This window comes from Bradyrhizobium sp. RD5-C2 (genome assembly GCF_019972155.1).
Classification (GTDB): domain Bacteria; phylum Pseudomonadota; class Alphaproteobacteria; order Rhizobiales; family Xanthobacteraceae; genus Bradyrhizobium.
The window spans coordinates 270,310-358,906 of record NZ_BOVL01000008.1 but is presented as its reverse complement, the minus strand read 5'-3'; the positions used below and the strand labels follow the sequence as shown (position 1 = coordinate 358,906).

Annotated in this window: 103 protein-coding genes; 51 read left to right on the top strand and 52 right to left on the bottom strand. The window is 64.7% G+C overall.

What is annotated here, in order from left to right; genetic code table 11:
- Positions 1–400: 400 nt before the first annotated feature.
- Both BraRD5C2_RS09450 and BraRD5C2_RS09445 read left to right on the top strand, forming a co-directional pair.
- Positions 401–1,612, top strand: a complete 1,212-nt coding sequence (locus tag BraRD5C2_RS09450) for an OpgC domain-containing protein (protein WP_223968007.1) — start codon at positions 401–403, stop codon at positions 1,610–1,612.
- Entirely contained in the window at positions 1,609–2,313 is a 705-nt protein-coding gene (locus BraRD5C2_RS09445) for a hypothetical protein (protein ID WP_223968006.1), read from the top strand. The genes BraRD5C2_RS09450 and BraRD5C2_RS09445 overlap by 4 nt, the downstream gene beginning before the upstream one ends.
- Here BraRD5C2_RS09445 and BraRD5C2_RS09440 read toward each other — a convergent pair.
- The 5 genes from BraRD5C2_RS09440 to BraRD5C2_RS09420 form a co-directional block, all read right to left on the bottom strand.
- A complete protein-coding gene (locus tag BraRD5C2_RS09440; RefSeq protein WP_223968005.1) occupies positions 2,307–3,455 on the bottom strand; it encodes an acyltransferase family protein in 1,149 nt (382 codons plus the stop codon). The genes BraRD5C2_RS09445 and BraRD5C2_RS09440 overlap by 7 nt on opposite strands.
- 70 nt (positions 3,456–3,525) lie before the next feature.
- Complete coding sequence (gene chrA, locus BraRD5C2_RS09435; protein ID WP_223968004.1) at positions 3,526–4,746, bottom strand: chromate efflux transporter; 1,221 nt, start codon at positions 4,744–4,746, stop codon at positions 3,526–3,528.
- A gap of 92 nt (positions 4,747–4,838) precedes the next feature.
- Entirely contained in the window at positions 4,839–6,143 is a 1,305-nt protein-coding gene (locus BraRD5C2_RS09430; protein ID WP_223968003.1) for an SLC13 family permease, read from the bottom strand.
- 148 nt (positions 6,144–6,291) lie between these two features.
- The gene (locus BraRD5C2_RS09425) at positions 6,292–6,684 is read right to left on the bottom strand and encodes a VOC family protein (RefSeq protein WP_223968002.1); all 393 of its coding nucleotides are present in this window, start codon (positions 6,682–6,684) and stop codon (positions 6,292–6,294) included.
- Between the two features lie 349 nt (positions 6,685–7,033).
- Complete coding sequence (locus BraRD5C2_RS09420) at positions 7,034–7,933, bottom strand: LysR family transcriptional regulator (RefSeq protein WP_223968055.1); 900 nt, start codon at positions 7,931–7,933, stop codon at positions 7,034–7,036.
- A gap of 119 nt (positions 7,934–8,052) precedes the next feature.
- On the opposite strand from BraRD5C2_RS09420, the gene BraRD5C2_RS09415 reads away from it, so the two are divergent.
- Entirely contained in the window at positions 8,053–9,042 is a 990-nt protein-coding gene (locus tag BraRD5C2_RS09415; protein WP_223968001.1) for a zinc-dependent alcohol dehydrogenase family protein, read from the top strand.
- 117 nt (positions 9,043–9,159) lie between these two features.
- Here the strand turns inward: BraRD5C2_RS09415 and BraRD5C2_RS09410 are convergent, their stop codons facing one another.
- Positions 9,160–10,632 carry a protein adenylyltransferase SelO gene (locus BraRD5C2_RS09410; RefSeq protein WP_223968000.1) on the bottom strand — a complete coding sequence of 491 codons (1,473 nt, stop codon included), beginning with the start codon at positions 10,630–10,632 and terminating at the stop codon, positions 9,160–9,162.
- A 196-nt stretch (positions 10,633–10,828) separates the two neighbouring features.
- On the opposite strand from BraRD5C2_RS09410, the gene aspS reads away from it, so the two are divergent.
- Positions 10,829–12,601 (top strand): aspartate--tRNA ligase, encoded by a 1,773-nt coding sequence (gene aspS / locus BraRD5C2_RS09405; RefSeq protein WP_223967999.1) that lies wholly within the window; start codon positions 10,829–10,831, stop codon positions 12,599–12,601.
- A 165-nt stretch (positions 12,602–12,766) separates the two neighbouring features.
- On the opposite strand, the gene BraRD5C2_RS09400 is transcribed toward aspS, so the two are convergent.
- Entirely contained in the window at positions 12,767–14,764 is a 1,998-nt protein-coding gene (locus BraRD5C2_RS09400; protein ID WP_223967998.1) for a hypothetical protein, read from the bottom strand.
- A gap of 222 nt (positions 14,765–14,986) precedes the next feature.
- Between BraRD5C2_RS09400 and BraRD5C2_RS09395 the strand changes: the two genes are divergently transcribed.
- Together BraRD5C2_RS09395 and BraRD5C2_RS09390 are read left to right on the top strand one after the other, a co-directional pair.
- Positions 14,987–17,296 (top strand): NADP-dependent malic enzyme, encoded by a 2,310-nt coding sequence (locus BraRD5C2_RS09395; protein ID WP_223967997.1) that lies wholly within the window; start codon positions 14,987–14,989, stop codon positions 17,294–17,296.
- A 156-nt stretch (positions 17,297–17,452) separates the two neighbouring features.
- Entirely contained in the window at positions 17,453–17,905 is a 453-nt protein-coding gene (locus BraRD5C2_RS09390; protein ID WP_223967996.1) for a DoxX family protein, read from the top strand.
- Between the two features lie 122 nt (positions 17,906–18,027).
- Here the strand turns inward: BraRD5C2_RS09390 and BraRD5C2_RS09385 are convergent, their stop codons facing one another.
- The 4 genes from BraRD5C2_RS09385 to BraRD5C2_RS09370 all read right to left on the bottom strand — a co-directional run bounded on the left by BraRD5C2_RS09385 (position 18,028) and on the right by BraRD5C2_RS09370 (position 22,121).
- Positions 18,028–18,585 (bottom strand): dihydrofolate reductase, encoded by a 558-nt coding sequence (locus BraRD5C2_RS09385; protein WP_223967995.1) that lies wholly within the window; start codon positions 18,583–18,585, stop codon positions 18,028–18,030.
- 20 nt (positions 18,586–18,605) lie between these two features.
- Entirely contained in the window at positions 18,606–19,598 is a 993-nt protein-coding gene (locus BraRD5C2_RS09380) for a polysaccharide deacetylase family protein (RefSeq protein WP_223967994.1), read from the bottom strand.
- A gap of 163 nt (positions 19,599–19,761) precedes the next feature.
- Positions 19,762–20,331, bottom strand: a complete 570-nt coding sequence (locus BraRD5C2_RS09375) for a glutathione peroxidase (protein WP_212317670.1) — start codon at positions 20,329–20,331, stop codon at positions 19,762–19,764.
- 83 nt (positions 20,332–20,414) lie between these two features.
- Positions 20,415–22,121, bottom strand: coding sequence for a L,D-transpeptidase (locus BraRD5C2_RS09370; protein WP_223967993.1), 1,707 nt, complete (start codon positions 22,119–22,121; stop codon positions 20,415–20,417).
- Positions 22,122–22,344: 223 nt separating this feature from the next.
- Here BraRD5C2_RS09370 and BraRD5C2_RS09365 point away from each other — a divergent pair, with 223 nt between their 5' ends.
- Positions 22,345–22,905, top strand: a complete 561-nt coding sequence (locus tag BraRD5C2_RS09365) for a CreA family protein (RefSeq protein WP_223967992.1) — start codon at positions 22,345–22,347, stop codon at positions 22,903–22,905.
- A 43-nt stretch (positions 22,906–22,948) separates the two neighbouring features.
- Here BraRD5C2_RS09365 and BraRD5C2_RS09360 read toward each other — a convergent pair whose 3' ends face one another.
- Positions 22,949–23,176, bottom strand: a complete 228-nt coding sequence (locus tag BraRD5C2_RS09360) for a hypothetical protein (protein WP_223967991.1) — start codon at positions 23,174–23,176, stop codon at positions 22,949–22,951.
- A gap of 421 nt (positions 23,177–23,597) precedes the next feature.
- Here BraRD5C2_RS09360 and BraRD5C2_RS09355 point away from each other — a divergent pair, with 421 nt between their 5' ends.
- Both BraRD5C2_RS09355 and BraRD5C2_RS09350 read left to right on the top strand, forming a co-directional pair.
- Entirely contained in the window at positions 23,598–23,756 is a 159-nt protein-coding gene (locus tag BraRD5C2_RS09355) for a hypothetical protein (RefSeq protein WP_223967990.1), read from the top strand.
- A 39-nt stretch (positions 23,757–23,795) separates the two neighbouring features.
- Positions 23,796–24,191, top strand: a complete 396-nt coding sequence (locus BraRD5C2_RS09350; protein ID WP_223967989.1) for a hypothetical protein — start codon at positions 23,796–23,798, stop codon at positions 24,189–24,191.
- 52 nt (positions 24,192–24,243) lie between these two features.
- Here the strand turns inward: BraRD5C2_RS09350 and BraRD5C2_RS09345 are convergent, their stop codons facing one another.
- The 3 genes from BraRD5C2_RS09345 to pdxR are packed head-to-tail and all read right to left on the bottom strand — an operon-like array spanning position 24,244 to position 26,208.
- Positions 24,244–24,486: a DUF6719 family protein gene (locus tag BraRD5C2_RS09345; protein WP_223967988.1), complete on the bottom strand. Its 243-nt coding sequence runs from the start codon at positions 24,484–24,486 to the stop codon at positions 24,244–24,246.
- An 11-nt stretch (positions 24,487–24,497) separates the two neighbouring features.
- Positions 24,498–24,647, bottom strand: coding sequence for a hypothetical protein (locus BraRD5C2_RS09340; protein ID WP_223967987.1), 150 nt, complete (start codon positions 24,645–24,647; stop codon positions 24,498–24,500).
- A 46-nt stretch (positions 24,648–24,693) separates the two neighbouring features.
- Positions 24,694–26,208, bottom strand: a complete 1,515-nt coding sequence (gene pdxR, locus BraRD5C2_RS09335; RefSeq protein WP_223967986.1) for a MocR-like pyridoxine biosynthesis transcription factor PdxR — start codon at positions 26,206–26,208, stop codon at positions 24,694–24,696.
- Positions 26,209–26,314: 106 nt separating this feature from the next.
- On the opposite strand from pdxR, the gene BraRD5C2_RS09330 reads away from it, so the two are divergent.
- Together BraRD5C2_RS09330 and BraRD5C2_RS09325 are read left to right on the top strand one after the other, a co-directional pair.
- Positions 26,315–27,007 (top strand): pyridoxamine 5'-phosphate oxidase family protein, encoded by a 693-nt coding sequence (locus BraRD5C2_RS09330; RefSeq protein WP_374707973.1) that lies wholly within the window; start codon positions 26,315–26,317, stop codon positions 27,005–27,007.
- Positions 27,008–27,062: 55 nt separating this feature from the next.
- Positions 27,063–28,340: an ArgE/DapE family deacylase gene (locus BraRD5C2_RS09325; RefSeq protein WP_223967985.1), complete on the top strand. Its 1,278-nt coding sequence runs from the start codon at positions 27,063–27,065 to the stop codon at positions 28,338–28,340.
- A gap of 105 nt (positions 28,341–28,445) precedes the next feature.
- Here BraRD5C2_RS09325 and BraRD5C2_RS09320 read toward each other — a convergent pair whose 3' ends face one another.
- Complete coding sequence (locus BraRD5C2_RS09320) at positions 28,446–29,234, bottom strand: cobalamin-binding protein (RefSeq protein ID WP_223967984.1); 789 nt, start codon at positions 29,232–29,234, stop codon at positions 28,446–28,448.
- Between the two features lie 182 nt (positions 29,235–29,416).
- Here BraRD5C2_RS09320 and BraRD5C2_RS09315 point away from each other — a divergent pair, with 182 nt between their 5' ends.
- Positions 29,417–29,815 carry a PaaI family thioesterase gene (locus tag BraRD5C2_RS09315; protein WP_223967983.1) on the top strand — a complete coding sequence of 133 codons (399 nt, stop codon included), beginning with the start codon at positions 29,417–29,419 and terminating at the stop codon, positions 29,813–29,815.
- 140 nt (positions 29,816–29,955) lie between these two features.
- Complete coding sequence (locus tag BraRD5C2_RS09310) at positions 29,956–30,579, top strand: GNAT family N-acetyltransferase (RefSeq protein ID WP_223967982.1); 624 nt, start codon at positions 29,956–29,958, stop codon at positions 30,577–30,579.
- An 83-nt stretch (positions 30,580–30,662) separates the two neighbouring features.
- Here the strand turns inward: BraRD5C2_RS09310 and BraRD5C2_RS09305 are convergent, their stop codons facing one another.
- The 3 genes from BraRD5C2_RS09305 to BraRD5C2_RS09295 form a co-directional block, all read right to left on the bottom strand.
- Positions 30,663–30,971, bottom strand: a complete 309-nt coding sequence (locus tag BraRD5C2_RS09305) for a hypothetical protein (RefSeq protein WP_223967981.1) — start codon at positions 30,969–30,971, stop codon at positions 30,663–30,665.
- Positions 30,972–31,060: 89 nt separating this feature from the next.
- Positions 31,061–31,360: a putative quinol monooxygenase gene (locus BraRD5C2_RS09300; protein ID WP_223967980.1), complete on the bottom strand. Its 300-nt coding sequence runs from the start codon at positions 31,358–31,360 to the stop codon at positions 31,061–31,063.
- A 16-nt stretch (positions 31,361–31,376) separates the two neighbouring features.
- Positions 31,377–32,060 (bottom strand): DUF2161 domain-containing phosphodiesterase, encoded by a 684-nt coding sequence (locus tag BraRD5C2_RS09295; RefSeq protein WP_223967979.1) that lies wholly within the window; start codon positions 32,058–32,060, stop codon positions 31,377–31,379.
- 136 nt (positions 32,061–32,196) lie between these two features.
- On the opposite strand from BraRD5C2_RS09295, the gene BraRD5C2_RS09290 reads away from it, so the two are divergent.
- The gene (locus BraRD5C2_RS09290; RefSeq protein WP_223967978.1) at positions 32,197–32,541 is read left to right on the top strand and encodes a GrlR family regulatory protein; all 345 of its coding nucleotides are present in this window, start codon (positions 32,197–32,199) and stop codon (positions 32,539–32,541) included.
- On the opposite strand, the gene fabG is transcribed toward BraRD5C2_RS09290, so the two are convergent.
- Positions 32,538–33,218, bottom strand: a complete 681-nt coding sequence (gene fabG / locus BraRD5C2_RS09285) for a 3-oxoacyl-ACP reductase FabG (protein WP_223967977.1) — start codon at positions 33,216–33,218, stop codon at positions 32,538–32,540. The genes BraRD5C2_RS09290 and fabG overlap by 4 nt on opposite strands.
- A 124-nt stretch (positions 33,219–33,342) precedes the next feature.
- Between fabG and BraRD5C2_RS09280 the strand changes: the two genes are divergently transcribed.
- Positions 33,343–34,050 (top strand): SGNH/GDSL hydrolase family protein, encoded by a 708-nt coding sequence (locus BraRD5C2_RS09280; protein WP_223967976.1) that lies wholly within the window; start codon positions 33,343–33,345, stop codon positions 34,048–34,050.
- Between the two features lie 113 nt (positions 34,051–34,163).
- Positions 34,164–34,370, top strand: a complete 207-nt coding sequence (locus BraRD5C2_RS09275) for a hypothetical protein (protein ID WP_038375209.1) — start codon at positions 34,164–34,166, stop codon at positions 34,368–34,370.
- 14 nt (positions 34,371–34,384) lie between these two features.
- Here BraRD5C2_RS09275 and BraRD5C2_RS09270 read toward each other — a convergent pair whose 3' ends face one another.
- Positions 34,385–35,128 (bottom strand): tyrosine-protein phosphatase, encoded by a 744-nt coding sequence (locus BraRD5C2_RS09270; protein ID WP_223967975.1) that lies wholly within the window; start codon positions 35,126–35,128, stop codon positions 34,385–34,387.
- A 127-nt stretch (positions 35,129–35,255) separates the two neighbouring features.
- Between BraRD5C2_RS09270 and BraRD5C2_RS09265 the strand changes: the two genes are divergently transcribed.
- Positions 35,256–35,567: an MliC family protein gene (locus BraRD5C2_RS09265; protein ID WP_223967974.1), complete on the top strand. Its 312-nt coding sequence runs from the start codon at positions 35,256–35,258 to the stop codon at positions 35,565–35,567.
- 90 nt (positions 35,568–35,657) lie between these two features.
- Here BraRD5C2_RS09265 and BraRD5C2_RS09260 read toward each other — a convergent pair whose 3' ends face one another.
- Positions 35,658–35,858 (bottom strand): DUF2735 domain-containing protein, encoded by a 201-nt coding sequence (locus BraRD5C2_RS09260; protein WP_223967973.1) that lies wholly within the window; start codon positions 35,856–35,858, stop codon positions 35,658–35,660.
- Between the two features lie 541 nt (positions 35,859–36,399).
- Between BraRD5C2_RS09260 and BraRD5C2_RS09255 the strand changes: the two genes are divergently transcribed.
- The 5 genes from BraRD5C2_RS09255 (at position 36,400) to BraRD5C2_RS09235 (ending at position 40,105) form a co-directional block, all read left to right on the top strand.
- On the top strand, positions 36,400–37,434 hold the full coding sequence (locus BraRD5C2_RS09255) for a glutamine synthetase beta-grasp domain-containing protein (RefSeq protein ID WP_024581543.1): 1,035 nt from the start codon (positions 36,400–36,402) through the stop codon (positions 37,432–37,434).
- 210 nt (positions 37,435–37,644) lie between these two features.
- Positions 37,645–38,349 (top strand): hypothetical protein, encoded by a 705-nt coding sequence (locus BraRD5C2_RS09250; RefSeq protein ID WP_223967972.1) that lies wholly within the window; start codon positions 37,645–37,647, stop codon positions 38,347–38,349.
- A 5-nt stretch (positions 38,350–38,354) separates the two neighbouring features.
- Positions 38,355–39,041: a substrate-binding domain-containing protein gene (locus BraRD5C2_RS09245; RefSeq protein ID WP_223967971.1), complete on the top strand. Its 687-nt coding sequence runs from the start codon at positions 38,355–38,357 to the stop codon at positions 39,039–39,041.
- A gap of 32 nt (positions 39,042–39,073) precedes the next feature.
- Positions 39,074–39,892: a tetratricopeptide repeat protein gene (locus BraRD5C2_RS09240; RefSeq protein WP_223967970.1), complete on the top strand. Its 819-nt coding sequence runs from the start codon at positions 39,074–39,076 to the stop codon at positions 39,890–39,892.
- A gap of 63 nt (positions 39,893–39,955) precedes the next feature.
- Positions 39,956–40,105, top strand: coding sequence for a hypothetical protein (locus tag BraRD5C2_RS09235; protein ID WP_016843021.1), 150 nt, complete (start codon positions 39,956–39,958; stop codon positions 40,103–40,105).
- A gap of 9 nt (positions 40,106–40,114) precedes the next feature.
- On the opposite strand, the gene BraRD5C2_RS09230 is transcribed toward BraRD5C2_RS09235, so the two are convergent.
- From BraRD5C2_RS09230 to BraRD5C2_RS09215, 4 genes are all read right to left on the bottom strand, one after another.
- Positions 40,115–40,732: an Isoquinoline 1-oxidoreductase subunit gene (locus BraRD5C2_RS09230; RefSeq protein WP_223967969.1), complete on the bottom strand. Its 618-nt coding sequence runs from the start codon at positions 40,730–40,732 to the stop codon at positions 40,115–40,117.
- 11 nt (positions 40,733–40,743) lie between these two features.
- On the bottom strand, positions 40,744–41,268 hold the full coding sequence (locus BraRD5C2_RS09225) for a (2Fe-2S)-binding protein (RefSeq protein ID WP_223967968.1): 525 nt from the start codon (positions 41,266–41,268) through the stop codon (positions 40,744–40,746).
- Entirely contained in the window at positions 41,265–44,039 is a 2,775-nt protein-coding gene (locus BraRD5C2_RS09220) for a xanthine dehydrogenase family protein molybdopterin-binding subunit (RefSeq protein ID WP_223967967.1), read from the bottom strand. Before BraRD5C2_RS09220 ends, BraRD5C2_RS09225 begins: the two co-directional genes overlap by 4 nt.
- A gap of 142 nt (positions 44,040–44,181) precedes the next feature.
- Positions 44,182–45,273 carry a hypothetical protein gene (locus BraRD5C2_RS09215; RefSeq protein ID WP_223967966.1) on the bottom strand — a complete coding sequence of 364 codons (1,092 nt, stop codon included), beginning with the start codon at positions 45,271–45,273 and terminating at the stop codon, positions 44,182–44,184.
- 289 nt (positions 45,274–45,562) lie between these two features.
- Between BraRD5C2_RS09215 and BraRD5C2_RS09210 the strand changes: the two genes are divergently transcribed.
- Positions 45,563–46,267, top strand: a complete 705-nt coding sequence (locus BraRD5C2_RS09210; RefSeq protein WP_223967965.1) for a GrlR family regulatory protein — start codon at positions 45,563–45,565, stop codon at positions 46,265–46,267.
- An 18-nt stretch (positions 46,268–46,285) separates the two neighbouring features.
- Here the strand turns inward: BraRD5C2_RS09210 and BraRD5C2_RS09205 are convergent, their stop codons facing one another.
- Entirely contained in the window at positions 46,286–46,729 is a 444-nt protein-coding gene (locus BraRD5C2_RS09205; RefSeq protein WP_223967964.1) for a DMT family transporter, read from the bottom strand.
- 160 nt (positions 46,730–46,889) lie between these two features.
- Here BraRD5C2_RS09205 and BraRD5C2_RS09200 point away from each other — a divergent pair, with 160 nt between their 5' ends.
- Complete coding sequence (locus BraRD5C2_RS09200) at positions 46,890–48,512, top strand: ABC-F family ATP-binding cassette domain-containing protein (protein WP_223967963.1); 1,623 nt, start codon at positions 46,890–46,892, stop codon at positions 48,510–48,512.
- A 1-nt stretch (position 48,513) separates the two neighbouring features.
- Here BraRD5C2_RS09200 and BraRD5C2_RS09195 read toward each other — a convergent pair whose 3' ends face one another.
- Positions 48,514–49,146 carry a DapH/DapD/GlmU-related protein gene (locus BraRD5C2_RS09195; RefSeq protein ID WP_223967962.1) on the bottom strand — a complete coding sequence of 211 codons (633 nt, stop codon included), beginning with the start codon at positions 49,144–49,146 and terminating at the stop codon, positions 48,514–48,516.
- A gap of 75 nt (positions 49,147–49,221) precedes the next feature.
- Positions 49,222–50,196, bottom strand: a complete 975-nt coding sequence (locus tag BraRD5C2_RS09190) for a glycerophosphodiester phosphodiesterase family protein (RefSeq protein ID WP_223967961.1) — start codon at positions 50,194–50,196, stop codon at positions 49,222–49,224.
- Between the two features lie 340 nt (positions 50,197–50,536).
- Between BraRD5C2_RS09190 and BraRD5C2_RS09185 the strand changes: the two genes are divergently transcribed.
- Complete coding sequence (locus BraRD5C2_RS09185) at positions 50,537–50,833, top strand: HU family DNA-binding protein (protein ID WP_092113589.1); 297 nt, start codon at positions 50,537–50,539, stop codon at positions 50,831–50,833.
- A 126-nt stretch (positions 50,834–50,959) separates the two neighbouring features.
- A complete protein-coding gene (locus tag BraRD5C2_RS09180) occupies positions 50,960–51,835 on the top strand; it encodes an MBL fold metallo-hydrolase (RefSeq protein ID WP_223967960.1) in 876 nt (291 codons plus the stop codon).
- Positions 51,836–51,859: 24 nt separating this feature from the next.
- On the opposite strand, the gene BraRD5C2_RS09175 is transcribed toward BraRD5C2_RS09180, so the two are convergent.
- The 3 genes from BraRD5C2_RS09175 to BraRD5C2_RS09165 are packed head-to-tail and all read right to left on the bottom strand — an operon-like array spanning position 51,860 to position 53,510.
- Complete coding sequence (locus BraRD5C2_RS09175) at positions 51,860–52,045, bottom strand: hypothetical protein (protein WP_223967959.1); 186 nt, start codon at positions 52,043–52,045, stop codon at positions 51,860–51,862.
- Between the two features lie 44 nt (positions 52,046–52,089).
- A complete protein-coding gene (locus BraRD5C2_RS09170; protein ID WP_223967958.1) occupies positions 52,090–52,392 on the bottom strand; it encodes a PilZ domain-containing protein in 303 nt (100 codons plus the stop codon).
- A gap of 8 nt (positions 52,393–52,400) precedes the next feature.
- Entirely contained in the window at positions 52,401–53,510 is a 1,110-nt protein-coding gene (locus BraRD5C2_RS09165; protein WP_223967957.1) for a DUF2336 domain-containing protein, read from the bottom strand.
- Positions 53,511–53,887: 377 nt separating this feature from the next.
- Between BraRD5C2_RS09165 and BraRD5C2_RS09160 the strand changes: the two genes are divergently transcribed.
- Positions 53,888–54,793, top strand: coding sequence for an AraC family transcriptional regulator (locus BraRD5C2_RS09160; protein ID WP_374707972.1), 906 nt, complete (start codon positions 53,888–53,890; stop codon positions 54,791–54,793).
- A gap of 70 nt (positions 54,794–54,863) precedes the next feature.
- On the top strand, positions 54,864–55,109 hold the full coding sequence (locus BraRD5C2_RS09155; protein WP_223967956.1) for a PilZ domain-containing protein: 246 nt from the start codon (positions 54,864–54,866) through the stop codon (positions 55,107–55,109).
- 133 nt (positions 55,110–55,242) lie between these two features.
- Here BraRD5C2_RS09155 and BraRD5C2_RS09150 read toward each other — a convergent pair whose 3' ends face one another.
- On the bottom strand, positions 55,243–55,491 hold the full coding sequence (locus tag BraRD5C2_RS09150) for a hypothetical protein (RefSeq protein ID WP_223967955.1): 249 nt from the start codon (positions 55,489–55,491) through the stop codon (positions 55,243–55,245).
- A 151-nt stretch (positions 55,492–55,642) separates the two neighbouring features.
- Here BraRD5C2_RS09150 and BraRD5C2_RS09145 point away from each other — a divergent pair, with 151 nt between their 5' ends.
- From BraRD5C2_RS09145 to BraRD5C2_RS09135, 3 genes are all read left to right on the top strand, one after another.
- Positions 55,643–56,320 carry a nitroreductase gene (locus BraRD5C2_RS09145; RefSeq protein ID WP_223967954.1) on the top strand — a complete coding sequence of 226 codons (678 nt, stop codon included), beginning with the start codon at positions 55,643–55,645 and terminating at the stop codon, positions 56,318–56,320.
- A gap of 3 nt (positions 56,321–56,323) precedes the next feature.
- Positions 56,324–57,256 carry an alpha/beta hydrolase family protein gene (locus tag BraRD5C2_RS09140; RefSeq protein ID WP_223967953.1) on the top strand — a complete coding sequence of 311 codons (933 nt, stop codon included), beginning with the start codon at positions 56,324–56,326 and terminating at the stop codon, positions 57,254–57,256.
- Positions 57,257–57,383: 127 nt separating this feature from the next.
- Positions 57,384–58,547, top strand: a complete 1,164-nt coding sequence (locus BraRD5C2_RS09135) for an acyl-CoA dehydrogenase family protein (protein ID WP_223967952.1) — start codon at positions 57,384–57,386, stop codon at positions 58,545–58,547.
- Between the two features lie 14 nt (positions 58,548–58,561).
- On the opposite strand, the gene BraRD5C2_RS09130 is transcribed toward BraRD5C2_RS09135, so the two are convergent.
- Positions 58,562–59,413: a LysR substrate-binding domain-containing protein gene (locus BraRD5C2_RS09130; RefSeq protein WP_223967951.1), complete on the bottom strand. Its 852-nt coding sequence runs from the start codon at positions 59,411–59,413 to the stop codon at positions 58,562–58,564.
- 100 nt (positions 59,414–59,513) lie between these two features.
- Here BraRD5C2_RS09130 and BraRD5C2_RS09125 point away from each other — a divergent pair, with 100 nt between their 5' ends.
- Entirely contained in the window at positions 59,514–60,176 is a 663-nt protein-coding gene (locus BraRD5C2_RS09125; protein WP_223967950.1) for an FMN-dependent NADH-azoreductase, read from the top strand.
- Between the two features lie 87 nt (positions 60,177–60,263).
- On the opposite strand, the gene BraRD5C2_RS09120 is transcribed toward BraRD5C2_RS09125, so the two are convergent.
- Both BraRD5C2_RS09120 and BraRD5C2_RS09115 read right to left on the bottom strand, forming a co-directional pair.
- On the bottom strand, positions 60,264–62,345 hold the full coding sequence (locus BraRD5C2_RS09120) for a methyl-accepting chemotaxis protein (protein WP_223967949.1): 2,082 nt from the start codon (positions 62,343–62,345) through the stop codon (positions 60,264–60,266).
- Positions 62,346–62,513: 168 nt separating this feature from the next.
- Positions 62,514–62,768, bottom strand: a complete 255-nt coding sequence (locus BraRD5C2_RS09115) for a hypothetical protein (RefSeq protein WP_223967948.1) — start codon at positions 62,766–62,768, stop codon at positions 62,514–62,516.
- Between the two features lie 180 nt (positions 62,769–62,948).
- On the opposite strand from BraRD5C2_RS09115, the gene BraRD5C2_RS09110 reads away from it, so the two are divergent.
- Together BraRD5C2_RS09110 and BraRD5C2_RS09105 are read left to right on the top strand one after the other, a co-directional pair.
- Positions 62,949–63,539: an NADPH-dependent FMN reductase gene (locus tag BraRD5C2_RS09110; protein ID WP_223967947.1), complete on the top strand. Its 591-nt coding sequence runs from the start codon at positions 62,949–62,951 to the stop codon at positions 63,537–63,539.
- Between the two features lie 33 nt (positions 63,540–63,572).
- The gene (locus tag BraRD5C2_RS09105) at positions 63,573–64,355 is read left to right on the top strand and encodes an SDR family NAD(P)-dependent oxidoreductase (RefSeq protein WP_223967946.1); all 783 of its coding nucleotides are present in this window, start codon (positions 63,573–63,575) and stop codon (positions 64,353–64,355) included.
- A gap of 65 nt (positions 64,356–64,420) precedes the next feature.
- Here BraRD5C2_RS09105 and BraRD5C2_RS09100 read toward each other — a convergent pair whose 3' ends face one another.
- On the bottom strand, positions 64,421–64,801 hold the full coding sequence (locus BraRD5C2_RS09100; RefSeq protein WP_207839205.1) for a hypothetical protein: 381 nt from the start codon (positions 64,799–64,801) through the stop codon (positions 64,421–64,423).
- A 176-nt stretch (positions 64,802–64,977) separates the two neighbouring features.
- Here BraRD5C2_RS09100 and BraRD5C2_RS09095 point away from each other — a divergent pair, with 176 nt between their 5' ends.
- A complete protein-coding gene (locus BraRD5C2_RS09095) occupies positions 64,978–65,607 on the top strand; it encodes a L,D-transpeptidase (RefSeq protein WP_223967945.1) in 630 nt (209 codons plus the stop codon).
- A gap of 75 nt (positions 65,608–65,682) precedes the next feature.
- Here the strand turns inward: BraRD5C2_RS09095 and BraRD5C2_RS09090 are convergent, their stop codons facing one another.
- A complete protein-coding gene (locus BraRD5C2_RS09090) occupies positions 65,683–66,750 on the bottom strand; it encodes a hypothetical protein (RefSeq protein ID WP_223967944.1) in 1,068 nt (355 codons plus the stop codon).
- A 378-nt stretch (positions 66,751–67,128) separates the two neighbouring features.
- Between BraRD5C2_RS09090 and BraRD5C2_RS09085 the strand changes: the two genes are divergently transcribed.
- Together BraRD5C2_RS09085 and BraRD5C2_RS09080 are read left to right on the top strand one after the other, a co-directional pair.
- Positions 67,129–67,704 (top strand): septal ring lytic transglycosylase RlpA family protein, encoded by a 576-nt coding sequence (locus BraRD5C2_RS09085; RefSeq protein ID WP_223967943.1) that lies wholly within the window; start codon positions 67,129–67,131, stop codon positions 67,702–67,704.
- Between the two features lie 426 nt (positions 67,705–68,130).
- On the top strand, positions 68,131–68,310 hold the full coding sequence (locus BraRD5C2_RS09080; RefSeq protein WP_092113623.1) for a hypothetical protein: 180 nt from the start codon (positions 68,131–68,133) through the stop codon (positions 68,308–68,310).
- Positions 68,311–68,312: 2 nt separating this feature from the next.
- Here BraRD5C2_RS09080 and BraRD5C2_RS09075 read toward each other — a convergent pair whose 3' ends face one another.
- Positions 68,313–69,041 carry a class I SAM-dependent methyltransferase gene (locus BraRD5C2_RS09075; RefSeq protein WP_223967942.1) on the bottom strand — a complete coding sequence of 243 codons (729 nt, stop codon included), beginning with the start codon at positions 69,039–69,041 and terminating at the stop codon, positions 68,313–68,315.
- A 190-nt stretch (positions 69,042–69,231) separates the two neighbouring features.
- Here BraRD5C2_RS09075 and BraRD5C2_RS09070 point away from each other — a divergent pair, with 190 nt between their 5' ends.
- Together BraRD5C2_RS09070 and BraRD5C2_RS09065 are read left to right on the top strand one after the other, a co-directional pair.
- Complete coding sequence (locus BraRD5C2_RS09070; RefSeq protein WP_223967941.1) at positions 69,232–69,417, top strand: hypothetical protein; 186 nt, start codon at positions 69,232–69,234, stop codon at positions 69,415–69,417.
- A gap of 153 nt (positions 69,418–69,570) precedes the next feature.
- Complete coding sequence (locus BraRD5C2_RS09065; protein ID WP_223967940.1) at positions 69,571–70,092, top strand: DUF1993 domain-containing protein; 522 nt, start codon at positions 69,571–69,573, stop codon at positions 70,090–70,092.
- A 113-nt stretch (positions 70,093–70,205) separates the two neighbouring features.
- Here BraRD5C2_RS09065 and BraRD5C2_RS09060 read toward each other — a convergent pair whose 3' ends face one another.
- The 7 genes from BraRD5C2_RS09060 to BraRD5C2_RS09030 form a co-directional block, all read right to left on the bottom strand.
- On the bottom strand, positions 70,206–70,442 hold the full coding sequence (locus tag BraRD5C2_RS09060) for a hypothetical protein (protein ID WP_092113629.1): 237 nt from the start codon (positions 70,440–70,442) through the stop codon (positions 70,206–70,208).
- A gap of 425 nt (positions 70,443–70,867) precedes the next feature.
- Complete coding sequence (locus BraRD5C2_RS09055) at positions 70,868–71,041, bottom strand: hypothetical protein (protein WP_223967939.1); 174 nt, start codon at positions 71,039–71,041, stop codon at positions 70,868–70,870.
- A 9-nt stretch (positions 71,042–71,050) separates the two neighbouring features.
- Positions 71,051–71,281: a DUF6894 family protein gene (locus tag BraRD5C2_RS09050; protein ID WP_223967938.1), complete on the bottom strand. Its 231-nt coding sequence runs from the start codon at positions 71,279–71,281 to the stop codon at positions 71,051–71,053.
- 141 nt (positions 71,282–71,422) lie between these two features.
- Positions 71,423–71,767: a tRNA-binding protein gene (locus BraRD5C2_RS09045; protein WP_212317598.1), complete on the bottom strand. Its 345-nt coding sequence runs from the start codon at positions 71,765–71,767 to the stop codon at positions 71,423–71,425.
- Positions 71,767–72,393 (bottom strand): LysE family translocator, encoded by a 627-nt coding sequence (locus BraRD5C2_RS09040; protein ID WP_223967937.1) that lies wholly within the window; start codon positions 72,391–72,393, stop codon positions 71,767–71,769. Before BraRD5C2_RS09040 ends, BraRD5C2_RS09045 begins: the two co-directional genes overlap by 1 nt.
- A gap of 17 nt (positions 72,394–72,410) precedes the next feature.
- The gene (gene pdxY, locus BraRD5C2_RS09035) at positions 72,411–73,268 is read right to left on the bottom strand and encodes a pyridoxal kinase PdxY (protein WP_223967936.1); all 858 of its coding nucleotides are present in this window, start codon (positions 73,266–73,268) and stop codon (positions 72,411–72,413) included.
- Positions 73,269–73,278: 10 nt separating this feature from the next.
- Complete coding sequence (locus tag BraRD5C2_RS09030) at positions 73,279–73,452, bottom strand: hypothetical protein (protein ID WP_016840760.1); 174 nt, start codon at positions 73,450–73,452, stop codon at positions 73,279–73,281.
- A gap of 504 nt (positions 73,453–73,956) precedes the next feature.
- Between BraRD5C2_RS09030 and BraRD5C2_RS09025 the strand changes: the two genes are divergently transcribed.
- Together BraRD5C2_RS09025 and BraRD5C2_RS09020 are read left to right on the top strand one after the other, a co-directional pair.
- A complete protein-coding gene (locus BraRD5C2_RS09025) occupies positions 73,957–74,199 on the top strand; it encodes a hypothetical protein (RefSeq protein ID WP_223967935.1) in 243 nt (80 codons plus the stop codon).
- 85 nt (positions 74,200–74,284) lie between these two features.
- Complete coding sequence (locus tag BraRD5C2_RS09020; RefSeq protein WP_223967934.1) at positions 74,285–74,950, top strand: FMN-binding negative transcriptional regulator; 666 nt, start codon at positions 74,285–74,287, stop codon at positions 74,948–74,950.
- Positions 74,951–75,114: 164 nt separating this feature from the next.
- On the opposite strand, the gene BraRD5C2_RS09015 is transcribed toward BraRD5C2_RS09020, so the two are convergent.
- The gene (locus BraRD5C2_RS09015; RefSeq protein WP_223967933.1) at positions 75,115–75,915 is read right to left on the bottom strand and encodes an alpha/beta fold hydrolase; all 801 of its coding nucleotides are present in this window, start codon (positions 75,913–75,915) and stop codon (positions 75,115–75,117) included.
- A gap of 115 nt (positions 75,916–76,030) precedes the next feature.
- Between BraRD5C2_RS09015 and BraRD5C2_RS09010 the strand changes: the two genes are divergently transcribed.
- From BraRD5C2_RS09010 to BraRD5C2_RS08995, 4 genes are all read left to right on the top strand, one after another.
- Positions 76,031–76,969: a LysR family transcriptional regulator gene (locus BraRD5C2_RS09010; RefSeq protein ID WP_223967932.1), complete on the top strand. Its 939-nt coding sequence runs from the start codon at positions 76,031–76,033 to the stop codon at positions 76,967–76,969.
- A 391-nt stretch (positions 76,970–77,360) separates the two neighbouring features.
- The gene (locus tag BraRD5C2_RS09005; RefSeq protein ID WP_223967931.1) at positions 77,361–78,110 is read left to right on the top strand and encodes an ROK family protein; all 750 of its coding nucleotides are present in this window, start codon (positions 77,361–77,363) and stop codon (positions 78,108–78,110) included.
- A gap of 129 nt (positions 78,111–78,239) precedes the next feature.
- Positions 78,240–78,500 carry a PepSY domain-containing protein gene (locus BraRD5C2_RS09000; protein ID WP_223967930.1) on the top strand — a complete coding sequence of 87 codons (261 nt, stop codon included), beginning with the start codon at positions 78,240–78,242 and terminating at the stop codon, positions 78,498–78,500.
- Positions 78,501–78,746: 246 nt separating this feature from the next.
- Positions 78,747–80,030 (top strand): cystathionine gamma-synthase family protein, encoded by a 1,284-nt coding sequence (locus BraRD5C2_RS08995; RefSeq protein WP_223967929.1) that lies wholly within the window; start codon positions 78,747–78,749, stop codon positions 80,028–80,030.
- 29 nt (positions 80,031–80,059) lie between these two features.
- Here the strand turns inward: BraRD5C2_RS08995 and BraRD5C2_RS08990 are convergent, their stop codons facing one another.
- Positions 80,060–81,010, bottom strand: a complete 951-nt coding sequence (locus tag BraRD5C2_RS08990) for a LysR family transcriptional regulator (RefSeq protein ID WP_223967928.1) — start codon at positions 81,008–81,010, stop codon at positions 80,060–80,062.
- 119 nt (positions 81,011–81,129) lie between these two features.
- The gene (locus tag BraRD5C2_RS08985; RefSeq protein ID WP_223967927.1) at positions 81,130–81,270 is read right to left on the bottom strand and encodes a hypothetical protein; all 141 of its coding nucleotides are present in this window, start codon (positions 81,268–81,270) and stop codon (positions 81,130–81,132) included.
- Positions 81,271–81,552: 282 nt separating this feature from the next.
- Here BraRD5C2_RS08985 and BraRD5C2_RS08980 point away from each other — a divergent pair, with 282 nt between their 5' ends.
- Complete coding sequence (locus BraRD5C2_RS08980) at positions 81,553–81,969, top strand: DoxX family protein (RefSeq protein ID WP_223967926.1); 417 nt, start codon at positions 81,553–81,555, stop codon at positions 81,967–81,969.
- 60 nt (positions 81,970–82,029) lie between these two features.
- On the opposite strand, the gene BraRD5C2_RS08975 is transcribed toward BraRD5C2_RS08980, so the two are convergent.
- Together BraRD5C2_RS08975 and BraRD5C2_RS08970 are read right to left on the bottom strand one after the other, a co-directional pair.
- Positions 82,030–83,025: an LLM class flavin-dependent oxidoreductase gene (locus tag BraRD5C2_RS08975; protein ID WP_223967925.1), complete on the bottom strand. Its 996-nt coding sequence runs from the start codon at positions 83,023–83,025 to the stop codon at positions 82,030–82,032.
- A 276-nt stretch (positions 83,026–83,301) separates the two neighbouring features.
- Positions 83,302–84,207: a hypothetical protein gene (locus BraRD5C2_RS08970; RefSeq protein WP_223967924.1), complete on the bottom strand. Its 906-nt coding sequence runs from the start codon at positions 84,205–84,207 to the stop codon at positions 83,302–83,304.
- A 179-nt stretch (positions 84,208–84,386) separates the two neighbouring features.
- Here BraRD5C2_RS08970 and BraRD5C2_RS08965 point away from each other — a divergent pair, with 179 nt between their 5' ends.
- The 4 genes from BraRD5C2_RS08965 (at position 84,387) to BraRD5C2_RS08950 (ending at position 87,563) form a co-directional block, all read left to right on the top strand.
- Entirely contained in the window at positions 84,387–85,013 is a 627-nt protein-coding gene (locus BraRD5C2_RS08965; protein WP_223967923.1) for a hypothetical protein, read from the top strand.
- Positions 85,014–85,253: 240 nt separating this feature from the next.
- Positions 85,254–86,378, top strand: a complete 1,125-nt coding sequence (locus BraRD5C2_RS08960; protein ID WP_223968052.1) for a metallophosphoesterase — start codon at positions 85,254–85,256, stop codon at positions 86,376–86,378.
- Positions 86,379–86,620: 242 nt separating this feature from the next.
- Positions 86,621–86,890, top strand: coding sequence for a DUF2312 domain-containing protein (locus BraRD5C2_RS08955; protein ID WP_223967922.1), 270 nt, complete (start codon positions 86,621–86,623; stop codon positions 86,888–86,890).
- A 277-nt stretch (positions 86,891–87,167) separates the two neighbouring features.
- The gene (locus BraRD5C2_RS08950) at positions 87,168–87,563 is read left to right on the top strand and encodes a lysozyme inhibitor LprI family protein (RefSeq protein ID WP_223968051.1); all 396 of its coding nucleotides are present in this window, start codon (positions 87,168–87,170) and stop codon (positions 87,561–87,563) included.
- Positions 87,564–87,628: 65 nt separating this feature from the next.
- Here the strand turns inward: BraRD5C2_RS08950 and BraRD5C2_RS08945 are convergent, their stop codons facing one another.
- The gene (locus BraRD5C2_RS08945) at positions 87,629–87,814 is read right to left on the bottom strand and encodes a hypothetical protein (protein ID WP_212317584.1); all 186 of its coding nucleotides are present in this window, start codon (positions 87,812–87,814) and stop codon (positions 87,629–87,631) included.
- A gap of 385 nt (positions 87,815–88,199) precedes the next feature.
- On the opposite strand from BraRD5C2_RS08945, the gene panD reads away from it, so the two are divergent.
- Positions 88,200–88,589, top strand: a complete 390-nt coding sequence (gene panD, locus BraRD5C2_RS08940) for an aspartate 1-decarboxylase (protein ID WP_223967921.1) — start codon at positions 88,200–88,202, stop codon at positions 88,587–88,589.
- Positions 88,590–88,597 lie beyond the last annotated feature (8 nt).

The following is an 88,597-nucleotide window of genomic DNA, read 5'->3' as shown; positions in this document are numbered from 1 at the left end:
CCCGCCGGGGGGGGGGGATCCGGTATTCCAGAGACGCCTGTGCTTGAGCCGGGAAGCCGCGGCGTACTGGATCGCCCGGTCGAGCCGGGCGATGACAGTTGAGGCTGTGGACGCATCTTCGCATTCTCGCAACATGAGTCGCCCGAGTCTTGCTCTTCGTTTCGCCGCTCTAGGGCGTCAGGACCCTTCACCGTCCGCTTCGCGTGCTCTCGTCAGCACCACGAGCTGGAATGGGAGCGGCACTTGGACGGCGATGGCACGCGAGAGTATAAGGATGTCAATGATCTTCCCCTGCTGAGCCGGATTCGCTGTCGGCTAACGCATTCCGGCCCGACGCGAATTCAGGCTCCGACGGGTGCAGCTATCGCGATCTCAGAAGCAGCCGAGTGAGGGTCGTCCGATGGAGCTCCACCACGCGAACCAGATCGAGGAAACCATCGAACGCGATGTTCGGCTCGACCTGTTCAGAGGGCTCGGGTTGTGGATGATATTTCTGGATCACATCCCCAATGATGGAGCCATCGGCTGGATAACGCTGCGCAACTACGGCTTCAGTGACGCTGCGGAGTTCTTCGTTTTCATCTCGGGTTACCTTGCCGGCTTCATCTACGGCCCAATCATCGCTTCAGGATTCCTGCTGTCTGCAGCGAAGCGGCTGTGGACGCGGGCCGCGCATATCTACGCGGCGCATATCATGCTGTTCCTGATCTTCACGGCCCAGGTCGCGAGAACCTCCCGACGGCTCGACAATCCGATGTATGAGAACGAATTCAACGTTTTCAATTTTCTCCAGCATCCGGATATCCTGATCGGGCAGGCGCTCACCCTGCGATACAAGCCCGTGGATCTCGACGTGCTGCCGCTGTTCATTGTCTTGCTGCTCGCGGCCCCACTGGTCATCTGGGGCTTGGTGCGTCGCCCCAATCTCACCTTGCTGGCCTCGATTGTTCTCTACGTGCTGGCGCGATGGTTTGATTGGAACATCGCCTCCTATCCACCGGGCACAACGTGGTACTTCAATCCATTTTGCTGGCAGTTGCTCTTTGTATTCGGCCAGTGGTGTGGGATGGGCGCATTGTCTCAGATCTCCAGACTGATCCAGTCGCGGATCGTCGCAGCGGTCGCGATTGCGTGGCTGATCTTTTCGTTCCTGATCGTGATGACTTGGCATTTCCATGCGCTGGAGACGTTCATACCGGGATGGATGATGAAGTTCATCTACCCGATCGACAAAACGGACCTGGATATGTTGCGCTTGACCCACTTTCTCGCGCTCGCGGTCGTTGTCCATGGCCTGATTCCGCGGGACTGGCCGCCGCTGAAATCCCGATCATTGCGTCCACTGACCTTGTGCGGCGAGCATTCGCTTCCGATCTTTTGCCTCGGGGTCTTGCTTTCGTTCTCCGCCCATTGGGTCTTGACCCAATACAGCGGCGCGGTCATCGCACAGCTCGTGGTGAGCGCGGCCGGAATTGCGATCATGGTCGTCGCGGCATGGCTGTTGCATCGCGCCGACAACATTCCGAATTTGTTCGTCGATGTGACACATGCAGAGCTTCGACGGAAGATTGCCGACCGAACTGGATTAATAAGCAACAAGGAGCTGCCTTGATCGCGACGCCGCCTGGGGCTGTTACCAGCGAGCTGTTTCAAATCGCCTCTGATGTCCCGGAGCATCGCCGCGATGCCGTGCTCGACGACATCAGCAGCATCATCGACACGAACTGGCTGGCGGAGGAAAGATTCTGGTCGCGCCAGCACTCACCGTTCAAGGCCGACCACGGCATTGTCCTGCTCCACCACGGCGGCGCATGCGTGGCTTACATGATCGTTCAGCGCCTGGCTGTTGCCGGCACCTCGGTGATCTATCTTTCGGGCACCGCAGTCAGAGACAGCTATCGGGGCAGCGGCTTCTTCAAGCGGATGTTCGATACGGCCATGACGGCGGAGTTCGGTAGTCCGGCGGCGCCGGCAGAATTCTGCCTGTGCTGGCGGACGCGAAATCCGGTCATCTACGTCTTGGGTCGCGCGCAATGTCGAAGCGTCGTGCCGGCCATTCCGGGCGAGATACACGCGAGCGATCTCGACGAGCTTTGTCTCAGCCTGGCGGCAACCCTGTACCCTCGTCAGGCCATCGAGAAGGCGACGATGGCGATGCGGGGCGCCTATGGCCAGCTTCGCTATCGCGATGAGCCGCGGACGCAAACCTCGCCGGATGTCGACCGGTGGTTCGCGCAGACCATTCCCGGTAGCGCTGATGCCGTGTTCTGCGCCGGATGGGCGCGCAATCGCTGGTCTCGGTGCAATCAGTGATTGGCGATTTGCCCGGCCTCGACCGGGGCGGCGATGTGGCCCGGATCGATCCTTGCGTCGCGAATGCGCGACGGCCATCCGTGCCGTGACGCCAGCATCGTGAGTCTGTTCCTGACGAGATAATGCGCCGGGCCTTCGAGGAAGCGCCAGACGAACCATGCCAGCGCCACCATGCCTGCCACCACGAGCGCGGTCGAAACCGCGTCCGGCGTTGGCGTCATCAGGAGGAGGATCACGTAGCCGAGTTGCAGGTGCAGCAGATAGAGCGGATAGGTGATGCCGCCGACGGCCCTCACGACGCCGTCCGGCAGCGGCACCGACTTGATCCGGGTCGCGGCGAACACGATGCCGAGCGAGACGATGCAGATCGCGGTCACGACGCGCGGATCGAAGCTGCCATGGGTGTGGACGCCGAGCCGTTCCAGCTTATGCACGGCCTGGAACGTCGCGGTGCCCATCGCCAGCGTCAGCAGGCTGTAGAGCCTGGTGTCGCGCCGTCCGCGATAATGCTCGTAGATCAAGAGCCCGACGGCGAAGAAGCCGCTGTCGTCGGCCATGAACAGCTTCTCGAACAGCGGAACGTCCAGCGTCAGCTCGTTGACGAAGGTGATGGCGATCCACGCCAGAATGATGGTGTCGATCTTCCGCGGGAAAATGCCCCAGGCCAGGAACAGTGCGACCCAGACGTAGAACACGACCTCGATCACTAGCGACCAGTAGGCGTCGTCCATGTAGGGCTGACCGAGCATCGGCGCGGCGATGACCAGGTTTGCCAGCCATTGGCTCCACGTCACGTGGAAATACACCTGGCCCAGCAGCAGCGTCGTGAGGAAGGTCAGCGTCATGCAGATGACGAAGGTCGGATAGATCCGGCTGAAGCGGGCGATCGCAAATCCGATCGGCGTGCGGCCTTCGGCCGAGTAGGCGATGACGAAGCCGGAGATCGCGAAGAACACGGGGACGCCGAGGAAGCCGTACTGCGCGACCGGTGCGAGGTACGGCAACGCCACCTTCTGAACGCCGTGCGATGCCGTGCCCCAGAAGCCGTAATGGTACAGGATCACGGCCCCGACCGCGGCGAGCCGCAGCAGGTCGAGCACGCGAACCCGGGTCGGATCCGGTTGTTTGGGTACGCTCGGCATACGCCTTCAATGATGGCGGCCAGGCATGAAAGCGTTCTTAATTTGGCCCGCGCGGGGGCGGCGTCGCTGTTCACGATTGCAGGAGGCCGGTGGCGATGCCGGCGGCCGCGCTGAGGACGACCACCACGAGCGGCGGGGCGCGCCATGCCGTGAGCAGGACGAAGCCTGATAACGCGATGCCGAAATCGAGCGGACGCTGCACGCTGCTGATCCAGACCGGATCGTACAGCGCGGCACCGAGGATGCCGACCACGGCGGCGTTGACCCCGCGCATCATCGCCTGCGCCGCCGGCCGCTTGCGGAAGCCATCCCAGAACGGCAGCGCCGCGAGCAGGACGAGCAGTCCCGGCAGGAAGATGCCGACGAGGCCGACGAGCGCGCCCGGCACGCCGCCGATCACGGCGCCGAGATAGGCCGCGAAGGTGAACAGCGGGCCCGGCACGGCTTGTGCTGCGCCGTAGCCGGTCAGGAACGCATCGTCGCCGATCCAGCCCGGCGTCACCACGGCTTCGCGGAGCAGCGGCAGCACGACATGGCCGCCGCCGAACACCAGCGCGCCGGAGCGGTAGAAGGCTTCGAACAGGCCGAGGCCGGGCCATGCGCGGGCGAGCAGCGGCAGCCCGACCAGCAGGGCAAGGAACAGGATCATTGCGCAGAGGCCAACGCGGCGCGACACCGGCATCGAGATGTGAGTGACGCCGTCGGCCGGTTGCGCTGCCCGGCAGAACCACAGCCCGGCGACGGCACCGAGCACGATGGCGCCGATCTGCGCGATCGACGAGGAGCTCGTGAGGATGATGAGCGCCGCGACCGTCGCGATCGATGCGCGCTCGCGGTCGGGACAGAGCGAGCGCGCCATGCCCCAGACCGCCTGCGCCACGATCGCCACCGCGACCAGCTTGAGGCCATGCACCAGGCCCGCGCCGGCCGGGCCGCTCAATCCGCCGGCGCCGAAGGCAAACAGCACCAGCGCGATCGCCGAGGGTAGCGTGAAGCCGGTCCAGGCCGCGAGTGCGCCCAGATAGCCAGCGCGCATCAGGCCAAGCGAAAAGCCGACCTGGCTGCTCGCAGGCCCCGGCAGGAATTGGCAGAGCGCGACCAGATCCGCATAGGCCTGTTCGTCAAGCCAGCGCCGGCGGATGACGAACTCGTCGCGGAAATAGCCGATATGCGCGATCGGCCCGCCGAAGCAAGTCACACCGAGCTTGAGGAAAATGAGCAGCACCTCGAGAGGCGAGTGTGCTGACCTCGCGGCTGATGTGTTGGCGTGCTGGACGTCGGTATCGTTCAAGCGTCGTCAATTCCCTGGCTTGCGTTCCATGTCATCAGCGCAAGCATATCGTCAATCGATGACGCCCAAGCGCGATATTCTCGCGACGACCGTCAGCCGATCCAGCCGAGCAGCCGGAACCAGACGAGATAGAGCGGCGCCAGCACGACAAAGGAGATCAGGCCTACGACGAGGCACATCTTGACCGCCGCGCTGGTCGGCACGCGGGCCATGCCAGCGGCGACCACGATCGGTGCGGCCTGATACGGCAACAGCGGCGTCGCATAGGCGAACACCTGCGACATCAGCACGGTGGGAAGGCTGAGGCCGGTGTGCGCGGCGAGCGAGGCCGCAAGCGGCGTGAACACCGCGGGGACGCCGTTGGCGGTGACAACGAAATTCAAGAGGCTGGCAAGCCCGATCATCGAGGCGAAATCCGCCGCCGGCCGCGCCGGATCGAGCGGCAGGTGCGGAATAATGAGATCGCCGATCGCGGTGCCGAGCCCCGACCAGGCGACCACGGCAGCAAGCCCGAGAATGCCGCCGAGATAGATGCAGGTGCGGACATTGACGCCGGCAGCAAATTCCTCGCCGTTGAGGAAGCCGACGCGCGGCAGCAGGCAAAGGCATGCGGAGACCAGCCCGACCCAGGCCGGGCGGATGCCGTGCAGAGAGTCCGTCATCCAGAATGCGAGCGTCGCAAGCAGGATGATCGAGAGCCGCCATTCGGCCGCGCTCATCGGTGTCGCCTCGGCGCCGCCTTCGATCGGCTTGGGCGATGCAGGAAACAGCCACACCAGGCAGCCGATCAGCACGCCCCCCTTGAGGATGCCGATGACAGGCGCATGCAGCACGAGATACGACATGTAATCGAAGTGCACGCCATAGGCGCGCTCGGCGGCGCCGGTCATGATCAGGTTCGGCACGTTCGCCGGCAGGATCGACGCCGACAGCTGATAGGTGCCGAAGCCGACGGCGAGTGCGAGCGCGGCGCGGCCCGGCGATCCCTCCGCCAAGCCGGCGCGATCGGCCAGCGCCAGGATGATCGGCATCAACAGCGCGATGCGGCCCATGTTCGAGGGCATCACGAAGGCCAGCGCGTAAGTCAGCAGGATCACGCCGGCCACCATCCGAAACCAGGAGCCATTGAGATGGTCTGCGAGCAGCCGCGCGATCCGGTCGGCCAGCCCCACTTTGCGGATCGCGGTGCCGATGACGAAGCCGCCGAGCACCAGCCAGAACGCCTCCGACTGGAAGCCTGAGAACAGCACGTCCGGCGGCGCCGCGTGGAACACGGCGACTGCGGCGAAGAACAGCAGCGCTGTGAGGAATTCCGGCAGCAGGCTGGTGGCCCAGAGCAGGATGGCAATCGCGGCAAACCAGCCGGGATGGATCAGCGACGAGGCGGTCTCGGTCATGTCAGGGAATCAAGGGAACGAGGGCAGGACGACGCGACCATAGCACCGCGCAACCCGGCTGCGTGGCCGTGATCGGGCAAGGCTGACGTGCCGGGATGGCGGGGCGACCGGTGCGTGGCGTGAAGTCCGCGTCGCGCCCGATGCGGCGTTACGCGAAACGCCGATGGCAGACAGCTTCGATCCGGTTGCCGTCGGGGTCGCGCAGAAACGCCCCGTAGTAGTGGGGGTGATATTCGGGACGCAGACCCGGCGCGCCTTCGTCGCATCCTCCTGCCGAAAGCCCGGCACGCCAGAACGCGTCAACCTGCTCGCGGCGTTGCGCCTTGAAGCACCAATGCCGCCCGTATGCTTCATCGGGCACCGGTCCGGGGCGGATCAGCAAATAGGTCAGGTCCGGATGATCGGCGTCACAGCGCTCGCCGTAACTGATCCACGTCTCGCCACTGCTCATCTTGGTGACGGCGAGCGCTGCCATCACGGCGTCGTAGAAGGGCTCGGCGGCGCGTATATTGGATACGGTGATGGAGACGTGGTCCAACATGAACGATCTCCTGCATTGACGACGACGGCCCGGGCGGAGCGCCTCTCTATCACACACCGATCCGCGCGGCTCGTGCGCCGCGTCGGGTGCGTCACTCGTAGCGCATGTTCTTCGACGGCCGCCGCGCCGCCGGCATCGCCAGCACGACGAGACACAGCGCGATCATTGCCAGTCCCATGAATTCGAATGCAAATGCGTCCACGGGCCATTCTCCCCCATTAGAAACAGTTAGACTTGTTGGGGGAGCGTTGACGCGCTGTTAAGCCTTATGGTTACCGCCGCCAGCCTCCCGGCATGGTGGAGGGTGAGTTAACGCTCACGACGGGCATCGTGGAACAACGCGTTGGCGCTACGCCACGAGCTTCGGCAGCGCGGCTGCGAGCGCGTCGACCGCGAGCCGGACCTTCAGCGGCAGTCGCGGCGTCGGCAGCCACAGCGCATGGCAATCGTAGGGAAGCTCACCCTCGTTGCCGAGAACGCGGACCAGCGTGCCGCGCTCGAGGCGCTCGCGCACCAGCCAGGAGGGCAGCCACGCCAGTCCCATGCCGCGCGCGGCAGCGTCGGCGATGGCTTCGAGATCGTCGAGCCTGAGCCGCCCGGCAGGCCAGACCTCGCGCGGCTTCTGGCCGTCGCGCGGGAACAGCCACGGGCGCGCGCGCCCCCGGCGGCGATAGACGATCGCCCGGTGCTGGCCGAGCTCGTCGAGCGTGCGCGGCCTGCCGTTGGCCTTCAGATACGCGCGCGAGCCGCACACCACCATGCGCTGGCGCGCGATGCGCCGCGCGATCACGCCGGATTGCTCGTCGAGATCGCCGGTCCTGATCGCAAAATCGTAGCCGCCCTCCATCAGATCGGCGACCGGATCGCCGAACGAGAGATCGAGCTCCAGCGCAGGATACTTCTGCGTCAGCTTGAGCAGCAGCGGCGCGATGCAGTGCCGGCCCAACAGCGCCGGCATCGTCACCTTGAGGCGTCCGCGCGGTTCGGACAGCTGATCGGCCGCGAGCGCGTCGGCGGCATCAGCTTCGGCGAGCACCGCGCGACAGCGCTCGTAATAGGCCTGCCCGAACTCGGTCAGGCTCTGACGCCGCGTGGTGCGGTGGATCAGGCGAACGCCGAGCCGCTCCTCGAGGAAGCGGACATGCTTGCCGACCATCGGGCCGGACATCTCGAGCGCGTCGGCGGTGGCCGCGAAAGAGCCGAGATCGACCGCCCTGAGAAACACGGCCATGCTGGTCAGGCGATCCATCATTCGAAACCCTCAGTTTGGACTGTTCAGTCTGCGGGATGATTTATCCGCTGAACCGGCCTTGGCATAGCTCATTCAACTGAACTGTTTTGCAATTCAACTGCTTTGGAGTGTTGCCGATGGCTCGCGTGGTTCGTTTTCATCAACACGGTGGTCCCGAGGTGCTGCGCATCGAGGATGTGGCGATCGCGCCGCCGGCGCGCGGCGAGGTCCGGATTCGGATCAAGGCGCTCGGACTGAACCGCGCCGAGGCCCTGATGCGCACGGGGACTTACATCGAGACGCCGGCGCTGCCGTCCGGCCTCGGCCTTGAGGCAGCCGGCCTTGCCGAAGCGATCGGCGAGGGGGTCGACCGTTTCGCCCTAGGTGATGCCGTCAGCATCGTGCCGCCGATCTCGATGGCGCGGTGGCCGGCCTATGCCGAGCTCGCGACGTTCCCGGCCGAACTGGTCGTCAAGCATCCGCCAGAGCTGAGTTTTCAGGAAGCCGCCGCGGTGTGGATGCAATATCTCACGGCCTACGGCGCCTTGATTGATATTGCGAAGCTTGGGCGGAGCGAGGTCGTCGTCATCACGGCAGCATCGAGCAGCGTTGGCCTCGCCGCAATCCAGATCGCCAATCGTGTCGGTGCGATCCCGATCGCGGTGACGCGGACCTCGGCCAAGGCGCGGGCCTTGCGCGACGCCGGCGCTGCGCACGTGATCGCGTCGGCAGAGGAGGACCTGCAATCGAGGCTGGAGCAGATCGCAGGGCTGAACGGAGTTCGCGTCGTGCTCGATCCGGTCGGCGGTCCCGTCTTCATGCCGCTGACATCAGCGATGGCGCATGGCGGCATCCTGATCGAGTATGGCGGGCTCAGCCCGGAGCCGACGCCGTTTCCGCTGTTCACCGTGCTGAGCAAGAGCCTGATGCTGCGCGGCTACCGCGTGCACGAGATCGTCCAGGATCCAGCGCGGCTCGCCATGGCGAAGGCGTTCATCCTCGAGGGGCTTGCAGATGGCGCGCTGAAGCCGATCATTGCCAAGACGTTTCCGTTCGAGGAGATCGTTGCAGCGCACCGGTATCTCGAGTCGAACGTGCAGTTCGGGAAGATCGTCGTGACGGTGTGAGAGGTACTGACGATCCCCACCGTCATTGCGAGGAGCGAAGCGACGAAGCAATCCATTGTTCAGCGCATGTGGCGCGATGGATTGCTTCGCTGCGCTCGCAATGACGATGTGGAGGCCTTACGTCCCGCAGAAAGTCTGCGTCACCATCTGCTCGGGCAGCGGCGGATCGGCGTAGGCCGCGAATTGCGGCTGATCCTCGTAAGGCTTCGCCAGCACCGTCAGCAACTCCTCGAACGGGGCGTAGTCGTCGCTGTTGACGGCCGCCTGGATCACCGCCTCGATGCGGTGGTTGCGCGGGATGAAGGCCGGATTGAAGGCACCCATCGCGGCCTTGCGTTCGGCCGGCGTCTCGCTCTCCAGCGCGAGGCGGGCGCGCCAGCGGCCGGCCCATTCGTCGAACGCTGCCGGATCGGTGAACTGCGCGCGGACGTCGGCGGCGTCGCCGCTGGCTGCGTCGCCGAGATGGCGGAAGGTCAGCGTGAAGTCGGCTGCGTTCTTCGCCATCGCGTCGAGCAGGTCCTGGATCAGCGCCTCGTCACCGTCGCGTGCGGTGGACAGGCCGACCTTGGCGCGCAGCCCCGCCTGATAGGCCGCAGTGAATTTCTCCGGGAATTCGCCGAGGATCACTTGCGCCTGTTCGATGGCCTTCTCCTGCTCGCCGTCGAACAGCGGCAACAGGCACTCGGCGAGCCGGGTCAGATTCCACAGCGCGATCCGCGGCTGGTTGGCATAGGCGTAGCGGCCCATCTCGTCGATCGAGGAAAACACCTGCGCCGGATTGTAGGCGTCGAGGAACGCGCAGGGGCCGTAGTCGATGGTCTCGCCCGAGATCGAGGAGTTGTCGGTGTTCATCACGCCGTGGATGAAGCCGACCAGCAGCCAGCGCGCGACCAGCGTGGCCTGCCGCGCCACGACGCCGGCGAGCAGTGCGTGATAGGGCTGGGCGGCATCCTTCAGCTCGGGATAGTGCCTGGCGATGACATGGTCGGCCAGCGCACGCACGCCGTCGGTGTCGCCGCGAGCGGCGAAGAACTGGAAGGTGCCGACGCGGATGTGGCTCGCGGCGACGCGGGTCAGGACCGCGCCGGGCAGTGCGGTCTCGCGCATCACGGCCTCGCCGGTGACGACCGCGGCGAGCGAACGCGTGGTCGGGATGCCCAAGGCGAACATCGCCTCGCTGACGATGTATTCGCGCAGCACCGGGCCGAGCGCGGCGCGGCCATCGCCGCGGCGGGAGAACGGGGTGGGGCCCGATCCCTTGAGCTGGATGTCGCGGCGGGTGCCGTCCCTGTCGATGACCTCGCCGAGCAGGATGGCGCGGCCGTCGCCGAGCTGGGGAACAAAGTGCCCGAACTGATGGCCGGCATAGGCCATGGCGATCGGGTCGGCGCCATCAGGCAGCCGCTTGCCGGCGAGGATTTCGGCGCCCTCCGCCGTCGAGAGCAGGTCCGGATCCAGCCCGAGCTGGACCGCGAGCGGCCGGTTCAGCTTGATCAGCCGGGGGGCGGCCACCGGGGTCGGCGCGACGCGGGCGAAAAAGTTCGCCGGCAGCGCCGAATAGGTGTTCTGGAACGGGAAATGGATGGTCATATCGGGAAGATAGGCCCGCGGGCCGAATAGGCAAACGATTGGCGGCGTCGGTGCGGAAAATCTGCCGTTTGGCCCGAAAACCGGGCGTTCCCTTGGTTGCCGCACCCGGCCTCGTCGGGTAAACCCTCCGCAACTTCGGACAGGGCATTTTGGCCCTGTCGCGATTCGACCCTCCGACATCAGTTTTGGAACGAATATGCATCGCTACCGGTCACACACATGCGGCGCGCTCCGAGAGAGCGATATCGACCAGACGGCCAGGCTGTCAGGCTGGGTCCACCGTGTCCGGGACCATGGCGGCGTGCTGTTCGTCGACCTGCGCGACCATTACGGCATCACCCAGTGCGTGGCCGATCCGGACTCGCCGGCGTTCGCCGAGGTCGAGAAGTTCCGCTCGGAGTGGGTGGTGCGGATCGACGGCAAGGTGCGCCGCCGTCCCGCCGGCACCGATAATCCGGAACTGCCGACCGGCATGATCGAGGTCTACATCAAGGAGATCGAGGTGCTCGGCGCGGCGGCCGAGTTGCCGCTGCCGGTGTTCGGCGAGCAGGAATATCCTGAGGATATCAGGCTCAAGTATCGCTTCCTCGACCTGCGTCGCGAGAAGCTGCACCAGAACATCATGACCCGCGGCGCTGTGGTCGATTCCATGCGCAAGCGGATGAAGGAGCAGGGCTTCTTCGAATTCCAGACCCCGATCCTGACGGCGTCTTCGCCGGAAGGCGCGCGCGATTTCGTGGTGCCGTCGCGGATTCATCCCGGCAAGTTCTACGCGCTGCCGCAGGCGCCGCAGCAGTACAAGCAGCTCCTGATGATGTCGGGTTTCGACCGCTACTTCCAGATTGCGCCGTGCTTCCGCGACGAGGATCCGCGCGCCGACCGTCTGCCGGAGTTCTACCAGCTCGACGTCGAGATGAGCTTCGTCACCCAGGACGACGTGTTCGCGGCGATGGAGCCCGTCATCACCGGCGTGTTCGAGGATTTTGCCAACGGCAAGCCGGTGACGAAGAACTGGCCGCGGATTCCGTTCGCGGAAGCGGTGCGCAAATACGGCTCCGACAAGCCGGACCTGCGCAACAAGATCGTGATGCAGGAGGTCTCCGAGCACTTCCGCGGCTCCGGCTTCAAGGTGTTCGCGCGGATGCTGGAAGACCCGAAGAACCAGGTCTGGGCGATCCCGGGCACCGGCGGTGGCAGCCGCGCGTTCTGCGACCGCATGAACTCCTGGGCGCAGGGCGAGGGCCAGCCCGGCCTCGGCTACATCATGTGGCGCGAGGGCGGCGAGGGCGCAGGTCCGCTCGCCAACAACATCGGCCCGGAACGCACTGCCGCAATCCGCGACCAGCTCGGCCTCAACGAGGGCGATGCTGCATTCTTCGTCGCAGGCGACCCGGAGAAGTTCTGGAAGTTCGCAGGCTTGGCGCGCACCAAGCTCGGCGAGGAATTGAACCTGATCGACAAGGACCGGTTCGAGTTCGCCTGGATCGTCGACTTCCCGATGTACGAGTATGACGAGGAGAACAAGAAGGTCGACTTCTCGCACAACCCGTTCTCGATGCCGCAAGGTGGCCTGGAGGCGCTGCAGTCGCAGGACCCGCTGACCATCAAGGCGTTCCAGTACGACATCGCCTGCAACGGTTACGAGATGGCGTCAGGCGGCATCCGGAACCACAAGCCGGAAGCGATGGTGAAGGCGTTCGAGATCGCAGGCTACGGCGAGCAGGAGGTCATCGACCGTTTCGGCGGCATGTACCGCGCGTTCCAGTACGGCGCGCCGCCGCATGGCGGCATGGCGGCCGGTCTCGAGCGCATCGTGATGCTGTTGTGCGGCACCAACAATCTGCGCGAGGTCTCGCTGTTCCCGATGAATCAGCAGTACGTGGACCTTCTGATGGGCGCGCCGTCGGAAGCCACGCCGAAGCAGCTCAAGGAGCTGCACATCAAGACCAACCCGCCGGCGAAGAGCTAGCCTGTGAAGTTACCTCGCCCCGCGCTTGCGGGGAGAGGTCGGCGCGAAGCGCCGGGTGAGGGACTTCTTTCCGCGTAAACTCGTCTTCCTGAATTTGCGGAATCAGCCCCTCACCCTGACCCTCTCCCCGTAAGAACGGGGAGAGGGAAAAGAACGGCGAGCGCGTCACAGTCCGGTCGAGGCCTCGATCCGGAATTGCGCCAGCGCCGACGGCGGATCGGTCTTGAGCAGTTGCATCAGCTGAAGCGCCGGCGCTTTCGCGCGTGGCGTCAGCTTGATGACCAGCGTCTGTCCCGGCGTCTCGATGAACTGGCTGATAGCGGTGACGAGCGCCGTGACATCGGCACTGCCTCCGCTCAACGCTTGGCCCTGCGCCTTGATGCTGTTGAGGACGGCGCTGCGCGCCTCGTCGCGGCTGACATTCTGGGTGCGCGCGTACTGGGCGATGGCGAGATCGATGACGCCGAGATCGTGGACGGCAAGTTCGATCGTGCCTGCCTCGATCTGCGCGGCCGCGCCCAGGGATTCCGCGGCGCTGGTCGAGAATGCCTCGCGCGGCACGTTGGCGAGCGTGACCTTCGCCGACGCATTGAGGAGGCCCGGCATGTCGAGCTTGACCGGCTCCAGCGCGAACGAGCGTGACGCCTCGGTCCAGACCGCGCCGAGATCGGCATCGACGGCCATCCGGTCGATCCCGGCGGCGACGAGTGCCTGTTGCCGCGGATCGGCTGCATCCAGCGGCGCCGCCATCTTCGCGACCAGCCGCAGCTTGCTCGGGATCGATCCGACGAACTGGCCCCAGTCGAGGCTCAGGACGTCGATGTTGACCGGCTTGCCGGTGGATTTGTACGGCGACGTGACACCCTTGACCTCGACGCCCTCGATCAGGGGCAACAGCGTCAGCGCCTGTTCGGGCGACGGCTTCTGCGCAGCGAACCGTGCCGACAGCCGCATGAGGTTGACAACATCGAGCGACTTCAGCGCGAAACGTCCGACCTTGAAGGGGCCGTTCTCGGCATTGCCATCAAGTCCCTCGACCGCAAGCTCGCCGATCTTGCCGTGCTCGAAGTTGAACCGCATCGAGGCAAGCTTGAGCGGGCCTTTCGGCGTCTCAACCGAGAACCCGTGCATCTCGGCATTTCCGATGCCGGCACCCGCATAGAGGCCGGCGACCTTCTCCAGCAGTTCGCGCGCCTGGGCCGGAGACGGCGGTGGACTGCCCGGTGGCGGGACCATTGCCAGCAGCGCCGGCAGTTGCATCTTTGACGGGTTGATCCTGACGTCGTCGATGGTCATGCCATCGATCCGCATGTTGAGGTGAGGCGTGGTCGTGGTGGTGATCACGTAGGGGCCGGCGGAAACGCGTCCCTGAACCCGGTACTCCCGGTCATCGTTGGCTTTGGCCGGATCGAATATCGCCGCCATCGCGCCGACGTCGATATCGGTCGCGACCATATTCGCAAGATCGCCGGTCGTCTTGATCGCCTTGCCGGCCGCCTGCGAATTGATCGTGAAGGCAACCTTGTCGATCTTGTTGGTGCCGATCTTTCCGTTCTTCATGTTTTCGATGGCAAGGCCCGAATAGGCGAATTCGCCGCCGGCGCCGTCGCCGATATGTGCGGCGGCGCTGAAGGTCATCGTTCCGGTCAAGGTGGGCGCGGTCACCGACGATGCGTTGATGCTCGCGAGCTGGGTGAATGCGAACCGGTACAGTTCGAAGATCGACGACGAGGCGGGAAGCTGGGGCAGGCCGGCCGGACCGGAATAGTCCTTCACCGTGATCTGCGGCGCCTTGTAGGTCAGGACGGCGATGGTCGGCGTCGGCCCCGTCGCGCCGATCTCAACATCATTGAATGCGATATTTTCAGCAGAGATCCGGCCCGCGTCAGGTTGACCGAGGCCTGTCATGGTGAGGCTGGCAATCCTGACGTTGACCGGGGGCTGTGTCCCTGACTCGGTGGCAATGTCCGAAATCGTCAGGGTGCGGCTCTTGGTGTCGAACGCGATCTTGCCGTGGCTCGCCTTGGCGCCGGCGGCACGGACCTGCTCGAAGGCGGCCTCGACGTCGCGCGTGACCCGGCGCTGGGCATAGAAGTCGAAACCGAAGTAGCCGCCGGCCGCGAGGACTGCGACGGCGACCAGGCCGAGCAGAATTTTCTTCATTCGGTCAACTCCGGATCATCAAGGGAAAAAAATTGCCAATCGGCGGTCGGAAGGTGCAGCATCGATGACGGGCCCGCCCGGGCCTGTTGACGGGGATAGTATCCGATGTTGCATCCAGGCGGCGGGACATGCTTCACATCCGGCTCGATTTGCCGGACAACTGACTTTTGCCTGGATTAGCATAGAAACAAGAAATTTGGGCCGGAAACGCGGGGAGCACGCATGTCGTCATCGTCTGAAGAACTCCATAACGCTGCGCTCGCCTATCACCGGCTGCCGCGGCCGGGCAAGCTCGAGATCCAGGCGATCAAGCCGCTCGCCAATCAGCGCGACCTGGCGCTGGCCTATTCGCCGGGCGTCGCCGCCGCCTGCACCGAGATTGCCAATAATCCCGCCGAGGCGGCCACGCTGACCGCCCGCGCCAATCTGGTGGCCGTGGTCTCGAACGGCACCGCGGTGCTCGGGCTCGGCAATATCGGCCCGCTGGCCTCCAAGCCCGTCATGGAAGGCAAGGCGGTGCTGTTCAAGAAATTCGCGGGCATCGACGTGTTCGACATCGAGATCAATGCGAACACGATCGAGCGTGTGGTGGAGACCGTCGCGGCGCTGGAGCCGACCTTCGGCGGCATCAATCTGGAGGATATCCGCGGCCCGGAGTGCTTCGAGATCGAGACCCAGCTCAAGGAGCGCATGAAGATCCCGGTGTTCCACGACGACCAGCATGGCACTGCCATCATCGTTGCGGCCGCGATCGTCAACGGGCTGCTGCTGAACGGCAAGCAACTGTCCGATGTGAAGATCGTCTGCTCGGGCGCGGGTGCTGCCGCGATCGCGACCCTCAATCTCCTGGTCTCGATGGGCGCGCAGCGCAAGAACATCTTCGTCTGCGACATCGACGGTGTGGTCTATGACGGCCGCAACACCACGATGGACCGCTGGAAGGCGGTCTACACCCAGAAGACCGACGCGCGCGTGCTCGCCGACGTCGTTCCGGGCGCGGACATTTTCATCGGGCTGTCGGCGCCGGGCGTGCTGAAGCCTGAGATGGTCAAGCAGATGGCCGACAAGCCGTTGGTGATGGCGCTTGCCAATCCGGTGCCGGAGATCATGCCGGAAGAGGCGCGCGCGGCGCGTCCCGACGCGATGATCTGCACCGGCCGGTCGGACTATCCGAACCAGGTCAACAACGTGCTGTGCTTCCCCTTCATCTTCCGCGGTGCGCTCGACGTCGGCGCCACCGCGATCAACGAGGCGATGAAGCATGCCGCAGTCGACGCGATCGCGCAGCTCGCGCGCGATCCGCCGTCGGATGCGGTGGCCCATGGTTTCGATAGCGGCGAGACGCAGGGGTTCGGCCCGGGCTCGCTGATCCCGAGCCCGTTCGATCCGCGGCTGATCCTGCGTATCGCGCCGGCGGTCGCCAAGGCCGCGATCGAGTCCGGCGTCGCGACCCGGCCGATCACCAATTTCGACGAGTACGCCGCCAATCTCGAACGTTTCGCGTTCCGCTCCGGCCTCACCATGAAGCCGGTGTTCGCCAAGGCGAAGACCCAGCCGGTGCGCGTGATCTACGCCGAGGGCGAGGACGAGCGCGTGCTGCGCGCGACCCAGGTGGTGCTCGAGGAAAAGCTGGCGCGGCCGATCCTGGTCGGCCGTCCGTCGGTGGTCGAGACCAGGATCAAGCGCTTCGGCCTGTCGATCAAGGCTGGCCGCGATTTCGATCTGGTCAATCCCGAGGACGATCCGCGCTACCGCTCCTACGTGCAGTCCTATATCGACGTCGCCGGCCGGCGCGGTGTGACGCCGGAGGGTGCGCGGACCGTGGTCCGTACCAACAACACCGTCATCGCGGCGCTCGCGGTGTCGCGCGGCGAGGCCGACGCCATGCTGTGCGGCGTCGAGGGCCGCTACATGAGCCATCTGCGCCATGTCCGCGAGATCATCGGCTTCCTGCCGGGAGTCAGCGACTACGCCGCGCTGGCGCTGATGATCACCTCGACCGGCGCCCATTTCCTCGCCGACACCCAGGTGCGGCCGAATCCGAGTGCGGAGGAACTCGCCGAAGTGGCGTCGCTCGCGGCGATCCACGTCCAGCGCTTCGCCTTCAAGCCGAAGGTTGCCTTCGTGTCACATTCCGACTTTGGCAGCTACGATACGGACTCCTCGCGCAAGATGCGGCGGGCCACCCAGCTCCTGAAGGACAAGCATCCGGAGATCGAGGCCGACGGCGAAATGCAGGGCGACACCGCGCTGTCGGCCGTTGCCCGGCGCATGGTTCTGCCGCAGTCGCGACTGGAAGGCGAGGCCAACATCCTGATCATGCCGAACCTCGACGCCGCCAACATCGCCTATCAAATGATCAAGTCGTTGGCCAACGCGTTGCCGGTGGGGCCGATCCTGATCGGTCCGGCGCGCCCGGCGCACATCCTCACCCCCGGCGTGACGGCGCGCGGCATCCTCAACATGACGGCGGTCGCCGCCGTCGAAGCCCAGGAGCGCGCCGGCCGCGCGCAGCCGACGCTGTTCGGCTGACAGACGTCGTTTGAGCACGTTATGTTCGGAGAACCGCAGCGCAGTTTTCCGGATCGTGCTTGAGCCGAGATCGATTCGATTTGATCGAAGCAGGCGGGGCGGCCATAATCGCCCCGCCTGCTTCGTCCGATTTCTGCCATCCAGTGAGGCCGACCCATGCCAGCGTTCATCACCTTCGGACGGATTCTGTTCGCCGTGCTGTTCCTTTATTCGGGGGCGAGCAAGCTGTTCGGCATCCAGGCAACGGCGGATCTGCTCACGGCCAAGGTGACGATCCCGGCCATCGCAGCGCCCTATACGCAGCAGATCGAAACCTTCGTCGGCATGCCGTTCATGCAGCTCTTGGCGATCACGATCGGCGGCTTCGAGATCATCGCGGGGCTGATGATCGCGGTGAACGTGCTGGCAAGGTTCTTCGCGATCCTGCTGATCATCTTCGTGTGCTTCACGACTTTCTACTTCCATGATTTCTGGAATCAGCCGGCGCCCGACAACGCCAAGACCCTGATCGACGCGCTGAAGAACCTGTCGCTGATTGGCGCGCTGTTCATCATCGCCGGCTACGGTCGCGGACCGCGCCGCGACGACCCGGCGTATGGGGATGTGTAGATACGACGACTACGTCGCAGTCGTAGGGCGGATTAGCGAAGCGTAATCCGCCGATTTTCATATGGGGCAGGAGGAGCCGGCGGGTTACGCCTTCGGCTAACCCGCCCTACGAACGACGATCTTCAACCCACCCGCCGCCACGGCGTCACGCTGACATCCTGCTCCGCGTCGATCTGCTGCGGCGCGCCGGCGTGAAGGCCGTGCGCTGACAGCACCTGCTGCGGGGTGCGGGCAGGAACGCCGGGAAAGCACGGCTCGCCGTCGGGGATGCGCACTTTCGGTGCGACCGAGAGCCAGAACGTGTCGTAGCGGTCCATGAACATGCCGAACACGCCGGGGCCGCCGATGATCGCGACCATGCCCGAGCTCACGCCGGCCTCGCGGCTCGCGGTCTCGAACGGGCAGCCGGCGGGATTCCACAACAGCGCCTTCGGATTGTCCGGGTCGGGTGCGATGGCTGCGACCTTGCCGGTCAGGATCAGGCGGCGCCGCTTCGATGCGTTCGGTTGCTCTTCCTGGGAGTGGCGGCCATGCACGACGAGGTCCGCACGGTCGAGCGCCGCGGTGAAGAAGCGCTTGTCGCCCTCGATCTTAAGATCGTCGGGCATCACATTCCGCGCGTTCGCCAACCGGCCATCGGCCGAGACGATGACGAAACCCTCGATACGCAACCCAGACACCAGAATTATCGCCGGCGCGCTTACTGATCGACTGTCGTGACGACGCTGTTCACCGGCCGCGAGCTCACGGTCGGCAGCTTGACGTCCTTGGCGAGCTCCTGCTCGTACTGCGGCAGCACGGTCGCCGGGGATTTCGCGCGCATCGCGACCACCTTGTAGCCGCCGGCCTTGAGCTGCGTCAGCAGCGTCGGCAGCGCTTCCGCGGTGTGCTTCTGGAAGTCGTGCATCAGGATGATGCCCTTGCCGAGCTTGGCGAGCTTCTTCATCACGGTGTCGATCACCTGTTGCGAGTTCTTCGACTTGAAGTCGAAGGAGTCGAGGTCGCAGGAGAAGATCGCGATGTTGCGGTTGCCGAGATAGGTGACCATCTCCGGCGGATGTTGCAGCGCCGGGAAGCGGAAGAACGGCGAGGGCGACGTCTCGAGCGCCCACTTGACCGCGGCCAGACCGCGCTCGATCTCGTCCTTCTTCTGATCCTCGGTCAGCTTCTTGTTGTTCAGATTCTCATGCGACCAGGTGTGCGAGCCGACGGTGTGGCCGGCGGCATAGACCTGGCGCAGGATTTCGGGGTGATAGGTCGCGTGCTTGCCGATCGGGAAGAAGATGCCCGTGGTGCATTCATCGGCGAGCGCCTTCAGCACCGCTGGCGTGTTGCCCGGCCACGGACCGTCGTCGAAGGTCAGCACCACCTCATGGTCGCGCAGGAAGTCGAGCTGCTTGAAATGCTCGAAGCCGAAGCCGGGACCGCCTGTGGTGTCGATCTCGACGGTGCGGGCGACACCGAGCGCGTTCGGATTGTTGCAGGCGGCGCGTGCCGGCTGCGGCGCTTGCTTCGGTGGCACTTGAGCGGCCGCTGCGGCGGGCGCAGGCGCGGCTGCGGCAGGCGCGGGAGCTGCGGCCGCTGGTGCTGCCGCCGGCGCGGCGCCCTTGGCGGGCGGCGTCTGCGACCAAGCTGCGCTCGACGCGAGCAATGATACGGTCCCTGCGAAAATCAGACCTGCCGCAATGCGCATGGCGTGTTCCCTGCTGATCGCGCTCCCGGTGCCGGCACTGCCGCAACCAAGGCCGCTTCACCCCCAACTGATCGTACCCTAGTCACAGTGCCGACGCCAAGGCAATGAACGTGGCGACCTCGCGCCCAAAATCCCAGTTAATTCCGGGGATTATCGTAGCTTCTCAGGCTGCCGCCAGTGCCCGTGCGATCCCAGTCTTGATGCGGGTGTCGTCCGGCGTCACCGACTCAGGGAAGACGTCGGCGATATAGCCGTCGCGGCCGATCAGGTATTTGTGGAAATTCCAGCGCGGCACGTCCTTCGGCCGTGCCTCCGCCGCCCAACGGTAAAACGGATGCGCGTTTGCGCCCTTGACCACGGCTTTAGCCGCGATCGGGAAGGTGACGCCGTATTGATGCTGCGCGGTCTCGGCGATCTCGGTCGGTCCGCCGGGTTCCTGGCCGCCGAAATCATTGGAGGGCACGCCGATGATGACGAAGCCGCGATCGCGGAATTCGGTCCACAATTGCTGCAGGCCGGCATATTGCGGCGTGAAGCCACAGAGCGAGGCCGTGTTCACGATCATCAGGGGATGGCCGGCATAGTCGGCAAGGCGAATGTCGCCGCCGGAGAGTGCCGGAAATGAGAAGGCATAGGCGGTGATCCGGCTCATCGCCGGCTGCTCCGCATGCAGCGCACGGGATCCTGCGGCCGCGGCGAATGCCGCCACGATCAGTGTCCTGCGGTCCATCATGGTCTCGTCCCCGGAACAGATGTTCACGGCGATCATAATCCAGCGGGCAGGCGGAGGCTTTCAAGAAGGCGTTATTGATCGCCTCAGCGCAGCGGCAGGATGAAGTCGGTGCCTTCGCCGGTCTCGCCCTGGTTCACGCCCAGGTCGGAGACGATGATCGATCCGCCGGTGCCGAGCGCTTCGTTGATCCGCGCCGTCGCGTCGGCCGGGATCGAGATGCGGTCGAGCGCCTCGGCCGGGGTGTTGGTCGCCGGCTGCGGCTTCGCCTCGACCGGCGCTGCGGCCGCGACCTTGCGACGATGTGAGGCGCGCTCCTCGACGTCGATACGGGCGGCGTTGCGGGTCGGCAGCGTCACCACCGACCAGCGCAGCAGGTTCGCATCGGTCTTGTCGGCCTCCGCGGTGAACACATGCGTGCCGAGCGGCCGGTCGCTTGCCGCGATCGTCACCGGCACCTCGAACAGCGGCGCAAAGTTCTGCCGCACATAGAGCTTGGAATCCTTGCGGCTGATGAACACCGAAATCTGGCCGCCGCGCTTCGGTATCTCGATCTTGGCAACGCCGGGCAGTCGTGCGGGATCCTTGGCCGCATCCTGGTTGGCGTCGGTCGCAGTCGCTGCCTCGGCGGGCTTGACCGCATCCGCCGCCTTGGCTGCGTCCTTGCTGGCCGCGTCAGTCTTCGATGTGTCCGTCTTCGATGGTTCCGTTTTGGGCACCTCGGCAACGCCGGGCTTGGCGGCGTCTGCCTTCGGCTCATCGGCTTTGGCTTCGGCCTTCACCGGGTCGCTTGCGGAAACCTCGGACTTCGGCGTGTCGGTGCTGCCGGTGACCTCGCCGACCGTCTTGTCGTCGGCAGCGGCAGGCTCGGCCGCGCTCACCTCGGACTTGTCAGCTGCGATCTTCTCCGCAATGCCGTCGCGCGTGGTGGAGGAAGCATCGGACATCGTCGCCGACGCGCTTGCCGCCGACATCGCGCCGCTGGCATCGGCGGTGTGGGTGTTGTCGCGCAGTGACGCGGCGGCTGCATGACCGACGCTGGTGCGCAGGTCGAGACTGGATTGCTTGTCCGCGCCCTTGTCGCTCTTCACGCCGAGCGGCGCGTCCATCTTCAGAACATCGTCGGCAACCGGCTGCTGCGGCGCGACCTTCTGCGTCACCAGCAGCGGATGCGAGAAATTCTCCGGCGAGATCGTGCCCGGCGTGACGAACACGCGGGCGCCCATCCGCGTCCAGTTGTACATCTTGACCGCAAACGACATCGGCATGCGGATGCAGCCATGCGAGGCCGGATAGCCGGGCAGCACGCCGGCGTGCATCGCGATGCCCGACCAGGTGATGCGCTGCATGTACGGCATCGGTGCGCCGCTATAGATGTTGGACTGGTGGTACTTCTGCTTCTGGATGACGCTGAAGACACCCATCGGGGTCGAATGCCCCTTCATGCCGGTCGATACCGGGCTCTCGGCGTAGAGGCCGTTGGCGTCGTAGATGCTGACCCGCTGCTGGTCGATCGAGACCGAGATGATCAGGGGACCCTGCGGCTTGCGGCCGGCCTCCTTCTCGATCGCCGGATTCTTCTTGGCTGTACTGCGCTTCGGCTTCGGCCGGGCCTGCTGCGGCGGCATCGGCTCGATATCGCCGTAATAGCCGGAGTCACGATTCCAATAGAACAGGGCTGCATCGGCCTGCGAGGAGGCGGCCACGGTGCCGGCTGCCGTCAGAATTGCAAACTGCCAGACCCGCCTATTCGCAGAATCAAAAATCGAAATCTGACGTCCGCTTGCGCGCATATTCCGAATCCCAGTCCAAACTATCTGTTGGTTGTCGCAGACGCCGAACGCGTTCACCAGCGCAAGCGATCTAACCCTTCCGTGAGGGGCTATTTTTCGACGAAAGAGTAGCAAAAAAGCCTCACAGGAGGTTAAAGCGCCCGGTCTGATCACCGAACTGTCAGCGCCTTCCTGTGCGGCGTTTGCGCACTACATAGGCGGGACCCACCCGGCGGAGACCTCAATGACATCGAGAAATGTGAGCTTGTGTGACGTGCGACTGTTGTCTCGATGGGGCTGCGCGGCGCTGCTGATGTTGCTCGCTTTGGGGCAGGCGGTTCCCGCGGCCGCGGCTGACGAGCCGGACCTGATCTTTCGCCGTTCGACGGTGTTCAAATGGGTGAGCCCCAACGACAAGCTCGCGACCTATGGCGTCGACGACCCCGAGGTCGACGGCGTCGCCTGTCACTTCACGGTGCCGGAGAAGGGCGGTTTCAAGGGCTGGCTCGGCCTTGCCGAGGAAGTCTCTGATATTTCGCTGGCTTGCCGGCAGATCGGGCCGATCCGCTTCAAGAACAAGCTCAGCCAGGGTGACGACATGTTCAGCAAGCGGCGGTCGCTGTTCTTCAAGCGGATGCAGATCGTGCGCGGCTGCGACGCCAAGCGCAACGTGCTGGTCTACATGGTGTATTCCGACAAGCTGATCGAGGGCTCGCCGAAGAACTCGACGTCGTCGGTGCCGATCATGCCTTGGGGCGCGGCCGACGCCACCGCCGTGCAGAAATGCGGCGAGTTCATTCAGTAGCGGGAGCAGGGGCTTGGCCCGGGCGGCTGAAGCGGCGGACGAGCTAGCGCTTGGTTTGCCCGAACTGCTTCGCGCCGATGCTGAGGCCCGGCTTGACCTTCGGGTCGTGGCAGCCGACGAGGCGGACCAGCTTCTGCTGCGCGCACTCATTGTCGCCCATCACATAGGCGCCCTGCTGCGGCATTGCGGCCGTCATCTGTTGCTGCTGGCCGGATTTGCTGGCCGCGGATTGATTGCCAACACCCATGTTGCCATTGCCCACGACTGACATCCTTCGTTGGATCGGGAATCACCACAACGTGCCACCGCGGAGATGGTTGCACGGTGCCCAGATGAGTCGGCCGAACTGCCGGCCGGTTCACGCCGCTCTTGCTGTGCTGCTTCCTGTCTCAGCAGAGGAAAGTTAAGAAAGCGCGGTAGCCCGCTCAATTTGCACGCACAATTCGTGGGCGGTTCCCGCCGCCGGGCGGCACTCGGCGCGCGAAATGTTGAACACGCCCACGGGCGGCGTGCTCGCGCTGAAAACATTGGTGTTTTCCGGCCAATGTTTCGTGGGCTGCCGATCGACGAAACAATTCTCCGGTCGACGAAACCATTTTCAGCTAGTTCCGCAGAACTCTCGAAACGGCAGATCGTTATCAAACCGTCAACAACGGCGCGCGGCGTCGAGTCGGAATGACGGAGACTGTCAAATGCGGACCATGAGCCTGATCCTCGCCTTCGCCTTCGTGATGGCCGGTTCGTCGATGGCTGGTACCCCGGACAATGGTTTGCCCGGCATCGGCACCTTCTCCTACAACGGCTCGCCGGTGGTCACCTCGGCCCCGATGGTGGTGGCGCAGGTCAACTGAGCGCGACGCGACAAACAGAACTGCCGGTAAAGGCTCCCCATGTTGCTCCGTATCTGTTCCGCCGCGCTCCTGGCATCGCTTGCCCTCGTAGGTTCCGCGCAGGCCCAATCCCAACTTCCACTCGAGTCGATGCAAATCCGGTCGCTTTACCGGGTGCCTGAGCCGCGCGACGAGTTCGTGCGCCAATGCGCGCCGCATATGCTCGGGCGCTGGGCGCATCCCGAGGCCGTGTGCGGTTGCCTGCATGACCATGCTGCCGCGACGGTGGACGATCCCGATCTGCGCCAGGCGCTGCTGCGCGGCATCAGCGAGACCGGCGTGCCGACCATCGAGACCGATTGGGTGCCGCCGTCCAAGCAAAACGAGATTGGCCCGACCTTCACCAAGATCGCCAAGCCGACGCTGCAATGCATGTTCGAGCCGATCTCGAACTGAGCGGCGTTTTGCCGATGCAATGATGAATGAGGCGCCTCGCGGAAGCGGGGCGTTACTTTTTGGCGAGGCGCTGCACGCAGCTTTGGGTCCGCACCACGCCATTCTGGCTCAGCCTGGCGCCGATCACCTGCTTGATCTGCCCGGCCGGGCAGGAGCCGTCATCGACCAGGACGCGCTGACCGACCCGGAGGTCGACGATGTCAGCCTCGCGCATGACGGTCTGTGCGGAAGCGGACTGAATGATCGCGAGAAATGCTGCGGCGCTGACCAGCGCGACCAATCCGATGCGCGGCATCGCAGCCTCCTTCACTTGTTCTGGATCTTGACCCCGTCGGGGCCGACATTGATCTGCAAACCTTCGGGCTGCTTGTTCGCCTGGTATAGATTGTAGCCGAGCATCCCTGCGATCACGACCAGCGCGGCGATCACGAGATACAGGACGTTGCGATTGGGCATCCGGTATCTCCGTAGGCGGACACTGACTGAACGCGGGCGACCTTAGTCAGGTGGTTGCGATTCTCCTAGAGCGCTGCGGCCTGGCGGATGGCTTGACGGATATCTTGCGCGTTGCGCGCAGCGCAGTCAGCGTTGTCTTCGCCAGTTGTTCCGCCGACGCGACCAGTTGGGGAACCGGATGACCGGAGAATCCCAGCACGAAGCCGGGCAGTGGGCGTGCGCGATGATAGGTCTCGGCGAGCAGCCAGCCGCCGACGCCGGCAGCCGCCTTGGCCTGCGCGGCAATCTGCGGATCGGTTGAGGGAACGAGCCGCGCCACGAGATGCAGGCCTTGCGACGGCACGGGAACCGTGAGCTCGCCCTCGGATGCATTCGTGAGTGTCGAAGCCAGCACGTCGCGCGCCTCGCGATAGAGTTTGCGCGACTTGCGCAAGTTGGCGGCGAAGGCGCCGGAGTTCAGCATGTCGGCGACCGCGCCTTCCATCAGGGTGCCGGGAAAGCGATCGAGCGCGGCGCGCGCCGCCGTCACCGGACCGATCAAGGCTTCGGGCAGGGCGCAGTAACCGATCCGTAGTCCAGGAAACAGCGTCTTCGCGAACGTGCCCATGTAGATCACGCGGCGCAGATGATCGATGCCGGCGAGCGACAGCAGCGGCGCGCCGTCATAGCGGAACTCGCTGTCGTAATCGTCTTCGAACACGAAGGCGCCGGCGTCCCTGGCCCAGTCGAGCAGCTCGAGCCGGCGCGGCATCGCCATCTGCACGCCGAGCGGAAACTGGTGCGATGGCGTGACATAGGCGGCGCGCGCGCTAGGCGCGGATACGCGTCCCTTGTCGATGCGCATGCCGGAGCCATCGACCGGCACCGACACCGGGCGATAGCCGCAATGCTCGATCGCACGCCGCGCCGCCGGATAGCCGGGGTCCTCGCACCAGACCTGGTCGCCGGGCTTGAGGATCGCGCCCAGCACGATGCGCAGCGCATGCAGCGTGCCCGAGGCCAGCATGATCTGGTCGGGATCGCAGCGCAGCCCGCGCGCCGACAGCAGATGGTCTGAGATCGCGGCACGCAACTCGCTGCTGCCGCGGGGATCGCCGTAGTGCAGATGCTCAGAGCCGAAGGCGCGCAGCCGGCGGCCGGCAAAGGCGCGGAAGCGCTGCAGTGCGCGCTCATCGATATGCGTGCAGCCGAGCGACAGCGCATTGTGCTGCGGCGGTTCGATCTCGATCCTGGCGCGTCGCGGCGCGGTGGCCTGGGCCGGAATGCGCGCGGCGACGAAGGTGCCGGAGCCCGTGGTCGCCACGGCGAAGCCGTCGGCGATCAGCCGCTCATAGGCTGTGGTGATGGCGTTGCGGCGGAAGCCGGTCTGCTTGGCCAGCGCGCGCGACGGCGGCAGCGGCTCGCCCGGCTTGACGAGGCCGCCGACGATGGTGTGGCACAGCGCCTGATAGAGCCGCTGCTGCGAGGCCGCGCCAGCGGTCACGTGCGGGCCGGTGAGGTCGAGCGGCAGCTCAGGCTTGCGCGCCGTGGGCTCTCGGGAATTGGTCGGAATTTTTCGCATGGAATTGGCACTATCGCAGACCAAATGGGCCGCTACAACTCTCGACAGATTCCAGATTTCGAAAGGCACTGCCGTGACCGAAGGCGCGTCCACTCCGTCCTACCCCATGTCGTCCCGCAACCGGGTCAAGCGCCGCCATGATCGCGGCTTCTACGACCACGCCACCGTGCACAAGATCCTGGACGCCTCGATGCTGTGCCACGTCTCCTACGTGATCGACGGCCAACCCTATTGCACGCCGACCTTCTTCTGGCGCGAGGGTACGAAACTCTATTGGCACGGCTCGAGCGCGAGCCGGATGCTGGAGAACCAGTCCGAAGGCCAGCGCGTGTGCCTGACGGTTGCCCATCTCGACAGCCTGGTGCTGGCACGCTGCGGCTTCAACCACTCGGCCGACTATCGCGCGGTGATGGCGTTCGGCTCGGCCTATCTCGTGACCGACCCGGAAGAGAAGGAGCGCGCGATCGTTGCGATGGTCGACCGCTTCTTTCCGGAGCGCACCGCCAGCCTGCGCGCCAGCAACAAGCAGGAGATCAAGGCGACCTCGTTCATCGCGATGGCGATCGAGGAAGCCTCGGCAAAGGTGCGCGCCAAGGGCGTAGCAGACGACGACGAGGATTACGAGTTGCCGATCTATGCCGAGCGCATTCCGGTGCGCACCGTGCTCGGTGCGCCCGAGCCGTGTCCGCGTCTGCTCGACGGCGTGACGCGGCCTGCGACGCTTGATGGCTATTCGGAAGGCCGTCTGCTCGAAGATGCATTGCGGGATGCTTATTTTGCGCAATACCCGGCGGAGTGAAATCAGGTTACGCTGCGGCTCCCGCCTTTTCTGATGTCCCCCATGGAGCTGCCGCATGACTGCCGAGACGCAACAACGAATCCTTGCCGCCGTTGACGAGGGATTCGATGCGCAGCTTGCGACGACGCAGGCCTTTGTCGCGATCCCGTCGACCCGCGGCGCCGAGGGGCCGTGCCAGGACATGATCGGCGATCTCCTGCGCGAGCGCGGCTACGAGGTCGACGACTGGCACATCAATCTCGACGAGCTGAAGGGTCTGCGCGGCTTCGGCCCGATCGAGCATGATTTCTCCAAGGCGCGCACGGTGGTCGGTACCTACCGTCCGGCCACCAATGCCGGCAAATCGCTGATCCTGCAGGGCCACTGCGACGTCGTGCCCACCGGCCCGCTCGAGATGTGGGAGACGCCACCGTTCTCGCCGGTCATCAAGGACGGCAGGATGTATGGCCGCGGTGCCTGTGACATGAAGTCCGGCACAATTGCCGCGCTCTATGCGCTGGATGCGATCAGGAAGGCCGGCCTGAAGCCGACGGCGCGGATTCACCTCCAGTCTGTGATCGAGGAGGAGAGCACCGGCGTCGGCGCGCTCTCGACCTTGCAGCGCGGCTATCGCGCCGATGCCTGCTTCATCCCGGAGCCGACTAACGGCAAGATGATCCGCTCGCAGGTCGGCGTGATCTGGTTCCGCCTGAAGGTGCGCGGCTTCCCGGTGCATGTGTTCGAGGCCGGCGCCGGCTCGAACGCGATCATGGCGGCGTATCATCTGGTGCACGCGCTGGAGAAGCTCGAGATCGCCTGGAACGAGCGGGCCAAGGCAGACCGCCACTTCAAGGACGTCAATCATCCGATCAACTTCAACCCGGGCATCATCAAGGGCGGCGACTGGGCCTCCAGCGTGCCGGCCTGGTGCGATGTCGATTGCCGAATCGCGGTGCTGCCGGGCTGGTCGATCGCGGAGTGCCAGAAGGAAATTCTGGCCTGCGTGTCGGCGGCGGCGCGCGATCATCGTTTCCTGTCCAACAATCCGCCGCAGGTGGAATGGTCGGGCTTCCTGTCGGAAGGCTACGAGCTCGTGAACTCCGAGGCGCCGGAAGCCGCTTTCGCTAAAGCGCATCGAGCGGTCTATGGCGGAGCGGTGGAAGACCGCGCCTTCACCGCGCTGACCGACACGCGTTTCTACGGCCTGAACTACGACATACCGAGCCTCTGCTTCGGCGCCAGTGGCGCGGCGATGCACGGCTTCAACGAATATGTCGAACTGGAATCGCTGCGGAAGTCGACCAAGGCCATCGCGCTGTTCATCGCGGAATGGTGCGGAGTGGAGAAGGCGTAGGTAGTCTCTCCGTCATTGCGAGGAGCGAAGCGACGAAGCAATCCATTTCGCGGCAAGCAGTGACATGGATTGCTTCGCTTCGCTCGCGATGACGACGCAGTTGTCCTATACGCGCTCCGCCCACAACGCCTTGACGATCGCATCGAGCCCATCGGTCAGCGCCGCGGGGCCGGGTTGCAGGATGATCGGCGACTTGATCTCGACGATGCGGTCGTTGCGCACGGCGGGAATATCGCTCCAGCCAGAGCGCTTGCGGATGCGGTCGGGTACGACCTTCTTGCCGCACCAGGATGCCAGAATCACGTCGGGCATCGCTGCGCGCACGGCATCGGGCGTGACGATGCGATCCCTGGCGGCCTTGTGCGTGCGCAGATGCGGCAGCACGTCCTCGCCGCCGGCAATCTCGATCAGCTCGGACACCCAGCCAATGCCGCTGATCAGTGGATCGTCCCATTCCTCGAAATAGACCTTTGGCCGCGGCGCCGGACGCGGCGTTGCCGCGATGGCGACCAGCCGTTGTTCGAGGCTTTGCGCGAGTTGCCCGGCGCGCTCGGCAGCACCGACCATCGCGCCGAGGCTGCGGATCATTGCGAGGATGCCGGCGACATCGCGCTGATTGAAGACATGGACGGCGACACCGGCGCGCACGAGATCAGCGACGATGTCGGCCTGCAGATCGGAGAAGGCGAGCACCAGATCGGGCTCGAGCGCCAGGATCTTTGGAATGTCGGCGGAGATGAACGCCGACACGCGCGGCTTCTCGCGGCGGACCTGCGGCGGCCGCACCGCATAGCCGGAGACGCCGACGATACGGTCCTGCTCGCCGAGCAGATAGAGAGTCTCGACGGTCTCTTCGGTCAGGCAGACGATCCGGCGGGGAGGGAAGTCGCGCATCGCGGACGGTATGCAGACTCGCCAAGGATTGTCACGGCGGCCATGACGTCATCTGTTCCATTACCTCGCACGTCATTGCCGGGCTTGACCCGGCAATCCATCATGCAGAGGACGCTTCTCGCGAGAACGATGGATACGCGGGTCAAGCCCGCGTATGACGCCAGAAAAACCGGAGGAACGTGATGACGCCGCTCGAAAAGATCCAGTCGATGAAGATGCCGTTTGCGGAACTGAAGGGCGTCACCTTCACCGAGGCCGGCCCGGATCGCGTGGTCGCGAAAATGCTGGTGCGGCCGGACCTCTGTACCCTCCGCAACACCATCCACGGCGGCGCGGTGATGGCCTTCGCCGACTCGGTCGGCGCCGCCGCCACCGTGATCAACCTGCCTGAGGACGCCAAGGGCACCACGACGCTGGAGAGCAAGACCAATTTCATCGGCGGGGCCAAGGAGGGGGCCACCGTGATCGCGACGGCGACCCCGGTTCACCGGGGCCGGCGGACCCAGGTCTGGCAGACCAGGCTGGAGACTGAGGATGGCAAGCTGGTCGCGGTGGTTACGCAAACGCAGCTGGTATTATGATGAGGCAATGATGTGATTTACCGATCACATCATTGTTTACTTAAATGAATCTAGACACTTGAATTATATGGTGCGTCGCACAATATACGGACTGCTAGGGACTCGACGCCTCCTCGAGGGCTACCAAGAGGAGTTATGAAATGAACTATGATTCCATCCGTCCGACGTCCGCCAAGGGCACCGTGCGGACGTTGAGCCAGCAGGAGGAGCTTCCTCTGCTGCGCGATCACCTGTTGCGACTGGATCGTACCAGCCGCCATGATCGTTTTCATGGCTTCATCGACGACAGCTTCATCCGCCGCTACGCCGAGCGCTGCGCCAATGACGGCACGGTCATTATCGCCTACTTCGAGGATGGCGTGATCCGCGGCGCGGCCGAGCTGCATCCGCCGGAGCAATCACCGGATGCGCAGCCTGAGATCGCCTTCAGCGTGGAACGGTCGGTGCGGCGCAAGGGCGTCGGCAGCACGTTGTTCCGCAAGCTGATCGCCGAGGCGCATGCCAAGGGCTACGGCAGCCTGCGCATCACCACGGGCGCGCAGAACGACGCGATGCGTGCGCTCGCCACCAAGTTCGGTGCGCAGCTGACCTTCCGTCACGGTGAGTCCACCGGCAGCATCGACCTGACCGAGCAGCACCAGGCTGAACCGGCGCCGGCCGCTGCACCGGTTACGCCGGTCGAGGCCGCGCGTGCGATCGTCGACATGAACCGCGCCTATTGGCGAATGGTGATGCAGATGTCCGGCTGGGGCCGCGCAGCTTGAGCTGAGACATCGGATCAGAAACGTAAAAAGGGCAATCCGCTCAGCGGATTGCCCTTTTTCTTTGAGTGACCGAATGTCGTTGTTCAGGTGCCGGTGCGCTTGTCGATTGCGAAGCGTCGGACCACGCGGCGCTCGACCACGACCGAGCGCTGTGCGCCCTGTTCGCCGGCGATCACGCGGGTTGCCGTACCGGTGCGGGCGCTAACGCGCGCGGTCTTCTTCACCTCGGCCAGCACCTCTTCATAGGGCAGCCCCATCAGGGACGACGCGATCTCGGCCTGGGCCTCCACGTCGTCGGTGATGCCGATGGCGGCGAAGATTGCCTCCTCCAGCGTCGGCGGATCATGCCGCACGCGCCGGGTGCCATACTTGGTGTTCCAGTCTCCGCTCATCGCCGCCTCATCTTTGAATCGCGGGAGATACGTAAGGTCCCCAATGTTGCATTGCAATATGAATATGAGATGGCAATCCAGCCATGCAGCTAGAGTCTCTCAATCTTGTGAGCGTCATAAAGTTCGATGGTGGTCGCAGCCGCCGCGAGAGATTGCAGGGAGCGGACGAAATCGCGTGACGCAGGGACCGCAAAATGCGCCGCCAGCGCAGCGCGGTCGGCCCATTGCTCGAAAAACACCAGCCTGAGCGGATTCTCGCAATCGACCTGGACCGCATGCGAGATGCAGCCCGGCTCGGCGCGCGAGCGATGGACATGTTCGAGGCTCAATCGCCGCACCTCGTCGAACGAGTCGGGGCGGGCGGTAACGCTGCCGGTGACGACGATCATGGTCTCCCCCTGTCGGTTACGGGGCGGCTTCCGCCCCTGATGCACCAATCGGTTGCTGCGGCCAGCGCTTCAGCGCGGCGCGGCCGGCATCGGTCAGCACATAGATGCCGCGCTCGGCGCGATCGAACCAGCCGTAGACATTATGCTGCAGGATCTTGCCGGCGTCGGGAATCTCGGCGCGCAGGTCGCGCACCCGTCGGGGACCATCCGACAGCGCACAGGCGCAGGCCAGCGCCTGCTGCCGATACGCGGTCATGATCGGCGCGCGCGTCGATCCGCCCATGGCAGGATCGCCCTTGCGCTTCCGATGCTCGGTGATCAGGCGCGAGCGCTTCTTCGGATTGCGGCGCGGTGCCGCAGTCGGCGGCGGCACCAGCACCTCGACGTCGCCGCGGTCGGTGACGCCGAGCATGCCGAAGCCGAGCCGCCGGCACAGATTGCGATAGCGCGCGTCGCTCTCGCGGCCCTTGCCGCGGGCCGAGACCTTGGCCGCGATCCACACCTCATCAGCGGCCGCGGCGCGATCGACCGCCTGCAGGATCAGTTCGAGATTGAAGGCGAGCTTCAGTTCACCGATCACGACGACAGGCGGATCGCCGCCGCTCAGCGCCACGAGGTCGCACCCGCCGATCTCGCCCTTCACCGTGAAGCCGAGCCTTTCGAGGAAGCGTTTGACGGGCAGATAAAGCGCGGTTTCCAACAGGCAGGCTCCTGCGGCATCCCGCCGCGACTCAAGCGCCAGCATAGCGCGGAATTGCGCCCACTGAGGCGGATGGAATTTGCCCAAAGCGCGGCCAGGCGGCTATTATTGGGCCGGGACAGGGCGCGACCATTTCATGATCCGGAACGGCCTCTATCACATCACCGTCGAATTTCTCGATGGCGTCTCTGGCGGCAACCAGGGCGTCATGGTGCTGCGCGATGGCCAGATGCGCGGCGGCGACTCGTTTTTCTTCGCCCACGGCAGCTACACCGCGGCGAGCGGCAAGTGGAAGGGCGAGGTCACCAACGAGGAGCATTCGCCGACCTATGGCGAGCGCCCGGTTTGGGAACGCAAGGTGGTCACGATCGGTTTTACCGGCACCTACACGGACGAGACCGCCGAGGGCAACGGCATGGCACTCGCCGGCAAGCAGAGCATCCGCTTCCGGTCGAAGCTGCGGCTGCTGGTTGCAGACTAAACCCGTCCGTTCACCGGCAGCAGCGCGCCGGTGACGGCGCTCGCGGCGTCGCTGGCAAGGAACAGGATGATTTCGGCGAGTTCCTTCGGCGTCACCCATTTCGAGATGTCGGCCTTCGGCATCGCGGCGCGATTGGCGGCGGTGTCGATGATTGAGGGGAGCACGGCGTTGACCGTGACCTTGCCCTTGAGCTCGGCGGCGAGCGACTCGGTGAGGCGATGCACGCCGGCCTTCGAGGCCGCGTAGGGGCCCATGCCGGACGCTGCCTGCAAGGCGCCGAGCGCGCCGATATTGATGATCCGTCCGGCGCCCGATTTGATGAGATGCGGAATGGCCGCGTGCGACGTGTTGAATGCGGTCATCACGTTCATCGCATACATGCGCTGCCAGGTCGCGGGATCGCCGTCGCTCACCGCCTCGAATGTAAAGCCGCCGGCGATGTTGATCAGTCCGTCGAGCCGGCTGAAATGCGCCGCCGCCTTGTCGATCGCAGCCGTCGCCTGCGCGGTGTCGGTGAGGTCGACATTGCCGAGCTCGATACGATCGGCCGTCGCGGTAAGCTGCGAGGCCGCATGATCGATGCCGGCGACGCGCGCGCCGCGCGCCAGGGCTTCTTCGGCGACCACCTTGCCGAGCGCGCCAAGCGCGCCGGTGATGACGATGGCTTTTCCCTTCATGGTGGTCTCCGTATCAGCAACAGGTTGCTACCCACTATGATCAGGCGGATTTCATTTGCAATGCTGCCAATTTCGTCTCCTACTGCGCGTATTCATCAGTTCATTCACCTCAAGGATGTTTGCGATGCCGACAGCGAGGGCCTGCGAAACCCATCTCGAACTCGTCAAGTTCAGCTACGGATTGCCGCATCTTGCGCAGGCGCTCAAGCGCGACCGGAAGGTCAAGATCGTTGCCCTCGGATCATCATCGACCGCGGGAGCCGATAAAATTCTCCCATTTCCACCACGGCTGGAGATCTTATGGCGAAGCCAGAAGCAGTCCTTCGGCCGGATGATCGACATAGTCAACCGAGGGATCGGCGGGCAAGAGGCGCCCGAAGAGTTCTCGCGCATCGAGTCCGATGTCATCGCTGAAGCACCGGTGATGGTGATTTGGCAGGTCGGCACCAACGCCGTGTACAGAAACTACAACTTCGATCAGGTGCAAGCGACATTCGAGGCAGGACTCGATGTGCTCGCCGGGCTGCCGCTGGACGTCGTGGTGATGGACTCGCAATACACCCAGGCAATCATCGGCGCGCCAGACGTGCTCAAGCTCGCCAACCAGTTCATGCCAATGATCGCCGACGTCGCTGCAAGCAGGAAAGTCAACCTGTTCCGCCGCTTTGCGCTGATGAAGCAATGGGTCGATGCCGGAATTCCGCTCTCCGAACTCGACGATGGTGCACAGGAGCATCTCCATACGAGCGAGTGGGCGACCGATTGTGTCACTCAAGCGTTGCTCGGTGCGATCAACGATGCAGTGGCAGGTAGCGCGAGCATGTCGTCCTGACCACGTAAGACTACGGAGGTGGGCCGGTTGGATAAAATTTGCGGCAGTTCTGTAAGTCGTTTTCAGAACCCTTTGCTTAGAAGCGGAACTCCGATCAAGGCAGGGGAATGCGAATGGGAAATCTTCCGGATCACGGTTTACCGCTCGTTCAGCTTAAGGAGCAGCGGCGCGATCTCGTGGTGGCGCTGCAAAACCGCAACGGACCAGTGGGCAGCTGGGAGCTGATGCAGATCGCAGCGATTCAGCAGGCGATCTCGGCGTTCGAGGACGTGATTGCCGACCTCGATGCGGAGCTCGAGCTCGAGGCCGCGGCGGCCTGAGCGACGTGAATCGATCAAGCCTGTAGATAGCGGCCTTCAAGCGCCTTGCGCTCGGCCTGGCCGAGCCCGAGGCCTTCGCGGAAATAGCCGTCGAGGCTGCCATAGTCGGCATCGATCGCCTCGAACGCCGCCTCCAGAAACGCCGCGCGTACGGTGCCGAGCACCTGCTTGACGTCATCGGGCAGCTCGGTGCTGTGGGCCGGGTCGCGCTTGTAGAACTGGTTGGTCAGGAGATAGTCGTCCGCGATCACCCGATCGGACACGCCGAGCGCGTGCAGGATCAGCGCGCAGGCAAAGCCGGTGCGGTCCTTGCCCGCGGTGCAGTGGATCACCAGCGGGGCGCGGTCCTCGAGCAGATGGGCGAACAGCGTGCGGTAGCGCGGCGTGTTTTCCTGCACATAGCCGCGGTAGGAATCCCGCATCACGTCGATCGCATCGGCTTCCAGCAGTTGACGTTGGCTGGCGATCGCGCGCAGCGAAGCAACCACCGTCGGCTCGACCGGGAGCGAATGCACGGTCACGTCGCTCATGCTGCACAGCGCCTCGGCGCGCTCGTCGACGCCGCGGAAATCGAATGCGCTCTTGACCCCGAGCGAGCGCACCACGGCGACGTCCTGCTCGGTGAGATAGGCCAGATGGTTGGAGCGGAAGATCTGCCGCCAGCGCACCGTCCGGCCGTCACGCGCCTGGTAGCCGCCCAGGTCGCGAAAATTGCTGGCGCCGGCGAGATTGAGGTGACGGGCAGGGACTTCTGACATCGGGCGGGCCTGTTGCAGCTGGTGAAGTCTTGGCGCAGAAAACCTGACGCAGAAAACTTGGCGCAGGAATCCCGGCGCAGGTGTATCGGCGCAGACAGGTCTATAACCGGCCTCTCGGGGGGAGAATATGACTTATCGCGGAGGCGCCATTCTCGTCGGCGCAATTCTTGTCGGGATTCTTGGTTCCTCGGCCGCGCCGGCGCAATCCGCCTTCCGGAATTATCATTGTGCCGACGGTACGCAGTTCATTGCCGCTTTCTTCAACGGGGACACCCGCGCTCATCTGCAACTCGACGGCAAGGCGGTGACGCTGACGAAGCGTCTGTCGCTGACGGGTGTGCGCTACAAGGGGGGCGGCGTCACGCTCGAGGTCACCAAGGCCGGTTTGACCAAGCTCCGGCATGCGAAGCGGCCGGTGACGGCCTGCGAGCTGGCATGAAAAAAGGGCCGAAACGCTTCGTTCCGACCCTCTCTTACTGCTCACCTGCTGTCTGACGCTCTTGCGTCACGCCTCTCTGCCCGATCGACATCAGTGATCGCGGCTCGGCTTGGCGTCTTCGATGGCCGCCTGATGGTACCAGCTCTCGCTGCAAGCGGAGGTCTCGACCTCAGCAGCAAGCTCGCGCGCCGTCCGCATCTCGCCGTAGCGGCGCCCGCCGAGCGCCGCGCGGCCCCCAGCCGGGAATTGATAGATCGTTGCCGATCCCTGATTTTGGCCCGTCGTGATCATGTCAAAGTCTCCTATGGCCGGAGCGAGCCTCCATGGTGCGCCCGACTCATTCGTGTGTCGTTACCGTCGTTTTGATATCGGCTCGGGCCCGATAAGGCGCAAGTTGACCAAGAAATAGTCATTAACTGTCTAATTCGTGTGCAAATCTCGGTTTGCATCCTGCGAGGCAGGATGCAGCTGACCAACGCTTGGGCCGGGCCGATGGTTGCTCGGCGCCCGATGGTTGGACACGAACTGTCACATGGCGCTGCCGCTGCATTAATCGGCGGTCGACGTGGTAGCTGAATTTGCTGCAGAAACGGGCGATGGAGGGTGCTGAGAGAAGATTTTGGCTGACTGTGGCGCATGCCAGCTGCGCTGCTTTGTCGCAGCTAAAAATGCGATGTCCGCTGTGGACATCCGCGGGCCGGGCGGGTGCCGCAGTGCAGCGACTGGCATTTTAATTGCTTAGTAAGAGCCGGCCGATGGTGGCCGGGTACGCGTGCGGCGGCCGACTGGCTTTCGGTTCCTCACGGTTTTGCATCATCAACAGAGAGGTTCAATGACCAAGTACAAGCTCGAGTATATCTGGCTCGACGGATATACGCCGACGCCGAGCCTGCGCGGCAAGACGCAGATCAAGGAATTCGCGTCGTTCCCGACCCTCGAACAGCTTCCGCTGTGGGGCTTTGACGGTTCGTCCACCCAGCAGGCTGAAGGCCACAGCTCTGACTGCGTGCTGAAGCCGGTCGCCTGCTATCCCGACGCCGCGCGCGAGAACGGCGTGCTGGTCATGTGCGAAGTCATGATGCCCGACGGCAAGACGCCGCATGTCTCGAACAAGCGCGCGACCGTTCTGGATGACGAAGGCGCCTGGTTCGGCTTCGAGCAGGAATACTTCTTCTACAAGGACGGCCGTCCGCTCGGCTTCCCGGAAGAGGGTTATCCGGCTCCGCAGGGCCCGTACTACACCGGCGTCGGCTACAAGAACGTCGGCAGCGTCGCCCGCAAGATCGTCGAAGAGCATCTCAATCTCTGCCTCGCCGCCGGCATCAACCACGAAGGCATCAACGCCGAAGTGGCGAAGGGCCAGTGGGAATTCCAGATCTTCGGCAAGGGCTCCAAGACCGCCGCTGACCAGATGTGGATGGCCCGCTATCTGATGCTGCGCCTCACCGAGAGCTACGGCATCGATATCGAATTCCACTGCAAGCCGCTCGGCGACACTGACTGGAACGGCTCGGGCATGCACGCCAACTTCTCGACCAAGTACATGCGCGAAGTCGGCGGCAAAGAGTACTTCGAGAGCCTGATGAAGGCCTTCGACAAGAACCTGATGGACCACATCGCTGTCTACGGCCCCGACAACGACAAGCGTCTGACCGGCAAGCACGAGACCGCGCCGTGGAACAAGTTCAGCTATGGCGTGGCTGACCGTGGTGCGTCGATCCGCGTGCCGCACTCCTTCGTCAACAACGGCTACAAGGGCTATCTGGAAGACCGCCGCCCGAACTCGCAAGGCGACCCCTACCAGATCGCTTCGCAGATCCTGAAGACGATCTCCGAGGTTCCGACCGGCGCCAAGGCTGCGGCTTGAATGACTGCGGCTTGATGGCCGCGGACTAAGCAGCTGCCGGACCCGGATGGAGCCATCCGGTACCGCAATCGGGTCCGCCAGGGCGACTGCCTTGGCGGACCCTTGCTTTTGACGACAGTCTTGACGGACAGCCTGCCGCCGAAAGCGGTTTCGCTACGTTATGAACCGCGCTAGACAACGGTTGTATCTTGGCTGCCGGGGACACGGCGCTTGTTTGAAGGGTTTTACAAGGTCCGGTTCGAGCTGGGCGGCGCCGTCGGCCGCAGCGTGATGTATGTCGGCGACGGCAAGATGCTCGGCGGCAACTCGGCCTTCGCTCATATCGGCACCTACGAGAAGGCCGGCGACGAGGTCGCGATCGAGATCCAGACCGTCCGCCACAACCCCGATCCGAACTACCGCGCGATGGCCGGCACCGATGATGCGACGCTGCTCGCCAAGGGCGGGCCCGACGGCGAGCTCTACCGCTTCAAGGGCGAACTCAAGGAATTGCCCGGCGTGCCGTTCCAGTCGGTGATGACGCCGATCACCGAGGATGACATCCCGATCGCAGGCGGGGTCGGCGAGGGCGGCATCATCAACGGGCTCTATTCGATCCACATCCAGCTGCTCGACGGTGTCGACGGCAGCCTCACCGGCGTGATGCTGCTGAACAACGGCCGCATCCTCGGCGGCGATGCGTTCTTCTACTATCTCGGCACCTACACGTCCGAGAAAGGCCGCTGGAAGGGGCAGATCCTCAATCAGGAGCACAGCTCGGCGATGGGCGAGAACCCTGTGTTCGGCGGCCATGAGGTCGGCATCGGCTTTGCCGGCACCTGCGACGCGGAAGGCGCCGTGCTCGAAGCGACCGCGCTTGCCGGCAAGCGCAGCCTCCGCCTCGGGGCCACGCTCAAGCTGATGCGGCGGGCGTAAGCGGGATGGACAATTCGGTTCGCGTGCTCTCGACGCTGGCGCTGAAGGGCGCGGTCGCGCGCCTTGCCGCGACTTACCAGGCGGCAAGTGGTGTGCGGATCGATGCCGATTTCGCGCCGACGCTGGCGCTGCTCGAACGCCTGCGCGGCGGCGAGGCCGCCGATCTCGTGATCCTGACCCGCGAGGGCCTCGACGAGATGACCGGCGAGGGCCGCGTTGCGCGGGAAAGTGTTGTCGATCTCGCGCGCTCCTATGTAGGTGTTGCCGTGAAGGCGGGCGCTGCGCATCCCGACATCGCGAGCGAAGCCGCATTGCGTGCGACGCTGCTCGGCGCACGGGCGGTGGCCTATTCGCGGCTCGGCGCCAGCGGTATCCTGTTCGCGCAGCTGATCGCGCGTCTCGGCATTGCGGAGGCGATCAACGCCCGTGCTGTGATCATTCCGGTGGGCTTCACCGCGGAAAGGCTCGTCACTGGCGAAGCCGACCTTGCGATCCAGCAGATCAGCGAGTTGAAGCAGATCGATGGCATCGAAGTCGTCGGGCCAATTCCGGTGGAATTGCAGACGCCGGCGGTGTTTTCCGCGGGCCGCATGGTCGCCGCAAAGCACGCGGCGGCCGCCGATCATCTGCTGCGCTACCTAGCGTCGGCCGATGTCGCGCCGGTGCTGCGCGAGACCGGGCTCGAGCCTTGAATTTGCCCGCACTGCGACGCACCCTGCCGGGCATGTTCAGACCTCTCCATGCAATCGTCCTTGCCTTGGCGCTGGCCGCGCCTGTGCTTGCTTACGCGCAATCGGCCGACCTCGTGCTGTGCGATCGGCTCGCCGCCGATCCCACCGACCCCGACAAACCGGCCGACGTGAAGGGCGTGGCCGAAATTGCGTCGGCCGATATCGCGACCGCGATCAAATATTGTGCGGTGGCGGCAAAATCGTCGCGCCGCGCGATGTACGAACTCGGCCGCGCCTATGCCGCCAACCGGCAGGCCGCCGAAGCAATGTCGGCCTGGCGCAAGGCGGCCGACAAGGGCTCGACATCGGCGATGGTCGAGCTCGGCGTGCTCTACGGCAATGGGACCGGCGTCGCCAAAGACGAGGCGCAGGCGCGCAAATTGTTCGAGCGCGCGGCGCAGGCCGGCAACGCGCGCGGCGTCAGCAATCTCGCTGCGCTCGGCGGTAGCGTCGCGTCCGACCCGGCACGCGCGCGCGAATTGCTCTCCAAATCTGCCGAGACCAATGCGGAGGCGCAGTACCAGCTCGGCATGATGCTGGCGGAAGGCAAGGGCGGCGCTCAGGACGATGCCGGTGCGCGCGCGTTGTTCGAGAAGGCTGCCGCGCAGAACCATCCGGGCGCGCTGGAGCGGATGGGCGCCTTCGCGCAGGCCGGCCGCGGCGGACCGAAGGATAGCGATGCGGCAAAAGCCTATTACGAGCGCGCGGCCGCGCTCGGCGATGTGGATGCGAAGAAGGCGCTGGAGCGGGCGCGCTGCCCGTACGTGATCAAGGACAAGCGCGGCAATGCCGTGACCAACCTCTGCTTCTAGTCAGACAGGAACGCTCGCGCTCGCATATCGTTGACGTGCGAAAGGCACTGGCGAGGCGACGTCATGATCCGCAAGCTGCGTTCCGGCGAGTACCGGCTGTATTCTCGCAAGGTCAATCCGAAGACCGGTAAGCGCCGCAATCTCGGCACCTTCAAGTCACGCGCGGCAGCAGAGAAGCACGAGCGCGACGTGCAGTACTTCAAGCGCCACTAAGCGTGTGTGCTAGGGCGCAGGGCAGGCCGCGCCGGTCTTCACCCAGGCCTCGACCAAAGCGCCGGCCTCTGCCTGCGTGCCCGGCGCCGGCGAGCGGCCGAAGCCGGGATGCCAGGCCCAGCCGACCAGCGTGTCCTTGCCGATGTGCTCGATCAAATCCTCGACCTTGCGGCCGCCATTGCGCGCGGGATCCCGGATCTGCTGGCAGATCTCGCCGACGGTTTTCCCGGCCCAGGCCATCTCGCGCGGCGCGAGGTGCCATTCCGGGTGACCCGGCACGCGGCCGGGATCGAAATTGGCGTGCTGGTGGCAGATCGAGCAGCGCATCGCGTTGCTGCCATGGCCGTCGGCACCGCGCGTGACCGGTGGCTGGTGCATGCGGCTGATGTCGCCCTGCCGCGGGCTGTCGCCGGCCGGATGGCAATTGGTGCAGCGCGGATGCGTCAACACCTTGCCGAGCTCGGTGAAGATCGCCGCCGAGCGCTGCTCGACATTCTCTATACCGGCAAAGCTTTCCGGCGAGGCGAGGGCGTGGCTCGCGCTCTCCGACGCCGCATAGCCGGCACAGAGGCTGGTCGCGAGCGCCGTCAGCACCGCAATGATCCGAAACCGCGTTTCCGATGTCATCGCGCGTGCGCTCATTTGTTGGCGGTCAGATAGCGCTTGGGATCGGCAAGGATCACGTCGCGCACCGCCTGATGATACTTGATGTAGCCGGTGCAGCGGCACAGATGGCCGTCGAGCGCGTCCGCAATGACGGTCTCGAGTTGGTCCCGCGCCACCGGCTCTCTTGCCAGAAGTTCGAGCAGCACCTGGCCCTCGTTGAGGAAGCCGGCCGTGCAATAGCCGCACTGGAACGCGAAATGCTCGATGAAGGCGCGCTGCAACGCGGAGAGCTCGCCGTCCTTGGCATGGCCCTCGACGGTGCGGATCGCCTTGCCGTCGAAATTCGCCGCCGGCACCACGCAGGTCGGGGTGGTGTAGCTGGTGCCGTCGGGGTTATCGATGATGACGGCGCAGCTCAGGCATTGCGCGGCGCCGCAGCCGAACTTGGTGCCGGTCATGCCGAGCATTTCGCGAAGGAGATCGTTCATCGAGAGGTCGTCGCGGACCTCGATCGGGCCGTGCTTCTGGCCGTTGATGGTGAGGTTGAGCGTCGTCACGCAAGCGCTCCCTTGAGCAGGCTCGTTGTCACCGGCAATGAGCGGAAGCGATGGCCGGTGGCATCGTTGATGGCGTTGAGCAGCGCCGGCACGATCGGAATCATCACCACCTCGGCCATGCCCTTCGGCGGTTCGTCCGGCGTCAGCGGCGGCAGCATCTCGATCTCGAGATCGTGCAGCGGCAGGTCGGAGCCGCGCGCGATCAGGTATTGGCCGAGATTCCACTGCCCGTTGCCGGGGCCGCCTTCGAACGGCGGCAGGGTTTCGAGCAGCGCGTAGCCAACGCCCATGGCAAAACCGCCATGCGACTGGCCCAGCACCACTTCAGGCACCAGCGCCTGGCCGCATTCGAACACGCTGTAGGCCTTGGCGATGCGCAGGATGCCGGTCGCGCGCTCGATCTCGACACGCACCAGCGTGCCGCACATCGAGGTATAGGCGGTGCCGATCCGGTTGTTGTCGGTCGGCGGAAACTTGACGCTGACGCGGTCGATCCGCTCTAACCGGCCACGGCCGCGGCGGATCGCCAGCGCATCGATCTCGGCGCGGTACTGCTCGCCGAACAGCGGGAAGCGCGCACGCGACCAGGCCCAGCGCGAGAAGCTGTGCGCCACCGCGCCGGTGACGAAGCCGCGCGCATGCGCGGTCGCGGCGAGCTTCGGCAGCGGCAGCGGCGCGAGATCATCGAGCACGAGCTGGCCCTCGTTCCAGCGCGCTCTGTCCCATTGCCGGGCGCGCGGATCGGCCTTGCCGATGTGCCAGAGCTCGAGTGCCGCCGGCCATAGGCCGTAGCGGAAGATGACCCGGGCGGCTTCGGCCGAGGAGTGCGTGCCAATATGCGCGCCGATCGAGGCGCTGGTGGCCGAGCTGATCGCGGGCACCCAGCGCGGGTTCTTCTCGGCGAGATCCTGGGTCTTCTGATCCATCGTGTAGGGATCACCGGACGTGACAAGCCCGAGCGCGTCGTAGCTGTCGACCCGGGAGACGGCGACCTCATCGGCCACGGCGCCGAGATGGCCGGCAACGCGGTTGGCAAGCGCCGTGCCGATGCCGTTGCCCATCTCGACGTGGTCGCAGAAGATTGCGATCCGTCCCTCAGGATCGATCTCGACCCGGCCGAGCGAGCAATCCGCGCCTGCGCCGTAATCCTTGGTGACGCAGGCGACGCCGGTGCCGACCAGCCGTCCTTCCGTTGCCTTCTGCTTGAAGTCGGCGCGCTGCCGCCAGATCGGATGCGTCTCGAGCTTGTCGAGGATTTCGGGCGTGCGCACCGACACGATGTAGGGGTTGCCGGTCATGGTCCGGCCGTTCTGCTTCAGCGCGTTGTTGCGGCGGAACGCGATCGGATCGACCTTGAGTTCGCTGGCGGCCTCGTCGATCAGGACTTCGAGCGCGGTCATGGTCTGCAGCGTGCCGTAGCCGCGCATCGAGCCCGCAGTCACGCCGCGCGAATGCAGCGCCACGGTGGTGACGTCGACTTTCGGGACGTCGTAGATGCCGATCGCCGCGGTGGCGGCCACGGTCGCGACGTTGGCGGAGAAGTTAGCGAGCCCGCCGCCGTCGAGCACATGGTCAGCGGCGAATGCCGTGATCTTGCCGCTCTTGCGATCGATGCCGATCCGCGAGCGCATCTTGATCGGGTGGCGTTTGATGCCGCCCTGGAATTGCTGGTAGCGGTCGTGCGCCAGCCGCACCGGCCGTCCCGGGAAGAACATTGCCGCCAGCGCCACGTAAAGCACGAACGGGGTGTGGTCGCGGCCGCCGAAGCCGCCGCCGATATGGGCGAACTGCGCGTTGATGTGCGAGGGGCGGAAGGGCGAGCGGGCCTTGCCGAGCATGAAGGCGATCGACTCGGTCGCCTCATAGGGCGACTGCACGCCGAGCACCAGTTCGAGATTGCCGCTGTTGTCGTTGTACCAGGCGAGCCCGCTCTCGGGTTCGAGGAACATCGGATCGACCGACTGGGTCTCGAACTCGCGGTCGAGCACGAGTTGCGACGGATCATCCGTGGCGAGTTGGGCGCGGATCGCTTCGCCATGGATCGCGGCCTTGGCGTAGTCGGCCTTGGTCTCCTTGGCGAGCGGCAGCCAGACCGGCAGCGCCGCGTTCTGGATCCGGCTCGGCGAGACCCAGCCGGCCTGGATCGGCGAATAGACGTCGGGCGCATCGGACGTGGCGCCGGCCACGCGGGTGAAGCGATACGCGCCGAAGTTCGGCAGGACGACCGGACCGGTCTCGTCGCCGAACTTGACGAAGCCGACATCGCGCAGCGCGAGGCGTGCCCGGTCGAAGGCGTCGAACTGCTCGAAGATCAGCAGCGCGACCGGCTGTCCGAGATAGATTGGCGTTGTGCCGACCGGGCAGAACAGATCGCCGGTGTAGAACTCCGGCACCCGCGTGCCGATCCGGTCGAGATCGGCCGCAGTCACGACGACCGAGGGCTTCGCCGGACCATCGAGGCGGGCGAGGTCCATGCCGGCATAGACATGCGTGGCGTCGTTGGCGCGGACCAGGATGGCGTGCGAGGTGGTCGCAGGCCAGCCCGGCATGTCGGCAGCGCGAAAGTCGGAGGCGTAGAGCTTTGCGCCGGTGACCTTGGCCACCCCGTCGACGCGGCCGGCGCCCTTGAGCGCCGGATTGAAATGGCCGCGCCCGGGAAGCGTCTCGCGGGTCGCGAAGGCGGGCTCCTTCGCAAGCGCCAGATGCGACAGGCTGACCGAGATGCCGCCTGCCGACAACCACTTCACGAAGTCGCGTCGCGAGGGCCGCATGGTCTGATCTCTCAACAACGCTTCGGTGGCGAATCGCGCCACGGTTTAGGAATTGACAAAATGCACGCTGCAGTGTTGCAGCAAAGCGAGCGCAATCGCAATGCCGCAATAGGTCGTAGCCTTCTCACTTGTAGATCTGGCCTCACTTGAGGTCGGCGATGGTGGCCGGTCCCGGACCCGGGGTAATCAGGGTCGGCCATTGCTTGGAACCGAACGGCACCAGCGGCGGCAGGAAGGTCGTCATCCCGCGCTTCTTGGTCTCGGCGATGATTGCCTCGCGCGCGTCGCCCCCCATCAGCTCGTAGTCCATCAAATGGTAGCTGCCGAAGAACAGTGCGCCCACCGAGCGGTCGGCAATGATCCGGGTCAGCGACTCCAGCATGTCCGATGGCGTGGTGGTGAAGGAAATCGTCTCGATCAGCATCAGGCGGCTGTTGATGGCGTCAGGCCCGAAGAACTGCGCCAGCACGCTGAAGATCACGTTGTTCTGCCGCGCCACATAGATCGTGTTGCTCGCGCCGTAGGTCTTGTCCCAGTCGGCGCCGAGCTGGGTCTTCCAGTCGGCCATGACCGTCATCCAGTGCGCGACTTGGGTCTGCGCGGCCCAGGCGACGTTCTTGGCGAGCAGCGGCGCCTGCTTCTTGCCGAATGCCTCGAGCGTCGCGAACGGGATCGCGCCGGCGGTGAGGCATTCATCCATGAAGGCGATGTTGTTCTTGAGGATGGCGCGGTTGTTGTCGCGCCAGTCCGCCTGCATTGGCGTGGCATCGAGCCCGTCGAGCGCCGACTGCATCCGGCTGCGATAGGCCTGCATCGACCCGCGCCACGCCTTGTCGTCGGGATTGTTGACATAGGGGCCGACCACCTCGGCCAGCGCCATCGTGCTGTGGCCGACCGACTTGAGCAGCTGATAGACGACCGGCACCTGCGGCGCCTCGGTCGGCGGCTTGCCCGGCCGGTAAAGGATCAGGTGGCCGCCGGCACCGGAGAACAGGCCGAGGATCACCGGATGCTTGTCGAGGATGTTCTTCTGGAAGATCCGCGCCGCATCGCCATAGAGCTCGAACATGCCGGTGTTGAGCGCCAGCACGTCCTTGGTCGCGACATCGGCCGGCGTGGAGCTGGTCTTGCTCGCGATCGGTGCCATGTAGTCGGGCAGCGACTGGGCCAGCGCCGCACTACAGCTGCCGAGCAGCAGTGCCAGCGCGGCGGCCAGGCGAAAGCGATTGATCATGTGATGCTCCTCGAAGCCTCGCGCCAACGTCGCGGCCGGATGCGGCCGCGCGATCATCGGCGGAATGCGCAAATGCCTGGACGCAATGAACTGGAGAGAAGTGAACAGGGGGTGTAGATCCCGCGTGACGCAGCACAACGCGGGCGGTAACTACAGCTAAGCGACGAATCACCTGGTGTCCACACCCGGACATTGCGGGCCTTGCCCTGCGCCAAAACACCCAATGGTGCAGCCTTCGGCCCGGTGCTATCTCGCGAACAGAATCAATTTTATTTATTGGATTTTTTGCGTGCTCAACGGACTTTACAAGGTCGAGTACGGCATCAACGGCGCATTCGGCCGCAGCATCATGTGCCTGCACGACGGCAAGATGATGGGCGGCAATTCAGGCTTCGCCCATCTCGGCACCTATCAGGTGACGAATGGCGAGATCGCCGGCGACGTGATCACCGAGCGTCACAACGACGATCCCAATTTCAAGCCTTTGATGGGCGCCGACGTCGCCGTCATCAAGGTGCGCGGCCGAACCGAAGGCTCGACCATCCTGCTCGAGGGCCGGGCGGACGCGATGCCGGACGGCGTGTTCTGGGCGAATTTGGCGCCGCTAGACGACGAGGCCTTGCCGCCGCGCGGGGAGGTCGGGCTGGGTGGCATCGTCAACGGGCTCTATTCCATCCAGCTGCGCGCGCTCGACGGTGTCGATGCCGGCCTCACCGGGGTGATGTTGCTGATGGACGGCCGCATCCTCGGCGGCGATGCGTTCTTCTATTATCTCGGCTCGTATTCGTCGGCGGATGGCCGCTGGCGCGGCGAGATCGTCAACCAGGAGCATACGCCGGCGAAGGGCGCGTACCCGGTGTTCGGCGGCTACGAGGTCGGCATCGGTTTCGCGGGGACCTGCGGCGACGACGGCGCCGAGCTTGAAGGCATTGCGCTGGCCGGCAAGCGCAGCCTTCGCCTGTCGGCCGAATTGCGGTTGATGCGCCGCGCGTAGTTCAAGCGCGGCTCGCTCTCAATCCTTGATCAGAAGCACGCCGCCGATGATCAGCGCGATGCCGGCCAGCCGTGAGATCGACACGGGATGCTGCGCCAGCCCGAACGCGCCGAAATGGTCCATCGCGATGCCTGCGGTCATCTGACCCGCGACCACCAGCGCCAGCAAGGTCGCGGCGCCGAGCGACGGCAGCAGCAGGATCATCAGGAGGATGAAGACGCCGCCGAGGATGCCGCCGCTCCAGGCCCACCACGGCACGGCCGAGACCAGCTTCCAGGACGGCACCGGCTCCCGCGTCGCGACCAGCACGACCGCCATCGTCACGAGACCGCCGAGATAGCTGACGAGCCCGGCCCAGGCGGGCGAATTCAGCGCGGAGCGGAGGTTGCCGTTCAGGACCTGTTGAACAGCCACGGCGATGCCGGCGCCGAGCGCGAGCAGATAGAGAAACCAGACTTGCATGTGACGCCCCAAAACCGGTCGCTGAAGGATTTCATGTCATATTCGATCGGCAACGTTCGTGGCATGCGTAAAGCACGGCGCGAAACCCTAAGGATTGGGCTTCCACCCACGTCCCAGATCGAATAAGAGGCCGCAAACCCTCAGTTCCCAGTCATAGAGCATGATCCGCCTCGATAACGTCTCCAAGCAAGTCGGCCACCAGATCCTCTTCATCGAAGCCTCCGCGGCGCTCCAGAAGGGCGAGAAGATCGGCCTTGTCGGCCCGAACGGCTCCGGCAAGACCTCGCTGTTCCGGATGATCTCGGGCCAGGAGATCCCCGATGAGGGCCAGGTCTCGCTCGATCGTGGCATCTCGATCGGCTATTTCAGCCAGGATGTCGGCGAAATGTCCGGCCGCAGCGCCGTGGCCGAGGTGATGGATGGGGCCGGGCCGGTCAGCGCGGTCGCGGCCGAGCTCAGGGAACTCGAGGCCGCGATGGCCGACCCCGACAAGGCCGACGAGATGGACGACATCATCGCGCGCTATGGCGAGGTGCAGCATCAGTTCGAGGAGCTCGACGGTTATGCGCTCGACGGCCGCGCGCGCGAGGCGCTCTCGGGGCTCGGCTTCAGCCAGGAGATGATGGACGGTGATGTCGGAAAGCTCTCCGGCGGCTGGAAGATGCGGGTGGCGCTGGCGCGCATTCTTCTGATGCGTCCCGACGTCATGCTGCTCGACGAGCCGAGCAACCATCTCGATCTCGAAAGCCTGATCTGGCTCGAGCAGTTCCTGAAGGGCTATGAGGGCGCGCTGCTGATGACCTCGCATGACCGCGAGTTCATCAACCGCATCATCAACAAGGTGGTCGAGATCGACGGCGGCCAGCTCACCAGCTACTCCGGCAATTACGAGTTCTACGAGCAGCAGCGTGCGCTCTCCGACAAGCAGCAGCAGGCGCAGTTCGAGCGGCAGCAGGCGATGCTCGCCAAGGAGATCAAGTTCATCGAGCGCTTCAAGGCGCGCGCCTCGCACGCTGCTCAAGTGCAGAGCCGCGTCAAGAAGCTCGACAAGATCGAGCGGGTCGAGCCGCCGCGGCGGCGCCAGACCGTGGCGTTCGAATTCCAGCCGGCGCCGCGCTCCGGCGAGGATGTCGTCAGCCTGAAGAATGTCCACAAGGCCTACGGCAGCAAGCGCATCTATGACGGCCTCGACTTCATGATCCGCCGCCGCGAGCGCTGGTGCGTGATGGGCATCAACGGCGCCGGCAAGTCGACGCTCTTGAAGCTGGTCGCCGGTTCAACCGAGCCCGACGACGGCGCGGTCGCGGTCGGCGGCAGCGTCAAGATGGGCTATTTCGCCCAGCACGCAATGGACCTGCTCGACGGCGAGCGTACCGTGTTCCAGTCGCTGGAGGACGCATTTCCGCAAGCCGGGCAGGGTTCCCTGCGCGCGCTCGCCGGCTGCTTCGGCTTCTCGGGTGACGATGTCGAGAAGAAGTGCCGGGTGCTTTCGGGCGGCGAGAAGGCGCGGCTTGTGATGGCCAAGATGCTGTTCGATCCGCCGAACTTCCTGGTGCTGGACGAGCCGACCAACCATCTCGATCTCGCCACCAAGGAAATGCTGATCAACGCGCTCGCCGAGTTCGAGGGCACGATGCTGTTCGTGTCCCACGACCGGCACTTCCTCGCCGCGCTCTCCAACCGCGTGCTGGAGCTGACACCGGAAGGTATCCATCAGTTTGGCGGCGGCTACACCGAATACGTCGCGCGCACCGGGCAGGAAGCGCCGGGGTTGCGGAGTTAGCTCACGCTCTCCACCGCGCGCAAAACGCCTCGACGTCGCCGGACTGAAACTCCGGTAGCCGCTCCCAGATCGTCTCGGCCGGCCAGTTCCACCAGGCGATCTGCGACAGCTCGGCCGCGATCTTGCGGTTGAAGCGCTCCTTGATCGGCCGTGCCGGCACGCCGCCAACGATGGTGTAGGGCGCGACATCGCGCGAGACCACCGCGCCGGCCGCGAGCACCGCGCCGTCTCCGACGGTGACGCCGGGCAGAACGATCACGCCGTGGCCGATCCAGACGTCGTTGCCGATCACGACGCGGTCCGCGCGCCGGTCGCTGAAGAAGCCGTGGTCGCGCTCGGCGGAGGCCGAGTAATATTCAGGGCAGTAGGTGAAGCGATGCTGCGAGGGGCGCTCGACCGGGTGATTGGGCGCGCCGATCCTAACCTGCGCCGCGATCGCGCAGAACCGGCCGATCACGGCGTCGGCGACCATGCAGCCGCTGCCGAGATAGGAGTAGTCGCCGAGCTCGGTATATTCGATTGCGGTGTCGCCGAGGACTTCGCAGCAACGGCCGACCTTGACCTCGCGCAGCTTGACCGTCGGCTCGATGACGGTTTCGGCAAGCTTGGGGCGGGCGGCGGTTAGTCCGTTCATAGCGTTATCCTCGATGCAGCGAGCGGCTTCAGTCGCACGATTTCTATGACGACGAGATGACAGGAGATGCCGGATCTAGCGGCCGGTGAGGCGGGCGATGGTCTCGATCTCGTTGGTCCAGATGCCGCCGGAATAGTTCTCGGGCAGGCGCCGGAAGAGTTCGGCATCGTCGACCCCGGTCGAGAATTCACCGCCCTGATAGGGGCCGAGCACGAACACCACGCTGTTTGCCGCCGCCATGCGGTTGAGGAAACGGTCCGGCCATCCCCACAGCCACGGCGCGTAGTTGATCGGCACCAGCACGATGGCATTGCGGCAGGCGTCCGGCACGATGCCGGTCCAGCCATAACCGAGATAGCGCACGAGACAGCTCTTGATCGCCGCGCGCGAGATCGTCCGCGTCCCCGGCGCAAGACGCCGGATCGCCTCGATCGGATCGTCGCCGCCATAGACCATGATCAGCTTGCGTCGCTCGGCGGGGAGCCGGTTCAAGATCGCCGCGAGCTTCTCGCCCTCGGCGGGATCGCGGCTCTTGACGTTGATCAGGAACCGGCGATCCGGAAACGTTTTGAACACTTCGTCCAGCGACGGCATCAAGCCGATGCCCTTGCCGCGGAATGGAAAGGTCTTGCCGCCATCGGCGGTGTAGCCATAGCCGATATCGAGCATCTTCAGCCGCGCCATCGGCTGCTCGCGGGTGACGCCCTGGCCGTCGGTACGGCAATCGACCGTCCAGTCGTGAAACACCGCGAACTCGCCGTCGGTCGTCGGATGGACGTCGAGCTCGACGATATCGGCGCCCTGCTCGAAGCTCGCCCGCATCGAGCGGGTCGTGTTCTCGAGATAGTCGTGGGTTGGCGGCAGCATGCGCACCGCGGTGCAGGTGTCGTTCCTGAGGTCGCGTTCGTCGAAGCGTTGCGCCATGCCGCGATGGGCGAGCAGTACCGGCTTGCCGCCGGCGTGGGTTGCGAGAAGACTGGAGTTGTTGAGGTAGATGCCGGCGGCGATGGCAACGATCGCCGCTGCCGCGTATTTCAATTTCCTGCCCAAGCGACTCTTTTCCCTGCTGGATAGTCGCTCCGGGTAGGGCGCGTTTTGGGTCGATTTGCGGCGGCCTGATCCTTCAAGCCGTCGTCAACGGCAATCGCCTTGTTGAGCAAGTCCGCGCGTGGAACCAAGGCGCTAACCGGGTCGAGAAATATGCACCGCAGATTGTTGCGCTATCGAAGGTACCGCGATTCGCATGCTTGCGTTTCGGACCTCGATAGGTTTTAAGCCCGGTGACTTCATGACCGTTGGCATGAACAAGAAGCGCGCTGCGTGGCTCTACCACATTCTGGACAGAGTTACATCGCAGCTCGCGCGCCCCCCAATTCAGAGGATTTTCAGCATGGCCAAGATGACGAAAAATCAATTGATCGACGCGATTGCCGAGGGCACGCAGATCTCGAAGAATGACGTGAGGACCGTCATCGAGCACATGGCGACTGTTGGCTACAAGGAGCTGAACGAATCCGGTGAGTTCGTCATTCCTGGCTTTGTGAAAATGTCTGTTGTGCATAAGCCTGCCACGGAAGCTCGCAGCGGTGTGAATCCTTTCACGAAAGAGCCGATGGAGTTTGCAGCGAAGCCGGCCAGCAAGTCGGTCAAGGCGTCACCTCTCAAGGTCGCCAAGGACGCTGTTTAAAGACTACGGTTTGCGGCAAGCCACGCGCGCAAGCAATGCAACGGCGCATGGCCTGCCGCGCTGTGTCCGGCTTGTCCGGCTCAGCATCGCCCGCTACGGTTTTCAAAAAAGCGGGAGCGAAACGGCATGAAGCAAATCAGGATCGGCGACATCACGATCGACGCGGTGATCGAGCGCGAGGGGCCGTGGCGGCGGCCGCAGGATTTCTTCCCGACCTATGACGACGATGTGTTCAAGCATCATCTGAAGACAATGGAGCCGGAAGTCTTCGATGCCGCGCGCGGAATGATGGTGATCACCTATCAGACCTTCGTGGTGCGGACGCCGCGCTACACCATCCTGGTCGACACCTGCACCGGTGAGGACAAGGGGCACCCGCCGCCGTTCGACTTTCCGGGCAAGGAGCGCTGGCGCAACGAGCTGTTCGCGCTCGGCATCTCCTACGAGCAGATCGATTACGTGTTCTGCACCCATCTGCATATCGATCACACCGGCTGGAACACCACGCTGCGCGACGGGCGCTGGGTGCCGACCTTCCCGAACGCGAAGTACGTCTTCCACAAGGGCGAGTATGCCGCCTGGGAGGCCGAGAATGCCAAGGGCGCCAATCCGCCCGGCACGGTGTTTCGCGACAATTGCCTGCCGATCGTTGAAGCCGGGCAGGCGCTGCTGGTCGACGACGACTATGCGCTCGACGACACCGTCACGTTGACGCCGACGCCGGGCCATTCGCCCTGCCATTGCTGCGTCAACATCTTCTCGAAGGGACAGCGCGCAGTGGTTGCCGGCGATCTGATGCACCACGCGATCCAGTGCCGCGAGCCGGACTGGTCGGCCAAGCCCGATTGGGACTCGAAGCAATCGGCGGTCTCGCGGCGAAAGTTCTTTGCCTCGGTGGCCGGAACCGACACGCTGATCCTGCCGATCCATTTTCCGGCCCCCACCGTCGGCCTGATCACGGCGGACGGCGACCGCTTCGATTATCGGTTCAAGCGCGGGTAGGGCGCGGCAGTCGGCGGTTCGAGGTCACCGTGCCGCGCCGGTCCGGCGCGGCACCTGGGTCAGAAACCGCTCGAGATCGGTGCAGAGGCGGTGGGCGAGCTCCTCGTCGATCTCGAAGGTCGCGACGGTGCCGGCACAGTCGATTGCGATGGTGCCGCGCAATGGTGCGGCGGAGACCGCCGATACCGCGATGTTTGTTGCTCTGTGCATGGTCATGTCGTCAACTTCCCCTCAGGGCCCGCTGCCGCCAATCCTCATCTCGGAATGACGGCACGTCCCTTTCGCTTTCGTTCTTCGATGAATCGCACGCCGATCTCGGCGCCGTCGACACGAACCAGCTCGCAGCGGCGGAATGCCAGTCCTCGCGAGGACAAGACCAGGAAGAACTCCTGGGCCTTCAGCACATCAAGCGTTCCGTCGACCTCGAGCCGGGCACCGCTTTGCGAGACGTCGAGCAGGATGCAGCTGCGCCGCCACGTGCCGTCGACACCCATGAGATTGACGGGATGGCGCGTCTCAAGCCTGACGCGCTCAGCCCTGCGGTCACCATACGTCATAACGCAACTCACACTGCCTGAAGGGGTTTCGCAGCCAACTCGCTCAGCGAGCCAAACCGGATCATGCGCTGCGCATTTGAGAGCGGCAGTGCCTCGAACATCTTCCGGGCCTGCTCGAGCTGATCCGGCGGGACTTTCGAGCCGGCCTTCCGGTAGCTGACGATGGTGGCCGTCGTGTTCCAGTTCAGTCGCGATGCGCGGCAGGCGATCACGAGCCCGTTGATGTCGGCGGCTTGCATCAACGGCGCGATCGTCTCGATCGGAACGGTCGCGAGCTGCGCCAGTGCCGCGACGACGTTGTGGACTTCCCGTCGGATCGCGAAGCGGTTGACGCTGGAATCGTTCAGCTGTCCGGAATTGTTGAGGGCCATCACCGTGGCCCGCGCCTCCGCATAGTCGATTGTGGCTGGGGGGCTTGCGGAGGCGCGGGCTGCGCCGCCATCGATGGCAGCGCGGATCGCGTGCTGGATCTCGGGGTGTGCGATCTTGAGTAGCCGGGCCTGCTGGCGCGGCGTCGATCGCACGACGAGGTCGGCAACAACGCGGTGAGGCAGGTCCTTGCGCGCGACCAGCGCGGCTGCGATGTCCTCGTCGCGCTCGGCGGCATCGACCATCATGGCAAGGCCTGCGCTCGTCATGTCCGCGCCGGGATTGCGTGCGAGCGCGCGAAGCACGTTGCTGTCGCCTCGCATCAGCAGAATGTCCGTGAGCTCCTGGTTGACGGCCTTGCGTCCCGCGATCGCGCAGAGATGTCCCTCGGCCCGCATCCAGGCAATGTCGATCAGATCGGCGTCCGGAATGCAGGCGCATTTTCGCAGGATCGGAGCGGCGACATCGGCATCATCATGGTTGGCGAGGCGACGGGCGAGCTCCCGCGGCACCAGATGCAGGTCGGCGAGCGAGCGGCTGAGCGTGGTCAGGGTCCGCAGCTCGACGCTCTCGGTCAGGCGGATCAGGATGTCGTCGAACAGATTGACCTGATGCTCGCTGAGGCGGTGGGCGTCGTCGAGAAACAGCCCGGCCACCTCCTGCAGCATGCGCGTGCGGAGGTCTGGGGAACCGGCTCTCAAGACATGGTCGAGCTTGGCAATAAGATCGGGCGAGGCAATAGCTGTCATTGCGGTCCCTAAAATGTTCCGCGACGGGGAACATCATCGTTCCCGATGTCAATCTGCTCCCCGAATCTTTAATAGGGGTATAGAAATTGATGTGGAGGTTGATCCCAACGGTGGATATCGCGGCAAACACTATCGAAATTCGGCAGCAGCGCTATTTTGCCAGATTGTCGGGTTCGACGAGCGGACAGCATTTTTTCTGACTGAGTTCATTGGACGATTCGAATTTTGTGCATGCAATTTATCAATGCGGCCGGCGCGCTGTGCGCGGCGCCGCGCGCAAATTTTAGAGACCATTTCACAGGAGCAGTCATTTGACGGCGCCATTGCTGGTGCCGAGAGTCTTTCGTTTTGACGATGTCGATGCGTTCCGGAGTTCGATCCGGGATTTGGATGTTGATTTCACGCCGCTTGCGCGAAAGATTTCGGCCGAGCAGATCATCCTGAGTTTGCCGGGATGCGAGCTCAACTACACACAGTCGTTCCCGCGGATCGTCGACGCGCAGCTTGCGCGACATACGACTGCGGTCGGCTTCACGATGGATGACGGCGTTCCGATGCGGTTCAACGGCGTCGAGCGCGATCGTGCGGTGATCGTGCTCGGCGGCGGCGGCGCGTTCTACACCTCGGTAGAGGAGACGCCCCGCCAATATGTCTCGATGATGTTCACGCCCGAGATTGTCGACCGCGGTTGGCCGAGTGCCGGACTCCATTTCAGCATTCACGAGATATCTCAACGCGCGCAGGATCGGCTGCGCGACGTGGTGAGGCAGGTTCTGCTCGTCACGTCGGATCAGGTCACGATTGCAGAGTTCGCCACGGGCGCGTCGATCAAGGAGACGCTGCTGTCCGCGATCGACAACGCGTTCGCCGAGATCGTGCCGGCCAAGTGGGCGACGCGGGCCAACACGACGCGTCAGTTCAAGGTCTTCAACGACGCGCGCGCCGTCCTGGCCGGCGACGTCGCGCACCCGATCTACAGCGGCGAACTCGCCAGGCAGATCGGCGTGTCGGTGCGCACGCTGCATGATGCGATCCAGCGCTACCGGGGCATCAGCCTGCATCGCTACCTGCGGCTGCGTAGGCTCTGGCTGGTGCGCCAGCAACTGCTTGCCGGTGCGCCGAGCGTCAAGGCCTGCGCGCTGGCCTACGGGTTCTGGCACCTCAGCGATTTTTCGCGAAGCTATCGGTCGCAGTTCGGGGAAGCGCCATCGGAGACGCTGGCGGCCTCGCGCCGTGGTGGCATCGCGCCCGCCGATCCGGCCGGCGGTAGACACGAATCGTAACAATCCGCCTGAACCAAATCTTAACGGGCGGTTGCGAATCTGTGGGTACGATTCCACCAGAGGCGGCCTGATGCATCCCCGACGATTTGCGCGTGTTCGTCCGACAGGATGCGTCTCCAGCGTGGTCAAACTCCAGCTCGAACCGAAGGCGCCCCTGATCGAATGCCGGCTGGTGGACTATTCCGCCGGCGGGGCCTGCCTGGAATTTTCCAAGCCGATCCAGTTGCCCGAGCGTTTCGAGATGTTTCACGGCAACACCCGGAAGCGTTGCCGGCGGGTCTGGAGCAGGGGCGTCCGGGTCGGCGTGTCGTTCTAGCGCCACAGGGCGTGGGCCGATGAAGGGTCCGTCCACCCGTCAACAGCCGTTCGGGCCGCGCCCTGCGCGACCCGATTGAGTCCCGATGAAGTCTGTCCCGATTGAGGGGGCTAGATAAGCGCCGGCGAGGGGCTCAAGCGCCGCTCTGGCACTTCTTCATGAACGAGTTCTTGGCCGCGCCGGCGAGCTTCTTGCCGTCGGAGCCCACCGCCTTGGTCTCGCAGCTGTCGGTGGTGCATTTCTTCATGAACGAGGTCTTGGCCGCGCCGGCCAGCGGCTTGCCGTCCTTGCCGACGGCTTTCGTCTCGCAGGAGGCGTCCTGTGCAAATGCCGAACCGGCGGCAAAGGTCGCGATCACGGCCGCCAAGAAAATCCGCTTCATCTGGGTTCTCCCTAAACCAAACCAGTGGACGGATTGGATATTGGATTCTTGGCTCGATCAAGTTCCCACAGCCGAATTTGTCTATAAAATACCCCGATAGCTGCGAGAAAATTCCGTGTGCAGCGCGGAACAAAATGGGGGAAACGCGGAAATGGAATTCGAGACGCTGGTACAGACACGCAAAAGCGTGCGCGGGTTCAAGAAGCAACCGGTGTCACGGGCGACCGTCGAGGAGATCATCGAGGTGGCCAAGCGCGCGCCGTCCTCGATGAACACCCAGCCCTGGCACGTCCATGTCCTGACCGGGGCGCCGCTGGAGGAAGTGCGGCGCCGCAACATGGAGGAGATGATCGCCGGCGCCAAGGCCAAGCGCGACATCGTCAGCCATGGCGAATACCAGGGCGTGCACCGCGGCCGCCAGGTCGACATTGCCAAGAAGCTGTTCGGCGCCATGGGGATTGCCCGCGACGACAAGCCGATGCGGCAGGATTGGGTGTTGCGCGGCTTCCGCCAGTTCGACGCCCCGGTGTCGCTGGTCCTGGCCTACGACCGGATCCTCGATCCCGGCGCGGTGTGTCATTTCGATCTCGGCGCGCTCTGCTACGGCATCGTGCTGGCGGCCTGGGATCGCGGCCTCGGCAGTGTGATCAACGGCCAGGGCATCATGCGCTCCGACATCGTGCGCGAGGTCGCCAACATCCCGGAAGACCAGGTGATCATGACTTGCGTCGCGATGGGCTATCCCGACGACAGTTTCGCCGCCAACGCGGTGCGCTCGGACCGCGAGGCCAACGGCGATTTTGTCCGCTATGTCGGCTTTGCCGAGTAGCGCATGATCCGACCAGTGCGGACCCGCAGCGGCATCGGCGCGGTCGTTCTGGCCCTGGTGGTCTTCATCTCGGCCTTCGGCTCGGGGCGGGCGGAAGGCGTACGCCTCGATGCGCTCAAGATCCCGGTGCCGAATGCGGGAGGGGCAGGGCCGGCCGCTGCGCTGCTCGACGCGATCGTGCTGCGGCCGGATGACGGGCAGCCGCATCCGCTGGTCCTGCTCAGTCACGGCTCGCCGCGCTCGGCGAGCGACCGTCCGTCGATGAGCCCTTATGGGATGTGGGCGCAGGCGGCGGAGTTCGCGCGCCGCGGCTGGGTGGCGGTGGTGTTCCTGCGCCGGGGCTACGGAAGTTCGCAGGGTGGATGGGCCGAGACCTACGGGCCGTGCTCCGGTCCGGACTACGCGAAAGCCGGCCGCGCCGGCGCCAGCGACATCGCAGCCGCCGCCAAATTCATGGCCGGCCAGGCTTACGTCAGGAGCGGAAAGTGGATCAGCGTCGGTCGCTCGGCGGGCGGTTTCGCTACGGTTGCATTGACCTCGAATGCGCCGCCAGGTCTCGCGGCCGCGATCGTGTTCGCACCGGGCCGCGGATCGAGCGGCCCCGATACGGTCTGCGGGGAAGGCGAGCTCGTCGACGCCTTCGCGCAGTTCGGAAAATCCTCACGCGTTCCGCTGCTCTGGGTCTCCGCCGACAACGATCATTTCTTCGGCCCGAAACTCGTGACGCGGCTGTCGGACGCGTTCGCGAAATCAGGCGGCAAGCTCTCGCTGGTTCGAACGGCCGCATTCGGCAGTGACGGTCACATGCTGTTCAGCGAGAACGGATCGGCGATCTGGGCGCCGATCGTCGATCGCTTCCTTGCAGCCAATAACCTTGTGCTGCGTGATCGTCTGCTCGACGCGCCCGAGCGTCCGGCGCAATTAAGCACACGCTGACCGCGCCGCGGGATATTGAATTCCGCACCATGAAACCATCGCGCGAGCGCGCGTTTCCGCTATTTGTGCCGACAAAAAATGCGCTACTGGTTTTGTGAAGCGAAACAGCACAGGCGAGGAATCCCAGATGAGCGATGATGAACAGACAGCCATGATCCGCGAGACCGTCGCGAGATTCGTCGATCGCGAACTCATCCCGCTGGAGCCGCAATATCTCAAATCCAAACTGCCCGGCAGCGATCATCCCGAGCTCACCGCAGAGCAGCGCAAGCGGCTGCGCGACGTCTCCAAGGAGCTCGGCCTCTGGGGCCTTGATGCACCCGAGGATCTCGGCGGCCACGATTTGCCGACGCGCACGATGGCTGCAGTGCACGAAGAGCTCGGCCGCAGCTGCGTGCCGTTCGTGCTGCCGCCGGATTCGCCGAACCTGCGCATGCTGCAGGCGGTCGGCACGGACGCGCAGAAGAAGAAATATCTGCAGCCCTACATCGAGGGCCGGATGACGTCGGCGATCGCGATCTCCGAGCCCGGCGCCGGCGGCGATCCCGCGGGGATGAAGACGCGCGCGGTGCTCGACGGCGAGCAATGGGTGCTGAACGGCCGCAAGATCTGGATCAGCAATGCGCGCGCCGCCGATTTCATCATCGTGATGGCGCGCGTCGGCAACGACCAGCGCCAGGGCGGCATCACCTCCTTCATCGTCGAGAAGGGCACGGCGGGCTTCATCATCGAGCGCGAGATCCCGATGGTCGGCGGCGGCTCGACCTATGAGATCGTGTTCGAGGACTGCCGTATCCCGAAGGACTCGGTGCTGGGCGAGGTCGGCAAGGGCTACGCGCCGATGCAGCTGCGGCTGCGCACGCGGCGGCTCGAGATGGGGTCGACCTGCGTCGGCATCACCAAGCGCGCGCTCGACATGATGTGCGAGCACGCCAAGCAGCGCGAGACCTTCGGCGTCAAGCTCGCCGAGCGCCAGGCGATCCAGTGGTGGATCGCCGACATCTCGACGCGCATGCATGCATGCCGGCTGATGGTGCGCGAGGCTGCCGACAAGACCGATCGCGGCGAGGACATCCGCCACGAGGCCTCGATGATCAAGGTGTTCGCGACCGAAATGGCCTATGACGCCTGCGACCACGCCATGCAGACGCTCGGCGCTCTCGGCGTGACGCTGGAATTGCCGCTCAACGCGCTCTGGCAGAAGGCCCGCCTGATGCGGGTGTACGAAGGCCCGAGCGAGGTCCATCGCCAGGCGATCGCCCGCCGCGTGCTCGGCCTGCGCGGCGGCTGATCAGCGCGTGAGGGCTATCGTCGGCTCGCAGCGGCCTTGATGATATCCTGGGCGATGTCGCCGATCTCGCGCGGGCCGCCGCGACTGCGGGTGAACACCGTGAACTCGACCTCGGGAAGTCTGGGCAAGCCGGCTTCGCGGCCGAGCGCCCGCAATTGCGGTGTGAGCAGGCTGCGATAGAGCGGGCACACCGCAAGCTCGGCCGCAGCGGCGGCACGCAGACCGCCAATGCTCGGGCTCACCACAGTGATGCGGGCTTCACGGCCGGCCGCAGCGAGCGCGGCCAGCGCGGCATCGCGATATGGACAGGGCTCGGGAAACAGCGCGAGCGGGAGCGGCGCCATGGTATCCGGCGCCGCGCCCTTCGCATAGGCCCACACCAGAGGCTCGCGCCACAGCAACTGGCCGCTCTGGTCGCCCTGGCATCGGCCGCAAACCACGACATCGAGCTCGCCCCGGTCGAGCCCGGCCAGCAGCAGAGCCGTGTTCGCGACCCGCACCTCCAGCGTCAGACCAGGGTGACCATGCTGGAATTGCGCGAGCGTGCGCGGCAGCCAGTTGCTCATGAAGTCGTCGGATGCGCCGATGCGCAAATGAACGCCGCGGTTCTTGCCTGACAATCTCAGGCGCGCATCCTCGTTGAGGCGAAGGATGGCCCGCGCATAGCCGAGCAAGGCTTCGCCCTCGGCGGTCAACGCGACCGACCGCGTGTTGCGTGCGAACAATGGTCGGTCTGCCTGAACCTCCAGGCGGCGAATATGTGCGCTGACCGCGGACTGCGTGAGATTCAGCCGGCGCGCTGCTTTGGTGAAATTTGCCTCCTGCGCGACCGCCTGAAACGTCCGGAGGAGCGTTGTGTCGAACATTGATATATCTCGATATGAGATTAATTAGATTACTATATATCATTTCTCTCACTGAACGGAAGCTGCTCTGTTGGGCCGCCACCAGCCCCGGAGATTCCAGATGACCCGCATCCTCTATGTCGAAGCATCCCCGCGAAAGAACCGCAGCGCGTCGATCGAGGTGGCACACGCCGCACTCGCTGCATGGAGCGACATCGCGCCCGATCTCAGCGTCGATGTCCTCGACCTATGGTCGACGGAGCTCCCCGAGTTCGACGGTCCGGTCATGATGGCGAAATACGCCGGACTGGCGGGAACGGCGCTAACGCCTGAGCAGGCCGAAGCGTGGGCACAGATATCCGCGATTGCCGCGCGCTTTCTCGCAGCCGACGTGATTCTGCTCGCGGTGCCGCTGTGGAATTTCTCGATACCTTACAAGTTGAAGCAGCTCATCGATGTCGTGTCGCAGAAGGATCTCCTGTTCTCGTTTGACGGACGGGCGTTCGGCGGCCTGCTGCACGGGAGGAAGGCTCTGCTGGTGCTGGCGCGGGGGCTCGACTATGCGCCGACGGCAATCACGCCCGCCGGCAGCTACGACTTCCAAAGGCCCTATCTGGAGATGTGGCTGCGGTATATCGGCATTACCGACATCACGACGGTCGTGGTCGAAAAGACCCTCGCGGGACCTGACGTCGATCATGCCTCGCGTGCGGCCGCCAAGCGGGCCGCGGTCGAGGCGGTGAAGCAGCTTGCGCATTCGTCATCACGCGCGGCGACGTCATAGCGATGCATCGCCGCCGGGCGCTGTCACCATGTGTCAAAGCAGCTGGCTGGTCTGCGCTGCCGCTCCGTCTCTTGGTCGGGCGCGCTCTTACGCCGCCCGCACGTCCGAGAGGAAGCGGTTGACCTGACCGGCGAGGTCCTTGGACTGCGTCGAGAGCTGCTCGGCGGCGCCCAGCACCTGGGTTGCCGCGGCGCCGGTGTCGTCGGCGGCGCGCTGCACGCCGGAGATGTTGGAGTTGACCTCCTGGGTGCCGCGCGCGGCTTCCTGAACGCTGCGCGAGATCTCCTTGGTCGCCGAGCCCTGTTCCTCGATCGCGGCGGCAATCGCGGTGCCGATCTGGTCGATCTCGGTGATGACGTCGACGACGCTCCGGATCGCGGTCACGGTCTCGTCGCTTGCGGTCTGGATCGCGGTGATCTGCTCGGAAATCTCCGTGGTCGCCTTCGCGGTCTGGCCGGCCAGCGACTTCACTTCAGAGGCGACCACGGCAAAGCCGCGGCCGGCCTCGCCGGCGCGGGCCGCCTCGATGGTGGCGTTGAGCGCGAGCAGGTTGGTCTGCGCCGCGATGCTCTGGATCAGCGTCACGACGTCGCCGATCTTCTGGGCGCCCTCGGCCAGCGAGCGCGCGGTGTCGCCGGTGCGGCGGGCATGGTCGACGGCACGGGCGGCGATCTCGGTCGAGGTCGCGACCTGGCGGGCGATCTCCGAGATCGAGGAGGTCAGTTCCTCGGTCGCGCTCGCGACCGTCTGCACGTTGGTCGAGGTTTGATCCGAGGCAGCAGCCACGACTGCAGCCTGGCGATTGGTGGCGGAGGCGGTGGCCGACATCGATTGCGCGGTGTCCTCCATCACCGAGGACGCCGCGGACAATCCGCCGACCAGTTCGGTGACCTTGGCTTCGAAAGCACGGGTCAGATCGTCGAGCGCCCGGGCGCGGCGCATCTTGACGTCGTTCTCGGCTTCCTTCTCGGACGCGAGGCGATCGGCTTCGATCCTGTTGTCCTTGAACACCTGCACGGCGGCGGCCATCGCGCCGATCTCGTCGTTGCGCGCGGCGCCCGGGATAGCCTCGGCGACATCGCCCGCGGCGAGGCGGGACATCCGGCCGGTGAGGGCTGCAATCGGGTTGAGGATGCGGCGGCGGACCACGACGATGAGGCCGGCGCTGACGGCAATGACCGCGAGCAGCCCGGTCAGTGCGATCACGAAGCTGAAGCGCGCCGACGAATAGGCGCTCGCAAGCACCTGCTCGGCGTTCTCGTAGAATGCCTCGCGCACGGTGATGATGGCGGCGAGGCCGATCTGCGATTCCGGATAGTAGGTGTCGAGATCCAGCTCATACTTGCCGGACACGGCGCCTTCCTTGGCAAGCTTCAGCGCCTTGCCGAAGCGCTCGACATAGTCGGCCTGCATCTTGCCGAGCGCCGTCATGACGTTCGCGGGCGTCGCCGGATTGTTGCGCAACTCCTGCAGCGTCGAGAGGATCTGCTCGGTGCGGCCGGTCGAGCGGTAGAGTTCCAATTTCTCCTGATCGGTCGCGACGCGCTTGGCGCCGACCAGCGCCTTGTGCAGGCTGGCATTGAGACCGCCGGTGTCGCGCAGCATCCAGGCGACGTTGGCGTAGCTGGCCTGGCGATAGGCATTGCCGTCGAGACCGGCGAGCCGGCGCACCTGCTCGTCGAGCAGCGTGGTGACACCGGCGTTGAATACGGAATTGTCGGCGACGATCTTGCCGGCGGCCGCGCGGCGGGCATCGGCTGGACCTGAGATGGCAACCGCGATGGCGTCGCGCAGCCCGGCAAATTTCACCTTCAGCGCGTCGATCTCGCGTGCGACGGCCTCGCCATCGTCGAGCGATCCCGGCAGGGTGGTGCGCACCTGGTTGACCTTGGCCAGCGCACCGTCGGTCAACTGACGCTGGCGGTCGAGCTCGGCGATCTGCTTCGGGTCGATCGTGCCGCCTGCGAGCAGCAGGTTGGTGGCGTAGCCGCGCTCGGGGTTCATGTAGCGCGGGATGTCGCCGACGGCGCGGACGATCTCGAGCCGGCTCTGCGCGGTCGAGACCTTGTCCATGGTCTGGTACTTGGTCACCGCGACATAGGCCGCAAGGCCACCGCCGACCGCGGACAAGGAGACGATCGCGGCCGTCAGGAGAGTACCGATTTTCATGGGATGCGCGCCATTTCTTGACGAGAGAGGGAGAGACCTCAACCGTACCGGGTGCGCATTAAGCTTGGGTTTATGATCAGGGATCCGCGGCGGTCCCGCCCAGTCCGCGTTGTCCGAAAGTCGAACGCGCCGGGTCGTTCGGCCGCGCGTGGCGGCACGGTGTGACGGTCAGTGCCCGTCGTCGTCAGCGCCCTTGGTCGCGGCGCGGTGCTGGGTCGCGCCGCCCGTGCCCGCTTCGCCGCAGGGAAGCTGGTTCCAGGTGCCGTCGGCGGCCTGCTGGTAGGCCTGGCAGCCGGCCGAATTGGTTGTGGTGGCGGCTTTTTCGTCGGCCTTCTGCCGCTCGGCGCTCTTCGCCAGCGCTGGCGTGGCAACGGCAGCGACGGCCGCGAGCGAGCCTGCGAAAACCAGCTTTGCGATCTGCATGTCGGGTTCTCCTTCTCGAAGCGAAAAACATATCCAGAAAACAAATCTGGCGATTTTTGGCCGCGGTGGACGATCTGCGACGAATTGCCTAATGCCGGGAAAACGCGCCGGAATGCCCGTTAATATCTGCGCGCCGGCCGCGGGACGGCTGTCGCAGCGCCGTGGTAGGATCGCGTCATCATGACCCACCGCATTCTCGTTCTCTACGGCTCCTATCGTTCGGATCGCATGGGCATCCGCCTGGCGCATTTCGTCGTCGACGGCCTGCGTGCGCGCGGCAACGATGTCGAGTTGATCGACGCCAAGGAGGTCGGCCTGCCGATGCTCGACCGGATGTACAAGGAACATCCCAAGGGCCAGGCGCCGGCCGTGCTTGAGACGCTCGCCGGAAAGATCCGCGAGGCCGACGGCTTCCTGTTCGTCACCGGCGAATACAATTGGGGCATCCAGCCCGGGCTGAAGAACCTGACCGATCATTTCCTCGAGGAATGGTTCTGGCGGCCGGCGGCCATCGCAAGCTATTCGGCGGGGCGGTTCGCCGGTGCGCGCGCCGCGACCGCCTGGCACGGCACGCTGTCGGAGATGGGCATGGTGGTGGTGTCGAGCACGATCAGCGCGGGGCCGATCGCGCAGACCCTGTCCGCCGAAGGCAAGCCGATCGGCGAGGGCGGCAAGTCGCTCGAACGCGCCTTTCCACGCTTTGCCGACGACTTCACCTGGTGGATCGAAGCCGCCAAGGCACAGCGGGCGCGCAAGGCGCCGCCATACTGAGTGCAGGCCTGCACGTCCTCGGAGATCGGCATCATGAGCCTCTTCACATCGCCCTTCGATCCCGCGCGCGAGGCCGCTTTGGTGACCGGCGCCGGCAACGGCATCGGCCGCGCGGTCGCGCAGGCCCTGGTCGGTGAAGGCGTGCGCACGGTGTTCGCCGACCTGCATGAGGACAGGGTGCTGGCCGCCATCAAGGCTGCCCGGCATCCCGAGCTTGCCGTGCCCTGGGTCGGCGATCTCGCGCAACGTGCGGCGTGCGACGCCCTGCTGGCGCATGCGCGAGCCACGGTCGGGCAGGTGACGCATTTCGTCCACAGCGCCTCGCCGCCGCGCCGCGAGGCCGATCATGCGATGGCGGTCGATGAAGAGACCTGGCGGCAGATGCACGCGGTCAATCTCGATGCCGGTTTTCATCTGTCGCGCGAACTGGCGCGCAAGCTGATCGCGGCGAAGAAACCTGGCTCGTTCCTGCTGCTCACCTCGCTGCACGCGGGCACGCCGCGCAATCTGCCGCATTATTCGACGGCGAAGGCCGGCATGGCGATGCTGGTGAAGGAGCTTGCCAAGAGCTGGGGCCGCTACGGCATCCGCGTCAACGCGCTTGTGCCAGGCGCGATCGCGGCCGGCGGCTTCGTCGCCGATCCCGCGCTGGCCAAGCACATTCCGCTCGGCCGGCTTGGTCAGGCGGACGATCTCGCGCCGATGGCGCTCGCCGTGCTCTCGCACAAGCTCTCCGGCTACGTCACCGGCGCATCGATCGTGGTCGACGGCGGCCTGTCGCTGACCAACTGGTTCGCGCCGCCGGAGCTTGATTGAGGATTCTTGTTTGACGCGTTTTCTTCACGCGAACCGGTGCCCGCTTCGCTCGAAAACGCTTTCTACTACTTGGTCCTGATGTAGCCCGCGAGCCGCGTCTTCTGGTCCTGGCACCAGGTCGTCATGCTGCCGGCGCGGCGCTGGTCGAGGTCGGTGCTCTGGGTTGCGATCGCGACTTCGGTCATCAGGTCGTCGGCCTGCTTCTCGCCCATCTTGCCGCCGGTATGCATGAAGGCGATCGCCTTGCGCACCTGTTCGGTGGTGCCGTCGGGCAGGTGCATGTCCTGCGCGCGCTGCACGAGGTCCTGATAGACGAGATCGGTGCCGGGGCACTCGACCTTGGCGGCGAAGGCCTGCAGCACCATGGTGACATAGGCCGCGCGCGGATCGGCGTGGGCCGGTGTTGCCGCGACAATCAGGCCGCCGATCAGCAGAGCGTAACGCATCGAATTCCTCCCGATGTTTTAGACATTTTGCGGCAAGGCTAGCGTCCGCGGGAACCGACTGCAACCGTAAGGACACACTTGCGGAAGGAACCGATCAAACGGCCGTGTTCCAACCGGGGCTGCCACGATTTCAGCACGATTTCGGCAGCAAGTGCCACAAGTTGACGTATGGGAGAATGATCGTGTCGAAGTTGGGGCTTGCTGCGGTGCTGGTGGGTTCGCTCGCACTTGGCGGCTGCATGCAGGCGACGCTGTCGCCGGTGACGGATGCGGCGATGACGCCGCGCGATCGGCAATTGCTGGCGCATCCGCCCTATGCGGACGCCAAGATCCCGGATCAGTTCCAGCGCCACATTGTCGATTACAGGCGCAAGGAGCAGCCGGGTTCGATCCTGGTCGATACCGACGCGCGCTACCTCTATTACGTGCTGCCCGGCGGCAAGGCGATCCGCTACGGCGTCGCCGTCGGCGAAGAGGCGATGGCGTTCTCCGGCGTGGCCACGGTCGGCCGTCTGGCGGAGTGGCCCGATTGGGTTCCGACCAAGGACATCCAGGAGCGGCTCGGACCGTATCCGGCGCGGGTCGCCGGTGGACCGGCCAATCCGCTCGGTGCCCGGGGCATCTATCTCTACCAGGGCAACAAGGACACGCTCTACCGCATCCACGGCACCAACCAACCCGAATATATCGGGCAGGCGATCTCGTCGGGCTGTATCCGCATGAACAACGCCGACGTGATCGACCTCTACCAGCACGTCAAGCCGGGCGCGACCGTGGTCGTGCTGCCGCCGGGACAGAGCGCGTAATTCGTATTTGAACTGCAAAGGGCGCCGATTGCGTAATCGCGATCGGCGCCCTTTCGTTCGCGCGTTAGCTGGCTGTCAGCGCAGCGGCATCGGTGGCCGAACCACGGGGCCGTTATCATCGGCATCGACAACAGAGGACGGCTGCTGCGATTGCACCGGCCGCGGCGCAATAGCCTGCGGTGCGGCTGCAACGGGCGCCGGCAGCGGTGCTGCTGAGGCCGGTGGTGGCGGCGGGATGTAGGCCTGTGCCGGCGGGTAGGACCGGCGCACCGGCGGTGAAGCAACAGCCGTATGTGGCGCCGCAGGCGGCGGTGCGATCGCGGCACGCGGGCGCGGCGCGACCGGCCGCGGTTCGACCGCCCTGGTCTCAGTCGTCCGCGCGACCCGTTGCGTCAACTGATCCTGGCTCGCCTTCAGCTGATCGATGCTGGTCTTGAGCTGCTCGATCTGCTGTCCCATCGACGCGAGATCGCGTGCCATCGACTGCAACAACTGTGTTTGGTCAGCTGGTGCCGGCGGAACAACCGGCGCCGCCGCTGCAACGGGTGCTGTGGTCGCCGCCGGCTGGGCTGCAGCGACGTCCTGTGGCGCAGCCGCCGGAGCGGCCTCAGCCGGCTGATCGGCCGCAGCCGCCTGCGCGGGCGGGCTCGCCTGGTCGGCAGCGGGAGTGGCCTTGCCCGGCAGCAGCGACGTCAGGGCCTCGACTTGGGGCACGTACTCCGCCACCACCTGCTTGACGCGATGCCCGTAGTGTTGCCACGCCGCGGTGCCCATGGCGCCGGCGATCGCGAACAGGAACCAGAAGGCGCGGATCGCCCATTTGCTGGTCGGGCGCGGCGCACGCTCCAGCCTGATGTCGTCCAGCCTGCCGTCATGGCTCGCGGTGCTGTATTCCGGCGCGGCCGGCGGCGCCGTCACGGGCATCGGCGTCACCGGTGGCACCGAGGCGACTGGCGCGGCGGGCGCGACCGGTGGCGTGGAAGAGGGTGCGAGGCTCGGGCCGAACCATGGCTCCCGTTGCCCCGATGCTACCTTGCCGGCAGGTGCCGGTGCGATGGCGGCATTGTCGGTGCGAGTTACAGTGAAGCTAGGTTCGATCGCGAAAATATCGTGCGGATCTGCGTCTTTCAGTGTCGATTGCATGGCGGTCCCCGTTTCAGTCCAAGGTCAACCGCAAATGGGCGGCCGGCAATTTGAGCTCTGTATCGACCCCTGGCCCTGACCCCACGACTCCAGTCCGGTTTGACCAAAGCAAGGCGAGAGGGTGGAGAGGTTGGGGAGTTTCGGGAACCACACAGGGAGCTGAGGGGGCGGGCACCCGGCAACGCGGGCGGAGAGGCTCCGGGATCGCATTTTCGGGTGAATCGCCCTGGTTGTGTGGCGCATCCACCACAGCCGAGGGGAAATCGCGTTGCCCGCGGCACGTCCGACCGCGCTCCGCCTCCGTTCCGCCCTGATTGGATTCGGCCATGCGGGTGTTGGATTTTCGGCTTGGGCTGGGGCACGAGTTGGGGATGCAACATGTCACGCGACGATGCAGTCATTTCGTACGCCGACGTCAAACGCAGCGCCCGCGGTGCTGCAATTCCGTTGACTCGTGCGCGAGCGCCGCTGCGGCTCTGTGCCATCGTGATCGGCGCCGCGTCGCTTGCCGCCTGTGCGCAGTCCTCCGTCGTCAGCCAGCGCTCGCAGGCGCTCGCGAGCCGGCCGGTATCGGCCGAGCCGACGCGGGCCGCGTCATCGGCGACGCGCACACATGTCGCAACCGCGCGCAAGCACACGCCGTACGCCGCGCGCAAAGGCGGCGACACCAGGATTGCGTCGCAGGGCGTCGCAAGCTTCTACAGCGACGAGCAGGAGACCGCGAGCGGCGAGAAGTTCAACGCGCGCGAACTGACCGCCGCGCATCCGACATTGCCGTTCGGCACCAAGCTGCGCGTCACCGACGTCAAGACCGGCCGTTCGGTCACGGTGCGTGTCAATGACCGCGGGCCTTACGTTCCCGGGCGCATCGTCGACGTCTCGTATTCTGCAGCGCAGTCGCTCGGCATGATCGGCAAGGGCGTCGCGAATGTCCGGCTCGACGTGGTGCAGTGAGCCCCGTCGTAAGCCGGGTTCGGGATTTTTGCCGGCTGGATCGGGAAAAAGTCCCGGCGTTACGCGCGCTTTAATCCTGTTGTCCAAACGCCGGCTGCAAATAGAATTGTCGTCGCTACTTCCCGCGCTCTGCTTTTCCAGGCGCGTGGATTTCAACCCAATGAACCTTCCCCGCCTTGGCGTCCCACCGAGGCGGGGTTTTTCTTTGGGGCATGCGCACCGCATGTGCTGCTGCGGTGGACGCAAGATCTGGCACATGCTGGATATGCCGACCTTGATAGTAAGTTGAGCTAGCCGCGACCGCACGTTGCGCTCTGCCGCATCCGGCGCCTGTGCTTCCACCAAATTGTCATGCTCCCGGCGAATTGCGGCCCAACGTCGCTGCCAACACACCGCGGAATGGACTGTGTCGGCGAGGGACAAGCATTGGCCTACAAGATGATCGCAGAACGCGAGAACGAAACGGTCAGGATCGAGCGGGAGAGCACCTTCATCATCATCGCCAAGGCCAAGGTCTGGGCGAGCGAGGGATGGCAGGTGGTGATCACCGACAAGGACGGAAAATCATACCCGCCCGAGGAATTCGACAAGCTGCTCGCGGCGTGATGTTAGCGCTGCGCTGACACCAGCATCATCATCGGCCGTTCCAGTTCGTCGGCCAGTTCGGGCACAGCCTTGATCTGCTCCCGCGTCGGGGAGAATTCCTCGACATGGCGAAGCGTGAAGCCGGCGCCGATCAACGCATTGAGCGTGGTGCCGATGGTGCGGTGATATTTCAGCACGCCCTTCACATACCAGTCGGTCCGGCGTTCGCCTTCGATGAAGTAGCGGTTGACCGGCCAGGACTTGCGTCCATCCCGGTCCTGTCCCCAGTCGGGATGGGTGGCGGCCATGTAGATCGGATGCTCGATGGTGAAGACCAGATGCCCCTCCGGGACGAGCGTGCGATACAGCATCCGCGCCAGGCGATCGAAGTCCCTGATGTAGTGGAAGGTGAGGGCGCTGTAGGCGAGGTCGAACGTAGCCTTCGGCAGCTCCAGCGTTTCGAGGTCGGCGACCTCATAAGCGATGGCCGGATCCTGCGTCATCGCCGCGGCGCGCGCGACCATGTTCTGCGAGAGGTCGACGCCGAGCACGCCCGAGGCGCCTTGCTCGCGCATCCAGCGCGACACCCAGCCGAAGCCGCAGCCGAGATCGACCACGCGCTTGCCCGCGATGTCGGGCAGCATGGCGCGGATGGCGGGCCATTCGGGCGCGCCGAGCAATCCGCGGACCTGCCGCGGCAGCTGGCTGTAGCCGGCAAAGAAGCCGGGATCGTCATAGATGTTTTGCGCCATGGGTCCGGCAACTCGCGAAGCAACGGGGGCCGCCTCTCTGTATCCGCCGCCGCGGAGCGGGGGAACCATTGATTCCGTCGCGCCGGCCGGGATGCTGGAACCAGACACGGCGTTCGGCCGTTTTGAAGTCAGTCCGCGGGACGCGCGGTCACGCCTGTCCCTGCGGCATCGGACAGCAGAGGAGAGCGCCATGATTGCCGAGATGCAGATCCACACCATCGCGCGGCAGATGCTGGAGAAGCACGGCCTGCAGGCGATTGCCGAGGCGGCGCAGAACGCCGTCGCCTGCGAGAGCAAGGGCGAGACCGAAGAGGCCCGCGAGTGGCGCCATATCGAGGACGCCATGAAGATGATGCGCGGACCGCATCAGAGCTGACCGCGGGAGAGCGCGACGCCTGGCGGAGTGCTCTGGCGCTGTGCGCCGGATCGATTCGATTTGCGCCCCCGATGCGGCTTGCCTTCGCCGGAGTTTCCGGGAACTGTGTTCAGGACAAGCAGCAAACAAATTTTCTATCCGGGGGAATTCGCCATGACCTTTTCACTCTACGACGCGACCGTTGCCAACTATCTGCAGATCCTCGGCGCCGCCTCGGGCTTTCTCGACAAGAGCCTCGCGCATTTCAAGGCGAACGGCATCGATCCGGCCGAGATCGTCGAGACCCGGTTGTTTCCGGACATGTTGCCGTTCCGCTTTCAGGTGGTCTCGCTCGCGCATCATTCCCGCGGCGCGATGGAAGCCGCCAGGACCGGCGTGTTCGTCCCGCCGTCCGGCAAGCCCGATCTGGATTACGCCGCACTGCAGGCGCTGGTGAAGGACGCGCAAAGCGAATTGTCGGCCCTGACGCCGGACGCGGTCAACGCGTTGCTCGGGCGCGAAGTGATGTTCAAGCTCGGCGAGCGCTCGATGCCGTTCACGGCCGAGGGCTTCCTGATGTCGTTCTCGCTGCCGAACTTCTTCTTCCACTCGACCACCGCCTACGACATCCTTCGCCACAAGGGCGCGCCGCTCGGCAAGCGTGACTTCATCGGTCGGTTGAACATGAAGAAGTGATCGGGCCGCACGCGAACTGGTCTTGCTGAGGCGGCAACATCAGCCGCTGCGCGCAGCAAGACCAAGACCGCGCGCTGACGGGCGCGGTCAACAGAGTCCAAAGCCTGCCGGCGCTAGCCGGCCCTGCGCCAGTGTGGCACGGGATCGAGCGGCGTCCGGTACAGCTCGCGCCGGTCGATGTCGGTGACGCGCACGGCGCAGCCGCGGGCCTTCAGCTCCGGCTTGACCTGCGACAGCTCGTTGGCGAGCTGATCGGCGCGATCGGAAGCGAGGCTGATGTCTTCGAGGATGATCGTTCCTTGATTGCGGAACTCGTCCCCCACCACGAGATCGAAGGTGTAGTACGGCATTCCGAAGTCTCCGTTTCGGTTTGCATCACAGGGTAACACTGAGTCGTGCGTTCCCTAAGATGCATCGCGCACAATCGTCGGGCGATCAGCGCAAAAACGATGTGCAACGCTCGACGCACGATGAACGACGATGCAGCGTGGCACGGCGAAGGAGTCCTGTGAGACAGCTCACCGCCATGCCGTTAAGATTTGATTAAAACTGTCGTCGCAAGCTTGGCACCAGGTGGAATTGCGGCGGAACCGGACTCCGGGAACCGGCAGCCGCAGGAGAAGGCCGGTGGCGTAACGCCCATCGGCCTTTTCTCGTCGCTCAAGCCCTCGGACTAGAGCGTTTTCGAGCGAAGTGGACACCGGTTCGCGTGAAGAAAACGCGTCAAACAACAAACTCGAGCTTCGGTTCTGGTTCTATCAGAACCGAAAATGCTCTAGTCGCGCAGCGTGCCCTGCCGCCTGGCGCGGCATTTCGGACCCGGCCCGCGCATGTAGTACAGCTCGGGGCGATAGGGGTTGATGACGCCCTCGATCAACGTGACACAGCGCGCAACGAGGCGGGCGAGGTGGCGGCGCAAGGGATGCAGGGCGAGTTCCATCGAATTCATGGCACGCCCTCAGTGCAATTCGCCGAGAACGGCGGTGAATGGCAGCTCGAAGATCTCGGTGCCGATATCGTCGGTGACGTGGACCGCCCAGTTGCGCCAGTCTTCCACGCTCGGTGTCATGACAAAGCTGCGCGCCAGCTGCTCCGCATACACCTGCACCTCCCTAAAATCCATCGCGGCGCCGGTGCGATCCAGGATGACGTGCTTGTCGTCGGAGCAGTGAAAGAAAACTGCAGACATCTTCCGATTCCCATGCCGAAGCGATTCTCGTGTGCTGGAATAGCAGCGCGCGCCGGCAGTTAGAATCCGGGTGATCCCCCATCGGTAAACTACGGGGAATCCAGACGATTTGAATCACGCGGCCGTGATCGAGCCGGGTCGTCAGAAGATCGGTTCACCGATCGCAACCTCGCTGCGCGGGCCGAGCACGATCACCTGGCCGCCGGCATCCTTGGCGCCCAGGATCAGCAGTTCCGAGGTGAAACCCGCGATGTTCTTCGGCCCGAGATTGCAGATGCACACCACCTGAGAGCCGACCAGCGCCGCCGGCTCGTAATTCGTGATCTGCGCGCTCGACCACATGGTCCGACCGGCGCCGACGTCTACGCCGACCTTGTATGAGGGGTTGCGGGCGCGCGGAAACGGCTGCACCTCGACCACCTTGCCGATCCTGATGTCGAGGCGGGCGAAGTCGTCATACGTGGCCTGCGGCTTGAGCGGAGACATCAGCGCTCCTGAAACGCGAGGCGGATGCCGAGCGCGATGTAGATCGTGCCGACCACGCGGCCCTGCCACTGGCCGATGCGGCGATGACGCCGGATCCACGGGCTGATCTGGCCGGCGGCGAGCGCGAGCAGCGAGGTGTAGGCCGCGCTCATCGCGACGAAGATCAGGCCCAGCGTCGCGAACTGCGCCACGGCGGAGCCGTGGCCGGGATGTACGAACTGCGGCAGGAAGGCGAAAAAGAACAGCGCCGTCTTCGGGTTGAGCATTTCCGCCCAGATCGCCTGCCGGAACGCGCGCCTGGGATCGACCGGCTGCGCCGCCGGCGAATGCAGGTCGTCATTCTTCTCGAACAAGGCGCGGACGCCGAGCACGATCAGGTAGATCACGCCGGCATATTTGACGATCGAGAACGCGAGCGCCGAGGTCATCAGCACGGCCGACAGGCCTAACGTCGCCATGGCGGTGTGGACGAGGTCGCCGAGCGCGATGCCAAACCCGGTCGCGACGCCGACGCGTGGCCCGCCGGTGACCGAACGCGCGAGCACGAGCAGCACGGCCGGCCCCGGAATCAGGAACAGGCCGAGCGCGACGGCGGCGTAGGTGAGGAGGGTGGTGATGTCGATCATGAAACGTGTCCCGGATGTCAGGATGCAGGGATGGCGACCGCCGCGAAGCGTGGCTTCGGATCAAGCATCACCTCGGCGCTTTCGACAATGCGCATTTCCTCGGTTCCTCGCTCCGCCGTGCGCACCAGCACGCCGTGGATACCCGAGGCGGCGTGGCTGAGCGCCTCCGGCGTCGCCAGGCCGCGCGCGCGGGCGGCGACGAACAGCGCGGCGAACAGGTCGCCGGTACCGGACGGGCTGATCGGCACGCGCGGGGTGCGCACGCGCCACGCTCCCGTGGGCTCGATCGCCAGCGTCTCGATCTCGCTGTGGGGCGTGCCGGCAAGCTCGGCGCTGGTGATGACGATGGTCGCAGGCCCCCGCGCCATCAGCGCGCGCGCCTGCGCGATGACGGCATCGGTCGTGGTCACGCGAGCGCCGCAGAGGAATTCGAACTCGAAATGGTTGGGCGTGATGATGTCAGCCAGCGGACAGAGCTGGTCGCGCACCAGCGGCGGGATGTCCGCGCGCACGAACATGCCGCGATCACGATCGCCAAGCACGGGATCGCAGCAATAGAGCAGGGCCGGGTTCTCCGCCTTCGCGCGGGCGACGAAGTCGGCGACATCCATGGCGATGTCGGCCGAGCCGAGATAGCCGGACAGGATCATCCGCGCGGCCGCAACGGCGCCGCGCTCCTCGACGCCGCGCAAGAGGTCGGCGACCAGCTGCACATCGAGCACCCGTCCGCGGATGGTCGGATAGCCGGGCCGGTTGCTCAGCAGCGTGGTCGGCACCGCGACGACGTCGATGCCGTGCAGCTGGATCGGAAAGGTGGCCGCGCTGTTGCCGACATGGCCCCAGGCGACCTGTGACTGGATCGAGATGACGGTCATATTGTCCGCATCACCCGAACAGCGCGGCGTAGATCACGTAGAGCCAACCCAGGATACCGTGGATGATCGCCCACAGGATCGAATGGTTCTTGGTGTAGGAGATCGCAATCGCCAGCGCCGAGCCGAACCCCACGCCGTATTTCGCGCCCTCGACGCGGACGCCATAATATCGGTTGCCGTTCATGGTGATCCTTCCGTGAGATTGGTGGCAGCGTAACCCGCGAGTTGGCGCGAGTTCAACGGTGCATCGTGGCTTTGCGCAGGGATGACGGGACGGGTGCCTCGCACACCAATGTCGTCCTGGCGAAAGCCAGGACCCATAACCACCGCATTTGATAATGGACGGGATCGCGGCCCCAGCATCGCGCAACCAGTCTCATTCGGGGTAATGGGTCCTGGCTTTCGCCAGGACGACGTCGAATGAGTTGCCCGTCGGGTTGTTTTTTGTCGCAGCTCTCGCACCGGATTTGACTTGCGCGCAGGCCAGCTCGGTTGAGGCCGCGCGAACCTCCGGTCCCGGCGGTCACGCTCCGATCAATCGAATGTGTCGAACCGAGCCGCAGCACAGGCAAATTCACTGCGTCCTCGCGGAATAATCGGGTGGCGCCGCCCGTCATGGTTCTAGCGAAAACGCTTCAGCAGGCCGGCGAGATGGTCCGATCCTGTTGAATCCAGCAGGAGACGCTCGATGACCACGATCAAACACGTTGCGGCGAGTTTGCTCGCGCTGGCCATGCTGGCGACATCGGCCATGGCGCGCGAAGTCCCGGCCGGCCCATCCGCGTTGGTGAAGGGGCATGCCGCGGCCACCGGCCGCTGGAACGGCGGGCTGCCGCGGATGGCGGTGCCGCGCTTCGGCGAGCTCGAAACGCTGCCCCGGGACCAGCCCGGCGGCGTCTGCGATCACGGCGACAATGCCATGATCTGCTGAGCCGGATGGTGCATGGCGGTGATCTCCGGCAAAAGTTGCGCTAGCTTCGCTGGGTTGTCTCCCTCCAGCCGCGAGCGCCGCCGCCATGCACATCCTCCGTCCCCAATTTCGTATCGAGGACGACCGCGCGCTGGCCTTTGCGGCGGCGCGCGGCTTCGGCGCCATCGTCGCCGCCGATGCGCGCGGCCCGCGGGCATCCCATGTGCCGTTCGTGATCGAGCGGCGCGACGATCGCGCGATCGTGCAGATCCATCTCACCGCGAACAATCCGCTGCTCGAACTCGCCGACGGCGTCAGGCGATTCCTGCTGATCGTGCCCGGCGACGACGCCTACATCTCGAACGACTGGTACGTCTCGCGCGATAACGTCTCCACCTGGCTCTACGAGGCGGTGCATTTGTCCGGTGTTGCGCATCTGCGCGATCTCGGGGAAAACCGCGGCCATGGCGACGCGCTGCTCGCGGCTTCCGAGGCGCGGCTGCCGAAGCAGCCCTGGGACCTCACCCAGATGGAGCCCGGCAAGCGCGAGGCGATGCTGGCGGGGATCAGGGTGATCGACCTCGTCGTCGACCAGATCGAGGGCCAGTCGAAGCTCAACCAGCACAAGAGCGATGCTGACTATGTCGCGCTCGTCAACCGGCTCGCGCATGCGGCGGAGACCTCAAGCCACAGGCTGGCGGAGAAGATGCGCGCGCTGCGGCCTGGGCTTGCGTATGAGGGTGATCGCGTAGGGCGGGTTAGCGAAGCGTAACCCGCCATCTTCGTTAGATGGGCGGCGGATCACGCCTTCGGCCAATCGCCCTACAAAGTCGATCGACATCGAGATCGCAAACCTGTTGTTAAGATTTGCGCCGCGCCGATTTGTCTGATTCCGATTCGTTCTTTGCGAACAAAAAGGAGTCGGATGGAGAACAGTTAGGGTGTGCCTTGCAGGAAGCTCGCAACTTCATAGTTGAATCGATCCGCCTGCTCGACATTGAGAATGTGAACGCCGGGCAGCAGAACGAGCTTTGCATTGGCGATGGTCGCCGCGATCGCTTCGCTGTGACTGGCCCGCGTGACGGTGTCGCTCTCGCCGCCGATGACCAAGGTTGGCGCTGCGATCAGCGAGATTGCCCGGCGAAAATCAACATCGCGCAGCGCGGCGTAACAGCCGGCGAGGCCGCGCGGCGCAGTGGTGAGCACCATGCTGCGGAATTCGTCGACAATCTGGTTCGGCGCAGCCAGCGTCGTCGCGGGAAACCAGTTGCGCATGAAGCCGTCAGCGATTCCGTCCATATCCCTGGCCGCCAGCACGGCGCGGATCTGGTCGTCAAACGGCAGCTCCGACGCAAGATGGGACGCGGTGTTCGAGAGAATCAGGCGATCGATGCGCTCAGGCGCGAAGATGCCGAGCCATTGCCCGATGAATCCGCCGAGCGACAGGCCGAGGAAGTGCGCACGATCGATCGAAAGGGCGTCGAGCAATTCGACCACGTCGCGGCCGAGCCGGTCCATCGAATAGGCGCCCACCGGCGCGTCCGAACCGCCGTGACCGCGGGTGTCGTAGCGGAGCAGGCGGAAGCACCGGCTGAGCGCCGGCACTGAGCGGTCCCACATATGCAGGTTGGTGGCGATCGAGTTCGACAGTGCGAGCACCGGCCGATCGTCCGGACCGTCGATCCGGTACGCAATCCGGCAGCCGTCCGTCGTCGTGAAGTGTCGATCGCCGCTCATGTCGTCAATTCTTTGTGCTGGTCGAAGCCGACGGCTTCGCGTCGCGCCAGGCTAGGGCTCGCGCTCCGCAGATAAAATTACTAAGATCGATCAATCTCTGTCGGAGTTATGGACAATGGATCGGATCAAACTCCACGATCTGCGGTGCTTCGACGCGGTGGCGACCAAGGGCAGCTTCCAGGCTGCCGGCGCCGCCCTGAACCGCTCGCACCCGTCGGTGTTCGCGGCGGTCGCCCGCCTCGAGCAGCAGCTCGGCCTCACGCTGTTCGACCGCAGTGGATACCGCGTTGGGCTGACGGACGCGGGGCGGACGTTTCACGAGCGCACGCGCCTGACGTTGCGCGAACTCGATCTGCTGCAGACCTATGCGGACCAGCTTGTGAGCGGCGAAGAGGTTGCCCTGCGCGTCGTCATCGGTGACCTCTGTCCACGGCCGCCGGTCCTGCAAATGCTCTCGGGGTTCTTTGCCAAATATCCCAACACGCGCCTGCATCTGGAATATGAGGCCGTCGGGGGACCGATCGAGCGCCTGATCGACGATAACGCCGACCTCGTGTTTCATCGCGCGGACCCGTCCGATCCGCGCTTCGAACGGATCGAGCTTTCGACCACGGCGATGGTGCCGGTTGTCGCTCCCGGGTTTCTGCCATTCGCGTGGACGAAGAAGATCACGCCGGAGCAGATGCGTCCCTTCACGCAGTGCGTGATCCGTGACACGGCGCGGCAATCGTCATCGGAAAGCTTCTTCCTGATCGACGGCGCCCATCGCTGTACCGTGCCGGATGAGATGATGAAGAAGGAGCTGATCCTGCATCGTCTGGCCTGGGGCCATCTGCCGGCGTGGCTGATCGAGGATGAACTCAGGGATGGCCGACTGATCAGCATCGCGGGACCGAATTTTCCGGGCCGCGAGGAACACCTGGCGGCGATCCGCCATCGGCAGCATGCGCACGGACCGGTCGCGGAAGCGCTTTGGTTTCACCTCGAAGAGTGGCGGCTCGCGCGGCACGCAGGGCGCGGCAGCAAACGGCCCCGCGCAAAGCACGGGCGATGACAATCTTCGCGTGACCGCAACCCTTGCGCAAACGTCTTGTTAAGAATCGCTTCGTGCTGATTTTTCGATTCTGATTCGTTCCCCGCGAACAAACTGGAGTCGGATAGGGAACGTGATTGTGATGCGAGTCCTCGCTTGATCGCTGAAGCGATCGAACGCAATGCACTCGAAATGCGCGGAGATATTCCGCGCCGGGAGCAATTATCCCATCCCGGTACAACATCGGCTCCTCCGATGCGGCGGATGCATACGTCCTGTTAATGCTTGAGTCGCGCTGATTTTCTCGATTCCGATTCGTTCTTTGCGAACAAATTGGAGTCAGATGTAGAACGGAGCTGTGGCGTGTGGCACGTTTCTCTGCTCCACTTAGCGCACGCGGGAGAGTGGATCGATGGCCAAGAAGTCCAACAAGAAGGCTGGCAAGCGAACAAGCAGGAAGGCGGCAAAGCCCGCGTCGCGCCGGACGGTGCTGGCGATCGACATCGGCGGCACGCATGTGAAGGTCATGACCGACAAGGAGCGCATCAAGCGCGAATTCGAGTCGGGTCCAACGCTGTCCGCCACCGAGATGGTGCGGCAGGTCATGGCGCTGACCAGGGACTGGTCCTATGACGTGATCTCGATCGGCTATCCCGGACCGGTGGTTCACGACCGTCCGTTGACGGAGCCGCACAATCTCGGCCGCGGCTGGGCCGGCTTCGATTTTCACAGCGCGTTCGGCCGGCCGGTAAAGGTCGTCAACGATGCGCTGATGCAGGCGATCGGCAGCTATCAGGGCGGACGGATGTTGTTTCTCGGTCTCGGCACCGGGCTTGGCTCGGCGATGATCGTGGAAGGAATCTACGAGCCGATGGAGCTCGGTCATTTGCCCTATCGCAAGGACGGGACGTTCGAGGACTATGTCGGCGCCGCCGGCCTCGAGCGGCGCGGCCGGAAGAAATGGCGCAAGAGCGTCGACGACGTCATCGCACGGCTGTCGGCGGCGCTGGAGCCCGACTACATCGTGCTCGGCGGCGGCAATGCCGACAAGGTCGACAACCCGCCGCCGAAGGTGAGGTTCGGCGACAACGCCAACGCGTTCGAGGGTGGATTCCGGATGTGGAAGAAGGCAACGCGCAAGCCGCGCGGCGGGCGTCCGTGAAACCAAAACTGCCACCAAATTGCCGCAACTGCCGAAGTTTCACGCTGCTTCGTCATCCCTGTTGTCGGAACTGATCGGGTGCGCCGCTCGTTTATGCGGCATGACATCCCGTTCCATGAGGAGTGACTGATGCGAAGCTTGATTATTCCCGCCATTGCGGCGTTGGCGATCGGCGCAGCGACGCCGGTGATGGCCTATGATTCCGGCAGCCAGATCTCGATGGAGGCAGCCCTCGACGTCGCGACCAATCTCGGCGTCGTGACGGTATCCAACACCCAGTTCCTCGGCGACGAGTGGGAAGTCGAGGGCCGTGACCGGCTCGGCCGCTGGATGCAGGTCGATGTCGATGCGCGGACCGGCGAGGTGCGCAATGTGGATCGCAGCTGGTAGCGGCGTATTCACCGCAGCGTGAGCAGCCCGCGCCGGCGATCGGTCCTGATGTCTTCAGCTAAGTGACATCACGCACGCACGATACGAGGTTTTCGGACGGCCGGCGGCGCGGGCGCACGCCGGTCGTTCGTTATCCAGAGTGTTCGATGCAGTGTTTTGGCGGAATGGCGCAAAGGTGGAGTATGCTTGCGGCAGATTCTTATGGATCAGCCGATGCGGCGATCCCTCGAGACAAGGAGACTGGCCGTGGTCAAACCGTTTCCGTCCAGAACCCACATCGGCAACCACCTGCTGCATCCGGAAACCCAGATGCTGAATTACGGCTACGATCCGCAGCTATCGGAAGGCGCCGTCAAGCCGCCGGTATTTTTGACCTCGACCTTCGTGTTCCGGACCGCCGAGGACGGCAAGGACTTCTTCGATTTCGTTGCGGGCCGGCGCGAGCCTCCGGAAGGCATGGGAGCGGGGCTGGTCTATTCGCGCTTCAATCATCCGAACAGTGAGATCGTCGAGGACCGGCTCGCGATCTATGAGCGCACCGAGAGCTGCGCGCTGTTCTCATCGGGTATGTCAGCGATCTCGACCTCGGTGCTGGCCTTCGCGCGGCCCGGCGACGTCATCCTGCATTCGCAGCCGCTCTATGGCGGCACGGAGACGCTGTTCACCAGGACGCTGGCGGGGTTTTCGATCGGCGCGGTCGGCTTTGCCGACGGCCTCGACGAGACCATCGTCCGCGCTGCCGCCGACGAGGCGATGAAGAAGGGCCGCGTCGCGATGATCTTCATCGAGACGCCGGCCAATCCGACCAACGGCCAGGTCGATATCGCGCTCACAAGGCGCGTCGCCGACGCGATCGGCAAGGCGCAGGGCTTTACCCCGATCATCGCCTGCGACAACACGCTGCTCGGGCCGGTGTTTCAGCGCCCGATCGAGCACGGCGCGGACCTTTCGCTGTACTCGCTGACCAAATATGTCGGCGGCCACTCCGATCTGATCGCGGGCGCGGCGCTCGGCTCGAAGAAGCTTATGAAGGACGTCAAGGCGTTGCGCGGCGCGATCGGCACCCAGCTCGATCCGCATTCCTGCTGGATGATCAGCCGTTCGCTGGAAACGCTCAGCCTGCGCATGGAGAAGGCCGACCGCAATGCGCACATCGTCGCCGACTATCTGCGCGACCATCCCAAGGTGGCGCAGGTGCAATATCTCGGCCATCACGACGCGGCGTCGCCGGCGGGGCGTGTGTTCGCAAGCCAGAGCGCCGGCGCCGGCTCGACCTTCTCGTTCGACATCGTCGGCGGGCAGCAGGCGGCGGAGAAATTCCTCAACAGCTTGCAGATATTCAAGCTCGCGGTGAGCCTGGGCGGCACCGAGTCGCTCGCGAGCCTGCCGGCCACGATGACGCATTCCGGCGTGCCGGCCGACATCAGGAAGAAGATCGGGGTGCTGGATACGACGATCCGGCTCTCGATCGGGATCGAGCATCCATCCGATCTGGTCGCCGACATCGCGCAGGCATTGAGCCGGGTTTGAGCGTGCAGGATCGCTGCACGCCGGCGGAGCTAGAGCTGCGCCTTGAGCGCGGTGGCCAGGAAATCGATGGTGGCGCGAACGCCGGGCAGCATGCCGCGCCGGGATGGAAACACCAGATGGATGATGCCTTCCCTGGCGCTCCAGTCCGGCAGAACGCGGACCAGTTTGCCTTCGCTGATTGCGGCCTGACATTGAAGCTCGGGCAGCAGTGCGATGCCGAGCCCGGCCTCGGCTGCGTGAATGAGGATGGTGAAGTCACCCGCCGAGATCTTCGGCTCGACGGCGACCGAGGCCTTTTGTCCACGTGGGCCTGACAGCTCCCATGTCCGCACGCCCTGCGTTTCCGTGGCATCGAGGATCGGCAGCGCCGCGAGATCGCTCGCCGCCTTGGGCGCGCCGTGCGCCTTGAGCAGGGCCGGGCTCGCGACCAGCAGCCTGCGGCTGGTCCCGATCCTGCGCATCTGCATCTCGCTGTCTGTATCGAGGCTGTCGCGGATGCGAATGGCGACGTCGACCTGCTCCTCGATCAGATTGATCGGCCGGTTGGTGATGAGGAATTGCGCCCGCAGCCGCGGATATTTGGCGAACAGCTCCGGTAGTTTCGGCGCCAGCGCCCGCTGCACGCCGACCGGGCAGCCGATGCGGACGAGGCCCTGCGGCTCGGACTTCATCCGCAACGCGACTTCATCGACAGCCTCCGCGGCGTCGACCACGGTCTGCGCATGGCGATAGACGTCGCGGCCGATAGCCGTGATGCTCAACCGGCGGGTCGAGCGTTCGATCAGGCGCACGCCGAGCTGCTCTTCCAGCAGTGCGACATGGCGGCTGATCCTGGACTTCGGCAGACGGAGCGCGCGCGCCGCGGCCGAGAATCCCTCGTGCTTGACCACCGCTGCGAAGAAATAGAGGTCGTTGAAGTCCCGCATGAAGGGCACTGCCAGGTCAATTCCGCCCGCGTCGGGCGGGACCAGATCATTCATCCGCATCATAGTTCCCTTGCATTTTCAACGTCGAATCGCCGCCTGTCGACCGGAAAGCCGTTCGACAAGGCGGCGCCGCGAAAGCCTCCATGGCGGGCGAGGGCGCCTCGCGAGCGGCTTCACCAGCCGTCGTCAAGGCTGGTCTTCGGCGTTGCGATGTCGCCATCGTCCTCGTCGTCGTCCCGGACGACCGGCGTGAGATAGGCGTGCTGGAAGCCGCGCAGGGCCTTGATCAGGTTGTGTTTGAGGATGTCGCACATGGTCCGTCTCCTTCGATGCATGGGATCGTAGAGACGATCGGTCGGTCGCATTAGCCGGCGTTTGTCAGACGGAGCGTTCCACTGACTGAACGACGCTGCGCGATCCGGATCGTGTCCCGCGATCGTTCTCGTGGTGGAACGATCCGTCTGAAATCGGCCGACTAATCGATCGGCGGCTGCGGGGCGATAACAGGGACGAAGCGGACAGCACAACGGTTCGCGACCGGCGAGGCCACCGATGGTGGGGCGCCGCATTCATCCACGCAACAAAGGATCACGACCATGAGCGCTACCAAATATCTTCCCTTCGCCGGCCGGCTTCTGATCGGCCTCCCGTTCGCCATGAGCGGTCTCGGCAAGCTTGGCTCCTATGCGGCCACCACCGGTCTGATCGGTGCGGTCGGCCTGCCGTTTCCGCCGCTCGCTTTTGCGGTGGCGGTCGTCGTTGAGCTCGGCGGCGGCCTGTTGCTGATTGCCGGCTATCAGGCCCGCGCCGTGGGGCTGGCCCTGGCGGTGTTCTCGATCGCGACCGCGGTCGCGTTCCACAGCAATTTCGCCGACCAGAACCAGATGATCCACTTCCTGAAGAATGTGATGATGGCGGGTGGATTGCTGCAGATCGCAGCGTTCGGCGCCGGCGCGCTCAGCCTCGACAACCGCGCCAGCCATGCCGTGCCACAAGCCGTCGCTGCGCATTGAGCCGAATGCGAACCAGCAACCGCTGCCGCGCCAGAAGCGGCAGCGGTCGGCTGCGTGATGCTACGCTTGCGGCTTGATGCCGCCGGCCTCGGCGATCAGCTCGAACGATCGCAGCCGCTTCTGGTGATCGTAGACGTCGGACACGATCATCAATTCGTCGGCGCCGGTCTCGGCGACCAGCGCATCGATGCCGGCGCGCACCGTCGCGGGCGAGCCGATGATGGTGCGGGCGAGCATCCGCATCGCCTGGACCTTCTCCGATGGCGACCAATAGGTCTCGATGTCGTCGATCGGCGGCTGGCTGAGACCGCGCGCGCCGCGGAAGATGTTGGTGAACGACATCTGCTGCGTGGTGGCAAGCCGCCGCGCTTCCGCGTCGGTGTCGGCGGCGATGATGTTGACGCCGACCATGGTGTAGGGCTGCTGGAGCTGCTCCGACGGCTTGAAGCGCGCGCGATAGATCTGCAGCGCCTGGATCAGGAGCTCAGGGGCAAAGTGCGAGGCGAAGGCGTAGGGCAGCCCGAGCTCGCCGGCCAGCATCGCGCCAAAATTGCTCGATCCGAGAATCCACAGCGGCACGTCGGTGCCCGCGGCCGGCACCGCCTGGATGCGCTGGTTGGGACCGGCTGCGGCGAGGAAGGCCTGCACCTCGAGCACGTCCTGCGGAAAGTTCTCGGCGGATTCGGGCGTCCGGCGCAGCGCGCGCAAGGTGAGCTGATCGGTGCCCGGCGCGCGGCCGAGGCCGAGGTCGATGCGATCAGGAAACAGCCGCGCCAGCGTGCCGAACTGCTCGGCGATGACATAGGGCGCATGGTTCGGCAGCATGATGCCGCCGGCGCCGACCCGGATGGTCTTGGTGCCCGCCGCGATGTGCCCGATCACGACCGACGTCGCGGCGCTCGCAATGCCAGCCATGTTGTGGTGCTCCGCCACCCAGATCCGGCGATAGCCCAGCGCCTCAGCATGGCGAGCGACATCGCGCGCATTGTAGAGCGCGCCGCGCGCGTCGGTCTCTTCGGTGACGCGGACGAGATCGAGAATGGAGAGGGCGGCCACGGGAGCTCCGGAACTAGAGGAGGGTGCGCAAGGGACGAGGCCGGCGGTATCAGGCTGTGTCCACGGTGGGTGCGAAACGGCTGGGCTGCCGTTTCATGCAGATGCATATGGATACGGTCGCCACGCGGGTCAATCCGCCTGATCCGACCGAGGCGCGCTGAAGCGGCAAAGCTGCCCGTCCCAAAATATCGAAAACAACCCCATGCAAAGTAGCTGCGGCCGCCGCGACCGGGAGAAGCGACTTGACGCGTCGGGCAACTCAGCAGTATTTTTCCATTATTCCGAAATTGTGCAAGTGCCCGCCGTTCGACCGCCGCCGCCCGAGAATCGTCGCGTGAGCCCCCAGACGATTGCGGCCGTGGCTGCGGTCGCGATCAGATGCTTCAAGGTGTGTCCGCTGACGAACTGAAGCGTGTTTGCGATCTGGTGGTCGAGCACCTCGGCGATCTTGGCCACAACGTACAGCGCCATCGCGGCGGCGAAGGCGACACGCTCAGTGCGTGGCGCGCGATAGATCGACTGCCAGAGTGGAATCAGGATGAGCGGGAGGACCTGCAGCAACAGATACGGTCGCAGGTCGCCCGCGCCGTGTCGGTCGGTATAAACCCACCATGCGACGCTGGCGGTGGCGAAAAGGGCGAGCACGATCGCTTCGATGTTCGTCTTCGATCGCGGCCGGGTGTCGCCGCGAACGCCGACGAGCAGGCCCGCGCCGGCGAGCGCGATCGGCAGCATGTCCCAGGTCAGTCGGCCATTGCCGGGCGCAAGGTGAAAGAAGGCGGACCCGAAGGCGGTCAGGAACAGGCCGAGCAGGAACAGGCGATAGCCCGGCCATCCGGCGCGCAGCTGATCGTCGGTGCGGTGGGGGTGTAGCGCCAGCCAGCCCCAGATCGCGACCAGGGCGAAGCCTGCGTTCGAGAGGACATCGGCTGCGTGAGGGATGCCGAAGACGGCCGAGTGGTCGGCGAAATCGTTGTAGTTGGCCGGCTGCGCGATGCGTCCGTGCACCGCGAATGCCGCAATGATGCCGATCGTGATGATCGTCGGGGCGACTTTCATCCACGGTTTCGCGGGCCGCTCGGCCCCGGTCAATCCGTCCATCCGGAAGGTCGTCTGCATGGTCGGCTCCCAGCAAATATGAACAATGTTCAATAATAAACCAGGAAAATGAGCGATGTTCAAGTTCTATTTTTGAGCTTTGATCGCCGTCTATGGGGAGGTGCGCTCCGCCGAGTTGCGAGCAAAGGCCGCACATTGCGCTCCCCTTGCGTTTCTCGTCTGCGTTGCGACGGAAGGATTGCGCCCGACGACCAGCGCTCCACATCTCAGTAGATTGATCGGCTGATGGTGCAGAAGGCGGATTGTCGAAGGGCAAACCGATGAGGCTCGCGGATTTCGTCCCCAAGAGAAGACAGTCATGGCGAAAACAGTCATGGGCCGACATCGCCCGATTGGCGGTGCTTCAATTTTGTGGCGAGGCCCTTGGGTGGCTCGGCATTCTTCTGATCTTTTTGGCAGGTAGCGTCAGCATCTACGCAGGACTGGCCGCACTTTTATGTTGTGCACTGGTTCCGACGCTGCTTCTGCGGCGAGAGTTCAGACTGGACATCGAGGCTCTCGATGATCCTAACGACAATCCCCGCGCGAACCGGTTGATCGGCAATGCTTCCTCCGGTGCCTCGATCAGAAGGCATCGGAGCGCACTTGGCCAGGCTGCCCCGCGTCCGGATAGTCGCGCGATCCGCGCGCTCGGCGCTTTGGAAGATATGGCACTTCGATTTGTGGTCGAACTTTCCAAATCCGTCGCAATCGTCATTGCCATGACGGTTGGGATGGCCTTTGCGGCTGAAATGGCCGCGTTCGCTCTATCCGACCGGGATATAAGTGGCGTCTTTGGTTCGGGTCTGGCCGGAGTCGCCGGCGGCCTGTTTGGCCTGGTCCTCGGCGTCGTGATCGTCCTCAGGCGAATTGCCGATATCGAAGATTGATCGGGCGCTTGTGCCGGGAAGGTCGGCCGGTAGCCGGCATGAGCCAACGGGTCGCGCGAACGCGCGCCCGATGACAGGCTCCGCGATATGCGGGGTCGGTTGGGTGCCGCGCAGGGCGTTTCAGCGCCGCGCAATCTGCCGAAAATGTGCTGATCGGCGCCTTACGCCGGTGGCCGATCCACCCTACCTTCGCTGAGCGCTTACCGCAGAGCCTCAACCGATCCGATCCGGAGCGAACCAATTCCCCAACTCATCTTCGGCCTGACCAGCCTCTTGATCCTGGCCCGCTTCATCTGGCCGCTCGACTGGCCGCTTTCGGCAAAGATCGTCGCAGCGTTGCTGGTGCTGTTCGCCTTGCAGTTTCACCGCTGGAACAGATGGTCGTCGGGATCGGAGTTCTCGCCGGAGTTTCCGCGTCCGGTGGTCGCTCTGTTCAACTGGGCGTTCGGCGCAGTCATGCTGTTGGCGCTGCTGCAACTGGCGCTCGATGCGGGACTGCTGGTCGCGGCCCTGATCCACGGCGGCTTCGTGGGCGCGCCTGACGGCGTCCGCTACGCACTTGCAGCGGTCGCGGCCGCAGCCGCCGCGATCGGCGTCCATCAGGCGATGCGAATTCCGCCGCTGAAGGATATTGAGGTCGCCATCCGCGGACTTCCGCGGCAGTTCGACGGCTACACCATCCTGCACCTGACCGATCTTCACATCAGCCGGCTGTTTCCGGCGCCATGGGCGCGCGAGGTCGTCGCGCGATCGAACAAGCTCGGCGTGGACCTGATCGCGATCACGGGCGACCTGATCGACGGCACCATCGACGCGCGGCGCAAGGACATCGAGCCGTTGCGGGATCTGGTGGCCGCCGACGGCGTCTACGTGATCTCGGGCAATCACGAATATATCTTCGGCTATGACGCCTGGATGGCGCACTATGCGGCGCTCGGCCTGCGCTCGCTCGAGAACAGGCACATCGCGCTCGAACGCGGCGGCGGCCGGCTGGTGATCGCAGGGATTACCGACCGCGCGTCGCGCCGCAGGAAGCATCCCGTCCGCGATCTTGCCGCGGTGCTCGAAGGCGCCCCCAAGGGCGCGCCCGTCGTCCTGCTCGATCATCAGCCGAGCGACGCACGCAACTCGGCTGCGCTCGGCGTCGCGCTGCAACTCTCCGGACACACCCATGGCGGATTGATCTGGGGCATCGACCGCCTCGCCGCACCCGCCAATGCCGGCTTCGTCTCGGGCCGCTACGACGTCGACGGCATGACGCTCTACGTCAACAACGGCACCGCGCTCTGGCCGGGCTTTGCCTTGCGGCTCGGCCGCCCGTCCGAATTGACCCGGATCACGTTGCGGGCGGCGGGCGACGCCTGAGTGATTTGTTTCGGATGCGGTGATGTGAGTTCGAGCATGTAGGGCGGGTTAGCGAAGCGTAACCCGCCGATTGGCGAGAAGGGCGGCGGATTACGCCTTCGGCTAATCCGCCCTACGGTTGCAGCGAGCGTTTCGTCGTCACAAAAATACCTCAGCTATGAACACGACGCAGCGGTCGCGTGCTTAAGATATTGGTCATCTCTTTGCTTTCATTTTCACGACCTCATTCAGCAGGAGGCACCATGTCTGACATCACCATTCCCGGCGGAAAAATTCGTTCCTTCGTCGAGCGGGTCGAGAACCTTGACACTGAAATCCAGGAACTGACCGAGCAGAAGAAGGAAGTCTTCTCGGAGGCGAAGGGCGAGGGCTTTGACGTGAAGATCCTCAAGGAGATCATCAAGCTGCGCAAGCAGGACCAGGACGAGCGCGACGAGCGTGAATCCCTGCTCGATCTCTACATGCGCGCCATGGAAACCGCGCCGGCAGAGAAGGAAGCAAAGGCGGCGTGAGGTCGGGAAGCGCGTTCGTGTGCTTCCGTAAGCAGGCAGCGAGCAGGGCGGGTCAGCTCTGCTGCGTCATAAGCGCACCGATGTGCAGCGGGACCATCCCGTCATTGCGAGCGAAGCGAAGCAATCCATCGCGCTGCATACGCGGAAGCATGGATTGCTTCGTCGCTCCTGCGCAAAATTGCTTTGCAATTTTGTCGCGAGCTCCTCGCAATGACGGAGCTTCGGGCACCCCTGTGCGACGGTGGTTGTCCGCAGATGCGGGTGAGGTAATTTGGACGTGGTCATGATTTCGCGAAGGCTTGTCATTGTTGCAGCTTCGCTCGTGCTCGGGACCTTGTCGGTGCGCGCGCAGCAAAGCACCGAGTACGATGCGTGCATGGACAAGGCCGAAGGGGTGTCAACCAAGATGCTCGATTGCGGCAAGGCCGCAATCGCGCAGTGGGACATCCGCCTCAACACCGCTTATCAAGCGCTGCTCGCGAAGTCGAAGGGCGAGGCGCACGCGCAATTGCAGAGCGAGCAGCGGGTCTGGCTGAAGCATCATCTGGGTGAAACCCATCGCCTCGCCGCGGACCCCAACAACGGGTCCGTCGCGTTCCTCGACTCCCAGGCGTTCGAATTACAGGACATCGCCGACCGCACGCTGCTTCTTGAAAAGCGTGCCGGCCAGTAGGGCGCATGATGTCGCGACGGGCCATCGGCGAACGTGACGAGGCGCGCGATGAAGCGTTGCGAGAGTCAGGCGCGAGGCTCCAGTTGCTCGCCATTGAAAATATGGAGCATCCCGGCAAATCCGGGATGATCGGCTTCCACGACGTAACGCACTGCACCGGCGCGCGTCGTGAAAACTGAAACGATAATGCCGGGATACTCATAACCGGCACGCTTCCTGACGAGATCGCCGACTTTGAAAGGCTGGGACATTGTTCCTCGTGAAGTTGCGAGCGGCTATTGCTGAATCACTCAGGTGAGCTGCCATCATAGCAGGTCACAACGGCAGGTCGCTGAGCGAGTAGAGCGGGTTAGCCAACGGGTCCGCCCGCAGGGCGGCGCTTGCTCAAGCTCGCTGCCAGGCAATCGATGGCAAGATAATGCCATGCTCCCTGAAGGGCGAATTGCAGTGCGATTATTTCAGGGCGCTGCGACGGGCAGCCCAATCCGACCAGCGCAATCGGCGATCTCAGAATAAACCTGTCGACGCGCGGAAACACCACGACGTGCCTTTCGCGCGAGGCGTATTGACCGGGAGCCGCACGGTCCCTATTGGCGGGCGCGGAGAATGCCGACGCAACGATACGGGATGGGCTCGATGCAAGTGACTTTGATGAAGGGCAAGATTCATCGCGCGCATGTCACCGAAGCGGACTTGCACTACGAGGGCTCGATCTCGATCGACCGCAACCTGATCGAGGCCGCCGGCTTCCTGATCAACGAGCGCGTCGACATCTATAACATCGACACCGGCGCGCGCTTCTCGACCTATGTGATCGAGGCGCCCGCGGGCTCCGGCACCATCGGCCTCAACGGCGCCGCCGCGCGCCTCGCGATGGCGGGCGACAAGGTCATCATCGTCGCCTATGCCGGCTTCGATGCCGAGGAGGCGCGCAGGTTTCGCCCGCGCGTCGTGATGGTGGACGAGAAGAACCGGCGGGTGCAGGCGGGCGAGGTTTCGGCTGGTGGCGTGTTGGCCGAAGTGTAGGCCTAGCT

Excerpts from the sequence above, each read along its gene's own strand:
- BraRD5C2_RS09280 (WP_223967976.1), top strand. The coding sequence starts at position 33,343 with ATGCCGACAGCGAGGGCCTGCGAAACCCATCTCGAACTCGTCAAGTTC.
- BraRD5C2_RS09115 (WP_223967948.1), bottom strand. The coding sequence starts at position 62,768 with ATGCAGATCGCAAAGCTGGTTTTCGCAGGCTCGCTCGCGGCCGTCGCT.
- BraRD5C2_RS09200 (WP_223967963.1), top strand. The coding sequence starts at position 46,890 with ATGATCCGCCTCGATAACGTCTCCAAGCAAGTCGGCCACCAGATCCTC.
- BraRD5C2_RS09345 (WP_223967988.1), bottom strand. The coding sequence starts at position 24,486 with ATGCCGCGCATCGGATTGGTCGCGCTGGTCAGCGCCGCAGCATTTCTC.
- BraRD5C2_RS09110 (WP_223967947.1), top strand. The coding sequence starts at position 62,949 with ATGACCCACCGCATTCTCGTTCTCTACGGCTCCTATCGTTCGGATCGC.
- BraRD5C2_RS09155 (WP_223967956.1), top strand. The coding sequence starts at position 54,864 with ATGCATCCCCGACGATTTGCGCGTGTTCGTCCGACAGGATGCGTCTCC.
- BraRD5C2_RS09255 (WP_024581543.1), top strand. The coding sequence starts at position 36,400 with ATGACCAAGTACAAGCTCGAGTATATCTGGCTCGACGGATATACGCCG.
- BraRD5C2_RS09395 (WP_223967997.1), top strand. The coding sequence starts at position 14,987 with ATGTCGTCATCGTCTGAAGAACTCCATAACGCTGCGCTCGCCTATCAC.
- panD (WP_223967921.1), top strand. The coding sequence starts at position 88,200 with ATGCAAGTGACTTTGATGAAGGGCAAGATTCATCGCGCGCATGTCACC.
- BraRD5C2_RS09320 (WP_223967984.1), bottom strand. The coding sequence starts at position 29,234 with ATGCGCGACTTCCCTCCCCGCCGGATCGTCTGCCTGACCGAAGAGACC.
- BraRD5C2_RS09325 (WP_223967985.1), top strand. The coding sequence starts at position 27,063 with ATGACTGCCGAGACGCAACAACGAATCCTTGCCGCCGTTGACGAGGGA.
- BraRD5C2_RS09095 (WP_223967945.1), top strand. The coding sequence starts at position 64,978 with ATGATCGTGTCGAAGTTGGGGCTTGCTGCGGTGCTGGTGGGTTCGCTC.
- BraRD5C2_RS09270 (WP_223967975.1), bottom strand. The coding sequence starts at position 35,128 with ATGTCAGAAGTCCCTGCCCGTCACCTCAATCTCGCCGGCGCCAGCAAT.
- BraRD5C2_RS09085 (WP_223967943.1), top strand. The coding sequence starts at position 67,129 with ATGTCACGCGACGATGCAGTCATTTCGTACGCCGACGTCAAACGCAGC.
- BraRD5C2_RS09100 (WP_207839205.1), bottom strand. The coding sequence starts at position 64,801 with ATGCGTTACGCTCTGCTGATCGGCGGCCTGATTGTCGCGGCAACACCG.
- BraRD5C2_RS09015 (WP_223967933.1), bottom strand. The coding sequence starts at position 75,915 with ATGAGCGGCGATCGACACTTCACGACGACGGACGGCTGCCGGATTGCG.
- BraRD5C2_RS09150 (WP_223967955.1), bottom strand. The coding sequence starts at position 55,491 with ATGAAGCGGATTTTCTTGGCGGCCGTGATCGCGACCTTTGCCGCCGGT.
- BraRD5C2_RS08980 (WP_223967926.1), top strand. The coding sequence starts at position 81,553 with ATGAGCGCTACCAAATATCTTCCCTTCGCCGGCCGGCTTCTGATCGGC.
- BraRD5C2_RS09145 (WP_223967954.1), top strand. The coding sequence starts at position 55,643 with ATGGAATTCGAGACGCTGGTACAGACACGCAAAAGCGTGCGCGGGTTC.
- BraRD5C2_RS09245 (WP_223967971.1), top strand. The coding sequence starts at position 38,355 with ATGGACAATTCGGTTCGCGTGCTCTCGACGCTGGCGCTGAAGGGCGCG.
- BraRD5C2_RS09130 (WP_223967951.1), bottom strand. The coding sequence starts at position 59,413 with ATGTTCGACACAACGCTCCTCCGGACGTTTCAGGCGGTCGCGCAGGAG.
- BraRD5C2_RS09175 (WP_223967959.1), bottom strand. The coding sequence starts at position 52,045 with ATGCACAGAGCAACAAACATCGCGGTATCGGCGGTCTCCGCCGCACCA.
- BraRD5C2_RS09120 (WP_223967949.1), bottom strand. The coding sequence starts at position 62,345 with ATGAAAATCGGTACTCTCCTGACGGCCGCGATCGTCTCCTTGTCCGCG.
- BraRD5C2_RS09415 (WP_223968001.1), top strand. The coding sequence starts at position 8,053 with ATGGCTCGCGTGGTTCGTTTTCATCAACACGGTGGTCCCGAGGTGCTG.
- BraRD5C2_RS09310 (WP_223967982.1), top strand. The coding sequence starts at position 29,956 with ATGAACTATGATTCCATCCGTCCGACGTCCGCCAAGGGCACCGTGCGG.
- BraRD5C2_RS09390 (WP_223967996.1), top strand. The coding sequence starts at position 17,453 with ATGCCAGCGTTCATCACCTTCGGACGGATTCTGTTCGCCGTGCTGTTC.
- BraRD5C2_RS09030 (WP_016840760.1), bottom strand. The coding sequence starts at position 73,452 with ATGAACGGCAACCGATATTATGGCGTCCGCGTCGAGGGCGCGAAATAC.
- BraRD5C2_RS09315 (WP_223967983.1), top strand. The coding sequence starts at position 29,417 with ATGACGCCGCTCGAAAAGATCCAGTCGATGAAGATGCCGTTTGCGGAA.
- BraRD5C2_RS09060 (WP_092113629.1), bottom strand. The coding sequence starts at position 70,442 with ATGCCGTACTACACCTTCGATCTCGTGGTGGGGGACGAGTTCCGCAAT.
- BraRD5C2_RS09215 (WP_223967966.1), bottom strand. The coding sequence starts at position 45,273 with ATGATCAATCGCTTTCGCCTGGCCGCCGCGCTGGCACTGCTGCTCGGC.
- BraRD5C2_RS09220 (WP_223967967.1), bottom strand. The coding sequence starts at position 44,039 with ATGCGGCCCTCGCGACGCGACTTCGTGAAGTGGTTGTCGGCAGGCGGC.
- BraRD5C2_RS09075 (WP_223967942.1), bottom strand. The coding sequence starts at position 69,041 with ATGGCGCAAAACATCTATGACGATCCCGGCTTCTTTGCCGGCTACAGC.
- BraRD5C2_RS09430 (WP_223968003.1), bottom strand. The coding sequence starts at position 6,143 with ATGACCGAGACCGCCTCGTCGCTGATCCATCCCGGCTGGTTTGCCGCG.
- BraRD5C2_RS08985 (WP_223967927.1), bottom strand. The coding sequence starts at position 81,270 with ATGTGCGACATCCTCAAACACAACCTGATCAAGGCCCTGCGCGGCTTC.
- BraRD5C2_RS08955 (WP_223967922.1), top strand. The coding sequence starts at position 86,621 with ATGTCTGACATCACCATTCCCGGCGGAAAAATTCGTTCCTTCGTCGAG.
- pdxY (WP_223967936.1), bottom strand. The coding sequence starts at position 73,268 with ATGACCGTCATCTCGATCCAGTCACAGGTCGCCTGGGGCCATGTCGGC.
- BraRD5C2_RS09365 (WP_223967992.1), top strand. The coding sequence starts at position 22,345 with ATGACATCGAGAAATGTGAGCTTGTGTGACGTGCGACTGTTGTCTCGA.
- pdxR (WP_223967986.1), bottom strand. The coding sequence starts at position 26,208 with ATGCGAAAAATTCCGACCAATTCCCGAGAGCCCACGGCGCGCAAGCCT.
- BraRD5C2_RS09300 (WP_223967980.1), bottom strand. The coding sequence starts at position 31,360 with ATGATCGTCGTCACCGGCAGCGTTACCGCCCGCCCCGACTCGTTCGAC.
- BraRD5C2_RS09305 (WP_223967981.1), bottom strand. The coding sequence starts at position 30,971 with ATGAGCGGAGACTGGAACACCAAGTATGGCACCCGGCGCGTGCGGCAT.
- BraRD5C2_RS09265 (WP_223967974.1), top strand. The coding sequence starts at position 35,256 with ATGACTTATCGCGGAGGCGCCATTCTCGTCGGCGCAATTCTTGTCGGG.
- BraRD5C2_RS09045 (WP_212317598.1), bottom strand. The coding sequence starts at position 71,767 with ATGTCTCCGCTCAAGCCGCAGGCCACGTATGACGACTTCGCCCGCCTC.
- BraRD5C2_RS09105 (WP_223967946.1), top strand. The coding sequence starts at position 63,573 with ATGAGCCTCTTCACATCGCCCTTCGATCCCGCGCGCGAGGCCGCTTTG.
- BraRD5C2_RS08945 (WP_212317584.1), bottom strand. The coding sequence starts at position 87,814 with ATGTCCCAGCCTTTCAAAGTCGGCGATCTCGTCAGGAAGCGTGCCGGT.
- BraRD5C2_RS09290 (WP_223967978.1), top strand. The coding sequence starts at position 32,197 with ATGATCCGGAACGGCCTCTATCACATCACCGTCGAATTTCTCGATGGC.
- BraRD5C2_RS09070 (WP_223967941.1), top strand. The coding sequence starts at position 69,232 with ATGATTGCCGAGATGCAGATCCACACCATCGCGCGGCAGATGCTGGAG.
- BraRD5C2_RS09340 (WP_223967987.1), bottom strand. The coding sequence starts at position 24,647 with ATGCCCAATCGCAACGTCCTGTATCTCGTGATCGCCGCGCTGGTCGTG.
- BraRD5C2_RS08990 (WP_223967928.1), bottom strand. The coding sequence starts at position 81,010 with ATGAATGATCTGGTCCCGCCCGACGCGGGCGGAATTGACCTGGCAGTG.
- BraRD5C2_RS09205 (WP_223967964.1), bottom strand. The coding sequence starts at position 46,729 with ATGCAAGTCTGGTTTCTCTATCTGCTCGCGCTCGGCGCCGGCATCGCC.
- BraRD5C2_RS09410 (WP_223968000.1), bottom strand. The coding sequence starts at position 10,632 with ATGACCATCCATTTCCCGTTCCAGAACACCTATTCGGCGCTGCCGGCG.
- BraRD5C2_RS09065 (WP_223967940.1), top strand. The coding sequence starts at position 69,571 with ATGACCTTTTCACTCTACGACGCGACCGTTGCCAACTATCTGCAGATC.
- BraRD5C2_RS09195 (WP_223967962.1), bottom strand. The coding sequence starts at position 49,146 with ATGAACGGACTAACCGCCGCCCGCCCCAAGCTTGCCGAAACCGTCATC.
- BraRD5C2_RS09425 (WP_223968002.1), bottom strand. The coding sequence starts at position 6,684 with ATGTTGGACCACGTCTCCATCACCGTATCCAATATACGCGCCGCCGAG.
- BraRD5C2_RS09400 (WP_223967998.1), bottom strand. The coding sequence starts at position 14,764 with ATGAAGAAAATTCTGCTCGGCCTGGTCGCCGTCGCAGTCCTCGCGGCC.
- BraRD5C2_RS09125 (WP_223967950.1), top strand. The coding sequence starts at position 59,514 with ATGACCCGCATCCTCTATGTCGAAGCATCCCCGCGAAAGAACCGCAGC.
- aspS (WP_223967999.1), top strand. The coding sequence starts at position 10,829 with ATGCATCGCTACCGGTCACACACATGCGGCGCGCTCCGAGAGAGCGAT.
- BraRD5C2_RS09185 (WP_092113589.1), top strand. The coding sequence starts at position 50,537 with ATGGCCAAGATGACGAAAAATCAATTGATCGACGCGATTGCCGAGGGC.
- BraRD5C2_RS09380 (WP_223967994.1), bottom strand. The coding sequence starts at position 19,598 with ATGCGCATTGCGGCAGGTCTGATTTTCGCAGGGACCGTATCATTGCTC.
- BraRD5C2_RS09020 (WP_223967934.1), top strand. The coding sequence starts at position 74,285 with ATGCACATCCTCCGTCCCCAATTTCGTATCGAGGACGACCGCGCGCTG.
- BraRD5C2_RS09040 (WP_223967937.1), bottom strand. The coding sequence starts at position 72,393 with ATGATCGACATCACCACCCTCCTCACCTACGCCGCCGTCGCGCTCGGC.
- BraRD5C2_RS09370 (WP_223967993.1), bottom strand. The coding sequence starts at position 22,121 with ATGCGCGCAAGCGGACGTCAGATTTCGATTTTTGATTCTGCGAATAGG.
- BraRD5C2_RS09050 (WP_223967938.1), bottom strand. The coding sequence starts at position 71,281 with ATGTCTGCAGTTTTCTTTCACTGCTCCGACGACAAGCACGTCATCCTG.
- BraRD5C2_RS09330 (WP_374707973.1), top strand. The coding sequence starts at position 26,315 with ATGTCGTCCCGCAACCGGGTCAAGCGCCGCCATGATCGCGGCTTCTAC.
- BraRD5C2_RS09025 (WP_223967935.1), top strand. The coding sequence starts at position 73,957 with ATGACCACGATCAAACACGTTGCGGCGAGTTTGCTCGCGCTGGCCATG.
- BraRD5C2_RS09420 (WP_223968055.1), bottom strand. The coding sequence starts at position 7,933 with ATGGATCGCCTGACCAGCATGGCCGTGTTTCTCAGGGCGGTCGATCTC.
- BraRD5C2_RS09450 (WP_223968007.1), top strand. The coding sequence starts at position 401 with ATGGAGCTCCACCACGCGAACCAGATCGAGGAAACCATCGAACGCGAT.
- BraRD5C2_RS09010 (WP_223967932.1), top strand. The coding sequence starts at position 76,031 with ATGGATCGGATCAAACTCCACGATCTGCGGTGCTTCGACGCGGTGGCG.
- BraRD5C2_RS09350 (WP_223967989.1), top strand. The coding sequence starts at position 23,796 with ATGTTGCTCCGTATCTGTTCCGCCGCGCTCCTGGCATCGCTTGCCCTC.
- BraRD5C2_RS09440 (WP_223968005.1), bottom strand. The coding sequence starts at position 3,455 with ATGCCGAGCGTACCCAAACAACCGGATCCGACCCGGGTTCGCGTGCTC.
- BraRD5C2_RS09240 (WP_223967970.1), top strand. The coding sequence starts at position 39,074 with ATGTTCAGACCTCTCCATGCAATCGTCCTTGCCTTGGCGCTGGCCGCG.
- BraRD5C2_RS09140 (WP_223967953.1), top strand. The coding sequence starts at position 56,324 with ATGATCCGACCAGTGCGGACCCGCAGCGGCATCGGCGCGGTCGTTCTG.
- fabG (WP_223967977.1), bottom strand. The coding sequence starts at position 33,218 with ATGAAGGGAAAAGCCATCGTCATCACCGGCGCGCTTGGCGCGCTCGGC.
- BraRD5C2_RS09180 (WP_223967960.1), top strand. The coding sequence starts at position 50,960 with ATGAAGCAAATCAGGATCGGCGACATCACGATCGACGCGGTGATCGAG.
- BraRD5C2_RS09135 (WP_223967952.1), top strand. The coding sequence starts at position 57,384 with ATGAGCGATGATGAACAGACAGCCATGATCCGCGAGACCGTCGCGAGA.
- BraRD5C2_RS09375 (WP_212317670.1), bottom strand. The coding sequence starts at position 20,331 with ATGATGGACCGCAGGACACTGATCGTGGCGGCATTCGCCGCGGCCGCA.
- BraRD5C2_RS09230 (WP_223967969.1), bottom strand. The coding sequence starts at position 40,732 with ATGACATCGGAAACGCGGTTTCGGATCATTGCGGTGCTGACGGCGCTC.
- BraRD5C2_RS09000 (WP_223967930.1), top strand. The coding sequence starts at position 78,240 with ATGCGAAGCTTGATTATTCCCGCCATTGCGGCGTTGGCGATCGGCGCA.
- BraRD5C2_RS09170 (WP_223967958.1), bottom strand. The coding sequence starts at position 52,392 with ATGACGTATGGTGACCGCAGGGCTGAGCGCGTCAGGCTTGAGACGCGC.
- BraRD5C2_RS09235 (WP_016843021.1), top strand. The coding sequence starts at position 39,956 with ATGATCCGCAAGCTGCGTTCCGGCGAGTACCGGCTGTATTCTCGCAAG.
- BraRD5C2_RS09055 (WP_223967939.1), bottom strand. The coding sequence starts at position 71,041 with ATGAATTCGATGGAACTCGCCCTGCATCCCTTGCGCCGCCACCTCGCC.
- BraRD5C2_RS09165 (WP_223967957.1), bottom strand. The coding sequence starts at position 53,510 with ATGACAGCTATTGCCTCGCCCGATCTTATTGCCAAGCTCGACCATGTC.
- BraRD5C2_RS09360 (WP_223967991.1), bottom strand. The coding sequence starts at position 23,176 with ATGTCAGTCGTGGGCAATGGCAACATGGGTGTTGGCAATCAATCCGCG.
- BraRD5C2_RS09090 (WP_223967944.1), bottom strand. The coding sequence starts at position 66,750 with ATGCAATCGACACTGAAAGACGCAGATCCGCACGATATTTTCGCGATC.
- BraRD5C2_RS09355 (WP_223967990.1), top strand. The coding sequence starts at position 23,598 with ATGCGGACCATGAGCCTGATCCTCGCCTTCGCCTTCGTGATGGCCGGT.
- BraRD5C2_RS09005 (WP_223967931.1), top strand. The coding sequence starts at position 77,361 with ATGGCCAAGAAGTCCAACAAGAAGGCTGGCAAGCGAACAAGCAGGAAG.
- BraRD5C2_RS09260 (WP_223967973.1), bottom strand. The coding sequence starts at position 35,858 with ATGATCACGACGGGCCAAAATCAGGGATCGGCAACGATCTATCAATTC.
- BraRD5C2_RS09275 (WP_038375209.1), top strand. The coding sequence starts at position 34,164 with ATGGGAAATCTTCCGGATCACGGTTTACCGCTCGTTCAGCTTAAGGAG.